Source organism: Agromyces salentinus (assembly GCF_009749395.1).
Lineage (GTDB): Bacteria > Actinomycetota > Actinomycetes > Actinomycetales > Microbacteriaceae > Agromyces > Agromyces salentinus.
Map to the genome: position 1 here is coordinate 389,967 of NZ_WBIR01000001.1, position 114,030 is coordinate 503,996.

Genomic DNA, 114,030 nt, shown 5'->3' on the forward strand with positions numbered 1-114,030 from the left:
GCCCCACACGCACTCGTTGCCGCCGCACCAGACCGCGACCGAAGCGTGGCTGGAGAGCCGGGCCACCGCCTGCTCGGCCTCGGTGCGGATGAGCTCCGCCATGCCGCCGGTCTCGTCGTAGCCGGCGCAGGCGAAGAGGAAGTCGTGCCAGACGAGGATGCCGCGCCGGTCGCAGCCGTCGAGGAACTCCTCGGTGGCGAAGTAGCCGCCGCCCCAGATGCGGAGGAGGTTCGCATTGCCGTCCACGGCCTGGTCGAGGCGCTGCGAGAGGCGATCGGCGGTGACCTCGGCGATGAAGGGGTCCTCGGGGATCCAGTTGTAGCCCCGGATGCGGATCCGGCGCCCGTTGACGACGATGGCCCACTGCTCGCCCGCGGCATCAGGGGTCGCGACCGTCTGCACGGAGCGCACGCCGATCGCGTGCTGCCGGCTGTCCAGCGGAGCGCCCTCGGCTCCGAGAAGCTCGACCGTCAGCTCGTAGAGGGGCTGGTCGCCGTAGCCGACCGGCCACCACAGCTGCGGATCCACGAGTTCGAGCGGGACCGTCGTGTCGGCGCCGCCGTCGGCGACCGCGCCATCGGCCCGCGCCACGAGCTCGCCGCTCGGGTCCCGGAGGGTGGCGACGATGCGTGCCCCGCCGGATGCCGCGGCCTCCGCGAGCTCCGCCCGGACGACGACGTCGACGCGCGCGGAGCGGTGGTCGTCGGCGAGCGCGACCAGCGGGCGCACGTGCTCGATGCGGCCCGTCCATGTCTCGATCGCGATGGGCTGCCAGATGCCCGCCGTGATGTAGTGCGGCCCCCAGTCCCAGCCGAAGTTGCAGGCGCTCTTGCGGATGTACGGGTAGGGCTCGTCGTAGGGCGTCGGGAGCGGCCCGAAGGTCCGCTCCCGCTCGGCGGCGGCCGCCCAGGCCGATTCGAAGACCACCTCGATCCGGTTCGTGCCCTCGACGAGGTGCCGCCGGACGTCCCAACGGTGGCGGATGTGCTGGTCGTCGGTGGTCGCGACGACCTCCCCGTTGAGCATCACGGTCGCCACGGTGTCCAGGCCGTCGGCCACGAGTTCGGTCACGCCGTCGGCGGGGCGCCACTCGAACGAGCGCGAGTAGCTCCACCGTGAGTGGCCGATCCACATCTGGTCCCGCTCGCGCAGGGCGACATCCGGATCCTCCAGCAGGCCCGCGCGGAGGAGGTCCGTGTGCACCTGGCCCGGCACGAGGGCCTCGACCGAGAGGCTGCGCAGCTCGTCGGGTGCTCCCTCCCCCGCGTCGATGAGGCGAAGGTGCCAGGCACCGCCGAGGTCCGTCCGGTCGAGGAGGACGGCGGGCGCGCTTGCGTGATCGAGAAGGGTCATGTGGTTGCTCCTGATGGCCCGGCCAGGGCGTTCGGCCGGCGGGACCTGCGTCGGTGCATGGCCCGTCGGCGGACTGGTGGGACGGCGTTGTACTCGGATCAGGATGCCGACACCGTTTCCCCGTGTCAAGGGCTTACATGATTAATTTATGAAATGGACGCCGGTGCACCGGTCGTCGATCGCTGCACGAGCGCGGCCCGATCGGCGCGCACCATCCCGGGCGTCGCACCCTCGATCGCGCGGACGATCGAGCGCGCCGCGAGCTCTCCGACGCCCTGGACGTCGTGGCTCATCGCGGACAGCGGCGGCATCGCCAACTGGCAGAGTGCCGAGTCGTCCCACGCGAGGAGCGAGAGCTCGGCCGGGACCGCGATGCCCCGCTCCTGGGCGGCCCTGAGCCCGCCGATCGCCATGAGGTCGTTGTCGAACACGATCGCGGTGGGCCTCGGTTCGCGCTCGACGAGGGACAGCACGGCCTCGAACCCCGATCGCTCCGAGTAGTCGCCCTCGACGCGCACGCGCTCGAGGCCCAGGTCGCCGGCGGTCGCGTCGAAGCTGGCGCTGCGGATCAGGGTGTGCGACATGGCGGACGGGCCCGAGACGTGCGCGAGGCGGGCATGGCCGAGGCCGGCGAGATGGCGCACGGCGTCGGCCATCGCGAGGTCGTCCTCGGTCCAGACGGTCTCGAGGCCGCCCCCGGAGACGGGGTCGCTGATCGCCACGGCCGGCAGGCCGAGCCTCCGGACGAGCGCGATGCGCGGGTCTCCGGGCGACAGGTCGGCCAGGAGGACCCCGGCCACGTGGCCGTCACTCGCCCACCGCTCGTAGCAGGCCATCTCCTCGTCGCGCGTCGGCAGGACGTGCAGGAGCACCGCCCGACCGAGCGGACGGAGCACCCGTTCGGCGCCGGCGACCAACTCGTGGAAGTACGGCTCGTCGCCGAGCACCTCGGACGGACGGGCCAGCACGAGGCCGATCGGACGGGGCTGAGCGACCCCTGCGTCGATGTCCATGACTCCCTCTCGGCTGCGGCGCGCGCCGTGCGCCGCGGATCCTCAACTAACCTACTTGCATCCACGCCGCCCCGTCCGGGGGCGGCCGAGCTCGAATCGAGAGTGCACCCATGGCGCGACGCGAGACCGCTGCCGGCCCGGGCAGCCGTGCGCTCGTCGTCGACCTGATCCGTTCATCGGGCCCCATCAGCAGGGTCGAGCTGACGGAGGCGACCGGGCTGACCCAGCCGTCGATCTCCAACATCGTGCGCCGCCTCATCGACGACGGCGTGGTCCGTGAGACGGGCGCCACGATCGCCACGGGCGGCAAGCCCCGCACGCTCCTGACCATCAACTCGCGCGCCGTCTTCGGCATCGGCATCCAGCTGGGCGTCGAGAACGCCGTCTGCATCGCGACCGACACGACCGGAGGCGTCTTCGGACGCCAGTTGCTCGACGGCGCCGGCTCCGGCGAACCGCAGCAGGTGATCGAGCGGCTCGCCCGCGACTACCGGGGATTCCTGGCCGGCCTCGGCATCGACGAGACCCGCGTCGCGGGGCTCTCGATCGTCACCCCGGGACCGATCGACCTGCAGCGGGGCCTCGTCATCGGCCCGCCCTCGATGCAGCGATGGGTCGACTTCCCCCTGCGGGACGCCCTCGCCGAGCTCGTCTCGGTGCCGGTCCTGGTCGACAACGACTCGGCGGCCTCGGCACTCGGCGAGTTCTGGAGCCGGCAGATCTCCCGCGACGCCACGTACGCCTGCATCTACATGGGCAGCGGCATCGGCGCCGGCATCGTCGCGGGCGGCGCGCTCTACCGCGGCGCCTCCTCGAACCCGGCCGAGCTCGGCCACATCTCGATCGACGCCGCGGGCATCGAGTGCTTCTGCGGCAACCGCGGATGCCTCGAGCGCTACGCCGCGCCGCCCGCGGTCGTCGCCGCCGCCCGAGCGCATGCCGCGCTGAGCAGGGAGCTGGGCCTCGACGCCGACACGGAACGGTCGTTCGACTCGATCGCCCGCGCCGCCGTGCAGGGACATCCTGCGGCGCTCGAACTGGTCGAGGCATCCGCGGGGCAGTTGGCGGTGGCCACGTTGAGCCTGGCCAACCTCTTCGACATCGATCGCATGACCCTCGCGGGATGGGGCTTCGCCATCGCCGGCTCGATCTACGCCCGCGCGATCCGGAACGCACTCGACCAGCGCGCGTTCGCACGCCGCGCGCACTCCGTGACCGTCGAGCTCTCGAGCAATCCCCGTGACACCGCCGCCGTCGGGGCGGCCGCCCTGATCCTGCAGAGCTCGCTCGCGCCCGGCCATGGCCCGAGCATGATCCGGTCGCACTGACGCGTGCTCGACCCGAGGTTCCGGCTCATGTATCTCATTTACATAAATTACTAATGTAAGTCTTGACATCCCCGTGAACGCCGTTCACTCTTGTCACTGCGGATCGATCGATCCCTTCTGCACCTGTCGACGAAGACATCGAGGAGACACCAGACCATGGCAACGAAGCATCTGCTGGCCACCGGCGCGCTGAGCGCCGTCGCGGCCCTTCTGCTGGCCGGCTGTTCAGCCGCCGGCGACGGCGGCGGCAGCGACGGCGAGATCGCGGGCGAGATCACCGTGCTGACCAACCGCACCGACCTCGTCGACACGCTCTTCGCCGAGTACGGCGCGACGTTCGAGGAGAAGTACCCCGGCACCACGGTCAAGTTCGAGGGCATCACGAACTACGACCAGGACGTCACGACCCGCCTCGCGGGCGGCTCCGCCGGCGACGTCCTCGCGCTGCCCAACGGCCTCACCGAGGGCCAGATCACCGAGTTCTTCGAGCCGCTCGGCTCGACCGAGGAGCTCGGCGAGAAGTACCGGTTCGCAAGCGAGTACTCCTACGACGGCGACACCTACGCGATCTCGGTCGGCGGCGTCGCCTCCGGCATGGTCGTGAACCAGCGGGTCTGGGCCGACGCCGGCATCACCGAGCCGCCGACCACGCCCGAGGACTTCCTCGCCGGTCTGAAGGCCATCAAGGCGAACAGCCCCGAGACCGTGCCGTACTACACGAACTACAAGGACGGCTGGCCCGTCACGTTCTTCGACAACGAGCGCGCGATCCTCGGCGACCCCGACATCCTCGAGGCCTGGCCCGAGGACCCGGCACTCTGGGAAGAGGGCAAGTACGCCTACATCGCCGACGGGCTCCTCTTCGACATCGTGCACGAGGGCCTCTCCGAGGAGGACCCGCTCACGACGAACTGGGAGCAGTCCAAGCCCGACCTCGCCGAGGGCAAGATCGCCTCGATGCTCCTCGGCTCCTGGGCCGTTCCCCAGATGAAGGCCGCTGCCGAGGAGATCGGCGCCGACCCCGCCGACATCGCGTTCTGGCCGTTCCCATACCAGACCGACGGCACGTTCCACTCGAAGATCGCCGGCGACCGCGCGAGCGCGATCGCCTCCAACTCCTCCAACAAGGCGACCGCGAAGGCGTGGCTCGACTGGTTCATCGAGGAGTCCGGCTTCGCCGAGAGCCAGGGCTCGATCCCCGTGCCCAAGGACAGCGCGCTCCCCAAGGAGATCGAGGACTTCGCCGCGACCGGCGTCGAACTGCTCGAGCTGAACGCCGCCGGCGAGAACGCCGGCAAGGAGGCCGAGATCTACAAGCTCGCCGAGATCGACGGCACCATCTACCGCCAGCAGCTCATCGACGTCGCCCGCGGAGCGGCCGACGGCGACTGGGAGTCGTTCACGGCAGACCTCAACGAGCGCTGGGGCACGGCGCAGGCCGACGTCATGGGCTGACCCGCCCTCGATCCCTCGCGTCTTCGCGACCCCTCGACCGGCCGGCCCCGTCACCATCCGGGCCGGCCGGTCCCCACCTTCCGCCAGCACCACTCGCTCCCTCCGCACGACGAGGTGCGACACCGAAACGGACCAGCGTGACCACGACGAAATCCAATCCGCTCGGAAGCGGCGCCCCCAGCGCCGCGTTCGCGCGACTTCGCGGCATCCGCGATCCCGACGCCCCCGACGGCGGCGGGCCACCGAGCCGGCGGCGCATGAAGCTCCGCAGCGTCAACCGACTCACGCCCTGGCTCTACTCCGCGGCGGCCCTCATCCTCCTGATCACCTTCACCTACATCCCGGTGGCGAACATGATCGGGTATAGCTTCACCGACTGGGACGGCCTCAGCCGCGAGCGCGACCTGGTGGGCCTCGACAACTACGTCAAGGTGTTCACCGATCCGCGGTACTGGCAGGTCTTCCTGGTCAGCATGTACTACTTCGTCGCCTCGTTCGCGCAGATCGCGATCGCGCTGTACTTCGCGACCGTGCTCTCCTTCAAGACGCGGTTCCGCAACTTCTTCAAGGGCGTGCTCTTCTTCCCGTACCTGCTGAACGGCGTCGCGGTCGGATTCGTCTTCCTGTACCTGTTCCAGCCGGGCGGCACGCTCGACCTGGTGCTCGGGTTCTTCGGCGTGCAGGACACGCCGCTCTGGCTGGGAGACCCGGACATCGCGAACTTCTCCCTCGCGAGCACCTCGGTCTGGCGGTTCACGGGCCTCACGTTCGTGCTCTTCCTCGGCGCCATCCAGTCGATCCCCGGCGAACTCTACGAGGCCGCCGAGATCGACGGCGCCAACCGCTGGCAGCAGTTCCGGTTCATCATCGCCCCCGGCATCAAGCGCATCATCAGCCTGTCCTTCATCCTCGCGATCTCCGGAAGCCTCTCCGTGTTCGAGATCCCGTTCGTGATGACGAACGGCGCGAACGGCACGTCGACCTTCGTGATCCAGACCGTGCAGACGGCCTTCTACTTCCAGCGCGTGGGACTCGCCTCGGCGATGGCCGTGGTGCTGCTCCTCATCGTGCTGGTCATCACCTGGATCCAGCGCCGAATGGTCCCAGACGAGGATGTGACGCTCTCATGAAACGCGCGCTCGCCAACACCGGCAAGTACACCTCGCTCATCGCCGCGACGCTCGTCGTCCTGGTCCCGCTGCTCGTCGTGCTGTTCGCGTCGTTCAAGACCCGCGGCGAGTACGGATCGAGCGGCCCGCTCGACCCGCCGTCCGACTGGTTCAACGTCGAGAACTTCATCGTCGCGTTCACGAGCGGGCGCATGGCGCTCGGGTTCTGGAACACGGGCCTGATCCTCGTCGTCTCGCTCATCGGCACGATCATCATCGGCACGATGACGGCGTACGCCCTCGACCGCTTCGACTTCCGCGGCAAGCGGCTGGTGTTCTTCCTGTTCCTCGCGGCGACCCTCGTGCCGGGCGTGACGACGCAGGTGGCGACGTTCCAGATCGTGAAGGGACTCGGCCTCGTCAACACCCCGTGGTCGGCGATCATCCTCTACATGGGGACCGACATCATCTCGATCTACATCTTCGTGCAGTTCATGCAGTCGATCCCGAAGTCCCTCGACGAGGCGGCGCTCGTCGACGGGGCGTCCCGGTTCCTGATCTATCGCAAGATCATCCTGCCGCTGCTCGCCCCGGCCATCGCGACCGTCGTCATCATCAAGGGCATCGGCATCTACAACGAGTTCTACATCCCATTCCTGTACATGCCGAGCCGCGACCTCGCGGTCATCTCGACGGCGCTGTTCAACTTCAAGGGACCCTACGGCGCGAACTGGGAGGTCATCGCGGCGGGCACCATGATCGTCATCATCCCGACCGTCATCGTGTTCCTCGCCCTCCAGCGCTGGATCTACAACGGCGTCACCGCCGGGGCCACCAAGTGAGCGCAGCGCCGGCACGCGGCATCCGGATGCTGCCTCCCGACGTCCTGCTCGGCACCGCGACCGCCGCGTACCAGGTCGAGGGGGCGGCGGCCGAGGACGGCCGCGGACCCTCGATCTGGGACACCTTCAGCCACGCGCCCGGACGCGTGCTGAACGGCGACACCGGCGATGTCGCGTGCGACCACTACCACCGGTGGGAGGCTGACCTCGACCTGATGGCCGAGCTGGGCGTCCAGGCGTACCGGTTCTCGATCTCCTGGTCGCGGGTGCTCCCGACCGGGCGCGGCGCGGTGAACCCGCGCGGGCTGGAGTTCTACGACCGGCTGGTCGACGGGCTCGTCGCGCGGGGCATCGCGCCCATCGCGACGCTCTACCACTGGGACCTGCCGCAGGCCCTCGAGGACGCGGGCGGCTGGACGAGCCGCGACACGGCGTACCGCTTCGCGGAGTTCGCCGGCGTCGCGGCCGGCGCGCTCGGCGACCGCGTGCACACCTGGCTCACGCTGAACGAGCCCTGGTGCGCCGCCTTCCTGGGCTATGCCGCCGACGTCCATGCGCCGGGTCGGGACGACCCGGCCGCGGGCCTCGCGGCGGCGCACCACATGAACCTCGGACACGGGCTCGCGGTCCCCGAGCTGCGCCGGCTCAGCACGGGGTCGCCCGATGTGTCGGCCACCCTCAACGTGCACCTCGTCAAGCCCGCTCCCGGCGCCTCGACCGAGGCCGTCGACCGCATCGACCGGGTCGGCAACCAGGTCTGGCTCGGTCCGATGCTGCGCGGCGCATACCCCGCCGAGCTCTTCGCGGACACCGCGGCGGTGACCGACTGGGCGTTCGTGCACGACGGCGACGAGCGCCAGGCGCGGCAGCCGCTCGACCTGCTCGGGCTCAACTACTACCTGCCGATGGTGGTGCGCATGCCCGGCGAGGGGCCGGCGGATTCGCCCGCCCACGGCATCGCGGGCAACCCGTGGCCGGGCAGCGGCCACGTCGAGTTCATCCAGCCCGACGGACCGACCACGGCGATGGGCTGGGCCATCGACCCCGACGGCCTCGAGGAGCTGCTCGTGAAGATGCACGCCGACACCGGCCTGCCCCTCATGATCACCGAGAACGGCGCCGCGTTCCGCGACGAGCTCGTCGACGGCCGCGTGGCCGACGGCGAGCGCATCGCGTTCCTCGAAGCCCATTTCGCGGCGGCGTCCCGCGCGATCGAGCGCGGCGTCGACCTGCGCGGCTACCTCGTCTGGTCGCTCCTCGACAACTTCGAGTGGGCGTTCGGCTACGACCGGCGGTTCGGCATCGTGCACGTCGACTACGAGACCCAGGTGCGCACGCCGAAGGACAGCGCGCGCTGGCTCGCCGGTCAGATCGCCGCCGGGCGGGAACAGCGCTCCGGCGCGGACCGCACGCCGTTCGTCGCGGGGTAACCCCGTGGCGCTCCTCCAGTGCTCCTTCCACTCCGAGGTGCTCGGCATGGCGACGAGGGCGACCGTCATCCTGCCGGACCCCGTCCGGCATCCGGCTCCCGTCCGGCAGCGTCACGGCGGCGGGACGCCGGTGCTGTACCTGCTGCACGGCATGGGCGACGACGATTCCGCGTGGACGCGTCGCACGTCGATCGAGCGCCACGTCGAGGCGTACGACCTCGCCGTCGTCATGCCGGGCGTCGATCGCAGCTACTACACCGACCAGGCCGTGGGGCACGACTACTGGACGTTCGTCAGCGAGGAGCTGCCCGCGCTCGTGACCGCCTGGTTCCGGGTGTCCGACGCCCCGTCGGACACGTTCGTGGCGGGGCTCTCGATGGGCGGCTACGGCGCCTTCAAGTGGGCCCTGCGGAGACCGGGCTCGATCGCGGCCGCCGCGAGCCTCTCGGGCGGCCTCGACGCCACCGCGAGGCACGCCTCACCGGAGTGGCGCGCGACCTTCGGTTCGCGGGAGCGTGCGCGCGAGCACGGCGACGACCTGCTCGCGCTCGCACGGTCGATGGCGGATGCCCCGAGCCCGCCGCTCCTCCAGTGGTGCGGCACGGAGGACCCGAACCTCGAGGAGAACCGGCGCTTCCGCGACGGGGCGCTCGCCGCCGGCCTGCCCCTCGAGTACGACGAGGGCCCCGGGGGCCACGAATGGTCCTGCTGGGACGCGCAGATCCGCCGGGTGCTCGACTGGCTGCCGCTGCGAACCCGACCCTGACCCCGTCGCCATCCGGTGACGGAGCGCTCGCGCACCCGCCCGAGCGGACGAAGAACGGAAGGAACAACGATGAAGTTGCGACACCGACCGATGACGATGGCGCTGCTCGGCACCCTCGTCCTGGCAGGCCTCGCGGCCGGAAGCCTCGTGCAGCCGCCTTCGGCGGAGGCCTTTCCGGCCAGCTCGAAGGCCGCCGTCCTGAACTACCTGAGATCGATCACGGGAACGAGCATCGTCTCCGGCCAGCACAACAAGGAGCCCGCGAGCGCGCCCGCGCAGTACACCCAGCAGGTCAAGGACATCACCGGGCAGTACCCGGGCCTCTGGGGCGGCGACATGATGTTCCGCTCCGATGACATCAACAATCGGCAGCGCGTGATCGACCAGGCCAAGACCGAGTGGGCGAACGGCTCGCTCGTGACCCTGACCTGGCATGCCTGCTCGCCCACCGTCGCGAGCACCTGCGAGTTCACCGGCGGCGTCAACACGAGCATCAGCGCCGCGCAGTTCTCCGACATCGTCACCGGCGGCACCGCGCTCAACACGACCTGGCGTCAGCGCATGGCCGCGGTCGTGCCCTACCTGCGGCAGCTGAAGGACGCCGGCATCCCGGTGCTCTGGCGGCCCTTCCACGAGATGAACGAGACCTGGAACTGGTGGGGCGGCCGATCGGGCGTCAACGGCGGGGCCAAGATCTACCAGCAGATGCGCGACTACTTCGACAGCCAGGGACTCGACAACCTGATCTGGGTCTGGAACGTGCAGGACAACCCCGCCGGCGGCTGGGCGAACTACTACCCCGGCAGTTCCTACGTCGACGTCGTCTCGCTCGACGCCTGGTACAAGAACCACCCGAGCGCCGCCGACTACCAGCAGATGCAGGCCATCGCCGGGAGCAAGCCCATCGCGATCGCCGAGATGGGCAAGGTCCCCGATGCCTCGCTGCTGACGAACCAGCCGCGGTGGAGCTACTTCATGGTGTGGTCGGAGCAGCTGCGTGCGAACAACTCGAACACCGAGATCCAGAACGCGTACTTCAACCCGCGCGTGCTGAACCAGGGCGAGGTGAACCTCGGCGGGGGGACCACGCCGCCGCCGGCTCGCACGGGCGCGATCGTCGGCCTGGCCGGCAAGTGCGTCGACGCCGCCGGCTCGGGAACCGCCAACGGCACGGCGGTGCAGCTGTACACGTGCGCGCCCGGGGTCGCCCAGACCTGGACGATCGGTGCCGACGGCACCATCCGCAACCCGAACTCGGGCCGGTGCCTGGACGTCGCGGGCCAGGGCACGACGAACGGCAGCGTGCTCCAACTCTGGGACTGCAATGGCAGCGGCGCCCAGTCGTGGACGTACGAGAGCGCGACCCAGCGGCTGCGGAACCCGCAGTCCGGCCGATGCCTCGACGTGACCGGGCAGAACTCGGCGGACGGCACGCGCCTGCAGATCTGGGACTGCACGACCTCGGCCAACCAGCGCTGGACGCTCCCCACCTGATCGATCGGCGGGGGCCGCGCCATGCGGTCCCCGCCACTCCCCCGGCGGAGCGGTCCCCTGCTCCTCCGCGGCATCCGAAAGGCGACGACACATGACGACGATCCGCGAGGGCCGTGCGCTCGACCCCACCCGGCTGCTGCGGAGCGGCCTGCGTCCGGTGCGCGGCCGGCTCGTGACCGCGATCGTCGCCTTCGTCGTGAAGGACAGCCCCCTGTGGATCCTGCCGATCGTCACGGCCTCGGTCATCGACACCCTCGTCGCCGGGCGCGGTGCGTCGGCGCTGCTCCTGCCGGCCGGGCTTGCCGCGGCGGCGATCCTCGCGAACGTCCTCGCGAACTCGGTGTACGTGCGCGCCTACTCGTTCGCGGTGCGCCAGTTCGGGGCTCGGCTGCGGGAGTCGCTCGCGGGCCGGCTGCAGCAACTGTCGATCGGGTACCACGCGCGATCGAGCGCCGCGGTGATGCAGACGAAGGTGGTCCGCGACGTCGAGAACGTCGAGCTGATGCTGCAGCAGTCGTTCGGTCCGGTGCTGAGCGCGATCACCATCCTCATCGGCGCCGGCGTCGCGACCGCCGTCCGGGTGCCGCAGTTCCTGCCGGTCTTCGCGCTCACCGTCCCACTTGCCGTCGGGCTCATCATCTGGCTCCGGCGCCGCACCGGACCCAGCAACGAGGCCTTCCGACGCAGCGTGGAGCAGATGTCCTCCCGGGTGAGCGAGATGTCCTCCCTCCTGGAGGTGACGAGGGCGCACGGCCTCGAGGAGGTGTCGGTCCGCCGCGTGGTCGACACCTCGAACGACGTGCAACGGGCCGGCATGTCGCTGGACCGCCTCAACGGTCGCTTCGGTGCCCTGTCATGGAGCAGCTACCAGCTCCTGACCCTCGGATGCCTCTTCGGGGCCGCCCTCGTCTCGATCTCGGGACTCGTGGCGATCAGCGTCGGCGACGTGGTGCTGCTGAGCTCCTACTTCTCGCTGCTGACGGGCTCGATCAGCTCGGCATTCCAGGTGGCGCCCATCGTCACCAAGGGCCTCGAGTCGCGGCGCTCGATCACCGACGTGCTGCTCGAGCCGGACGTCGAGCACAACGACGGCAAGCGGCAGGTCCTGACGGTGAACGGCACCATCGACTTCGTCGCGGTCGACTTCGACTACGGGTCGGGCCGCGTCATCGACGGCCTCTCGCTGTCGATCGCGGCCGGCGAGACGGTGGCGTTCGTCGGGCCCTCGGGGTCCGGGAAGTCGACGCTCGTGAACCTGGCGCTGGGCTTCCTCCGTCCGGTGCGCGGGCGCATCCTCCTCGACGGCGTCGACATCGACACGCTCGACATGCGCACGGCGCGGCGCTTCATGTCGGTCGTGCCGCAGGACTCCGTGCTGTTCCGCGGGACGATCCGGGAGAACGTCGCGTACGGCATGGACGACGTCTCCGACGCACGCCTCGCAGAGGCGCTGCGCGACGCCAACGCGACCTTCGTCTTCGACCTGCCAGACGGCTGGGAAACCTCGGTCGGCGACCGAGGCGCCCAGCTCTCGGGCGGCCAGCGCCAGCGGCTCGCGATCGCCAGGGCCCTCATCCGCGATCCCGAGATCCTGATCCTCGACGAGGCGACCGCCGCCCTCGACCCCGAGACGCAGGCCGACGTGCAGGACGCGATCGAGCGCCTGACCGCCGACCGCACCACGCTCGTCGTGGCGCACCGGCTGAGCACCATCCGCAGGGCCGACCGCATCGTCGTGCTCGACGCCGGTCGCATCGCCGAGTCGGGAACCCACGACGAACTCGCCGCGGCCGGCGGGATCTACGCGCGACTGCTCGCCCAGCAGTAGCGGCGCGCCCCGCGCAGGCGGCAGGCTCGCCGCAAGCCGCCACTGCGCCTACGTCGCCGCCGGGAACTCCACGCTCACCCGGAGGCCGCCGTCGGCACGCGGCGCGATGCTGAGCGTCCCGTCGTGGGCGGTCGTGATGCTCTTCACGATCGCGAGGCCGAGGCCGACGCCCGTGTCCTCGGCATGGATGCGCTCGGTGCCGCGCTGGAACGGCTCGGTGAGCGTCGCGACGAGTTGGGGGGCGAGCTGCCGTCCGGTGTTCTCCACCGTCAGCACCGCCATCCGGCCGCGCACGGCGGTGCTGATCCACACGGTGCCGCCCTCGGCCAGGTTGTGCACGATCGCGTTGTGCAGGAGGTTCGTCGTCAACTGCTGCAGGAGGGCCGGCGACCCCACGGTCGGGGCGAGCTCGCCCGAACCCCGGATCGCGACCCCGCGGTGCTCGGCGACGGCGAGCAGGATCTCGGCGGACTCCTCGGCCATGAGCGAGAGGTCGACCGGCTCACGGGCGAACGAGCGCTGGTCGGCACGGCTGAGCAGGAGGAGCGCCTCGGTGAGCTCGATCGCCCGCGCGTTGACCACGTGGAGGCGGTGGATGAGCTCGTCCGTCACGCTGCCGGGATCGCTGCGCGCGACCTCGAGCAGGGTCTGCGTGATGGCCAACGGCGTGCGCAGCTCATGCGACGCATTGGCGGCGAAGCGCTGCTGTTCGGCCACCTGCGCCTCGAGCTTCGCGAGCATCGCGTCGAAACTGTCGGCGAGCTCGCGGAACTCGTCGGTGCGACCGGGCATCTCGATGCGATGCGCCAGCGATCCGTTCGCGGCCCGGCGCGTGGCATCCGTGATCCTCGAGAGCGGTGCGAGCATGCGGCCCGCGAGGACCCAGCCGCCGAGCAGGCCGAAGGCGAGCAGGAAGAGCAGGGCCCAGCCCGCCGGCGGCACGAAGGCCCGCACGAGGTCGCCCCGGTTGGGGATCGCCGGGCCGGGTCCCGTGTAGGGGCCCGTGGGCACGTAGCGCAGGAGGAAGACCCACACGATCGCGAGCAGGAGGATGCCCGCGACCATGAGGAACCCCGCGTAGCTGAGGGTCAGCTTGAGCCGGACGCTGAGCCCCGGCCGACGCCTAGGCATGCCGGCCGCCCGGGTCGGCCCCGTCGTCGATGCGGTACCCGACGCCCGGCACCGTGGCGATCACCCACGGCTCGCCGAGGCGCTTGCGGAGGGCCGAGACCGTGATGCGCACCGCGTTCGTGAACGGGTCGGCGTTCTCGTCCCAGGCCCGCTCGAGGAGCTCCTCGGCGCTGACGACCCCGCCCTCGGCGGCGACGAGCACCTCGAGCACGGCGAACTGCTTACGGGTCAGGGCGACGTAGCGGCCCTCGCGGTACACCTCGCGGCGGAAGGGATCCAGTCGCAGCCCGGCCATCTCGCGCACCGGCGGCCGGCTGTGCGCGCGACGACGATCGAGCGCCCGGAGCCGCAGCACGAGTTCGCGCAGTTCGAACGGCTTCGTGAGGTAGTCGTCGGCCCCGAGTTCGAACCCCGATGCCTTGTCGTCGAGCCGATCGGCCGCGGTGAGCATCAGGATCGGCATGCCGCTGCCCGACGCGACGATGCTCGCGGCGACCTCGTCACCGGAGGGCCCCGGGATGTCGCGGTCGAGCACCGCGAGGTCGTAGGCGTTGACCGCCAGCAGCTCGAGCGCGCTGTCGCCGTCGCCCGCGATGTCGGCCGCGATCGCCTCCAGCCGGAGTCCGTCGCGAATGGCCTCGGCCAGGTACGGCTCGTCCTCCACGATCAGCACGCGCATGGTGCCCATGCTACGAACCCGGCCATATCGCCGGCGTATCGAAACTCGCATACGCCGTGGCAACACGCGGCCGCCTTGACTGGCGGCATGACTCGAACCCACCCACCGGCCCGGACGGCGCGTCGCCTGCGCCCGCTCCTGCTCCTCGGGCCGGTCGTCGCGATCGCGCTGCTCGCCGTCGCGATCTCCGCGCCGCGCTCCGACTCCTCGTCGGCCTCGCCGTCCGCCGCTGACGGCTCGTCCGTCGACCTCGCGCCGCCCGCTCAGCCGTCACGGGGCGATGGCGACGATGCGGACGACGGCGACGGGCGCCTCGCCGACGGCGTGACCGTCTTCGACGACGTGGCGGCACTCGCGAACCTCGACCCCGGGCTCCTCGCGGCGCTGCGCCTGGCGGCGACCGATGCCGGAGACGAGGGAATCGCGTTCATGCTGAACAGCGGCTGGCGCTCGCCGGAGTACCAGGACGAGCTGCTCCGCGAGGCCATCGCCGAGTACGGCTCGGCGGAGGAGGCCGCCCGATGGGTGGCGACCGCAGGGACCTCGCCGCACGTGTCGGGCGACGCCGTCGACCTGGGGCAGGTCGACGCGGTGGACTGGCTGTCGCAGCACGGGGCCGCGTACGGCCTCTGCCAGGTGTACGACAATGAGCCGTGGCACTGGGAGCTGCGCCCCGATGCCGTCACGAGCGGATGCCCCGCCACCTACGCCGACCCCACCGAGGACCCGAGGATGCGACGATGACCCGGATCCGATGGCTGATCGCCGGATTCGCGGTCTACCTCGCACTGCTCGCCTGGATCGTGCTCTGGAAGCTCGAGCCCCCGTACGTCGGCGAAGGCGGGCTGCGTCACGTCAAGCTCGTGCCGTTCGTCCGCACCGCCGAGGACGGCGCGAGCGCGCCGGCCGAGGTGCTCGCGAACCTCCTGCTCTTCGTGCCGTTCGGCCTCTACCTCGGCCTCCTCCGGCCGCTGGCGCCGTGGTGGCGGCTCGCCGGCGTGTTCGCCGCGTCGAGCCTCCTCCTCGAGGCAGCCCAGTACCTGCTCTCGATCGGGAGCACCGACCTCACCGACGTCATCGTCAACACCGCGGGCGGCCTCGCCGGACTCGGCCTGTCCGCCCTCGCGCGGCGCTCGTTCCGGGAACGCGCGGGCATCGTGATGGCGCGGGTGTGCGCGGTGGTCACCGTGTCACTGCTCGTGGCATCGGCGGCGTTCATCGCCTCGCCGATGCACTACGCGCCCCTCCGCGACGTCCGGGTACCGCTGGACTCGGCGCCCGACGGGCGGGGGCCCCACCACTAGTCTTGGTCGCATGTGCGCTCGCCCGGTGACCACGAACCCGATGAGCCGCGCGTGAGGGCGGCGTCCGGCGGTGCGGGGGCGGCTCGCCCGGCCCGTCTCGCCGGTGTCGCCGCGGCCGCCCTGCTGTGCGCGAGCCTCGGCGGCTGCGCGGTGAACGCCGGAAGCGCCGCGAGCGACCGCTTCGACGCGGCCATGGCCGGCGTCGAGGGCGTCGTGCTCGCCGATGCCCGGATCTCGAACGACCTCCCGTTCAGCGGGTCCGGTTCCCTGGTGCTCTGGCTGGATCCCGACGCCGAGCGCGACGACCTCGTCGCCGCAGTCGATCGCGCGCTGGCCTTCGATGCGGGCCCGGGCGTGAACGTCCGGAGCGTCATCGTCGGGTTCGGCGAAGGCGAGGTGTCGCCCCTCGACGGCGGGTTCGAGCAGGGCGTGTCGGTGGAGTTCCCGCGCGAGACCTCGGCCGACGAGGTCGTCGACCAGGTGATCGCCTTCGACGGCGACCCCGACCTCTCCTGGCTCGACGCGACCTTCCGGGAGATCGACCTCGCGGTGGCGGAGGGGGCGGATGCCTGTGCCGTGATCGCCCGCGTCCAGCAGGCGCTGGGCGTGGCCGATGTGGAGAAGATCGACGCGTGGAGCCCCGACGACGGCTCGATCGACCCGGCCACCTGCTCAGGGGGGCGTTGAGCCGTGGCATCCGTCATCGGGGCTCCCCATCGATCGAACAGCCTGCGCCGCCGGGCGGCCGGCGACGCCGCCGCCTACGCCTGGCGAAGGACGGGCGGCGAGTGGCCCTTCCTCGAGCGCGTCGGGCACACCGCCTGGGTGCCGCAGCTGCTGGTGAACCTGTTCGCACTCGTGGCGCTGGTCGGCGTCGCCGCGTCGTGGCTCGTACGCTCGATCAGCGCGGGCATCAGCCTCGGCTGGGACGCGCAGCTCGACGGCGGCCCGGTGAGGGCCATGAGTCTCTCGGGTCCGGCCTGGATGTACGGGCTGGTCGGCGTCGTCATCCTCGCGATCGCGGTGGGCGGGATTCCGTACGTCGTGAAGGAGACCCGCCGTCGCCGCCGTCCGTCCCCCATCCTGCGGCTCCGCCCCGAATCCCTGACCGTGCACACGACCCGTGCCGTCGCGCACGGAACCCGCCGCGCGAAGCCCCGGCTCCGCGAGGTCGAGACGACGTTCGACTGGCGCGACGTCGAGGCCGTCGAGGCGAGCACCGACCGCGGCGATGCACGACCGACGCTGGTCGTCCGCCGTGCCCCGGCATCCGACCTGGGCATTCCGGTGCCGCCCGCCGACGGAACGACGGGGTTCGCCCGCATCCGCATCCGCGGCGACGCCCGCGACGTGCCGGTGCTCGCCCACTACCTGGCGAAGGCCCGGCGGCGCCGTGAGCTCGGCACTCCCGAGTCCCTGCTCGTCGCCGAGCGCCTGTCGACCGCTCCGACCTCGGCCCGCTGAGGAGCACGACGAAGGGCGGATGCCACGCGGCATCCGCCCTCGCTCGTGCGCGGCGCGCTTCCGCTAGGTATGCCGCTTGGACGTCACCGCGCGCTGCAGGAGCACGAAGACGAGCAGGATGCCACCCGTGATGATGGTCGTCATCTCGGGCGGGATGCCGCCGTCGCGCGTGATGAGCACGTTCATCAGGCCGAGCACGAGCGCGCCCACGACCGATCCGAGCACGTAGCCGTACCCGCCGGTGAGCAACGTGCCGCCGATCACGGTCGCCGCGATCGCGTCGAGCTCCCACCCGATTCCGGTGATGTTCTGGGCGATGCCGAGGCGCGACGTGTAGACCACGGCGGCGATGCCGGACAGCGTTCCACTGATCACGTACACGAGCACCTTGGTCCGCGGGACCGCCAGCCCCATGAGCGCCGACGAGCTCTCGGAGCCGCCGATCGCGTACACCGTGCGGCCGGTGCGGGTGCGGTGCAGCACGAAGAACGCGATGAGCACGACGAGCAGCGCCACGATCACGCCGGGCGTGATGACGACGTCGTTGACCTTCTCGCCGTCGATCACCTTGAACTGCTCGCCGAGCCAGAGGATCGGCGATTCGTCGTCGAGCCGCTCCGGCCGGGTGCTCAGCAGCGCCGCGAGGCCGCGACCGAGGAACATCATGGCGAGCGTCGCGATGAACGGCTGCACGTTGAAGTACTGGATCAGGATGCCGCTGGCGAGGCCGATGACGGTGCCGATGAGCACCATCAGCACGATCACGACCCACGGGTTCCACCCGGCGTTCGCGAGCATCACGCCGGCGACGCTCGAGAGCGCGATGACCGAGCCGACCGAGAGGTCGATGCCGCCCGTCAGGATCACGAAGGTCATGCCCACGGCGAGGATGATCAGGTGCGCGTTGTTGATGAACAGGTTCGACAGCGTGTTGTACTGCACGATGCGGCCGTAGGCCACCTCGCCGTAGATCACCATGCCGACGAAGATGACGATGGCCGCCACGGTCGGCAGCACCGACGGGTTCGACGACACGACGCGCTTCACGCGGGCGATGAGCTTCGAGGATGCGGATGCCTCGACGGGGCCGTCGACGCGGGGGGTCTGCACGGTGGTCATGCCGTCACCTCCTGCTTCTGCTGGGTCGGCGGGACGGAGGTCGGTGCGGATGTGGGCCGTGGGGGCTTGCGCCGCTGGCTGAACCAGCTGCGCACCCGCTCGGACTGCAGCAGGCAGAGCACGACGATCACGATCGCCTTGAACGCCGGCGTCGCCGATGACGAGATGCCGAGGAACACGATGGTCTTGTCGAGCGTCGCGATGAGCAGGGCGCCGACCACGGCACCGCCGATGGAGAACTTGCCGCCGGCGAGCGAGGTGCCGCCGATGACGACCGCGAGGATCGCGTCGAGCTCCATCTGGTAGCCCGTGCGTGAGACGTCGACCGTCATCACGGTGCCGACCGACATGATGCCGGCGATGCCGGCGAGCACGGCGCTCAGGATGTACACGGTGAGCAGCAGGCCGCTGGGCTTGATGCCCGCCATGCGACTCGCCTTGGGGTTGATGCCGATCGCCTCGATCATGAGGCCGAGCGCGCTGCGGCGCACGACGAGACCGACGATGATCACGATCACGATCGCGAGGAGGAAGACCACGGGCAGGCCGACGACGAAGCCGTTCGCGATCCATCGGAACGGGTCGTTCGTGGCGGACGTGTTCTGCCCCTCGGTGATGACCTTCGCGATGCCGCGGCCCGCGAGCATCATGATGAGCGTGCTGATGAACGGTTGAAGGCCGATGTAGGCGACCAGCACGCCGTTGATCGCGCCGAGCACGGCGCTCACGAGGAGCGCGAGCCCGATGGCTCCGAGGGCGACGCCGAGCGAGCCCGACTGACCGGCATCCTTCATGAACACCATCGCGACGGCCCCGGACACCGCCATGACGGACCCGACCGACAGGTCGATGCCGCCGGTGGCGATCACGAGGGACATGCCGACGGCGATCATCAGGATCGGCGCGGAGGCCCTCAGGATGTCGACGACGTTGCCGACGAGGTTGCCGTTGACGGGGTTGACCGACAGCGCGAGGTAGTTCGGGTCCTTGAGGACGTTGAGGGCGAGGAGTGCGAAGATCGCGACCACGCCCCAGAAGTACGGCTTGCGGATGAGCTCGCGCAGCCAGTTCGTTCGAGCACCGGTGCTCATGATTCCTCCTCCGGCGCAGCGAACACGTGCGCGTTCGCGTGCGGGGCCTCGGTCGGGTTCGAACCCGCCTCGGCATCGATGATGCCACTCTCCGCCGCGGCCTCGACACCGTGCGCGGCGATGACGTCGACGACGTGCTGAGCGGTGATGGCGGGTCCGTTGACGATCTCGCCGATCTTCTGGTGATCCTTCAGGACGACGATGCGCTCGCTCAGGCGCACGACCTCCTCGAGTTCGGACGAGATGAAGACGACGGAGACGCCGCCTTCGGCGAGCTCGGCCACGGCCTCCTGGATCTCCGCCTTCGCCCCGACATCGATGCCGCGCGTCGGCTCGTCGAGGATCAGGAGCTCCGGGTTCGTCGCGAGCCAGCGGCCGAGCAGCACCTTCTGCTGGTTTCCGCCGGAGAGGTTCTTGATGAGGCGGTTCGGATCGGCGGGGCGCACGTTCAACGCGGTGATGTACTTCTCGACGAGCTCGTCCTGCTCCTTGCGCGGGATGGGACGGGCCCACCCGCGCTCGGCCTGCACGGCGAGGATCATGTTCTCGCGCACGGTGAGATCGGCGATGATGCCCTCGTCGCGGCGGTTCTCGGTCGAGAACGCGATGCGCCTGCCGAGCCCGTCGGCGGGGTTCCTGAGATCGACGCGCGTCCCGTTGAGGGTGACCTCGCCCTCGTCGGCACGATCGGCACCGTAGAGCAGCCGCGCGAGCTCGGTGCGACCGGATCCGAGGAGGCCGGCGAAGCCGACCACCTCGCCGCGGTGGACCTCGAGGTCGGTGGGCTCGATCGAGCCCTGCCGGCCGAGGCCCTTGGCGGCGAGCAGGGGCGCCTCGGCGGCGTAGTCGCGCTGCTCGACACGACGGTTGCCGCCGAGGGAGGAGAGCGTGCCGAGGTCCTTGCCGATCATCTTCGAGATCAGGGCGTGGCGGTCGAGCTCGCGGGTGAGGTACTCGCCCTCGTACTTGCCGTTGCGCAGGATCGTCAGGCGGTCGCTGATGGCGTACACCTGGTCGAGGAAGTGCGAGACGAAGAGGATGGCGACGCCCTGGTCGCGGAGCGTCCGCATGACGCGGAACAGGCCCTCGACCTCGGCCGCGTCGAGGCTCGAGGTCGGCTCGTCGAGGATCAGCACCTTCGCCTTGACCGCCATGGCCCGGCTGATCGCCACGAGCTGCTGCATCGCGATCGACAGCGTCGAGAGCGGCCGATGCGTGTCGAGGTGGTCGAGGCCGAGCCGGGCGAGCGCCTCCGTGGCGGCGGCGTGGGTCGCACGCCAGTTGACGCCGAACCCGCCGCGGATCTCGTGGCCGAGCATCACGTTCTCGCCGATCGTGAGGTTCGTGACCAGGTTCACCTCCTGGTACACGGTGGAGACGCCGGCGCTCTGCGCGTCGCGCGTGCCGTGGAACTGCCGCTCCTCGCCTCCGACGACGATCGAGCCGCCGTCGATCTTGTAGACGCCCGTCAGGGCCTTGATCAGCGTCGACTTCCCGGCGCCGTTCTCGCCCATCAGCGCGTGGACCTCGCCCTGGAAGAGGCGGAAGTCCACGCCGTCCAGCGCCTTGACGCCTGGGAACTCGATGGAGATGTCGCGCATCTCCACGATGGGCAGTGATTCACTCATGGCATTCGCATCCTGTGCTTCGGCCGCATGAGCGCGGCCGGCCTTTCAAAGGGAGCGGTGCGGGGTCGCTCGTAGCAGCAGACCCCGCACCGCGTGCGCTGCACGCCGCGCAGTGCGGCGTGGTCAGCCGATCAGTACTTGCGGTCGGCGAGCACGGCCTGAGCCGCCTCGGCCGAATCGAATGCCTCGCTCGGCACGATGATGTACGACTCCACCGTCTCGCCGTCGAGCGTCTTGTTCACGACGTCGAGCGCGGTCTCCCCGAAGAGCGGGTTGTACTCGTGCACGTAGCTGAGCTGGCCGTCGGCGAGCGCCTCCATGGCGGCCATCGTGCCGTCGATCGTCGCGATCTTGACGTCCACGCCGGGCTCGAGGCCGGCCTCTTCGACCGCCTGGGCCGCGCCGAGGCCCATCTCGTCGTTCTGCGCGAAGATGAGCTGGATGTCGTTGCCGTTCGCCTTGAGGAGCGTCTCGGTGACGCTCTTGCCCTCTTCGGCCGACCAGTTGGCGGTCTGCGCGGCGACCTGGACGAGGTCCGAGCCCTCGACGGATTCGTTCCAGCCCTCGTTGCGCTCGTTCACCACGCCGACGCCGGCGGGGCCCTCGAGCGTGATGTAGTTGCCGCCGTCCGGGAACTGCTCGACGGCCCAGGCGCCGACCTCCTTCGCGACCTCGACGTTGTCGGGAGCGATGCGGGTCACGTACAGGCTGGTGTCGTCGGGCTCGATGCCGCGGTCGAGGAGGATCACGGGGATCTCCGCCTCCTGCGCACGCTCGAGCGAGTCCTCCCAGCCGGATGCCTCGGTCGCCGACAACAGGATGACGTCGACGCCCTCGTCGACGAACGACGTGAACGCGTCGATCTGCGACTTCTGGTCGAGGTTGGTCGCGGGCGCGTACTTGAGGTCGAACCCGGCCTCCTTCGTGAAGGTGTCCTGAACGTTCGTCTCGTTCGCCTCGCGCCAGGCGCCTTCGGGCCCGACCGCCACGAAGCCGACCGTGGTGAGCTCGCCGGAATCGGCGTCCGAACCGGTGTCGCCGCCGCTCGAGCACGCGGCGAGGCCGATGCTGATCGCGCCGACGGCCGCCAGGCCGAGGAATTTCGCGAATCGCCGCTGAACTGACATGTGATCTCCTCCTTGAGACCCGGCACCCTGGGCACCGGTAGTTTCCGCTGAGCGGATTCCGGGTGATTGCGGAGACGCTTGGCGCGTCTCACATCGGTGATGTTACCGGGAACAAAGTCCGGCGCACAAGGAGAATGTTCCCGGCAACATAACATTCCGGAAACAGACCGGTGAGACCCCGATCGTGCAGGCGAACGCTACGCGTCGTCCTCGTCGTCGGCCGCGATCATCTCGATGATCGTGTCGACGTTGAGCCCAGGGCCGTTGCTCACCTCGCCGATCTTGCGGCGGTCCTTGAAGATCGCGATGCGGTCGCTCAGCCGCACGACCTCGTCGAGTTCGGAGGAGATGAACACGACCGCCATGCCGTCGCGGGCCATCTCCGCGACGCGCGCCTGGATCTCGACCTTGGAGGCGATGTCGATGCCGCGCGTGGGTTCGTCGAGCACGAGCACGTGGGGCCGCGTCGCGAGCCACCTCGCGAGCAGCACCTTCTGCTGGTTGCCGCCCGAGAGCTGGCGCGCCGGGGCGTCGAGCCCCGGGGCGACGATGCCGAACGACTCCACGAAGCGCTCGACGAGCGCATCGCGCTCGGCGTGGGAGACGGGCCTCGCCCAGCCGCGGATGGCCTGCAGCGCGAGGATGATGTTCTCCCGCACGCTGAGCTCCTCGATGATGCCGCCGTCACGGCGGTCCTCGCTCGCGAACGCGATACGGTGCCGCAGCGCCGTCGCCGGATTCGGCAGTCCGACCGATCGGCCATCGATCTGGAAGGAGCCCGAGTCGTTCCGCACGACACCGGTGAGCAGTTGCCCGAACTCGGTGCGCCCGGAGCCGCGCAGGCCCCCGAGGCCGACCACCTCGCCGCGGTGCAGCTCGAAGTCGGTCGCCTCGAACTCGCCCCGTCGACCGACGCCGACCGCACGGAAGACGGGCGTGCCCTTCGGATCCACGCGATGGGCGCGACGATCGGAGCCGATCCGCCGGAGCTCCACGAGGTCCTTGCCGATCATCTTGGAGATGAGCACCGCGCGATCGAGCTCGCGGGTCGCGTACTCGCCCTGGCCGTGACCGTCGCGCAGGACCGTGATGCGGTCGCTGATCGCGTACACCTGCTCGAGGAAATGCGAGACGAAGAGGATCGCGACGCCGTGCTCGCGGAGCCTGCGGAGTGCGCGGAACAGCGTGGCGACCTCGTCGACGTCGAGGCTCGAGGTCGGCTCGTCGAGTACGAGCACCTTGGGATGGGTCACCATGGCCCGCGCGATCGCGACGAGCTGCTGGATGGCCGGCGGCAGCGTCGCGACGGCCTGCCTCGGATCGAGGTCGCCGAGTCCGAGCTCGTCGAGCACGGACGCGGCCCTGCGCCGGGTCGCCGCCCAGGAGATGCCGTACCAGCGCCGCTCCTCGTGGCCGATCATCACGTTCTCGGCGATCGAGAGGTTGCCGCAGAGGTCGACGTCCTGGAAGGCCGCGGCGACCCCGGCGGCTTCCGCCTCGGCGGGGCCGGCGAGGACGACGGTCTCGCCGTCGATGCGAACCTCGCCGACGTCGATGCGGTAGGCCCCGCTCAGCGCCTTGACCAGGGACGACTTGCCCGCCCCGTTGCCACCCATGAGCGCGTGCACCTCGCCCGCGAACAGGCGGAGGTCGACCTCGTGCAGCACCGTCGTGCCGCCGATGTCGACGGTGATGCCCGTCATCTCGACGACGGGGCGCGTCGCGGCATCCATCGCGTTCACGACGCCCTCGGAGCGGCGGTCGACGAGCGCACGACGAGCTCGCTGGGGATCTTCGAACGCTGCGGGATCTCGCGGCCCTCGAGCGCCGCCCGCAGCACTTCCATCGCCTTCACGCCGAGGGCGTGGAAGTCCTGCGTGACCGTCGTGAGCGGCGGGATGAAGTGGCGCGAGAGCGGCAGGTCGTCGAACCCGATGATGCTGACGTCCTCCGGCACGCGGATGCCCCGATCGTGGAAGCCGTGCACGACGCCGAACGCCATCTCGTCGTTCGCGATGAACATCGCCGTGTACTCGGGCACTCCGTCGAGGCCGACGGCGTAGTCGTAGCCGAAGTCCGCCGTCCAGTCTCCGACGACGATCGGCCGTGCCCGGAGGCCCCACTGCTCGATGCGTGAATGGAACGCCCGTTCGCGGCCTCGGGCGTCGAGCCAGTCGAGCGGACCGGCCAGGTGCAGGATGTCGCGGTGCCCGAGCGCGACGAGGTGATCGACGGCGAGCGTGGTGCCGAGCTGCTGGTCGACGCTGACCGTCAGGAAGTTGGGGTCCTTCGCGGCCTTGACCACGAGCACCGGCACGTCGATCGAGATGCGGCGCAGGGCCGACACCGACGAGGAGCGCGGGGCGACGATGCAGAGCGCATCGACGCCCTCGGCGATGAGATGGCTGACCGCGCCCTCGGGCGTGAGGTTCGCGTCATCCTGCATGGCCACCGAGGCGACCGAGTACCCGCCCGACCGAGCCGCGAATTCGAGCCCGCGCAGCGTGCTGGTCGGCCCGAACTCGACGGAGCTGTCGACGATGACGCCGATGCGCTGCGTCTTCTGGGTGGCGAGCGCCCGCGCGGCGCTGTTCGGCTTGAAGTCGAGCTGCTGGATGACGTCGAGCACCCGCTGGCGCGTGGCCGGGCGGATGTTGGGATGCCCGTTGAGCACCCGCGACACGGTCATGTGGGAGACGCCCGCGAGCACGGCGACCTCGCGGATGCCGAGCTTCTCGGGGCGTTCCCCGCTCTCGACCTCACTCACCACCGGTCTCCTGTCTCGCAGAATCGTCGCCGCCAGGTGCCCCGATGCCGAATCGCCGATCTCGACCGCTCGACGACCGGCCGACGGGAACAGCCTATTCGTTCGCGGCCCGCGCACGAATGGCGTCCGGCGGGCTTCACGAGGTGGCGTGCGCCGACTCGGACTCGTCAGCCGTCCTGCGGGCTCACGGTCGCAGCATGACCTTGCCGACGCGGCCGGCGCCGAAGTTCGCACGGCTCGCCCGTGCGATCTCGTCGAACGCGTAGACGGCCTCGACGGGCAGGGTGATGACGCCCTCACGGAGACGCGTGAAGACCTCGCCCATGAGCCTGGCGCGGTCCTCGGCCGCCATGGTCGCGCTCACCCGGCTGCCCCAGAACCCCTTGACCGTCGCCTGCTTGAAGATCACGTCGCCCGAGGGGATCTCCATGACCGGCGACGCCATCGCACCGAACACCACGAGCGTGCCGTTCTCGGCGAGCACCGAGAGCACCTGGCCGCTCGCGGCGCCGCCGACCGAATCGACGCCCACGCGGATCGGGGCGCCGCCCGTCAGCTCGGCGACGCGTTCGCGCCAGCCCTCGTCATCGGTGGCGACGATGTTGCCGATGCCCTGAGCGGCGAGTTCGTCGACGCCGGCGCCACGACGCACGAGCCCGACCACGTTGATGCCGCGAGCCGGCCCCAGCTGGGCGAGCAGGCGCCCGACCGCGCCGTTCGCCGCGTTCTGCACGAGCCAGTCGCCGGGCTCGAGCGAGAGCGCGTCGAGCAGGCTGACCGCGCTGAACGGCATCGCCACGATCTGGGCGGCGACCTCGTCGGGCACCCCGTCCGGAATCGGGATGAGGCCGGCAGCGGAAGCGATGAAGTACTCCGACCAGACGCCGGGCGTGCCGCCGGTCACGACGCGCTGCCCGATCGAGAGCCCGTCGACACCCTCGCCCAGCGCATCGACGACGCCGAGCGCCTCGGTGCCGCCGACGGCCGGCAGCTCGGGCTTGTAGCCGTAGGTTCCGCGGACCGTCCAGAGGTCGTGGTTGTGGATCGGCGAGAGCAGCAGGCGCACCCGCACCTTCCCGGCAGCGGGCTCGGGGACCGCGACCTCCCGCACCGAGAGCACCTCGGCCGGGTCGCCGAACCGGTCGTGCACGAGTGCCCGCATCATCGACTGCTCCATCTTTGCGCTCCTCTGCTCACCTGGCGCCCGCCGAACCGGCGGACCTCGACCATCCAACGCCCGCGGTCTGGGCGTTCGCCGAGCAACCCGGTCACCCCCGCGGCGTCCAGCCCGGCGGCAGCGGCCCGTCGATCGCCGCGCGCTCCGCATCGGCCGCCGCGGACCACCCCTGCGCGGCATCCGTCGCATCGAAGCCGCCGCGCGCGACGCGGAACCCGACGTCCTCGTGGTGCATGCGCGGTGCTCCCCCGCGGCGCACCGAGGCCCGTACGCTCCACGCGTCGTCGGCGAAACCTCCGCCGCGGAACACGCGGTAGTCGTCGTACCGCGCCGGGTCGAGCAGGTCCCAGCACCACTCCCAGACGTTGCCGAGCGTGTCGAAGAGCCCGTTGAGGTTCGGATGCTTCCCGCCGACGTCCTGCGGCGCGGTCACGCCGTCGGCGCTCGTCCAGGCGACCTCGTCGAGCGGGCCGTAGTGGGGTCGGGTCGACCCGGCACGGCAGGCGAACTCCCACTCGGCCTCGGTCGGCAGGCGGAAGCCGTCGGCGTCGACGTGCCACGTGACCTCCTCGCCGTCGTACGTGTACGCCGGTTCCAGGCCCTCCCACTCGGATGCCGCGTTGCAGAACCTGATCGCCCGAAGCCAGCTCACCTCGGTCGCCGGCCGCCGCGGATGCGTCGCCGTCTCGCCGATCAGCTCGGCGAGCTGCCACTGGGTCACGGGGTAGACGCCGAGCTCGAACGGCTCGAGCTCGACGCTCCAGCGCAGCTTGCGGCGCGCGTCGTGCAGGGCGACGGTGCCGCCCGCGATGCTCGCCATCTCGATGTCCGCCACCGTGGCAGTCTCGCACGCCCTGCCGAGGATGACGCCGATGCGTCGGCCGCGCCTGCGTCGGCCGCGCCTGGTCGGCCGCGCCTCGCCGGCCGTCCCTGGTCGGCCCGCGCGCTCCGGATCAGTCGGATGCCGCGTGCAGGTCGGCGGCGGCCTCGCGCGCTTGCTCGGCCGCGCGCGCGGCGGCTTCCTGCTCGCGCTCGCGCTCGTCGGCCGCGTGTTCGGCCTCCGCGAGGTCGCGTTCGGCTCCGGCGAGGCGGTCTTGGAGCTCCTGCAGGGCGGCCTGCAGCTCGTCACGCGCCGAGGTCGCCGTCTCGACGGCCGTGCGCGCGTCGCCGAGCCGAGCGGATGCCTCGTCGGCGGCGCGCTCCGCGGCCTTCGCGTCCTCCTCGGCGCGGGCGACCTCGGCAGCGCGCTTCGCGGCCGCGGCCTCATCGGCCTTCCGCTGCTTCATCGCGCGTCGGTCGCCGACCTCGTCGCGCGGCGTCGGCGCGCTCGAGGGGGTCCGGCCGTCAGCGGACCAGGCGGCGACCGCATCCGACAGGTCGACCTCCGTGCCGATGGCCTCGAGGCTGCGGACGAGTCGCCCGGTCCGCACGGCATCGGCTGCTGCGGCATCCGTCATCGCGGCCTGGAGGGTGGCGGCGACGTCGTCGAGCACCGGCGCACGCACCGGATGACCGAGCTCTTCGGCGAGGGCCCCGGCGTCCTCGGCGAGCGCCCGCACGACCTTGCGGCGCTGCTTCGCGAGGCCGACCAGCGCGGAGGCATCGAGCTCCGCCTGCGCCTCGCGGAGCTGCTCGCCGAGGTCCAGCAGCTGGGCGAGCTGGTCCGCGCGGAGACGCGCGAGCCGGTTCACGAGCCAGGCCGCGGGCGAGGGCCGGCGGAGGTCGGCGACCGCATCGGCCAGGTCGCGGTCGCTGCTCCGCAGGTGCTTGACGCGGGCGTTCCTGGCCGCCGTGAACTCGTCGGGCGGCAGCTCGTACAGGGAGCTCGCGATGTCGGCGAACGCGTCGTCAGCCATGCCCCCATCCTCGCACCGGCGCCCCCGATCGAGCAGTGCGCTCCTGCATAGGATGACCGGATGGCCCTCTTCGACCACATCGGCATCACCGTCGATGACCTGCCCCGTGCCATCGCCCGATTCGACCCGGTCATGACCGCGCTCGGCTGCACGCGGCAGGACGCCGACAACGGCGTGTCCTGGTACCTCGGCGAGGAGGAGCTGCTCCTCCGCCCCGCGCGCGAGCCGGGCAGCGGCCCGCATCGCCACGGACGCGTCGGTTGGCAGCACCTCGCATTCCCCGTCGGATCACGCGAGCAGGTCGACCGCCTGCACGCGATCGCGACCGGCGCGGGCTGGACGTCGGTCAGCGGACCCAAGGTGTTCACGCGGTACAGCGATCGCTACTACGCCGCGTTCGTCGAGGAGGACAACGGCATCCGCATCGAGTTCATGTTCAATCCGCCGCGCGAGTCACCTGCGGGCTGAGCCGGCCCAACGATCGCGTCACTCGCGTGCCGGTCGGGCGAGCAGCCCTTCGCGGGCCCATCGGTCGACGATGCGTCGGGCGCGTTCCGCATCGGCACCGGCGAGCCGTTCGACCAGCGGCCGCACCACGTCGGCGACGAGCGGCTCGATGAGCGCCGCCGCCCCAGCCGAGCGCACGAACTGCTCGAGGCGCGTGAAGACGCTGGCGAGCAGCGTCGGGACCTGCCCCTGGAGGAGGACGATCGCCGCGAGCCGGCGCTCGTACACCGGCTCGGACCACAGTTCCGATGCGAGCGCGGTGACCTCGTCATGCGTCAGGTCCGGATGCCGCCGGCGGGCGTCTCGGACGGCGCCGCGGACCGCGCCCACCGAGGCGCCCGTGAACCGCAGCCCGCCGCCGATCCTGGCGGCATCCGCGCGTGCGCGCTCCTCGGACCCCTCGGCGAGGAGGGTGCGGTCGATGAACTCGGCGGCCGGCGTCGTCACCCCTCGATTCTCGCAACGTCGACGACCTCGTCGGCCGCGGGCGCCTGACACGGGAGGACGAAGCCGGTCTAGCGTTGCCCCATGCGTGCGCTCACGGTCTGCAACTTCGTCACGGTCGACGGTCGCTACGAGGACGACGACCACGACATCGCCTCGTTCTTCGAACACCAGCACCCCGACTACCTCGGCGCCGACAGCTTCGACTCCGTCACGACGAGCCTGCTCGCGGGCTCCGACACGCTGCTGCTGTCCGGGCGGCGCTCGTCACTCGGCAATCTCGGGTACTGGGCGGGCGTGCGTGAGGATCCCGGGGCGACGGCGATCCGTCGGCGATTCGCCGAGCTCTTCGACCGGGTCGAGAAGGTCATCGTGTCCGACACCATCACGCCGAAGGACCTGGAGCCCCATCCCCGCACGCGGATCGTCCGGGTCGCCGATGCCCGCAGCGAGGTCGCGGCGTTGAAGCAGGGGCAGGGCCGCGGCATCCTGATCCTCCTGGGGCGCGTGCTGTGGAACGACCTGATGCAGGCGGGGCTCGTCGATGAGCTGCACCTCGTCACGTTCCCGCTGATCGCGGGCGGCGGTGTCCCGTTGTTCGACTCGCGACCGCCGGTCGCGCTGAAGCTCCTCGAGACGCGCGCGTGGCCCGAATCCGGCAACGTCCTGATGCGATGGCGCGTCGATCCGGCCTAGGCGCGCCACCGAGTCCGAGCGCGGGGCGACCGCCTCGGATGTCGCGCCTCCGTCAGCGTCCGGCGGTGAACCGGCTCGCGCCGATGATCACGGCGAGCGCCGCGCCCACTGCGGAGACGAGCGGCACGGCCACGACGGCGAGGGCGACGGTGTTCGGGCGGAACCGCAGGCCATCGGGCCCGCCGATGTAGGCGCCGATCGGGACCGAGTAGCCGCCGCCGCCACCGCCACTGCCCTCCCCCCGGCCCGACGGGGTCTTGTCGGTCTCCGGCATGTCACCGGAGCCCTCGCCCCCGCCGAAGCCGAACGCCACGATCGCGACCGGCACGAGTTCATGCCCGTCGACGGTGGTCTTCTCGCCGTATGCCACCTTGGCGCCCCACGCAGGCACGGATTCGGCCAAGTTCTCGATGATCTTCCCCATGGCTCGACGCTACGCGCGTTGTCCGCGCGCGGCTAGCCCGATCATTGACGCGCACCCCCGCCGAGGACTACCGTCCCGACGCAGAGCCCGATCCCTGCGAGCGGAAGGCGTCCCATGCTGAGGCAGATCGCGCACGGCGTGCACGTGCACGAGAGCGAGTTCATCCAGAGCAACTCCGTCGTCGTGGAGGGCCGGGCGGGGGTGCTGCTCATCGATCCCGGCATCACGACCGAGGAACTGGCCGGCCTCGCAGCCGACCTCCACGAGCTCGGCCTGCCCGTCGTGGCCGGCTTCTCGACACATCCGGACTGGGATCACGTCCTCTGGCACGAGAGCTTCGGCGACGCGCCGCGCTACGGCACGGCGCGCACCGCGGCATACCTCGAGGAGCTGCTGTCGCAGGCGGACTGGAGGGACCAGGTCGCCGAGGGGCTCCCGCCTGAGCACGCCGACGAGATCCCGATGGAGCTGCTCGGGCTGGTCTCCGGCCTCCCCGCCGGGACCACGCACGTCCCGTGGGAGGGCCCGGCCGTGCGCATCATCGAGCACCGCGCGCATGCTCCCGGCCACGCGGCGCTGCTCGTCGAGGAGCGCGGGGTGCTCGTCGCCGGAGACATGCTCTCCGACATCCTGATGCCGTTCCTCGACCTCCAGGCTTCGGATCCCGTCGACGACTACCTCGCCGCCCTGGCGCTGTTCGAGGAGGTCGCCGACGAGGTCGAGGTCGTCGTGCCGGGTCACGGCGGCGTCGGCGATGCGCGGCAGCTCGGCGCGCGCATCGCGCTGGACCGCGCCTACGTGCAGGCGCTCCGCGACGGCGACGACCCCGACGATCCGCGCACCGGCCCCTCGGCGCCGTTGGACTGGCTGTCCGACGTGCACGAGTGGCAACGGGAGCAACTGGCCGGCCGGCGCGGGGGGCAGGCTCCTTCCGCGGGGTGACCTCATCCGCGGCCGGACCGGGCGGCCGCGGCATCCGCGTCATTGCACCTGGTCGGTCGGGCGCACGAGGATCTCGTTGACGGAGACGTGTTCGGGCTGGCTGAGCGCGTAGACGATCGCCTCGGCGATGTCCTCGGGGCGGAGCGTGCGCATCGATGCGGCGATGTCGGCCGCGGCGGCCTGCATGGTCGGATCGGTGATGTGGCTCGTGAGCTCGGTGTCGACGAAGCCGGGCTGGATGACGATCACGCGCACGCCTCGGCGGGTGACCTCCTGGCGCAGCGACTCCGAGAACGCGCTGATGCCGAACTTCGTGGCGGCGTAGACGCCGCTGCCGAGCGAGGCCGACCGGGCGGCGGTCGAGGAGACCTGCACGACCGCGCCCCTCGTCTCGAGGAGGTGCGGCAGTGCGGCGTGCACGGCGTACATGGATCCGAGCAGGTTGGTGTCGATCATGCGCTGCCATTCGCGCACGTCGGCGCCGAGGATCAGGCCGCTCTGCATCAGTCCGGCGTTGTTGACGAGCGCGTCGAGTCGGCCGAAGCGGCTGACGGTCTCGGCGACGGCCCGCTGCACGGACTCCGCGTCGGTGACGTCGAGCTGGAGGGGCAGGACCTCTCCGGGGGCGCTCTCGACGAGGGTGTCGAGCCGGTCGACTCGACGTGCGCCGATCGCGACGCGCGCCCCGGCGGCGGAGAGCGCCAGTGCGACCTCGCGGCCGATGCCCGAGGACGCCCCGGTCACGAGGATCGCCTTGCCCTCGAGTGCGCGGTGGGGCTCGGCGTGGTTCGTGGACTTCACGATGGTTCCTTCCAGCGGGCATGGGCCCGCGACGTCTACGGGGGTCGGCCTCGTGGCCGTGGTGGGGAGCTACGCGCGCCGTTCTTCGAGCTCGACGTTCGGCCTGCCGCCGGCCGCGAGCCAGTCCGCGTAGCGCGTCGGGGCGATCGTCGCGTCAGGCCCCGGGAGGAGTTCGTCCTCGTCGAGGTCGGTGCCGAAGTAGCGGGCCAGCGGGTCGACGCGCACGTCGCGCAGGTCGCTGCGCTCGCGCAGGTGACGGCGCACGAGCTCCTCGAGCCGGAACTGCTCGGGCCCGGCGAACTCGACCACCCGGTTCACGGGCACCCCGGTCGCGGTCGCCGCGACGGCTGCGGCCACGTCGTCGGCGGCCATGGGCTGGAACACCGCACGCGACAGGCGCACGACGTTCCGGTTCGTCCCGGCATCCGCGATGTTCGCGATGAACTCGAAGAACTGCGTCGCGTGCACGATCGAGTACGCCCGGCCCGATTGGCGGATGAGTCGCTCCTGCGCCGCCTTCGCGGCGAAGTAGCCGCCCTCAGTGCGGGCGAGGCGGTCGGTGCCGACGACCGAGAGGGCCACGTGGTGGCGCACGCCCGCCGCGGCACCGTAGGTGAGGAGGTTGAGCGTCGAGCCGTAGAAGAACTCGTTCGCGGCCGCCTCGTCGAGGTAGTCGGAATTGGAGACGTCGACGAGCGTCTCCGCGCCGGCGAGGGCCTCGTCGAGGCCCTCACCGGTGTAGGAGTTCACGCCCGTCGCGCGGGAGGCGACGACGACGTCGTGGCCCTCGGCCGCGAGCCGCGCGACGAGTCGCGTGCCGATGAGGCCGGTGCCGCCGATGACCGCGATGCGCATGGCGGGCTACTTCACCGGGGCGGCCGTCGCCGGCTGCTCGGCCAGCCAGTCGGCGAACGTCGTGGTCGAGAGCTGTGCGTCCTCGCTCGTCGGCACGAGCTCGGTACCGGTCAGCTTCGTGCCGAAGTACGGAGCCTCGGGGTCGCCGATCACGGTCCGCGAGTCGCCCTTGGCGGCCATCCCGCGGCGGACGAACTCATCCTGCGGGAAGCGCTCCGGGCCGCCGATCTCGAGCGTGCCATTGAGGGGGGTTCCGGCGGCGACACGGGCGACGGCGGCCGAGACATCCGCCGCGGCGATCGGCTGCATGAGCCCCGTGCTGAGGCGCGCGGTGCCGTCGACGGTGGCCTCCTCGGCGATGCGACCGACGAACTCGAAGAACTGGGTCGCGCGAACGATCGAGAACGGGAGCCCCGACTCCTCGATCAGCTTCTCCTGCGCGACCTTGGCCCGGAGGTAGCCGCTGCTCGGCAGCAGTTCGGCGCCGACGATCGACAGGGCCACGTGATGCGTCACGCCCGCGGCGCGTTCGCCCTCGAGCAGGTTGGTGGTCGACGTGGTGAAGAACGCGAGCACGTCGTCGTCGGCGAACGACGGCGAGTTCGAGACGTCGACGACCACGTTCGCGCCCTCGAGGACCTCGGCCAGGCCCTCGCCCGTGATGGTGTTCACGCCGGAGTTCGGCGACGCGGCGACGGCCTCGTGGCCGTGCTCGGCGAGGTGCTCGACGACCTTGGATCCGATGAGGCCGGTGCCTCCGATGACGACGATCTTCATGACTTCAGTGCCTTCCGTCAGGGCCGCGGCGATTCCGCTGCCGTCATGAAGCTCAGACCGGGCTCGCGGCCCATCTGTGACGGGAGCTCGCAGAATCGTCAGTCGGCCTCGGGGCGGTGGCGATTCCAGCCGGCGAGCTTCGGCGGTGCGGTGCAGAGCCAGAGCCGCACGATCGCGGTCCTCCCGTCGACGCCGAGCACGGCGACCACCTGGCCGGTGCGTCGCCGGAACGTGAGGCCCGGCTGCCCGTTGACGTGCGCGGTGCGGAACGAGGCATCCGGATGCCGCCGCTGGAGTTCGTGGAATGCGCGGATGACGCGGGCGCGACCGCGCAGCTCGCCGCCGGAGTCATCGCCGGAGTCGGCGACCAGGGACACGTCATGGTGCAGGACGCTCGCCAGGGCCAGCTCGTCGCCGTGGTGCAGTGCGGCGCGCAGGCGAGCGGGCAGGTCAGCCTGCGGCACGGAGGCCCACCGCGCCGAGCTTGTGGGGGTTCATCATCCACAGCACCTGCTCGATGCCGACGTCGCCGGCGACCACCGTCAGGACCGCGAACGTGGTGCCGTCCTTCGACAGCAGCACCGATGCCTGGCCGTTGGTGTCCGATTCGGTGACGTCGACACCCTCCCAGAAGTGCGACCGGAACGCACGGATGAACTTGGCGACCCGCTCGCGACCGAAGACCGGGAACTTCGAGGCCCGCACGACGCCACCGCCGTCGGAGTACGAGACGACATCCTCGGAGAGCAGGTGCTCCAGCTCGTCGAGGTCGCCGGTCTTGGCCGCGGCGAGGAACGCGGTGAGCAGGCGTCGCTGCTCCGCCAACGGCACCTCGCGCCGGCGCCCGTCCACGAGGTGCTTGCGCGCTCGAGAGACGAGTTGCCGAGCGGCGGCCTCGGAGACCTGCACGATCTCGCAGATCTGCTCGTAGGGGTAGGCGAAGGCCTCCCGCAGCACGTAGGCGGCCCGTTCGGTCGGCGTGAGGCGTTCGAGCATCACGAGAACGGCGAAGCCGAGGGCCTCCGCCCGCTCGGCGCCGAGCGTCGGGTCATCGCTCGTGTCCACCGGTTCGGGCAGCCACGGACCGATGTACGTCTCGCGCTTGGCGCGCGCCGACTGGAGCGCGTTGATCGCGAGCCTGGTCGTCGCCGTCGCGAGGAACGCGGGCGGGTCCTGCACCACCGTGCGATCGGTGCCCTGCCAGCGCACCCACGCGTCCTGGACGATGTCCTCGGCCTCGCTCGCGCTGCCCAGCATGCGATACGCGATGCCGAAGAGCCTCCCGCGCACGGCTTGGAAGGCGGCGAGGGCGTCGTCGAGGTTCGCGTCCATGTTCTGATCCTGCCCGTCGGTCGAGAAGCGCTGGCTGTCCTTGTCAACTCTGACCGGACCGGGCGCCGGGTTGTGACGACATCCGGACATTCCGTCGAGATTCCCGGGACGACCGGCCCGGCGCCGACGGGTGCGCGAGGCCCGGCCGTCGGTCCCGCGCACCCGGCCCCTGCCCGCGGCGGTCTAGGCGGCGGCTCGATCCTCGGTCACGCCGCGGATGGCGTCGAGGATGGTGGCGGCGACCGCTTCGGGCTGCGAGACGCTGATCGCGTGCGAGGCCCCGGCGATCTCGGTCGACCCGCGGGAGCCGGCGCGTTCGGCACCGGCACGGTGCACCGCAGCGGGGATGTTGCGGTCCTCGCTGCCGAATACGTGCCAGGACGGGCGGTCCTTCCACCCCGGCGTCGGCGCCTGCACGGCGTCCTTCAGGGCGGACTCGGTCACGGGGCGCTGGGTCGCGCCCATCAGGCCGGCGACCTGCACGGGCACGTCGGCCGCGAACTGGTCGCGGAACAGCGGGCGGCGGATGACGAGCTCCACGCCTCCGGTCGAGATGGGGTGCGCATCGAGCGCGTCGCCGAGCGTCGACCCCGGCTCGCTCGCGGAGAGGGAGAACGCGCTGTCGCCCGGCTCGGGCACGAAACCGGCCGCGTACACCAGGCCGACGACCTGGTCGTTGCCGGCGGATGCCTCGCTGATGACGAGGCCGCCGTACGAGTGGCCGACGAGCACGACGGGCCCGTCGACAGAGGCGATCACGTCGCGAACGCACGCGGAGTCTCCGGCGAGGCCGCGGAGCGGGTTCGCGACCGCCACGGAGGTGATGCCCTCGGCGTAGAGCGCCGCGATGACGCCGTTCCAGCTCGCGGACTCGGCGAATGCGCCGTGCACGAGCACGACGGTCGGCTTCTGATCTGACATGACTGTTCCCCTTCTCGAGATCACCCCCACCCGGTGCGGACGCGATACCAACTCAGACCGGGGAACGCTGCTCGCTGTGACGGGCGCGGCGGCGCGGCATCCGTCGGCCTCATCCCGTCACAAGTCCGGGGGCTGCCCGGTCAACGCTCACGACAGGCTCGGCCGAGTCGTGAGAGAAGAGCGGGAACACCGGGTTTCAGGCGGCCTCTTCGGAAGGTTGCGCCAAGCAGAGCACGGCTGGTCCCACCCGCCGCCGAGATCCTGTCGCAGCCCGCGATCGAACCGAGGAGGACCTGATGGATGAACGAGATGACATCGACCGGCCGTCGGCTGACGCCGAAGCCGAGATCGAGGTGCATCACCGTCCCGAGGATCACGTCTACGCCGCGGTCATCGCGGGCAGACAGGTCGCGAGCTTCCGCTACGACGTGGTCGGAGGCCGGATCGTCGTGCTCACCACGACCGTCGTCCCCGAGTTCCGCGGGCGGGGCATCGCCCCCGACCTCATCGCCGATGCGCTCGACGACCTCCGTGGGCTCGGCCTGCCGATCACGGTACGGTGCCCCGTCGTGGCGGCGTTCATGGCCCAGAACCCGCAGTACGCGGATCTGATGACCATCGAGGGGGAGATCGCCTAGGTGATCTCCCCCTCGATGGCGGCGGCTCAACGCCCTCACCGGCTCAGCGCCCGGGCCCCTGGGCGAGCTGGTGCGGAACCGCCCGGTCGGCGACGGCGGACCTCGAGCCGGGCTCGAACCCGGTGCGGCGCTTCGCGTCCCGGATGCCGACCGCGGAGACGACTCCGCCGATGATCATGGCCACGGCCGACGACGCGACGAGTCGGTGGAAGCTGTCGAGGTCGATCGTCGCGGATCCGCCGAGGGTCGCGGCGAGCGCGACGGCGATGAGGCCGGCGATTCGAGAGACGGCGTTGTTGGTCGCCGAGGCGATGCCCGAGTGCGTCGAGTCGACCGCACCGAGAATGGTCGCGGTCAGCGGCGCCACCGTGACGGCCATGCCGAGCCCGAAGACGAGCACGGCCGGAAGCACCTGCGTCAGGTAGGAGGCGTCGTCGGTGATGGCGAGCATCAGGGCGAACCCGCCGCCCGCGATGACCGGGCCCGCGCCCATGAGCAGGCGGGCCCCGACGCGCCCGCTCAGCCGCCCGACGTACGCGGACAGGCCGATCAGCACGAGGCTCGAGGGGATCATCGCGAGGCCGGCCATCGTCGCCGAGTAGCCGGCGCTCTGCTGGAGGAAGACCGCCAGCGCGAAGGTGCCCAGCGAGAGTCCCCCGTAGACGAAGAAGGTCGCGACGTTCCCGACGGTGAAGTTCCGGGCGCGGAAGATCCCCATCGGCAGCATCGGCTGCGCGGTCCGCAGCTCCCACAGGACGAACCCGACGAAGCTCGCGACCCCGACGAGGAGCGCGGCGATGATGATCGGCGAGTCCCATCCGAACCTCGCGTGCTCGATGAGCACGAAGACGGGGAGCCCGAGCCCGGCGACGCCGAGCAGGGCTCCGACGACGTCCACTCGGGCGCCGGGCGATCGCGGCGGATCCTCCGCGAGCCGATGCGCGAGTGCCACGGCGAGCGCGATCGGCAGCACGTTGACGCCGAAGACCCATCGCCAGGACAGCGAGTCGACGAGCACCCCGCCGAGCGCGGGTCCGGCGATGGTGGCGATGCTCGTGAACGCCGTCCAGTTTCCGATCGCGCGACCCTGCCGGTCCGCCGGGAAGGCATCGAGGATGAGGGCGAGCGAACTCGGCACCAGGAGGGCGCCGAAGACGCCCTTCAGGCCCCGCACGAGGATGAGCGTCTCGACGGTCGGAGCGATCGCGCAGGCCACGGAGGTGAGGCCGAAGCCGATGAGTCCGGTCATGAGCACGCGCTTGCGGCCGAACACGTCGGAGAGCGACCCGGCGAGCAGGATGAAGGCGCCGAGGCTCAGGAGGTACGCGTCCACGACCCACTGCTGGGACGAGAGCCCGCCACCGAGGTCGGCGCTGATCGCCGGCAATGCGACGTTCACCGCGCTCCCGTCCAGGAACGCGGCGAACGACGCGAGGATGGCAACCACCAGCACCGCGCGCTGCGGCGCGGTCGTCCATCTGGCCATCATCATCGCTCAGGCGCGGCCGAGGGCCTTGCGGAGCACGTGCACCGCCTGCTCGACCGCCGCGGTCACGGCTGCCGAGGGCCGCAGCGGGTTCAGCATCATGAAGTCGTGCAGGGTGTCGTTGTAGCGCACGCTCGTGGTGCGCACGCCCGCCTCGACGAGTCGCCTGGCGTAGGCCTCCCCCTCGTCGCGGAGCACGTCGTTCTCGTCGGTGATCAGGAACGCCTCGGGGAGCCCCGTGAGCTGCTCGGTCGTCGCCCGAAGCGGTGAGGCCGTGATGTCGCTCCGCTTCGCGACATCCGGCTGGTAGCAGTCCCAGAACCACGCCATGGCGGCCGCGGTCAGGTACGGGCCGTCGGCGAACTCCCGGTAGCTGGCGGTGTCCTGGGCGGCATCCGTCACCGGGTAGTACATCGACTGGTGCACGAACGAGACGTCGCCGCGCTGCTTGGCGAGGATCGCGACGGCCGCCGTCATGTTGCCGCCGACCGAGTCGCCGGCCACCGCGAGTCGTGCCGCGTCCAAGCCCTTCTCCACCCCGGCACGGGTGATCCACTGCGCGGTCGCGTAGGCCTGCTCGATGGCGACCGGATGCTGCGCCTCCGGCGAGCGGTCGTACTCGACGAACACCACCGCCGCATCGACGCCGACCGCGAGCTCGCGCACGAGCCGGTCGTGGGTCGCGGCATTGCCGATGACCCAGCCGCCGCCGTGGATGTAGAGGATCGTCGGCAGCAGCCCCGTCGAGCCGACCGGCTTCACGATGCGCACCTGCACGTCGCCGACCTCCGCGGCAACGGTGATCCACTCCTCATCGACGTCGGGCTTGTCGATCGGGGCGGCCTGCAGGTCGTCGAGGACCTTCCGGGCGCCGTCGGCGCCGAGCTGGTAGAGGAACGGGGGCGTGAAGGTGGCGTCGGCGATGGCCTGGGCCTCGGGGTCGAGCGTGTGCGCGTGCATGATCGTGCCTTTCGTGTCGGCGGTGAGGAGCGGGCATCCCGCGGATGCTCCGTGCCATCTACGACCGGGCCGCTCGCTCCGCTGTGACAGGCGCATTCGAGCGGATGCCGTGTCTTCGGCGCCGTCACACGGACACGCCCTGCCCGGTCGAAGCTCATGACCGGTCCATCCGGAACGGGCCTGACCGCCTCCCGTTGCACGAAGGAGCACACCATGAGCGCACTTTCTCAGCTGACGCCACTGCGACACGTCCGAACGGCACACCTCGACGTCGCGTACGTCGAGGCGGGCCCGGCGGACGGCTCGCCCGTGCTCCTGCTGCACGGGTTCCCGTACGACATCCACAGCTACGTCGACGTCGCGCCGATGCTGGCCGATGCGGGGTTCCGCGTCATCGTGCCCTACCTGCGTGGACACGGCGACACGCGATTCCTGGATGCTGCCGTCCCCCGCACCGGGCAGCAGGCCGCGCTCGGGCAGGACCTCATCGAGCTCATGGACGCCCTCCGTCTTCCGCGCGCCATCCTCGCGGGGTACGACTGGGGCGGGCGCGCCGCCTGCGTCGTCGCCGCGCTCCGGCCCGAACGTGTCAGCGCCCTGGTGTCCGTCAACGGCTACCTCATCCAGGACATCAGCACGTCGATGCAGCCGATCCGGCCGGAGCTCGAAGCCGGCTTCTGGTACTTCTTCTACTTCCTCACCGAGCGCGGCCGAGCGGGCCTCGCCGCCGACCGGCGGGGCATCGCCGAGGTGATCTGGCGCCGCAACTCACCCGACTGGCGATTCAACGACGCCGAACTCGACCGCGCCGCAGCCGCGTTCGAGAACCCCGACTACGTCGACGTCGTGATCCACTCGTACCGGCACCGGCTCTTCCACGTGCCAGGGGCGCCCGAGTACTCCCGTCTCGAGGCCCAGCTGGCGCAACTCCCCTCGATCAGCGTGCCGGCCGTCACGCTCGACGGACTCGCCGACGGCAACTTCCCGGCGCGCGACGCCGCGACCGCCGGGGTGCGCTTCACCGGCCCCTACGAGCACCGACAGGTACCGCACGCCGGCCATAACCTCCCGCAGGAGGCGCCGCTCGCCTTCGCCGACGCGATCCGCAGCGCGGCGGCACTCGCCGGCCTGCCTTCGCCCGCGGCGTCCCTGTTCTCCTCACAACCGTGAGCGCGACGGCGCCTACTCCTGAGGGGGCGCGCACTGTACTCCCGTCGACGGCACCTGTGAAGTCCCTCGGCCGCCCGGTCTCCGCGTGCCTATCGTGGGCGGCATTCGGAGCCGAGGGTGCCGCTCGGGAGCGCGGCCCGCTCATCCAGAGGAGGAGTCATGGGAGTGAAGACAGTGGTCGCCGTCGGCGCCGTCGGCGTGGCCGCGGGCCTGGTGGCGAGGACGCTGGTCCGGGAGAAGCGGGACACCGACGGTGACGGTCGGCATCCCGACGGCTGGAAGGCGGTCACGATCTTCGGCGATTCCGCGGCCTTCACCGAGAACGGTTATCCGGCGCCGTTGCAGCGGCTCGCGGAGATGCTGGAGATCCGTATCGACCGGGCACCCGGCGACAGGGGATTCGAGGTGCACGCCCGCCGACGTGACGGCGCCGACCTCTCGGCCGTGATCGGCGACGAGAATCCCCGTCAGGCGCTGCGGGTCGCGCTGCGCGACGCGAAGCAGGTGTTCGAGACCGGCGAGATCCTGCGTGCCACTCCGCGCCCGCACGGGAAGCGGCCGAGCACCCCCTTCGGGGCCGCCGTCGACATGGCAGAGGACGAGGCGAAAGGCGAGGGTGTGCTGTGAAGGCGCTGTGCTGGACCGGGGTCAACAAGCTCGCGGTCGAGAAGGTGGACGACCCGAAGATCCTCAACGCCCACGACATCATCGTGCGCGTGACGCTGACCACCTCGTGCGGGTCCGACCTGCACCTGCTCGGCGGCTACGTTCCGACGATGCGAGGCGGGGACGTGCTGGGTCACGAGTTCATGGGCGAGGTCGTCGAGACCGGCTCCGCCGTGACGAGGCATCGGGTCGGCGACCGCGTCGTGGTGTGCTCGTTCATCAGTTGCGGGAAGTGCTGGTACTGCCGGAACGAGCTGTACTCGCTCTGCGACAACGGCAACCCCAACGCCGGCATCCCGGAGATGCTGTGGGGGCAGGCGCCGGGCGGGTGCTACGGCTACTCCCACGCGCTGGGCGGGTGGGCCGGCAGCCATGCCGAGTACATCCGGGTCCCGTACGCCGACCAGGGCGCCTTCGCGATTCCTGACGGCGTGAGCGACGAGCGGGCGTTGTTCGCCTCCGATGCCGCTCCCACCGGCTGGATGGGTGCAGACCTGGGCGGGGTCAAGGCCGGCGACACCGTGGCGGTCTGGGGCGCGGGCGGCGTCGGGCAGATGGCGGCGCGAGCCTCGCTGCTCCTCGGCGCGGAACGCGTCATCGTGATCGACCGCTACCAGGAGCGCCTGGCCCAGGTCGAGCAGGTGATCGGCGCCGAGACGATGAACTACGAGACGAGCGAGGTCCTCGCCGAGCTCCGGGAGATCACCGGAGGGCGCGGGCCCGACGTGTGCATCGAAGCCGTGGGCATGGAGGCGCACAGCAATCGGCTCGATTTCGCCTACGACCAGATCAAGCAGCAATTGCGGCTCCAGACCGACCGCCCCACCGCCGTGCGGGAGGCGATCTTCGCCGCGCGCAAGGGCGGGAGCGTCTTCGTGCTCGGGGTCTTCGGCGGCTTCGTGGACAAGTTCCCGCTGGGGCCCATCATGAACAAGGGCCTCACCCTCCGGTCCGCGCAGCAGCACGGGCATCGCTACATCCCCATGCTGCTCGAGCGGATGTCCCGGGACGAACTCAGGACCGAGCACCTGGCGACCCACATCATGCCGCTCGAGGACGGGCCGGAGGGTTACGCGATGTTCAAGGACAAGACCGACGGGTGCGTCCGAGCCGTGTTCCAGCCGTAGGCACCGGGGTCACGAACGACGCCCTCGGTCAGCGGGGCTCGTCAGCGACGGCTCCCGTGCTATCGATCGAGTGGCGCGAGTACTGGCTCACCCAGAGGCCGGCGACGGGTTCGATATCAGCGTCGTGTGTGAATCCGAGAGCTTCATAGAGGGCGCGAGCGGGCGCATTCTCACGTCCGGTCGCCACGATGGTTCGCGGCTCGAGTGACATGACTTCGGTCACCAGGGAAGATCCGAGACCCCTTCGGTGATATCTCGGATCGATCATGAGACGGTCGATGTCAACCGCCCCTCCCTCTACCGAGTACCCCAGGGCGCCAGCGATCCGGTCGCCATCGAAGGTCACCACCCAGTGCAGCTTCGCGGATACGAGATCCTGCAGTGATTCATGCAATGGCGGGATTCGGTCGTCACCGATGAGCGCGGCCTCGACCCGGTACGCGTGTCGCTGAAGTTCCAGCAGATGCGGAGCCAAGCCGGCGACTTCGTCGGCCCGAAGCGTGCGTGTGATCATGACCTCCGATCTTGGCAGGCCGCTCGAACATGCCGCCGCAGACCTGCCTCTCGAGTACAACCTGCGGCTGTCCGCTTCGGTCAGGATGCAACCATCAAGCCGACGAAGTCTCCAATCAGTGGCACGAGCGCGGCAAGCAGACACAGATACGACAAGACGAGTCCCGCACTCGACGCCGCGCCGGGGCTAGAAGTCCCAGTCCTCGTCTTCGGTCGAGACGGCCTTGCCGATGACGTACGACGAGCCCGACCCCGAGAAGAAGTCGTGGTTCTCGTCGGCGTTCGGCGAGAGCGCCGAGAGGATGGCCGGGTTCACGTCGGTGACGGTCTTCGGGAACATCGCCTCGTAGCCGAGGTTCATGAGCGCCTTGTTGGCGTTGTAGTGCAGGAACTTCTTGACGTCTTCGGTGAGGCCGACGCCGTCGTAGAGGTCCTGCGTGTACTGCACCTCGTTGTCGTAGAGCTCGTACAGCAGCGAGAACGTGTAGTCCTTGATGTCGTCGCGCTCCTCCTGCGAGACCTTCTCGAGGCCCTTCTGGAACTTGTAGCCGATGTAGTACCCGTGCACGGCCTCGTCGCGGATGATGAGGCGGATGAGGTCGGCCGTGTTGGTGAGCTTCGCCCGCGACGACCAGTACATCGGCAGGTAGAACCCCGAGTAGAAGAGGAAGCTCTCGAGCAGCGTCGAGGCGACCTTGCGCTTCAGCGGCGAGTCGCCCTGGTAGTACTCCATGACGATCGAGGCCTTCTTCTGAAGGTTCTCGTTCTCGACCGACCAGCGGAACGCGTCGTCGATGTCCTTCGTCGAGCACAGCGTCGAGAAGATCGACGAGTAGCTCTTCGCGTGCACCGACTCCATGAACGCGATGTTCGTGTAGACGGCCTCTTCGTGCGGCGTGATCGCGTCGGGGATGAGCGAGACCGCGCCGACCGTGCCCTGGATGGTGTCGAGCAGGGTCAGGCCCGTGAACACCCGCTGGGTGAGGATCTGCTCATCACGCGTCAGCGTGTTCCACGACTGGATGTCGTTGGACAGCGGGATCTTCTCGGGCAGCCAGAAATTGTTGACCAGGCGGTTCCAGACCTCGAGGTCCTTGTCGTCCTGGATGCGGTTCCAGTTGATCGCCTGCACGTGGTCGACGAGCTTGAGCTTCTCGGGAGTCATCGCTTCATTCTCTCTAGAAATTTGATGCCTGATGAGGTGGCAATTACAACATGCAGGAGACGCACTCTTCGAGGTTCGTCCCCTCGAGGGCCATCTGACGCAGGCGGATGTAGTAGATCGTCTTGATCCCCTTCTTCCATGCGTAGATCTGGGCCTTGTTGATGTCGCGCGTCGTCGCCGTGTCCTTGAAGAACAGCGTGAGCGAGAGGCCCTGGTCGACGTGCTGCGTCGCCGCGGCGTACGTGTCGATGACCTTCTCGTAGCCGATCTCGTAGGCGTCCTGGTAGTACTCCAGGTTGTCGTTCGTCATGAACGCGGCCGGGTAGTAGACGCGACCGAGCTTGCCTTCCTTGCGGATCTCGATCTTCGACGCGATCGGGTGGATCGACGCCGTCGAGTTGTTGATGTACGAGATCGACCCGGTCGGCGGCACGGCCTGCAGGTTCTGGTTGTAGATGCCGAACTCCTGGACGGACGCCTTCAGCGCCCTCCAGTCCTCCTGCGTCGGGATGTGCACGTTCGAGTCGGCGAAGAGCTGCGTGACCCTGGCGGTCGAGGGCACCCACGCGGCATCCGTGTACTTGTCGAAGAACTCGCCCGAGGCGTACTTGGACTCGGCGAACCCGTCGAAGGTCTCGCCGCGCTCCTTCGCGATGTTGTTCGACGCACGCAGCGCGTGGAAGAGCACCGTGTAGAAGTAGATGTTCGTGAAGTCGATGCCCTCTTCGCTGCCGTAGAAGATGCGCTCGCGGGCGAGGTAGCCGTGCAGGTTCATCTGGCCGAGGCCGATGGCGTGCGACTTGTCGTTGCCGTCTTCGATCGAGCGCACCGAGGTGATGTGGCTCATGTTCGACACGGCGGTGAGGCCGCGGATGGCGGTGTCGACCGTCTTGCCGAAGTCAGGCGAGTCCATGGTGAGGGCGATGTTCAGCGAACCGAGGTTGCAGCTGATGTCCTTGCCGATCTCGTTGTACGAGAGGTCCTCGTTGTACGTGGTCGGCGTGTTCACCTGCAGGATCTCGCTGCAGAGGTTGGACATGTTGATGCGGCCCTTGATCGGGTTCGCCTTGTTCACCGTGTCCTCGAACACGATGTAGGGGTATCCGCTCTCGAACTGGATCTCGGCGAGGGTCTGGAAGAACTCGCGCGCGTTGATCTTCGTCTTCTTGATGCGCGGGTCGTCGACCATCTCGCGGTACTTCTCGGTGACCGAGATGTCGCCGAACGGCTTGCCGTAGACGCGCTCGACGTCGTACGGCGAGAAGAGGTACATGTCCTCGCCGTTCTTGGCGAGCTCGAACGTGATGTCGGGCACGACGACGCCCAGCGAGAGCGTCTTGATGCGGATCTTCTCGTCGGCGTTCTCGCGCTTGGTGTCGAGGAAGCGCATGATGTCGGGGTGGTGCGCGCTGAGGTACACCGCGCCGGCACCCTGGCGGGCACCCAGCTGGTTCGCGTAGCTGAAGGAGTCTTCGAGGAGCTTCATCACGGGGATGATGCCCGAGGACTGGTTCTCGATCTGCTTGATCGGGGCGCCGGCCTCGCGGATGTTGGAGAGCGAGAGCGCCACGCCGCCGCCGCGCTTGGAGAGCTGCAGGGCGGAGTTGATGCCGCGCGAGATCGACTCCATGTTGTCTTCGATGCGCAGCAGGAAGCAGGACACGAGCTCGCCGCGCTGCGCCTTGCCCGTGTTGAGGAACGTCGGGGTGGCCGGCTGGAAGCGGCCGCCGATGATCTCCTCGACCAGGTTGACGGCGAGCTGCTCGTCGCCCTGCGCGAGGCCGAGGGCGGTCATGACGACGCGGTCCTCGAAGCGCTCGAGGTAGCGCTTGCCGTCGAACGTTTTGAGCGTGTAGCTCGTGTAGTACTTGAACGCGCCGAGGAACGTCTCGAAGCGGAACTTCTTCGAGTACGCGAGGTCGTTGAGCTTCGTGATGAACTCGAACGAGTACTGGTCGAGCACGGCCTGCTCGTAGTACTCCTTCTCGACGAGGTAGTCGAGCCGTTCCTTCAGCGAGTGGAAGAAGACGGTGTTCTGGTTGACGTGCTGGAGGAAGTACTCGCGCGCCGCCTCTTTGTCCTTGTCGAACTGGATCTCGCCGTTCGGGCCGTAGAGGTTCAGCATCGCGTTGAGCGAGTGGTAGTCCATTCCCACGCGCGGTGCGTCGATCACGGCTACACCGCTGTCAGAAGCTGCTGCGTTGACCAAAATTCGTCCAATCCCTCGTTGACGGCGTTCACGTCGTCAGGTGTTCCGAATACTTCGAAGCGATACATGAGCGGCACATGGCATTTGGCCGCGATGATGTCGGCGGCCAGGCAGTAGCCCGTGCCGAAGTTGGTGTTGCCTGCGCCGATGACCCCGCGGATCAGCGACCGGTTGTGCGCGTCGTTGAGGAAGCGGATGACCTGCTTGGGCACGGCGCCGTTGCCGTCGCCCCCGCCATAGGTCGGGAGGACCAGCACATAGGGCTCGGATGCCACGAGCGGAGCGTCCTTCGCGTGGAGCGGGATGCGATCCGCCGGCCGTCCGAGCTTCTCGATGAAGCGCGCGGTGTTGCCCGACACGCTCGAGAAGTAGACCAGGTTCGTCATGCTTCGCGCGCTCCCTTCTCGTTCCGGTCTCGCTCTGCTGAGCTCACGGCGATCGAGGGGTGGCGGATCAGCCCAGGCGCGAGGCGAGCTCAGCGATCTTGTCGGGGCGGAAGCCCGACCAGTGGTCTTCGTCGGTGATCACGACGGGGGCCTGCAGGTAGCCCAGTTCCTTGACCTGCGCGAGCGCGGTCTCGTCAGTCGAGACGTCGAGCACCTCGTACTCGATGCCCTTGCTGTCGAGCGCCCGATACGTGGCGTTGCACTGGACGCAGGAAGGCTTGGTGTAGACCGTGACCGTCATGTTCTCCCCTGTTCTTCTCGGGCTCCGGAGGAGCCCACCCCCGTGGTTTTCTTACGCCTTCAATACTACATCTAGTGTCTGGCGAACTGAACCGCCACAACATGCTGTAGTTACATCACTGTAGTTTTCCACCGCTTCATCCACAGTCCATCCCCAATCGGATGCCCCGGTGACCCGCGGATTCCCGCGGCACCAGCCGAGGTTATCCACAGGCCGCCCCCGCGCCGATTTCCCGCTTGTGGATGGATCCCCGGGCGTGTCGCCCGAATTCGCACGGTGTGGACGACACGACACTTGGGGGGTCCGTGAGGTCGCGACCCCTACATATGGTGTTGTCCCTCCATGCTGCCACCACCCACCGACATCGCCGCGGGGGCTGGGCGCGTGTCGCCGGCACCGCCTACGCTGGAGCCGTTCGGACGGCTCGACCGGCCGCCCCGAGCGGATGGAGGCCATCGATGACCGAGTTCGTGACGAGTGCCGACGGCACGCGCATCGCCTTCGACCGCGTCGGCTCAGGCCCGCCGGTGATCCTGGTCGGCGGTGCGATGCAGTTCCGCGGCTTCGATCCGGCGACCGTCGCGCTCGCCGATGCACTCGCCGAGCACGGCTTCGACGTCGTGCACTACGACCGGCGCGGCCGCGGCGAGAGCCCCGCCCGCGAGCCGATCACGCTCGCCCAGACGCTCGACGACCTGCGCGCCCTCGCGGATCTGCTCACCGAGGGCGCCGACGACGCCGTCGCCCTCTTCGGCAACTCCTCCGGCGGGGCGATCGCCCTCGCTGCCGCGGCCGCCGGGCTTCCGGTCTCGGCGCTCGTGCTCTTCGAGGTGCCGCTCGACGAGGAGCGGGGCACCGGCGGCGGCGAGTTCCTGGCCGGCCTGCGCGAGCGCATCCGCGGCGGCGATGCCGATGCGACGGTCGAGTACTTCATGAAGGACATGCCCCCCGAGTGGCTCGCCGGCGCGCGGGCGAGCGGCGGATGGCCCGTCATGACCGCGATGGCCCCGAGCCTCGAGCCCGACGCCGAGGCCCTCGCCTGGACCCAGTCGGCCCCGCGCGCCGAGCTCTGCGCCGAGGTCCACGCTCGCACCCTCGTCCTCGTCGGCTCGGAGACGCAGCCCCTCATGGTCGCGGCCGCCGATTCACTCGTCGCGGGCCTCCCCCGCGCCGAGCGGCGCGAGCTCGCGGCATCCGACCACCGCTGGGATCCGAAGCAACTGGCCTTGGCCATCGCCGGGTTCCTGGTCGACTGAGCGCGCCCCGTCGGTCGCCGGGCGGCGCCCGTGACGCCGTGCTCTTCCGGGCGATCGCAGATGGCGCGGGATGTGCGATTCTGAGTGGACCGCGTCCTCGCCTGTCCGACGCGGAACGATCCCACACCTTCGCGGCCTCCACCGCCGTCGAACAGGAGCGCCTCCATGTCACAGCCCGCAACGCCCGCCGCCTGGTACCCCGACCCCGCGGGCAGCGGACAACTGCGCTACTGGGACGGCACCCAGTGGACGGAGCACCTCGCGCCGGTGCCGGGTACCGTGCCGACGGAGACCGTCACGCAGGCACCGGCATCGGACCCGGCGCAGGCGCTGGCGACGGGCGCGCAGCAGCCGGGCAGACGTCGTCGCGGTCTGCTCATCGGCGGCATCGCGACCGGCGCCGCGATCGCCCTCGTCGCCGGAACCCTCACGGTCGTCGCGGTGACGCAGGCGGGCGGTTCCCCCTCGAACGTGGCGGGCGTGGAGAATCTCGACGACCGCTACGAATGGACGCAGCCGATGCTCGGACTCGAACGCAATCACCACTTCGAGGTCCCCGCCGCGTACGACCTCGACGCCATCGCCCCCGACTACGTCGAACCCGACCCCGAGACGGGGTACTACGACCGCGCCTTCGCCGTCGCCGTCTACACCGACCCGGCCCTCACCCGGCGTGCGGAGGCGAGCGTCATCCAGTTCGATCCGGGCGAGCCCATCACCGTCTCGGCCCACGAAATGGAGACGACCGTCGAGGACATCCGCTTCAAATCCGCAGGCCTCGACGAGTGGGGGCTACACGACGAGTACTTCCTGGTGCAGCGGCTCGACGAAGACGGCACGCCGCTGCCCAAGCCGCGCGTGACCCCCTTCACCGTCGCGCATGAACTCGAGGCCCCGGTTGCGAGCTTCAGCACGGATGCCGCGACCGGCGACCTCCGTGTGAGGTGGAACGAGGTGGCCGACGCGACGGAGTATCTCGTCTACACCTCCTCCATGGACACCGAGAACGGATTCAGGGTGGAGAGGGTGCTGGCGACGACCGCCGAGACGGAGTGGACGAGTGCCGACCAGGCCGTCGAGAACGACGGCGCCCCATTCGTCCTGACGCAGAACGAGGACATGCGCCTGTTCGACGGGTCGAGCGCGGACAACATCCTCGCCGGATGGGGCGACGGGGGTCGCACCGAGTACTACGACTTCGGCGTCATCGCCACGGACGGCACGCAGTACTCGCCGTTCCGAGCGTACGACGCGCTCGAGGTCGCAGGCTCGCTGCCCTACGAGATCGCCTTCGACGCATCGAGGAACGCGAAGCAATGGGGGCCGAGCGGATACGTCGAGGGCATCGAGAACGTGCAGACCTCCGTGTACTTCACCTCCCTCGATGGGATGACCCGAGCCACGGTCGCGACGATCGACCCGGCCGGCGTGCTCGATCTCGGCGACCGGTGGGTCCTCCCCCTCATGGGGCGCGGCACCCGGGTCGGCGAGTGGGTGCCCGTGGCCAAGTCCTCCACACCCGATGTCGCGGCGGCCGTGGCCGCCTTCAACGAGCGGGCTCTCGCCGCGGCCCCGACGACCGGCGGCACGGCGTTCACCGCGGTCTCGGGCACCGTCGCCGAGGTGGGCGCCGGCTCCAAGACGGCGCCCGAGACCGACCTGCCGGTCTTCGGAAGCTCGCCGATGGTGACCTACCTGGCGAAGCACCTGATCGCACAGACGCCGGTCATCGACATCTCGGACTACGCCTCGCTCCCCGGCGCGCCGACCGTGAGCGACGCGCTCACCGAGGCCACCTACCAGAACCCCTACGTCCTCGGCGTGCGCGGATACGAGCTGTCGGAGGACGGCACCCGCATCGGTGTCCAGTACGAGGTGACGAAGGCCGAGGCCGAGCAGCTCCAGGCGGACATCGCAGCGAAGGTGGTCGAGGTCGTCGAGTCCGTCGTGACCGATGAGCAGGCCGAAGCTGAGAAGGTCGTCGCCCTGAACGACTGGCTGACCGCGAACGCCGAGTACGACCACCGCGCGCTCGAGGCGAAGGACGCGAACGGCGGCCAGGTCGTCTCGGGCGACGAGTATGCATGGCGTGCCGACGGCGTGCTGCTCCGGGGCTCGGGAGTCTGCGCGAGCTACGCCTCGGCGTTCCACGCCTTGGCCGCCGCCGCCGGTGTCTCCTCGGTCGTGGTCGCCGGCGACGTGCTCGCCGGGGGCCCGCATGCCTGGAACAAGGTGGAGGCCGACGGCGTCTGGCGTGCCGTCGACGTCACCTGGAACGACTCCCCCGACGCGAACCGCTACCTGATGATCGCCGACGCGGACTTCGTCGATCAGGCGGCGCGTGTCGAGGACGCGGACTGGATGGTCGACAGCTGGCTCGGGGACTACGCGACCCGGTGAGTCGATGCGACCCCGGGGTCGCCACCACTGCCGCGGACCTCGTGCCCGTGTCGCGGGCGCCGCGCGCTCACTCCCCGGCGGTCACGGCGGTCGCGGCGGTCACGGCGGCGATCGGCTCGAGCGCACGATCGAACCGGTCGCGGGCGACGATGATGTCCTCCTGGTGGCGCTCGGTCCAGACGACGAGCGCCTGCACCGTTGCATGCAGCGAGCGGCCCAGCGCGGTCAACTCGTAGTCGACCCGAGGCGGCACGACCGGATACACGGTTCGCCGCACCATGCCATCGCGCTCGAGCTGGCGCAGCGTCACGGTCAGCATGCGCTGGCTCACGCCGTCGATGAGGCGCCTGAGCTCCGTGAACCGGAGGGTGCGGTCGTCGAGCAGGGCGATCACGAGCAGCGACCACTTGTCGGCGATGCGATCGAGGATCTGCCGCACCTCGCAATCCTCGCGCGAGTCCCACTGGAACGCGTCGTTCCAGTCGGCGCCGTGATGGTCGGTTCCCTCAGGGGTACCGAGTGACTTCGAAGTGCCGTCTTCCGTCATGACCCCATGGTGACGCACGATGTGGTCAGGCACAAGAAGTAACCATCCTGCGCGTCAGGACGAGAGACGAGGACACCATGACGACCGACACGGCCGCGACAGCCGCCCCGACGCCGCCGCAGCGCGATGCCCGCCTCCGCGGCCGAGCCCTGGGCCTGCTCATCGTGCTCTGCGGGGCCGCCTTCCTCGAGGGCGTCGACGTCGGCATGTTCGGCGTGGCACTGCCCGCGATCCGCGCCGACCTGGGACTCGCCGTCGGCGAGCTGCAGTGGGTGGTGAGCGCGTACATCCTCGGCTACGGCGGGTTCATGCTGCTCGGCGGCCGCACGGCCGACCTCCTCGGCCGGCGCAGGGTGTTCCTCGTGTCGCTCGGCGTCTTCATCGTCTTCTCCGGCCTCGGCGGCCTCGCGACCGAGCCGTGGATGCTCCTCACCGCCCGGGCGGCGACCGGCATCGCCGCGGCGTTCATGATGCCCGCCGGCCTCTCGATCATCACGACGAGCTTCGAGGAGGGGCCGCTGCGCACCCGCGCGCTCCTCATCTACGCCGGCATCGGCGCCGCCGGGTTCTCGCTCGGTCTCGTGACCGGCGGCCTGCTCACGATGCTCGGCTGGCGCTGGGTGTTCTTCGCGCCGGTCCTCGTCTCGGTCGTGCTGCTCGTACTCGCGATCCCACTCGTCCCGCGGCCTGCGGAAGGGAGCACGGGAACCCTGCGGGGCCGAGCGGATGTCGCGGGCGCGGTCACCGTGACGGCGGCGTTCCTCGCGCTCATCCTGGCCGTCGAGCAGTCCTCGCACGCCGACCCGCCCGTGACGATCGCCCTCTTCACGGGCAGCGTCGCGCTCTTCGGGGCCTTCGTCGCGATCGAGCGTCGGGCGAGGCATCCGCTCGTCCCGCTCTCCTTCCTCCGCCGGATGCCGCTGCTCCGCGCCTACGCGGGCGCCGCCATGCTCGCCGCGGGGTTCCTGGGCTTCCAGTTCCTCGTGGTGCTGGTCTTGCAGGAGCAGCTCGGATGGACGAGCCTGCAGACTTCGCTCGCGATGCTGGTGCTCGGCATCGACGCGATCCTCGCGCCCACGCTGACCCCGCGCCTCGTGGCGCGCTTCGGGCTGTGGCCGGTGATCCTCGGCGGTCTCGCGTTCGCGACGGCGTCCTTCCTGCTGCTCCTGCCCGTGGCACCCGACTGGACGTACGCGGCGATGTTCCCGAGCTTCCTCGCACTGGGACTCGCATTCACCTTCGCGTACGGGCCGCTGACGGTCGCGGCCACCGACGGGGTGTCCGACGACGACCAGGGTCTGAGCGGCGGACTGCTCTACACGGCGTTCCAGTTCGGCGCGGCGATCGGCCTCGCCGCGACGAGCGCCGCACTCACGCTCGCGAGCGAGGCGGCAGCCGACCCCATCGAGGCGACGCGCATGGCCCTCACGGTGCCGATCGGGATGTCAGTCATCGGCGTCGTCATCGCGATCGCGGGGGTGCTGACGAGTCGGCGGAGGCGGGCCGGCTGACGGCCCGCCTCCGGCCGACCCCGGTGGCACGCGAGCCGCGCGAGCCGGCCAGCGCGACGCCCAGCAGGCCCAGCGCCACGAGCGACGTGACGGGGCCGAAGCCCAGTACGAGCACGAGGGCGACGCCCGCCGCCCCGGCGATGACCGCGACGGCCACCGGAACGGATCGGCGCGAGGTCGGTGCGAATGCGCCTGCGGTCGGCGTCGCTGTCGGCGTCGCCGTCGGCGTCGCCGCTGCTCGCCGGCTCCCGCGCTCCCACCGGGCGAAGACCCGGACGAGTGCGGTCGTGCCGAGCGCGGCGACGACGAGCCACAGCGGCCGGCTCGCCCACCACTCCTCGGTGAGCGGCACGGGCAGCGAGAGCCCGACGACGTCGTGCAGCACGAGGAGGAGGCCGGCGATCGTCACGAACGCGGGCATGTGCCACAGGTAGAGCGTCATGCCCCACTCGCCGAAGCTCGCGACGGCGCGGGCCGGGCGCGGGCGCTCGGCCCAGCGCCGCAGCGCCGGTCGCACGAGCGAGAACAGGGCGAGCTGCGCGACGCCGAGCACGACGAGGCACACGGTCGGCGGGTTGAGGTTCATGAGCAGGTCGGGCGAGTACGCGCCGCCGATGGTGAGCGCGAGGAGGACCCCGAACGCACCGGCGGCCGCGGCCAGGCGCGCGGCGCGCGGCATCCGCTCGATGGTGCCGTCGGCCAGGAAGAAGCCGCCCTGCTGCACCAGCAGCCAGACCGCGAGCAGGTTCGCGAAGCCGATGCCGTCGATCCCGGTCGCCGCGCGGGCCACGTCGACGGCGACGACGACGGCGAGCAGCGCCGCGGCGGTGACGAGCGGATGCCACGCGTGCAGCCACGCCATCACCGGGACGAGCGAGGAGCAGCCGATGTACACCGCGAGGAACCACAGCGGCTGTCCGATGCGGTAGCCCGCCGTCGCGACGGTCTCCGCCGGCATGCCCGCGACGGAGAGCGCCGCGAGCACCGCGCCCACGACCGCCACGAGCGCGATGGCCGGGCGGATCAGCCGGGCGAGGCGCCCACGGACGAAGTCCGCGGCGCCCTGTCCGCGCTGCTGCATACGGCGCCAGTTGCTCCAGCCCGCGAAGCCGCCGATCACGAAGAACAGCGGCATGATCTGCACGACCCAGGTGGCGGGCGCGAAGCCCGCCCAGTGCTCGAGCGCGTTCTCGAGCACCGGGCCGTCGGCGCCCACGCTGACGCCGACCATCATGGCGTGCAGGGCGAACACCACGACGAGGCAGGCCGCACGAGCGGCATCGATCGACGCGTCGCGGTGCGGAGCGTGCGGAGCGTGCGGAGCCGGATGCCGGAGCGCGAGCCCGGGCGAGGCGGACGATCCGTGACCGGCCGGACCCGAGGTCGACCGCCGGATCACGGCGGGGGGTTCTGCGTTCAGCGTCACGGTGACGCTCCTCCCTCGGCGGCATCTCCGCCCGTGCGGGCAGGTTAGGAACGCGGTACCGGCGGCAGCATCACCCGCCGGAGCGGTTCCGACCCCCTACCGAGGTACTGCTGACCGGCTCAGCCGGTTGCAGCGGGCGGATGCCGCCGCGGCGGGTGATGCTGCCGCCGGGAGCGGAGCGGTTGCCGCGTCTCACCGGAACGGATGCCGCGCGACGGTCACCGACCCACCGCGGCTCGCCCGGCCCTGTCGCAGAAGCCCCACCAACCGCCGCCCATGCGGTGCTCGCGATTCGCTGCCGGGAGGAGTTGCCGGCGGGCAGTTGCCGGCGGGAGTTGCCGGCGGGAGTTGCCGGCGGGAGTTGCCGGCGGGCATATGCCAGTTCCCCCTCAATCGATGAGGGGGAACTGGCATTGCGAATACAGGACGTCGAAGTCTCGCGCCCCGACCGTGCCAGAAAGGCAGGGAGGCGACGAGAACAGGAGGGCAATCGAGAACCGGAGGCAGTCGAGAACCGGACGGCCGTGGAGAACCGGACAGGCGTCGAGAACCGGAGAGCGAATCGGCGGGTCGCCAGGGCCGGGCCGGCCACCAGGACGGGCCGGCCGCCAGGACGGGCCGGCCGCCAGGACGGGCGGGTCGCCAGTCCTGCGGCGCGGTCGGCGCAGAGGAGCGCCCGACGCTGGACGATGGAGTGCTCCCGGGGGGAGAGAGGGAGTCCGCTCAGCGACCGGGCTGCACCAGCCCGGCGTCGTAGGCCAGCACCACCGCGTGCACGCGATCGCGCAGCGCGAGCTTGGAGAGGATCTTGCCGACGTGCGTCTTCACGGTCTGCTCGGCGATGAAGAGATCAGCGGCGATCTCCTGGTTCGAGCGACCCCGGGCGATGAGCACGAGCACCTCGCGTTCGCGCGCGGTGAGGCCCGAGAGCAGGTGCTCGTCGACGCGCGGGGCGGGCGTCTGGCCGGCGACCTGCTCGATGAGGCGGCGGGTCACGCTCGGCGCGAGGAGCGCGTCGCCGGCCGCGATGACGCGCACGGCGTTCACGACCTCGTCGGGGAGCGCGTCCTTCAGGAGGAACCCGCTCGCGCCCGCGCGGAGCGCCGCGTAGACGTAGTCGTCGATGTCGAACGTGGTGAGCATGAGCACGCGCGGCACGTAGTCGCTCGAGCGCGGCGGCGTCTGCAGCGCACGCGTCGCTTCGATGCCGTTCATGACCGGCATGCGCACGTCCATCACGACGACGTCGGGACGCAGCACGTGCGCGAGCCGCACGGCCTCGGCGCCGTCGGCCGCCTGGCCGACGACGCTGATGCCGTCCTGCGCGTCGAGCACGGCCGCGAAGCCGGCTCGCACCATCGCCTGGTCATCGGCGATGAGCACCGTGATCGTCACCTGGCCGCCTCTCGGTCGTCGGCGAGCGGCAGCACGGCGTGCACCTCGAAACCGCCGTCGGGGGTTTCGCCGCTCTCGATGCTGCCGCCGAGGAGTCGAGCCCGCTCGCGGATCCCGATCAGTCCGTGCCCCGCCTGACCCGGTCGTCCGGCGTCGGCCCCTGCACCGGCCGTCGCCCCGGAGGCCGTCGCCCCGGATGCCGCGACCGAACCGGATGCGCCCGCGCGAACCTGCTCGGCCGGAGTTCCTGCCGAGGCATCCGGCGCCGCCTCGTTGCGCACGGTCACGTCGAGTCCCGCGCCGGGGCCCGGTGCGCGGCGCACGATCACGACGGTCGTCGCGCCGGGCGCGTGCCGGAGCACGTTGCTCAGCGATTCCTACACGATGCGATAGGCCGCGCGCGCGGCGGCACCGCCGTCTTGGAGACCGGTCGCGAGCTCGAGCGTCACGGGGAGGCCGGCCCGCTCGATGCCGGCGACGAGCTCCGGCAGTTGGGCGAGCCCGGGCTGCGGCGCGGTCTCGGCCTCCCCCGCCGGGTCGCGCAGGACGGTCAGCAGCTCGCGCATCTCGGCCATCGCCGAGCGAGCGGATGCCGCGATCTCGCCGAACTCGGCCGTCGTCGCCTCGTCGAGCCCGGCCAGCCGGTACGGCGCACTCGCGGCCTGCACCTGGATGATCGACATGCTGTGCGCCACCACGTCGTGCATCTCACGGGCGATGCGCGTGCGCTCCTCGGCCACGAGCCGGCGCTCGTGCTCGGCGGCGGTCGTGGCACGCTGCTCGTCGAGCTGGACCGACCAGCGGGTGCGCCCCGCCATCACGGCGAGCGCGACGCCGAACACGAGGGCGCTGACGGCGGCACTCGTCACGAGGTTCGCGACGACGCCGTCGGGCGTCGCGCCGTGGCCCGGGACGAACGAGACCGCGAGCGGCACGATGATCGCCCCGACCCACAGCACCCCGGCCCACCTGGCGTGACCGCGCATCGTGAGCAGGACCAGGAGCGCGCAGAGCAGGATCAGCTGCGGCACCGTCACGGGCCACGGAAGCCCCGGATCCGCCGAGCCGAACAGCCCGAAGAGGAACTGTCCCACGAGGAAGGCGATGACCGCGGCCCAGCCGCGCCACATGGCGAGCAGCAGGCTGCCGGCCTGGAGCAGCACGAGCCCGAAGGCGATCGCGACGTGCACGTGGTACACCGCGGCGTCGATCGGCACCGCCACCGAGTACATGACGACGGCGACGAACGCCGTGATGGTCCAGACGACCATCTCCGGCGCCGAGGCGAGCATGGCGGTCGCGGCCGTCCGGCGTGCGCCGACGACGGGCGCCGCCGAGGGCGCCATCGTGGGCGGCGGCGGCGGAGGCGGAACGGGCGGACCCGGACGTGCGGTGGTGACCATGTCGCTCACTCTGGCACGCGGCATCCGAGGACACATCCCTCCGCGGTGGGGTTCGCGCATCCCGCCGGGGTATGGTGCCGCGCGCCCGGATCAGCCCTTCGCAGCCTTCGCGGCGGCCTTGGCCGCCTGCTTCGTGGCCCGCACCTTCGCGAGGGATTCGGGGTCGACGATGTCGGCGACCGAACGGTACGAGTCCTCCTCGCCGTAGGCGCCGGCGGCCTCGCGCCAACCGGGCGCCTCGAGCCCGCACTGCTTGCCGAGCAGGGCGAGGAAGATGCGCGCCTTCTGGTCGCCGAACCCGGGCAGCGCCTTCAGCCGCTTCAGGACCTCGGCGCCCGTCGGCTCGCCGCGGGTCCAGATCGCCGTCGCGTCGCCGCCCCACTCGTCGCGCACGGCGGCCGCGAGCGTCTGCACGCGTTCGGCCATCGAGCCGGGGAAGCGGTGCACGGCCGGCGTCTGCTTGAACGCCTCGACGAACGCGTCGGGCGCGACGTCCGCGATGACGGCCGGGTCGATCGAGCCGACGCGGTCGCGGATCTTGACGGGTCCGGCGAAGGCCGACTCCATCGTGACCTGCTGGTCGAGCAGCATGCCCGTCAGCAGAGCGAAGGCGTCGTCGCTCAGCAGTTCGTCGGCGGCCGGATCTCCGGTGATGTGCAGTGCCATTCCCCCATCCTCCCATCGCGCGCGCGGAACGGCATCGGCCGGAACGGCATCGGCCGGATGCGGCATCCGGACGGGAACCGACCGCACCCGTTGCGAAACTGGCGGCGGCGCGATTCCATGGAACGGATCGTGTCGAAGAGGACATCTGAGGAGCGAACCCATGGACTGGAAGATCGAACTCATCTTCGTGCCCGTCACGGACGTCGACCGCGCGAAGGCGTTCTACGTCGAGAAACTCGGCTTCAACGCCGACCACGACCGCACGGTGACCGAGGGACTGCGCTTCGTGCAGCTGACGCCCCCGGGCTCGGCCTGCTCGATCGCGATCGGCGTGGGCCTCGGCAGCGGGGTCCAGCCCGGAACGCTCGACGTGATCCAGGTCGTCATCCCCGATGCGGATGCCGCTCTGGCCGAGCTCCGCGCCAAGGGGGTCGAGGCCGAGGGCGTCGACGAGCAGGAGTGGGGCCGGTTCGTCTCCCTGAAGGACCCCGACGGCAACCGCTGGACCCTGCAGGAGCTGCCCGACTACTCGGCGGGCTGAGCCGCCCGAGCCGCAGGGGCGCGTGAAGCGGATGCCGCCGCGCGGACGCGCGCGTAGGCTGCTGGGCATGTCCGACCTGTCGCGCCACCTCCCGCTGTCCAATCGGCCGCGCCACGACGAGTCCGACGTGTCCTCCTCGTGGAACGCCGAGCTCGCCGACGTGCTCGGGAGCCTCGCGACCGCGCTCGCCCCGCTGCCCGATGCGGCCTGGGCCACCACCTCGCGGCGCCCCGACTGGAGCGTCCACGACGTGATCGCGCACCTCGTGTGGCGCCTGTCCACCCCGCGCGGCGAGCGGTGGCGCGCGAGCGCCCGATCGCTCGCCGAGCAGGGGTTCAGCGCGGCCGCCGCCGAGCTGGTCATCGCGCGTCGCGTCGCGGGCTCCCCCGACGCGACCCCGCCCGCGCTCGTGCAGCGCCTCGTCGCGATGCGCGACGTCGCGGCCGCCCGCGCCGCAGGGGCGGCCCCCGGCCTCGCCCTCGACGGCACGCGCGGCGACACCTTCCAGAACGGCATCGGCGCGCTCGCCGAGGCCGTGATCGGCGCGACCGACGTCGCGGCCTCGCTCGGCCTGCCACTCACCGTGCCGGAGCGCGCCTCCGGCGCCGTGGCCCTGCGGCGAGCGCTCGAGGCGCCCACCGAGATCAAGGCCGTGATCCGCGGCCACTCGCTCGCCGCGACCGACGCCGACTGGAGCTTCGGCAACGGCCCCGTACTCGAGGCCACCGCGGCCGAGCTCCTGCTCTTCCTCTACGGCCGGAGCGACACGGCTCCGCACCCCCGGCCGACCACGCGCTGACGCCGCACGGCGCACGCGGCGCCCGAGCGCGGCATCCTTCGTCCGCCCGCCAGAGACGACGAAGGGGCGGATGCCGCAGCATCCGCCCCTTTGCTCAGTTCACGCCGTACGGCTCAACGACCGCCGCTGCGACGCCGGTTGTAGACGTCGAAGGCCACGGCGAGGAGCAGCACGAGGCCCTTGACGACCTGCTGCCACTCGATGCCGATGCCCATGATCGACATGCCGTTGTTCAGCACGCCGATGATCAGGCCACCGATGATCGCGCCGCCGATCGTTCCGACGCCGCCCTGGACCGCCGCGCCGCCGATGAAGGCCGCGGAGATCGCCTCGAGCTCGAAGCCGTCACCCGCCTTCGGGCCGGCGAGGTTCAGGCGGGCCGTGAAGATGAGGCCCGCGAGCGCCGCGAGGGTGCCCATGTTGACGAAGAGCCAGAAGTCGACGCGACGCGTCTTGATGCCCGAGAGCTCCGCGGCGTGGCGGTTGCCGCCGATCGCGTAGATGTGCCGGCCGAAGACCGTGCGGTTCATCACGATGCCGTAGACGAGGATCAGGACCGCGAGGATGATCAGCGTGATCGGGATGCCCTTGTACGAGGCCAGCGAGTACGCGAAGAAGCCGATCGCCGCCGAGATGAGCACGAGCTTGATGACGAACCAGACCATGGGCTCGACGTCCTGGCCGTACTTCTGACGTCCGCGACGCGTGCGGACCTGCTGCACGACGAGGGCGATGATCGCGATCGCACCGACGCCGAGCGTCAATGGATCGATCTCGAACTCGCCGAACAGGTCCGTCAGGAAGCCGTTGCCGAGGGCACGGTACTCGGCCGGGAACGAGCCGATGTTCGCGTTGCCCAGCACCACGAGCGCGAGCCCGCGGAAGATGAGCATGCCGGCCAGCGTCACGATGAAGGCTGGAATGCCGACATAGGCGATCCAGAAGCCCTGCCAGACGCCGACCAGGGCGCCGATGCCGAGCGAGAGGATCACGGACAGCCACCACGGCAGGCCCCACTGGACGGCGAACACGCCGGAGCACGCACCCACGAACGCAGCCACCGAGCCCACGGAGAGGTCGATGTGGCCGGCGATGATGACCATCACCATGCCGATGGCGAGCACGAGGATGTACCCGTTCTGCACCACCAGGTTGGAGATGTTCTGCGGGCGCAGGAGGATGCCGTCCGTGAGGATCGAGAACAGCACGACCACCGCGATGAGGGCGATGAAGATGCCGTTCTTGCCGAGGTCGGCGAGCACGTGGCTCAGCCGATCGGTGAACTTGTTCTGGACCGGGTTGATCGTGGCGCCGACCGCCTGCGAGTCGCCGGTCGGCGGGGTCTGGGTTGGTGTGTTGGACATGGGGTCTCCTGTGATCTGCGCGCGCCCGGGCGTCAGCGCGGCTTTTCCATGGTCATGAGCTTGAGCATCGACTCGGGCGTGGCCTCGGCGATGGGGAGTTCGCCGGTGATGCGGCCCTCGGAGATGGCGTACACGCGGTCGCAGATGCCGAGCAGCTCGGGCAGTTCGGACGAGATGACGATGACGCCCTTGCCCTGCGCGGCGAGCTTGTTGATGATCGTGTAGATCTCGTACTTGGCACCGACGTCGATGCCTCGCGTCGGCTCATCGAGGATGAGCACGTCGGGGTCGGAGTAGATCCACTTCGACAGCACGACCTTCTGCTGGTTGCCGCCCGAGAGCTTCCCGGTCTTCACGAGCACGTTCGGGGCCTTGATGTTCATCGAGTTCTTGAACTCGGTGGCGATCTTGTACTCCTCGTTGTCGTGCACGAGGCCGAACCTCTCGAGCTTCTTCAGCGAGGCCATCGAGATGTTGCGCTTGATGTCCTCGATGAGGTTGAGGCCGTAGGTCTTGCGGTCCTCGGTGGCGTACGCGATGCCGTGCTCGATGGCCTCGGACACGGTGCGGGTCTTGATCTCCTTGCCGCGGAGGAAGACCTTGCCCGAGATGCGGGATCCGTAGCTCTGTCCGAAGAGGCTCATCGCGAACTCGGTGCGACCGGCGCCCATGAGGCCCGCGATGCCGACGATCTCGCCCGCGCGCACGTGGAGGTTCACGTTGTCCACGACGACGCGGGAGGTGTCCTGCGGATGGTGGGCGGTCCAGTCCTCGACCCGGAGCAGCTCGTCCCCGAGGTTCGGCGTGTGGTCGGGGTAGCGGTGCTCGAGGTCCCGGCCCACCATGTCCTTGATGATGCGGTCCTCGGTCACCTCCTGCTTCGCGATCGTCTCGATCGTCTTGCCGTCGCGGATGACCGTGACGGAGTCGGCGACCTTCTTGATCTCGTTCAGCTTGTGGCTGATGATGATCGACGTGATGCCCTGGCCCTTGAGGTGCAGGATCAGGTCGAGCAGGTGATCGGAGTCCTCGTCGTTCAACGCGGCGGTCGGCTCGTCGAGGATGAGCAGCTTCACTTCCTTCGAGAGCGCCTTCGCGATCTCGACGAGCTGCTGCTTGCCGACGCCGATGTCCATGATCTTCGTCGTCGGGTTCTCACGGAGGCCGACGCGCGCGAGGAGCTTGGAGGCCTCGAAGTTCGTCTTGTTCCAGTCGATGAGGCCGCCACGGCCCTTCAACTCGTTGTTGAGGAAGATGTTCTCGGCGATCGACAGGTACGGGCTGAGCGCGAGTTCCTGGTGGATGATGACGATGCCCTTGGCCTCGCTGTCCGTCAGGTCCTTGAACTCGACCGTCTCGTTCTCGAAGACGATGTCGCCGTCGTACGTTCCGTGCGGGTAGACGCCCGACAGGACCTTCATCAGCGTGGACTTGCCCGCGCCGTTCTCACCGCAGATCGCGTGGACTTCGCCGCGCTCGACCTCGATGGTCACGTTCGAGAGGGCCTTCACGCCGGGGAAGGTCTTCGTGATGCCGCGCATCTCGAGAATGTTGTTGGTCATGTTTGCTCCTGCTTCGTCGCCGGTGCCCTGTCGGACGCGGATGCCGCGGCCGGACCTGAGGCGAGACTACTCTCGCCGCAGGCTCCGGCCGCGTCATCCCATCAGCGGGTCAACCCGGGTGGGGGTCGATCAGCCGTTGATTTCCTCTTCGGTCCAGTAGCCGCTGTCGACCAGGACGTCGGTGATGTTGTCCTTGACGACGATCTGCGACTCGAGGAGGTACGACGGCACGACCTTGACGCCGTTGTCGTAGTCCTCGGTGTTGTTGACCTCGACCTCTTCATCGTTCAGGATCGCGGAGGCCATGTTCACGGCGACCTCGGCGAGCTGGCGGGTGTCCTTGAAGATGGTCGAGAACTGCTCGCCCGAGTTGATGGCCTTGACCGAGTCGATCTCAGCGTCCTGGCCCGAGATGATCGGCCAGCCTTCGCCGACCGTGTAGCCGGCGTCGGTGAGGGCCGAGATGATGCCTCGCGAGAGCCCGTCGTACGGCGAGAGGATCGCGTTGACCTGCGAGCCGTCGGAGTACGTGGAGGTCAGGATGTTCTCCATGCGCTCCTGAGCGACCTCGCCGTCCCAGCGGAGCGTGGCGGCCTGCTCGAAGTCCGTCTGGCCCGACTTGACGACCAGCGTGCCGTCGTCGATCAGCGGCTGGAGCGTGTCGATCGCGCCGTTCCAGAAGAACGTGGCGTTGTTGTCGTCGGGCGAACCGGCGAACAGCTCGATGTTGAACGGACCCTTGGGTGCGTCGGCGGCCGGCTCACCCTCGAGGTCGGTCAGGCCGAGGCCGTTCAGCAGCGAGGTGGCCTGCTGCACGCCGACGACGTAGTTGTCGAAGGACGCGTAGTAGTCGACGTTCTCGGAGTCGCGGATGAGGCGGTCGTAGGCGATGACCGGGATGTCGGCGTCGGCCGCGTCCTGGAGCACCTGCGAGAGCGTCGTGCCGTCGATCGAGGCGATGATCAGGGCCTCTGCGCCCTTGGTGATCATGTTCTCGATCTGCGAGACCTGCGTGGGGATGTCGTCCTCTGCGTACTGCAGGTCGACGGTGAAGCCCTGCTCCTCGAGCTGCGCCTTGACAGCGTCGCCGTCCTGGATCCAACGCTCCGAGCTCTTCGTCGGCATCGCGACGCCGACCAGGCCGCCGTCGCCGCCACCCTCGCCGCCGTCGCCGGAGCCGCCCGAGCACGCCGCGAGTGCGAGCATGGAAGCGGCCGCCATCGTAGCGAGAAGCACCTTCTTCGTGTTCTTCACGGTGTTTCCTTTCACTGTGTCATTCGTGGACGTCATCGTCTTGGTGACAGTCGGAGCGACGGTGTCCATGAACGTCGCTCCCCCGCGGCATCCGATGAGCGGATGTCGCAAGCCTTTGTTGTTGAGTTATCCGCCGGCGGAGTGCGTGGCGACCCGTCGTGGGTCGGTGCTCTGTCCGTAGACGTTCTGGTACCGGTCGTACAACCGGTCGATCGCGTCCTGCGGGATCGGGACCAACGGGCCCGCCTCACGAGCCAGATGCACCGCCCGGGCGACATCCTCGACCATCACCGCAGCCTTGACCGCATCCTTGGCCGACGCGCCGATCGTGAACGGCCCATGATTGGCCATCAACACCGCACGGCTGCGGTGCCCGCTCAAGGTCTCCACGATGCCCCGACCGATCGAGTCATCCCCGATGATCGCGAACGGACCCACCGGGATCGGACCGCCGAACTCATCGGCCATCGCCGTGATCACGCACGGGATCTCCTCGTTGCGTGCCGCCCACGCCACCGCATACGTCGAATGCGTGTGCACCACACCACCGACCTCGGGCATGTTCCGGTACACGTACGCATGCGCCGCGGTATCCGAGGACGGCGCCCGGTCAGCACCAGGCGTGCCCGGGATCACGTTGCCATCCAGATCGCACAGGATCATGTTCTCCGGCGCGAGATCGTCATACGACACCCCCGACGGCTTGATCACGAACAACTCAGCACCCGGCACCCGACCAGACACGTTCCCGCCGGTCCAGACCACCAGGCCATACCGCGTCAACTCGCCATGCAACTTCGCAACCTCGGTCCGCACACGCGCGATCGCGACCTCGGCCTGGGGCCCGTAGGAACTCATGCGGACACCGCCTCGACGACATCGGCTCCACGGTCGGTACGGACTCCGTCGACCGGACCAGCCTCGTGCGCACCGGCGCCGGGCATGCCGGTGACGGCCCCGGTGACGTGCTGCTCGGCTCGGCTCACGGTACTGACTCCCTCGTCGATGGTGGTGGCGCGGATGTGCTGGTCTTCGATCATGCGGTGCGATGTGACGATCGATGTGACCGTTCACATGGCGACACTCATGTTAGCCCCACGGCGGACGAGATTGTCAACTCGGGGCGATCACGGATCGATAACGCCGCGACCGGTGCCCATTCACCGACCCGGCCCCGCACGCCTTTGACGCCGAGGCGGTCCGCCGCCTGCCCGTCCACCCTCCCGACGGAGGACTGTGTCCGTGGCGCCCCCGGAGTTCCGGGGAAGGCCGGCGTCACCGCCCGCAGCGATGCCGGATACCGCGCGCTCCGTCGCACACAACCACGGCGGCGCGGGCAGACGATCGGGCCCGCGACGGGCCCGTGCCTCGATGTGACCGTCACATGTGTGACGGTCACATTTCTCCGATCGCGTGCATAATGAGGGGCAGTGAGGCGTGTGACCGTGCACATGCCCGAGTTCGCGACCAAGGATGTGACCGTGACCGAGCAGACCCCGAAGGGCCGTGCCCCCAGCATCCGCGACGTCGCTCGACTGGCCGGCGTCTCGCACCAGACGGTCTCCCGCGTGCTCAACCACCACCCGAGCATCCGGCCCGAGACGAAGCAGCGCGTCCTCGACGTGATGACCGAGGTGCAGTACCAGCCGAACCGCGCCGCTCGCGCACTCGTCACCAGCCGGTCGCGCACCATCGGCATCCTCTCGGCGTCGAGCACGCAGTACGGTCCCGCGTCGAGCATCGCGGCCATCGAGGCCGCGGCGCGCGAGGCCGGTTACTGGGTCAGCACGGCCAACATCGACGCGACCGACGACCGGTCGATCGCAGACGGACTCGCCCACCTGATCGCGCAGGGCATCGAGGGCCTCGTCGTCATCGCACCGCAGGTGCGCGTGTTCGACACCCTCGCCGAGCGCTCGATCGACGTGCCGTACGTGAGCCTGCAGTCCACGGGGCGCGATCCCGAGCATGCCCTCTCCGTCGACCAGATCGCCGGAGCGAGGCTCGCGACCCGCCACCTCATCGAGCTCGGGCACCGCGACATCTACCATCTCGCCGGCCCCCAGGACTGGATCGAGGCGGAGGCCCGCATGCGCGGTTTCCTCGACGAGATGAGCGCGAGCGACGTGCCGACGACCGCGCCGATCCTCGGCGACTGGACGGCGGACTTCGGCTACTACGCGGGCCGGGAGCTGCTCACGATCCGCGACTTCACCGCGATCTTCTCCTCGAATGACCAGATGGCGCTCGGACTCATGCACGCCGTGCGCGACGCGGGGCTCGAGATCCCGCGGGACGTGTCGATCATCGGGTTCGACGACATTCCCGAGGCCGCGCACTTCTGGCCGCCGCTCACGACCGTCCGCCAGGACTTCGCCGAGCTCGGCCGCCGGTGCGTCGCACTCCTGGTGGGCACGATCGACTCCTCGACCCTCGAGCATCGCGGCTCGATCGTGCCCGAGCTCATCGTCCGCGGCTCGACGGGCGCACCGGCGTTCTGACGTTGGAAGCCCGACGGCCGCCGGCCCGCATCAGCCGGCGGCGACCGCCGGCGGACGTACCCGGCTCGCGATGACGAGCGCCACGACGGAGATGCCGAGCGTGACCGCGAAATCGGCGGAGAACGCGCCGGCGCCGATGGACGCCGAGACCAGCGCCGTGACCGCCAGCGCGATGGACGCGCCGAGCGACTCGGAGATGGTGAGGGCCGCGCTGTTGAAGCCCTGCTCGTCGCGGCGCGACTGGGCCAGCACCGAGACCGAGAAGCGCGGGTACATGAACCCCATCGACGCGCCGGCGAGCGCCCAGGCCACGAAGGCGATCGCGGGGGTCAGCGTGAACCAGGCGACGGCGAGCACGACCGCGAGGGCGACGACGAGCGTGAGCGTGCCGATCTGGACCGCACGCGTATCGCTCACCTGCTCGGTGAGGCGCCCCTGCAGCCAGGATGCCGCGGCCCACGTGACGCCGGCGCCCGTGAGCACGACCCCGGCGAGGCTCGGCGACATCTCGTAGTTCTCGATGAAGAGGTACGGCAGGTAGACCTCGCTGCCGAAGAACGCACCGGCCACCACGAACTTCACCGCCACGGTCGCGGGCATGCCGCGAGCGGCATGCAGGGTTCCGGGCGGCAGGAGCGGGCGGGCCGCGAGGGCGGCGACGACGATACCGGCGCCGGCGGCGAGCCACCGCCACGGGTCGTCGAGCTCCTTCGAGAGCGACACCGCGAGGGCGGCCGCTGCCGTGAGCACGGCCCAGCCGACCCGGCCGAGGCTCCACGGCACCGAGGCATCGCCCTGGACGAGGTCGCGCACGCGGAGGATCGGCGGCACCATCATGGCCGCGGCGGGGACCACGATCACGATGACGCCGAGGAACACCCAGTGCCAGCTGAACGTCTCGGCCACGACGCCCGCGAGCGCCGGTCCGATGATCGAGGGGATGACCCAGGCGGCCGCGAACCCGGCGAACACCCGCGCGCGAAGGGCCTCGGGGTACGCCCGGGCGACGATCACGTAGAGCGGCACGATGACCGCGGCACCGCTCAGCCCGTGCACGAACCGCCCGAGGATGAACACCGTCATGTCGGTCGCGGTGCCCGCGATGACGAGCCCGATCACGAACAGGACCGCCGCGGTGATGAGCGACGGCAGCGGCCCCGAGCGATCGGTCCAGTTGCCGGCGAGCACCATGCCGATGATGCCCGCGGCGAGCGGCACGGCGAAGGACAGCGCGAAGAGCGACTCGCCGTCGAGGTCGCGGACCACGAGGGGCATGATCGTCGTAACCGCCATGGCCTCGAACGCGGCGAGGAAGATCGTCGCGAACATGCCGATCGACAGCCACGTGTAGGGCTTCGAGAGCGGACCCTTCGCCGCGGGGAGCCGGCCATCGCCCGACGCGCGGGGCGCGGATGCCTCGCGCGCGGGCTTCTCCTGGGCGTATGCCTCTTGAGCGGATGCCCCGTGCCCCGACGCCTCCGCCGAGGTGTACGCCTCGGCGGCGGGAGCCACGGAATGGTCGCCGGTCTCGATCTCGTCGTTCATCGCCCGTCGCCTCGCATCACTCGATCGAGCCTACGTGCTGCCGCCGACACGGCGACGCCAGAGGCCCCGGGTACCCGGGACGCAGGATGGAATCAGCGACGCGCCGGCATCGTCCGGCGTGCCCACCGCCCGAGGGCGGCGCCACGACGAACGGCCGTCAGAGCTCTTCGTGCGTGTCGGGGTCGGCGCCCCAGATGCGTCCGCGTTCGAGGCCCGAGATGGCGGCCATCTCGTCATCGCCCAGCTCGAACGAGAACACGTCGAGGTTCGCGCGCCGGCGCGCGGCATCCGATGACTTGGGGATGGGAACGGACCCGAGCTGCACGTGCCAGCGCAGCACGACCTGGGGCACCGTGAGGCCGCGGGCACCGGCGATGTCGGCGAGCACGGGCTCGCCCAGCAGGTCGCTCTTGCGCCCGAGCGGACTCCAGCTCTCGGTGCGGATGCCGTGTTCGGCGTGGTAGCCGCGCAGGTCGCCCTGCGGGAAGTACGGGTGCAGTTCGACCTGGTTGACGACCGGCACGACGCCCGTCTCGCGCTCGAGCCGCTCAAGCATGGCCTGGGTGAAGTTCGAGACGCCGATGGAGCGCACGAGCCCCTTCTCGCGCAGGCGGATCATCGCCTTCCAGCTCTCGACGTACTTGTCGATGCGCGGGTTCGGCCAGTGGATGAGGTACAGATCGACCCAATCGAGGTCGAGCTTGGCGCGCGACTCCTCGAAGCTCGCGAGCGTCTCCTCGAAGCCGTGGTGCCGGCCGGGCAGCTTGGTCGCGATGACGAGATCGCTCCGATCGACGCCCGATCGTCGGATCGCCTCGCCCACGACGTCTTCATTGCCGTAGTTGTAGGCCGTGTCGATCAGGCGGTAGCCGTCGCCGATCGCCGTCGAGATCGCCTCGATGCCGCTCTGCTCGTTGAGCCCGTACGTGCCCAACCCGATCGCCGGGAGGGTGTTTCCATCGTGCAGGGCGTATTGCGGGATCATGCCTCCATCCTCACGCACGGCGGCGGCTGAATCCACACGCACGCGCCGATCGGCCGTCCTTCGGCGAGCGGATGTCGCGGCGCGGGCCCCGATGGAGGGCTGCGGATGCCCCGTGGCCGGGCGCGGGGCATCCGCCGCTCAGGTCGCGGGCAGCTCCGCGAACGCCCGCACCGGGAACGTGCCGAACCCCTCGACGCGGGGCGGCACGGCGGTGAACGTCGCACCGCGAACGGGCACGCGCTCGAGCGCCGTGAGGTGCTCGACGACGTGGATGCCGGCCTCGAGCAGCAGCGAGTGCGCGGGACGCTCGCCGCCCGACTCGGTGTCGTCGATGTTGAGCGAGTCGATGCCGACGAGCGCCACGCCGGCCCCCACGAGGTGCCTGGCGCCCGCCTCCGTCAGGTACGGCGAGCCCTGCCCGTACTCGGGAGTGCTGAAGTGGCGGTCCCAACCCGTGTAGAGCAGCACGGCGCTGCCGGCGAGTTCACGGTCGAGGAACACCTCGGCTGGGATGCCCCGCTCCGCGGCATCCGTCAGGCGGAAGACCTCGGCGGGCAGCCCGACGAGGGTCTCCAGGCCGAGGCTCGCGAGGTCGCCACCCTCGGCGTAGCGATGGAACGGGCTGTCGAGGTAGGTGCCGGTGTTGCCCGCCATGTGGATGACGTCGATCCCGAACTCGGTGCCGGGCGCGTAGACGCCGCGCGAGGCCTCGCGGGTCAGGTGCGGCGTGATCTCGGGCGCGGGGATGCCCGGGTAGGTGACGAGCCCCGCCCGGATCGGGTGGCTGAGGTCGACGAGGCGCCCCTGCGGATGCCACCCGTTTCGGAGATCCTCGCGACGCGCCGCGGCCGCATTCGCCGTCGGCGGCGTGTCGTCGCGGATCTCCGAATCCGGGAGACGGCCGGCGACATCCGGCAGCACGTTGCGCGAGCCACGATGGGCCTCCTCGACGACCTCGAGGTTCGCCAGGCGCACGCTGCCGACGAGCGTGAGCCCGAGGTGACGCACGAGCAGCGCGCCGATCTCGGCCTCGGTGAGGTCCGCCGACGGCAGGTCGAGGCGGAACGCGTCGGCGTGCAGCCCTCCCCCGTTCACGAACGAGATGTCGGCGTCGAAGTGGGCGCGGTACTCGGTCACTCGGTGTCCTTCTGGTCGGCGGTGATGGCGGTGGCGGAGACGACGGATGCCGCGGCCGGCGCGGCCGGCACGAGCACGGGCGCCTCCGGAGTCCGGGTGCCGACCGCGGCATTCGGATGCTCGACCGAGGCCGTGACGGCTGGGTCGCGTCGACCGTGCCGTCGTGCGCGAACGCGACGCACGACCGTGACGAGGACGGCGGCGACCGCGAGCACGAGCGGAACGAGCAGGTTCTGCCAGGCCAGGAGGAGCAGGCCCGCGGTGAGCACGGTCGCGACGACGGCGAGCCACCAGCCGAACGAGAACCGGCGCAAGAGGAGCGTCGCCGCGAGCATGCCGGCCGCGTAGATCGCGACCATGTTGCTCGTGTGGATGAGGATGAACGCGGTGAGGTCGAGGTTGTTCGCGACCATGAGGGCGAAGTAGACGAGCATGAGCGCGCCGGTGACGGCGAGCGCGCGCCGCGGGACCTCGCCGTCGGCGGCGCCCTTCGCGAGGAAGCACGGCAGGTCGCCGTCGCGGCCGAGCGCCGCGCCGAGCTTGCCGAAGGCGGGCAGGTAGGCGTTCAGCACGCCGACCGTGACGACGGCGGCGATGATCGCCACGAGCACGGGGCCGACGCCGGGGGCGGCGACCTCCACGAGCGCGAGCAGCGGCACCGCGGTGTCACCGGCGGCCTCGCCGAGCACCCCGACCGTGGCGACCTGCAGCAGCAGGTACGAGACGCCGACGAGCACGATGGCGATGCCGGTCGCGAGCGGGATGTCGCGGCGCGGGTTCCGGAACTCGCCGGCGATGTGCGTGCCGACCTCCCATCCGGCGAACGCCCAGACGAACAGGCTGATCGCGAGGCCCACGCCCGCCCAGCCGTTCGGGAGGAACGGCGTGAAGTTGCCGGACTCAACGACCGGGAAGGTCACGGCGACGACGCCGATGACGACGGCCAGCAGCAGGCCGGTCAGCACGAACTGCATCCACCCGGCGACCCGCACGCCGAACCAGTTGGCGACGAACGGCGGCAGGTAGATCGCGAGGGTGACGATGGGCACGGCCGCCCGGTCGACGCCCAGCACCGCCACGGCGTACTCGCCACCGAGCACGGCGACGACCGGGGCGCCCACGCAGACGCCGATGTAGAACCAGTACCCCGTCATACGCGCGGCGGTATCGCCGAGCGCGCGGCGCACGTAGCTCGCGACGCCGCCCGCGTCGGGATACCGCGCGGCGAGCGCGGCGAAGGTGCCCGCGAGCGGGATCGAGAGCAGGAGCACGGCGGCGACGGCGACGATCGAGGCCGGGCCCGCCGCCTCGACCGCGAGGCCGGGCAGCACGAGGATGCCGGTGCCGAGCACGCTCGCGACGTAGAGGGCGGTGCCCTGGGCGAGGCCGATGCCGCCTCGGCGGGCGGGTGCGGGTTCGGGGGCCGGATTCGTGCTCACGGGCCCAGTCTGGAGCATCCGCGCGGCACGGTGCGATGGCAGGGCTGACGGTGTGCGTCGATTTCCTGCCAATGCGCGGATGCCGCCGCCTGCGGCGCCGGCGCCGCCGGCCACGCCGGCCCGGGGCTGGGACGCCGGGCCCGAGCCCGGGCCCGATGCGAGCCGCCCAACAGCGGCCCGGGGCGACTCAGAGCCGCGCGAGCGCCCCGTCGATGTCGGCGAGCAGGTCGGCCACGTCCTCGATGCCGACGGACAGGCGCACGACCGACTCGGGCACCTCGGCCTCGGTGCCGCGCACCGACGCATGCGTCATCTCGGACGGGTAGTTCACGAGCGACTCGACGCCGCCGAGCGACTCGGCCAGCTGGAACACCGAGGTGGACTCGGCGAACCGGCGCGCCGCCTCGGCTCCCCCGGAGAGCGAGATCGAGATCATGCCACCGAAGCCCGACATCTGCCGCGCCGCGAGCTCGTGCCCGGGGTGCGACTCGAGCCCGGGGTAGAAGACCTGCTCGATGCCCGCGTGACCCTCGAGCCGCAGGGCGATCGCGAGGGCGTTCTCGCTGTGCCGCTGCATGCGGATGCCGAGCGTCTTGATGCCGCGCGTCGTCAGGAACGCGTCGAACGGGGCCGAGATCGCGCCCGCCGCGAACTGGGTGAACGTGACCTGCTCGGCCAGTTCGTCCTGGCCGGGGGCGAACACGAGCGCCCCGCCGACCACGTCGGAGTGCCCGCCCAGGTACTTCGTCGTGGAGTGCACGACCACGTCGGCGCCGAGCGCGATCGGCTGCTGCAGCGCCGGCGAGGCGAAGGTGTTGTCGACCACCACGAGGGCGCCGGCCTCGCGTCCGAGGGCGGCGAGCGCCGCGACATCCGAGATCTTCATGAGGGGGTTGGAGGGCGTCTCGACCCACAGCACCTTCGTGACCCCCGGCTCGATGGCCGCCCGCACGGCGTCGAGGTCGCTCATGTCGACGGTCGAATGCCGCACGCCCCAGGCGCCGTGCACCCGGCGGATGAGCCGGTGCGTGCCGCCGTAGACGTCGTTGCCGACGACCACGTGGCCGCCGGGTGCGAGCGCGGTTCGCAGCAGCGCGTCCTCGGCCGCGAGGCCCGAGGCGAACGAGAGGGCCCGGATGCCGCCCTCGAGCGCGGCGAGCTGGGTCTCCAGTCCGGTGCGCGTCGGGTTGCCGCCCCGCGAGTACTCGTATCCCTCGCGGAGACCGCCGATGCCGTCCTGCACATAGGTCGAGGTCAGGTAGACGGGCGGGATCACCGCGCCCGTGGTCGGGTCGAACGCCTGCCCGGCGTGGATGGCGCGGGTGTCGAAGCCGGCGCGGTCGGAGATGTTCATCGTGACATCCGTTTCTGGTCTGGGTGCGTCTGGAGGACTTTGGCGCGAATCACGGGGCCGCGGTTCGCGGGGGTCGAGCGCGCGACATCCGCTCGCTCGGGAGGGCGGATGCCGGCCGCTACGCGGAGAGGTAGGTCAGCAGGTCGGTGCGGGTGATGACGCCCAGCGCCTTGCCGCCGTCGGTCACGAGCATCGCGGATGCCTCGGCGAACGCCGAGCGCGCCGTCGCGACCGGCTCGTTGACGCCGATGAGCGGCAGCCCCTCGTCGACCACGCCGCCGACCTCGTCGGTGAGCTTGACCCGGCCGGTGAAGACCTGGTCGAGCAGCGACTCCTCGTGCAGGGCGCCGACCACCTCGCCGAGCACGACGGGCGGCTCGGCCGAGAGCACCAGGAGCTGCGAGACGCCGGTCGTGGCCATGACGTCGATGGCCTCGCGCACGCTCTGGCTGCGGTGCACGTAGACGAGCGGGGCGGTGCGATCGGCCTTCGAGGCCAGAAGTTGGGCGATCGTGTGACCTTCCGGCGCGTTCGAGAAGCCGTACGCGCGCAGCCACTTGTCGTTGAAGATCTTGCCGAGGTACCCGCGCCCGCTGTCGGGCAGCAGCACCACGAAGACGTCGTCCGCGGTGACTCCTGGTGCGGATGCCGCCTTCAGCGCCGCGACCACGGCCATGCCGCTCGATCCGCCGACGAGGATGCCCTCCTCGCGCGCGAGGCGCCGGGTCATCGCGAACGACTCGGCGTCGCTGACCTCGATGACCTCGTGCGGGACGGCGGGGTCGTACGCCGTCGGCCAGAAGTCCTCGCCCACGCCCTCGACGAAGTACGGTCGGCCGGTACCACCGGAGTAGACCGAGCCCTCTGGGTCGGCGCCGATGATGCGCACCCGGCCGTCGGATGCCTCGCGGAGGTACCGACCGGTGCCCGTGATCGTCCCGCCCGTGCCGATGCCGGCGACGAAGTGGGTGATGCGCCCCTCGGTGTCGCTCCAGATCTCGGGGCCGGTGGTCTCGTAGTGCGAGCGCGGACCGTTCGGGTTGGAGTACTGGTCGGGCTTGAAGGCGCCCGGCGTCTCGCGGACGATGCGGTCGGAGACCGAGTAGTACGACTCGGGGCTGTCGGGGGCCACCGCCGTCGGCGTCACGACGACCTCGGCGCCGTACGCCTTCAGCACGTTGCGCTTGTCCTCACTGACCTTGTCGGGGCAGACGAAGATGCACGAGTACCCCTTCTGCTGGGCGAAGAGCGCGAGGCCGACGCCGGTGTTGCCGCTCGTGGGCTCGACGATCGTGCCGCCGGGCTTCAGCTTGCCCTCGCGCTCGGCCGCCTCGATGATGCGCTCGGCGATGCGGTCCTTCGCGGAGCCACCCGGGTTCAGGTACTCGAGCTTCACGAGCACCGTGGCGTTCGTGACGCCCTCGACGACGCGATTGAGCTTGACGAGCGGCGTGCCGCCGACGAGGTCGACGATGGATTCTGCGTACTTCATGCGAGGGTTCTCCCCAGGTTGTCAGCGTGTGGCGCCCGGACCCGCTTCGACGGGGGCAGGGCGCGAGTGGTCATGGTCGCGAGAGGCGACGACAACAACGACACGTGAGCAGCACGGGACCACCCTACCCCGTGGCGGCCCGGCTCGCGCGACGGCGTTGGTCGCGGGCCGTGCCGGCGGCGAACACCGCTTCGGAGTCCTCGAGCGCCATGCCCTTCGTCTCGGGAACCTTCCAGAGCACGAAGATGAACGAGAGGACGGCGAACGCCGCGTACATCGCGTAGGTCCAGAACAGGGAGAACTCCGACATCGGCGGGAAGGACACGGTGATGAGGAAGTTCGCGATCCACTGCGCCGCCGCCGCGAGGCCGAGTGCGCGGCCGCGGATGCTGTTCGGGAAGATCTCGCCGAGCAGCACCCAGACGAGCGGACCCCACGAGAAGCCGAAGGCCACGACGAAGAGGTTGGCCGCGACGAGCGCGACCGGGCCCCAGGCGCCCGGCAGGCTCACCTCGCCGTCGATCGTGACGGAGTTCGCGAACGCGAGTGCCATCGTCGCGAGGGTCACGGCCATGCCCGTCGAGCCGATGAGCAGCAGTGGGCGTCGGCCGACCTTGTCGACCAGGGCGATCGCGATGAAGGTCACCACGATGTTCGTGACCGACGTGAGCACGCTGATGGTGAAGGAGTCGGACTCGTCGAAGCCGACGGCCTTCCAGAGGGTCGTCGAGTAGTAGAAGATCACGTTGATGCCGACGAACTGCTGGAACACCGAGAGCAGGATGCCGATCCACACGATGCCCTTGAGGCCGAGCACCGGCCCGCGCAGCGTGCCCTGCGCCTCGGCGACCTGATCGCGGTGCAGGGACCCGGTGATGTCGGCGACGGCCTTCGCCGGGTCGGGAGTGCCGATGCGCTCGAGCACCTCTTCGGCCTGCTTGTCGCGACCCGCCTTGACCAGGTAGCGCGGCGACTCGGGAAGGAGCAGGGCGATCACGCCGTAGGCGATCGAGGGCACCGCGCACGCGAGGAACATCCACCGCCACGCCTCGAGCCCGAACCAGAACGGTTGGTCGGCGCCGCCCGCGGCCGCCGCGAACAACGCATCGGAGAGCAGGGCGGCGAAGATGCCGAAGACGATCGCGAGCTGCTGCAGCGACGCGAGCCGGCCGCGGATCGCGCTCGGCGAGATCTCGGCGATGTACGCCGGGGCCACGACCGAGGCGATGCCGATGCCCACGCCGCCGAGCACGCGCCAGAAGATCAGGTCGATCACGCCGAAGGCGAAGCCCGCGCCGAGCGAGGAGACGAGGAAGAGCACCGCGCCGATGATCATCACCGGGATGCGGCCGTAGCGATCGGCCAGCCGCCCGGCGAGCTCGGCACCGAGCGCGCAGCCGAGGAGGGCGCTCGCGACCGCGAAGCCCGTCACCGCCGCGGAGAGGGCGAACTCGTCCTGGATCGCGTCGACCGCGCCGTTGACCACGGAGGAGTCGAAGCCGAAGAGGAAACCGCCGACCGCGCCCGCCGCAGCGAGCCCGATGACCTTGCGGTTGACGCCCTTCGGCAGCTTCTGCCCAGCCGTCGACCCGTCGCTCATGGAGTCCCCCTTCGCCACCTTCGGCGCATCCCCTGGCCGTGCTGACGAGCCTAGCGGGAACCCCGGATGCGGCGCAGGGCGACGCCCCCCGCACCGGACCGTGGTACCTTACGCCCTCACGCCTCGACGGCGGGCACGGCCAGGGCCGGGCCCCGCTCCTGCTGGTGGTAGAGCGACGCGTACACGCCGCCCGCGCCGATCAGCTCGGCGTGCGTGCCCTGTTCGACGATGCGTCCCGCGACGACGACGAAGATCACGTCGGCCGCGACCACGGTCGACAGGCGGTGCGCGATCGCGATGGTCGTGCGCCCTCGGGCGGCGTCGTCGAGCGCCTCCTGCACGACGCGCTCGGAGATCGTGTCCAGCGCACTCGTCGCCTCGTCCAGCACGAGCACCGGCGGGTCCTTGAGCAGCACCCGCGCGATCGCGATGCGCTGCTTCTCGCCGCCCGAGAGCCGGTACCCGCGTTCGCCGACGGTCGTCGCGTACCCGTCGGGGAAGGACATGATCGTCTCGTGGATGTTGGCCGAGCGCGCGGCGGCCTCGAGCTCGGCATCCGTGGCATCCGGCTTCGCGTACCTGAGGTTCTCGGCGATCGTCGCGTGGAACAGGTAGGTCTCCTGGCTCACGATCCCGATGCTGCCCACGAGCGATTCCTGCCGGAGCTCGCGCACGTCATCGCCCGCGAACCTCACGGCGCCGCCCGTCGCCTCGTACAGGCGCGGCACGAGGTAGGACACCGTCGTCTTGCCCGCGCCCGACGGGCCCACGAAGGCCGCGTACTGCCCCGGCTCGATCGTGAAGCTGACGCCGTCGAGCGTCGGCGCCGTGTCATCCGTCGCGTCGGGGTACCGGAAGGTCACGTCGTCGAACTCGACCCGCCCGAGCTCGGGACCGGATGCCACGTCGCGGGCGTTCGGGGCATCGGTGATGGTGGGCTTCAGGTCGAGGTACTCGAAGATGCGGGCGAAGAGGGCGCTCGAGGTCTGCAGGTCGAGCGACACGCGCATGAGCGCCATCAGCGGGAAGAGCAGCCTCGCCTGCACGGTCGTGAACGCGACGATGGTGCCGGCCGTGACATCCGCCGCGCCGTTGCCGATGAGCACGCCCGCGACCAGGTACACGATCGCCGGGATCGACGACATGAAGATGTTGACCATCGCGAAGAACCACTGGCCCGTCATCTGCTGGCGCACCTGCAGGCGGATCTGGTTGTCGTTCTCGTCGGCGTAGCGGTCGATCTCGTTCTGCTGGCGCGTGAAGCTCTTCGAGAGCAGGATGCCCGACACGCTCAGGGTCTCCTGCGTGATGGCGGTCATCTCGGACAGCGACTCCTGCGTCTCGCCGGCGATGCGGGCGCGGACCTTGCCGACACGACGCTGCGCGATGACCATGAACGGCATCAGCACGATCGCCACGAGCGTCAGCTGCCAGTTGAGGATCCACATCGCGATGAATGCCGAGATGACGGTGACGGTGTTGCCGAGCACGCTCGAGACCGTATTCGTGAGCACGCTCGCGACGCCGCCGACGTCGTTCTGCAGGCGCGACTGGATGACGCCGGTCTTCGTGCGCGTGAAGAAGCTGAGCTCCATCGACTGCAGGAGCGTGAACATGCGCACCCGCAGGGCGCCCATGACCTTGTTGCCGATGGTGGAGGTGAGCCACGTCTGCCAGACCGCGAGGAGCGCCGACACCAGGTAGACCGCGATCATCGCGCCGACCACCCAGGCCAGCAGCGGCAGGTTCGGGCCGGTGATGAGGTCGGGGTTCGACGGATCGGTCGGGAACAGGCCGTCGTCGAAGGCGCGCTGCGTGAGCAGCGGCGGGATCACGCTGAGCCCCGCGGCGACGAGCACGAGCACGACGGTCAGCGTCAGGGCCGCCCGGTGCGGGGCGAAGAGCTGGGCGATGCGGCCGAGGAGGTTCGGGATCACCGGCGCCTCGGCGTTCTCGGCGCGCTGCGCCGACTCGTCGGCGGCCGAGATGCGTGTGCGCGGCTTGCCGAACTTGCCCGTCTGGCCGCCGGGCGGGCCGCCTCCCGCTCCATGCATGCTCATGGGCCAACCCTACGTCGGCTCAACGTCGCCTCGGCCCGCTTGACATCCCAACACGGGCGAAGCGGATGCCGCGGACCCCCCAGCCCGCGGCATCCGCCGTTCGCTCGCGCTGTGGCCTACCCCTTCGTCGACCCGGCGAGCAACCCGCGCACGAAGTAGCGCTGGAGGCTGAAGAAGACGATGAGCGGGATGACGATCGAGATGAACGCGGCCGCCGTGAGCAACTGCCAGTCCTGCCCCCTCGTCCCGGTCAACTCCGCCAATCGTTGGGTGAGTGGCGCAACGTCCTGGGTGCCGCCCGAGAAGATGAGGGCGACGAGCAGGTCGTTCCACACCCAGATGAACTGGAAGATCGCGAACGAGGCGATGGCCGGAACGGAGAGCGGGAGCACGATGCGGAAGAAGATCTGGCTGTGCGTCGCGCCGTCGACCCTCGCCGCCTCGATGACGTCAGCCGGGATCTCGGAGATGAAGTTGTGCAGCAGGAAGATCGCGAGCGGGAGGCCGAAGATCGTGTGCGCGACCCAGAGCGGCAGGTAGTTCTGCTCGGGGATGATCGGGATCACGTCGTGGAGCCAGGCCTGCATCGGGCGGAGCACGGTCGAGAAGATCTGCAGGAGCGGCACGAGCGCCATCTGCAGCGGGATGATCTGCAGCGCGAAGATGATGACGAAGAGCACCCCGACCCCGCGGAACCGCATCCACGCGAAGGCGTAGGCCGCCATCGACGCGAAGACGAGCGGGATGATCGTGGCGAGCAGCGCGATCGCGATCGAGTTGACGATGTACGAGCCCAGCTGCGGCGAGGAGGACGAGGTCGACAGCAGCACGTCCTGGTAGTTCTCGAGCGTGAACCCGGGGTTGCTGAAGATCGTCCACCAGCCGGTGGTGCGGATGAGCTCGGCCGGGCGGAACGACGAGATGAAGAGTCCGAAGGTCGGGATCGTCCAGAGCAGGGCGATGACGAGCGAGGCGATCGTGGCCGTGCGCGAGGTGAGCCGCTTCTTGACCCGCATGGTCTTGGGCTCGGTGTAGCCGGATGCCTCGGCGTCGGTCGTGGCGTCGATCGCGCCGCGGTTCTTGCCGACGGGAAGGTCGGGCGGGGCGATGCTCATCGGATCTCCCTCTGCTTGCGGAGCACGTTCACGTTGTAGATCACGATCGGCAGCACCATCACGAAGAGGATCAGCGCGAGCGCCGAGCCGCGCCCGATCTCGCTCGCGCGGAACGCCTGCGTGTACATCTCGTTGGCGACGATGCTGGTGTTGAAGTTTCCGGCGGTCATCGTGCGGACGATGTCGAAGACCTTGAGGGTCGCGATCGAGATCGTCGTGAGCACGACGACGAGCGAGCCGCGGATGCCGGGGACGATCACGTTCGTGAAGCGCTGCCAGCCGTTGGTGCCGTCGAGCTGCGCCGCCTCGAGCTGCTCGGTCGCGATGCCCTTGATCGCGGCGCTCAGCACGACCATGGCGAAGCCGGTCTGCACCCAGATCATCACGACGATGAGCAGGATCGTGTTGATCGGGTCGGTCTGCAGCCACTGCACCGGCTCGCCGCCGAAGGCGACGACGATCGCGTTCAGCAGGCCGATCTGCTCGCGGTCGCCCGAGCGGTACTCGTACACGAACTTCCAGATGACGCTGGCGCCCACGAACGAGATGGCGATCGGCATGAACAGGACGGCCTTGTAGAAGCGCTCTCCGCGTGAGCGGTCGATGAACACCGCGTAGGCCAGGCCGACCGCGGTCGCGAACGTCGGCACGAGCAGCACCCAGATGACGGTGTTGATGAGCGTGCGGATGGCGGCGGGTTGCGTGAAGGCCCAGATGAAGTTGTCGAAGGTCCAGGCGCCCGACGAGGTCTGGAAGGCCAGGATGCTCGTCCGGATGGCCGGGTAGATGAGTCCGACCGTCACGAGGATCAGCGCCGGCGCCAGGAACCCGACCAGTTGCCAGTAGTCGCGCCCCTTCTTGGGCGCCTTGTCGATGAAGAAGATGAGGAGGCCGACGATGGCGGCGAAGACCGCAAGCCCCATCACCACCTGCAGGATCTTGCCGAGCAGATCGGCCGTGGTCATCGTGCCCTCACATTCTCCGTTGAATCGAGCTTCGGTGAAGCCGGGTCGCCGAGGGGTGGGGCTCGAAGAACCCCACCCCTCGACTATGCCGCATGCCCTCGGTGCTCGGGCGGCGACACGAGGATGATCAGCTGGAAGGCCAGCTCGCCTCGATGGTGTCGAGCACCTGCGCGGTGTCCTCACCGCCGACCCAGGCCACGATGCCCTTCCAGAAGGAGTCGGTGCCGACGGCGCCGGGCATCAGGTCCGATCCGTCGAACCGGAACGTGGTCTCGGGATCCTGGAGGATCTCGATGGACTGCGTGAGCAGCTCGCTGGAGGCGTTCTGCGGGTCGACGCCCTTGTTGGCGCTGATGACGCCGCCGAGGCTGACGCGGTTGTTGGCCCACGTGTCGCTGGAGAGGTAGGCGCGGAACGCCTCGACCTCTTCGGCGTCGCGGAACGCGACCGGGAACTCGCCGCCACCGGTGACCGACAGCGGGTCGTCGGCGCTGGCCGGCGGGAGCAGGAAGCCGAACACGTCGCCATCGGATGCGACCGTCACCTCATCGCCACCGTCGGGGTTCCAGAACGTCTCGTAGAACGAGGCCTGGTGGTGCAGCGAGCACTCGCCGTCGACGATCGGCAGGCCGGCGGTCTGGAAGGCCTCGGTGACCTGCGTGGACACGTCGCCGATGCCGCCGTTGACCATGTCCTCGTTCTTGAGGTAGCCCCCGACCGCGTCGAACGCGGCTGCGACCTGCGGGTCGTTGAACGGGATCTCGTGCGTGACCCACTGGTCGTACGCGTCGGGGCCGTTCAGGCGCAGCATGTAGTCCTCGACCCAGTCGGTGCCCGGCCAGCCGGTCGCCTCGCCGGATTCGAGGCCGACGCACCAGGGCTTGTGGTCGCCCTCGGCCGCGATGGTCTCGGAGAGCTCGGTCAGCTCGTCGAGCGTCTTCGGGATCTCGTAGCCCTTCTCCTCGAACTCGGCCGGCGAGTACCAGACGTAGCCCTTGATGCTGGCCATGAGCGGGGCGGCGTAGAACGTGTCCTCGTAGGTGCCGTACTGCTTCCAGTCCTCGGACCAGAACTCGTCGACGTTCGCCTCGACGGGCTCGGAGGCCGGGATCAGCCAGCCGCCGGCGGCGAGGCGCCCGAGCAGGCCGGGCTGCGGAACGATGCCGACGTCGGGAGCGTTGCCGCCCTCGGCGAGGACGGCGATCTGCGCCTCGAACTCGCTCGAGCCCTGGTACTCGACCGAGATGCCGGTGCACGACTCGAAGTCGGCCCACGACTTGTTCAGGTTGTCGGCCTCGAGGTCGAGGATGGTGCCCGCGACGGTGACCTCGGCCCCGTCGAACGTGCCGTAGGTCTCGTAGTCGGAGCAGTCGACGTCGCCGGCGTCCTCTTCCGCGATGTCACCGGTGCAAGCCGTGAGCGTGAGGCCGAGCGCGGCGGCCGCCACGATCGACGCCGTCCACCGACGATGCCGTGTGTTTCTCATGTCATCTCCTCATCGAGTAACGAATGTGACGCAGCCGGAACCCGGAACCGGTTCCACTGCTCCACGGTAGGGGAGGCCGACTGACCGCACAACCCGTGGGCGGTCACGATCCGGCCACGCGGGCACGGATGCAGCCCGGCGCGGTGAGAACGCTCTCCCGCTTCGACACCCCGGCGCGCCCCGAGTTCCGGAACCGGTTCCACCCAAGCGGGCCGAGCACTACCATCAGGAGCGGATGCTGCCCGACGGAGGGAGGCGCGATGCCCGCCATCAGCGATGTCGCTCGACTCGCGGGCGTCTCCAAGGCGACCGCCTCACGCGCGCTCTCGGGCCGCGGGCACGTGGCCGAGCAGACCCGGCTGCGGGTCGTGCAGGCGGCATCCGAGATCGGGTACATCGCCTCGCCGGATGCCGCGAGCCTCGTGACGGGCCGAACGAAGAACGTCGGCGTCGTGATCCCGTTCGTGAACAGCTGGTTCTTCGGCGAGATGCTCGAGGGCATCGAGCGCGCCCTGCTCGGCGCCGGCTACGACCTCACGCTCTACAACCTGCCGGAGGGCGGGCCCGCGCGGGCCCGGGTGTTCGACTTCTTCCTCGCCCGCAAGCGGGTGGACGCGGTGATCGTGATCGCCGTCGACCTCACGGAGGGCGAGGTGCGCGGGCTCGAACGACGCGAGAAGCCGATCGTCTGCGTGGGTGGCAGCGGCGACGCCACCGCCCGGCTCTCGATCGACGACCGGGCCGTCGGCCTGCTCGCGACCGAGCACCTGCTGCACCTGGGCCACACGCGCATCGCACACCTCGCGGGAGCCGGCGCCGGGCTGCAGCCCAACAGCATGGCGGGACTGCGGGCGGCCGGGTTCCGCGACGCCGTCGCAGCCGCGGATGCCGACCGGATGGACCCGGCCGCCCGCGTGGCGGGCGGCGCCCCTCGCGGTTCCGCGACCGAGCTCGGGCCCATCGACGCGATCGTCATCGAGACCGAGATGGGCATGCCGGGCGGCTTCGAGGCCGGCCTGCAGCTGCTCGGCCACCCGGCGCATCGGCCGACGGCGGTGTTCGCGGCGACCGACGAGACGGCGTTCGGCGTGATCCGCGCGGCTGAGCGGCTCGGTCTCTCCGTCCCCCGGGACCTCTCGGTGATCGGGGTCGACGACCACGAGCATGCGGCGCTCTTCGATCTCACGACGATCGCGCAGGCACCGGCCGAGCAGGGCCGGCTCGCCGTCGAGGTGGCGCTGCGGATGCTGGGCGACGACGCCCGGGCGGATCCCCTTCCCGACTCCGGGGCGCCCCTGGCGACCCGCCTCGTGGTCCGCGGCAGCACCGCACGCGCGACCGCCTGAGGGCTCATAAAGCGCTTTCTCGCTTTCATCACATTTCGGCAACTGAAATCGGGAAAGCGCTTGCGAAGCCGCGCAATCGTCGTGTAGAAACGTCACGAAGCACTGAGATAGCGCTTTCTGACAGAGTGATCGACGTTGATGACTGGAGACACCGTGGTTTCCCCCACCCGAGCCGATGCCCGCCATGCGGGGTACGGCGCACCAGAGGCTGCTCGATGAGCGCGCTCGGCGAACTCCGCCGTGTGAAGGGCCAGCCGGTATCGCGGCAGCGCAAGCAGAACAAGGCGGCGTTCCTGTTCCTCCTGCCGTGGTTCATCGGGCTCGCGCTCATCACCATCGGCCCGATGGTCGCGTCGTTCGCACTCTCGTTCACGCGGTACAACCTGCTGAGCCCCCCGCGGTTCATCGGTTTCGAGAACTACGTGCGGATGTTCGAGGACGAGCGGCTGCACAAGGCCCTCGCCGTCACCTTCCAGTACGTGTTCATCTCGGTGCCGCTGCAGCTCGGCCTGGCACTGCTGCTCGCCATCGTGCTCGACCGCGGCCTCCGCGGCCTCTCGCTGTACCGATCGGCGTTCTACCTCCCGTCACTGCTCGGCGGCAGCGTCGCGATCGCCATCCTGTGGCGCCAGCTCTTCGGCGTCGACGGCCTCGTGAACGTGGTGCTCGGCTGGGTCGGCATCGAGGGGCAGGGTTGGATCTCCAACCCCGAGACCGCGCTGGGCACCCTGATGGTCCTCAACGTCTGGACCTTCGGCGCGCCGATGGTGATCTTCCTCGCCGGCCTCCGGCAGATCCCCGTCATGTACTACGAGGCGGCCTCCGTCGACGGCGCCAACCGCCGGCAGCAGTTCCGGCACATCACACTGCCGATGCTCACCCCGATCATCTTCTTCAACCTGATCCTGCAGCTCATCGGGGCGTTCCAGTCGTTCACCCAGGCGTTCGTCGTCTCGGGCGGAACGGGCGGCCCGGTGGACTCGACGCTGTTCTACACGCTGTACCTCTACCAGCAGGGCTTCACGAGCCTGAACATGGGGTACGCCTCCGCCATGGCCTGGCTGCTCCTGGTGATCATCGCCGCGCTCACCGCCATCAACTTCTGGGCCTCGAAGTATTGGGTGTTCTACGATGACCAAGACTGACCCCTCGACCGACCGCGCCCCGATGACGGAATCGGTCGTCACCGGCCTCCCGCCCGAACGCATCCGCGAACAGCGCCGTCGCCGCAACGCCTTCCGCAAGCCGGTCACGAGCGTCCTGCGCCACGTGTTCCTCATCACGGCGGCCGTGCTGATGCTCTACCCCGTGATCTGGATGGTCGTCAGCTCCTTCCGGCCGACCGAGCTGATCTTCCGCGACGCGGGCCTGGTGTTCGACAGCTTCGAGATCTCGAACTACGTCGAGGGCTGGGAGGCGCTGACCTACCCGTTCAACGTCTACCTGGTGAACTCCGGACTCGTGGTGATCGGCTCGATCATCGGCAACCTGGTCTCCTGCTCGCTGGCGGCCTACGCCTTCGCACGGCTCGAGTTCACGGGCAAGCGGTTCTGGTTCGCGATCATGCTGCTGAGCATCATGCTGCCGATCCACGTGATCATCGTCCCGCAGTACGTGCTGTTCTCCCAGCTCGGCTGGGTGAACACCTTCCTGCCGCTCATCGTGCCCAAGCTGCTCGCGACCGACGCGTTCTTCATCTTCCTGATGGTGCAGTTCATCCGCGGCATCCCGCGCGAACTCGACGAGGCCGCGCGCATCGACGGGGCGGGACATCCGCGCATCTTCCTGCAGATCATCCTGCCGCTCATGGTGCCCGCCCTCGCGACGACGACGATCTTCACCTTCATCTGGACGTGGAACGACTTCTTCAGCCAGCTCATCTTCCTGACCAAGCCCGGCCTCTACACCGTGCCGCTCGCCCTCAACGCGTTCCAGGACGCGCAGAGCTCGACCGACTTCGGCGAACTGTTCGCGATGAGCGTGGTCTCGCTCATCCCGATCTTCCTGATCTTCCTCTTCGGCCAGCGATTCCTCATCAAGGGCATCGCCACGACGGGGATCAAGTGACCGGCCCCACCGGTCGCACCACCATCACCACCAGCACCACGCTCATCCCCGAGCACACCCATGACAGCACCAGGAAGGATCCGACCATGCGAGGCATCACACGACGCCGTGCCGGGTTCGTCGCAGCCATCGGCGCCGCGACGCTTCTCCTCACGGCGTGCGCCGGCAACGACGCCGGCGGCGGCGAGGCCGCAGCCCCCGAACTCGAGCTCAGCGACGAGCCCGTGACCCTCTCGTTCACGTGGTGGGGCAACGACACCCGCCACGCGATCACCGAGGAGCTCATCGCGGCATTCGAGGCCGAGTACCCGAACATCACCATCGAGCCCCAGTACACCGACTGGGCCGGATACTGGGACAAGCTCTCGACCTCGGTCGCAGCAGGCGACATCCCCGACATCATCCAGATGGACGAGAAGCAGCTCTCGACGTACGCGTCCAACGGCGTGCTCGCCGACGTCGGGACCTACGCATCGATCCTCTCGACCGAGGACTTCCCCGAGGCGGTCCTGGACACCGGTGCGCTGGACGGCACGCAGTACGGCGTCCCGGTCGGCATCAACTCGTACACGATCATCGCGAACCAGGACCTGCTCGACCAGTACGGCATCGAGGTGCCCGACGACGAGAGCTGGACGTGGGATGAGTTCATCGCCACGGCCGAGGAGGTCTCGGCGGCGTCCGGCGGCGCGACCGTCGGCACGCAGTCGTGGGGCTTCGAGGACGGCGGCCTGAACAACTGGCTGCGCCAGCAGGGCGGCTCGCTCTTCTCGACCGACGGCAAGGTCGCCGCGACCGAGGAGGAGCTCTCGAGCTGGTGGCAGCTGCTGCTCGACGCGACGGCAGCGGGCGCGACGCCCGAGCCCGCCGCGACCATCGAGCGCGAAGCCGGCGGCCTGGCCGAATCGTTCACCGCGACCAACGCCTCGGCCTTCGGCCCGTGGTGGTCCAACCAGGTGCAGGCACTCCGCGAGGCCAGTGGTCAGGACCTCGTCGCCCTGCGCGTGCCCTCGGTCGAGGGCGCACCCGACGGCTGGGCCTACTACAAGCCGTCGATGTTCTGGTCGGGCTCGGCCAAGACGGAGCACCCGGCCGAGGTCGCCACGTTCCTCGACTTCCTCGCCAACAGCGAGGAGGCGGCCGACCTGCTGCTCGCCGAGCGCGGCGTGCCGGCGAACGAGGCGATCCGCGAGTACATCACGCCGAAGCTCGACGAGGTCAACCAGACCGTCGTGGGCTTCCTCGACGACCTCGCACCCGAGATCGGCGAGGCACCCGCTCCGACGCCCCCGGGCGGCGGCGCCATCGAGACGATCATCGACCAGCACACCCAGCAGGTGCTGTTCGGCGAGATGACGCCGGAGGAGGCGGCTGCCTCCTTCATCGAGGAGCTCCAGCGAGCCCTCGACGACGCGGCGATCTGATCCACCGGGCATCGCGCCCGATTCCCAGATGTGGGCGGGTCACGGGATGGAACTCCTCGTGACCCGCCCCACCCCAAGACGGCCCTCCCGGACCGTCAGTCCCTGAAAGGGGGCGGAGCCGCGACCTGCCTGCCGCGACATCCGCTCCACCCGGAGGGGCGATGGCCCTCAGTCCATCGCCCCTCCTCCCCTCCCGCCCGAGACTCGCTCGGTCCGGAGTCTTCGCACCCGCCGAGGCGGGTGCAGTATCGAACCCAACGCATCCGACGGAGGTCCCCGTGCCGAACCCGCCCCACCGGCAGGTCACCATCGCCCAGGTGGCCGAGTACGCGGGCGTCTCGCAGGCCTCGGTGTCGCGAGTGCTGAACCGCAACCAGACGGTCGACCCCTCGATCGCCGCCAAGGTGCTCGACGCGGTCGACAAGCTCAACTACTCCCCCAGCCAGATGGCGCGCAACCTCGTGAGGGGTCGCAGCAACACCGTCGCACTCGTGGTGCCCGACCTCGAGAACCCGATGTTCCAGGGCGTGCTGAAGGGCCTCAGCCGCGAGGCCGAGCGCGACGGATACCGCGTGCTCGTCGCCGACACCGCGGAACGCGTCGCCGACGAGGAGGAGATCGCCGCAGAGGCGCGCTCCCGGTGCGATGCGCTCGTGCTCGTCTCCCCGCGGATGCCCGCCGAGCGCCTCGAGACGCTCCTGGCGCGGTCCGGGCCGATCGTGGTCGTCAACCGACCCGTCGCCAGCAACCCCGCCGCCGAGCTCTCCATCGACTACGCGCACGCCGCGGCCTCGCTCGCCGAGCACCTCTTCTCGCTCGGGCACACCCGGCTCGCCTACGTCGCCGGCCCGCCCCAGTCGTACGCCGACGGCCTGCGCCGACGCGGGCTCGCGGAGTTCGTCGCGCATCACGCCGAGGTGCACGTCGAGGACATCCCCGGCGGATCCCAGATCGAGGACGGCTACCGCGCCACGGAGCCCGTGCTCTCCTCCGGCGCCACCGCCGTGGTCGCGTTCAACGACCTCATCGCGCTCGGCCTGCTCGCGCGGCTGCGCGAACTCGGCGTCGACGTGCCGGGAGAGCTCTCGGTCGCAGGCATCGACGACGTGCCCCTCGCCCGGTTCGCCGCTCCCCCACTGACGACGATGTCGGTTCCGCGCGTCGAACTCGGCGCCCAGGCGTGGCGGCGACTGCGCGACGCGATGAGCGGGACGCCCGCGACGCATCCGCTCTCCTACCGCGCGATCCTGCAGGCCAGGGGCAGCACCGGCCCGGCACCCGAGTCGACCGGATGGCTCTCGCCCGGGCGCCCCATCCTCCGCATCGGCGACCGGGTCGTCGCACGCTACGAGGAGGGACGCACGATCGACTCGGTGCTCTCGCCACGACCGTACCTCCACCCCGTGGAGTCGCTCGGCGGCGTCCGCGTCACCGACGTGCATCCGACCGACCACCTGCACCACTTCGGCATCGGCGTCGCACTGCCCGACGTGAACGGCACCTCGTACTGGGGCGGCCGCACCTACGTGCAGGGCGTCGGTTCGGTCATGCTCGAGAACCAGGGCATGCAGCGCCGGGACGACCTCGAACTCGTCGACGACGCCTTCGTCGAGCGCCTCACGTGGATCGACGAGCGCGAGGTCGCACAGCTGAGCGAGGTGCGGCGCATCACGGGCCGCCAGACACGGGTCGGCGAGCGCGACGCGTGGATGCTCGGCTGGCGTTCGAGCCTCGCCGCGAACTTCGGGGCGCTCCGCCTCGGGTCGCCCGCCACGAACGGCCGCGACGGCGCAGGGTACGGCGGCCTGTTCTGGCGCTTCCCGAAGTGGGAGGCCACCGTCGTCACCCGCGACGGCGTCGGCGAGGCCGCCGCGCACGGATCGCATTCGCCCTGGCTCGCCGTCGTGGACTCCCAGCGCCGCATCACCGTGCTGCTCGCGCAGCCGGCCGACCGCGAACCGCTCGCCTGGTTCGCGCGGGTCGCCGAGTACCTGGGCATCGGCCCCGCGATCGCGTGGGACGACGAGGTGCACCTCCCCGAGGGCGGTCGCCTGGAGCTCGGCCTCGACGCCCTGATCGTCGACCGCATCATCACCGACCCCGCCGAACTCGAACGACTGGCCGAGCGACTGGCGGACGAGGCGAACGCCGACCTGCCCGGCCTCGACCTCCGTCCCGCCCTCGCGAACCCCGGGGGCATCGGCGGGGCGGGCACGAGCGGCGCCGCGGGCTCACCGGCGCCCCGGCCGGTCCAGCGATGACCCAGCCGCTCAGCGTCGGCATCGCCGGGATCCACGGCCACGGGGCCGGACACGTCGTCACGGCACGAGAGCTCGAGCGGGCCGGGCGGATCCGGCTGGTCGCGGTGGCCGATCCGCGGGCACCCGGGCCCGACCTCGACGGAGTCCGCGCCTACCCCGACGCCGAGAGGATGATCGACGCCGAGGACCTCGACATCGTCGTCCTCTCGACCCCGATGCACACGCACCTGCCGCTCGCCCACGCCGCCCTGCGCGCCGGTGCCCACGTGCTCCTGGAGAAGCCGCCGACGCCGACTCTCGCCGACTTCGAGCGCCTGGTCGCGGCATCCGCCGACACCGGGAGGGCCGTGCAGATCGGCTTCCAGAGCCTCGGCTCATCGGCCATCGACGCCGTCCGCGACCTCGTCGCGTCGGGGGCGATCGGCGAACCGCTCGGGTACGGCGCCCTCGGCACGTGGCCGCGCACCGAGCAGTACTGGCGGCGCGCGGCGTGGGCCGGCCGACGCACCCTCGACGGGGTCCCCGTCGTCGACGGGGCCGTCACGAACCCGCTCGCCCACGCGGTCGCGACCTCGCTCGCCGTCGCCGGTGCGAGAGCCGTGACGGATGTCGCGGGCGTGCGCCTCGACCTCTACCGCGCGAACGACATCGAGGCCGACGACACCTCGTCGCTGGTCGTCGACCTCGCCGACGGCGCCCGGGTGGCGGGGGCACTGAGCCTCACGGCCGCGACGCGCGCCGAACCCTGCGTCGTCGTTCGCGGCGCTGAGGCCCGACTCGTCCTCTGGTACACGCTCGACCTCGTGCAGGTGTTCCGGCGCGGCGCCGAGCTCCCCGCGACGACCGCGCACGAGCGCACCGGCCTCCTCGCGAACCTCGTGGACCACGTGCAGCACGGCACTCCGTTGCTGGTTCCGGCCACCTCGACCGGGGCGTTCATGCGCGTCCTCGAGGCGGTGCGCACCGGAGCGGCGCCGACGCCGATCGAGCCGAGCTTCATCGAGCGCGTGACCGACGCCGATGGCGACCGCCGCGTCGTCAGGGACCTCGAGGCCTGGTCGGAGCGGGTCGTGCTCGAGGGCCGGACGTTCAACGAGCTGGGAGCACCCTGGGCCATCGCTCCGCCGGCCTGACGCTCGCGGCGCCTACGCCGCGTCGCCCACCGAGATCGCCTCGGCCTCCACGAGCACCGGTTCGGCCTCGCCGTCGACGCGCTTCAGGGCGCGGTGGCCCAGCACGATGATGAGCGTCGCCACGAGCACCGATCCGGCGGCGGCGTAGTACGGCGCACCCGGCGAGATGAGGCGCGCGAGCTCGGCCGCGGCCGGCGGCGCCATGGCACCGCCGAGGAATCGGACCGCCGAGTAGGCGCTGGACGCCACCGAGCGCTGCAGGTCGGTCGCCTCCATGACGCATTCGGTGAGCACGGTGTTCAGCACGCCGAGCACGAGGCCGCCGACGATGATCCAGACCACGAGCCATGACGGCGAGTCGATCGAGAGTCCGGCCGCGACGAGCACGACGGCCAGGAGCGGCAGCGCGATGCGGAGCACGAGGGTGCGCGGCATCCGCGCGGTGAGGAGGGGGGCGACGAACACCGAGGTGATCGCCAGCGCGACGCCCCACCCGAAGAACGTGAAGCCGAGGCCGAGCGCGTCGAACCCGAGCGGGAACGGCGAGTAGGCCAGCAGCACGAAGAAGCCGATGTTGTAGAAGAGGGCCGCAGCGGCGAGCACCGCGAGCGCGGGCTGGCGGAGCGCCTTGATCGGCGCCGACAGGCGGGTCGGTTCGGGTCGCGGATCATCCGGCGCCCCCTTCAGCAGCACCACGATGGCGATGAACCCGATGGCCATGAGCACGGCGGTGCCGAAGAACGGCCCGCGCCAGCTGAGGTGGCCCAGCAGGCCGCCGAGCAGGGGGCCGATGGCGATGCCCAGCCCCAGCGCGGCCTCGTAGAGGATGATCGCAGCGCTCGACCCGCCCGACGCGGCCCCGACGATGGTCGCGAGCGCGGTCGAGATGAAGAGGGCGTTGCCGAGCCCCCAGCCGGCACGGAAGCCGATGATGGTCTCGACGTTCTGGGAGAGGCCGGCGGCAGCGGCGAACAGGACGATGATGCCGAGCCCGATGAGCAGCGTCTTCTTCGCGCCGATGCGGCTCGAGACCCAGCTGGTGCCGAGCATCGCGAGGCCGGTCACGAGCAGGTAGCTCGTGAACAGCATCTCGGTCTCGGTCGGCGTGGCCTCGAGGCTGTCGGCGATGGCCGGGAGGATCGGGTCGACCAGGCCGATGCCCATGAACGCGATGACACTCGCGAAGGCGACGGCCCAGACGGCCTTCGGCTGCTTGAGGATCGACCCGGATGCCGCGTGCCCGGCGCTCACGCGACGTCACCCGTCTGCATGGCGGTACGGGCTCGTTCGAGGCGGGTGCGCACGATCTCGACGGATGCCGCGAGCGTCGCGATCTCGTCGTCGGTGAGGTCGGCGAAGGTCGGCTCGAGTGCGGCGGTGATCTCGTCGCGCCACGCGAGGAGCGCGGCGCCCCCGCTCGGGTCGGCGGAGATCAGCCAGGCGCGGGCGTCGCCGGCGTCGGCGATGCGCCGGATCCATCCGCGCTCGTCGAGGGTGTGCACGAGCTTGGTCATCGTCGGCTGGCTGACCCGGCTGACGCGGGCCAGCTCGCCGAGCCGCATGGGGCCGAGGTCGCGGAGCACGGCGATGGTGCGCCAGATCGCCGGTGATTCGGCGTTGCCGCTGACGGATGCCGCGAGCCGCGTGAGTCGGTTGTTCACCGACACGAGGTCGCCGAGGACGGTGCGGAGTTCTGTGGTCACGTCGGTAATTATACATAGCTTGGCTATGCAAATTCCGAGTGCCTTTCGATCGGGAAGACGCGAACCCCGGAGACGACGGATGCCCCGTGGCTCATGACGAGCCACGGGGCATCCGTTTTCGTTCAGGTGACGCAGGTCACCTCAAGCTGCGACCCTCTCGCGAGGGCGCCGACTACTTGAGGGTGACGGTGGCGCCAGCAGCCTCGAGGGCCTCCTTGGCCTTCTCGGCGGCTTCCTTGTTCGCGCCCTCGAGCACGGCCTTGGGAGCGCCGTCGACGACGGCCTTGGCCTCGCCGAGGCCCAGCGAGGTGAGCTCGCGGACGGTCTTGATGACCTGGATCTTCTTGTCGCCGGCAGCCTCGAGGATGACGTCGAAGGAGTCCTTCTCCTCGACCTCTTCGGCACCTGCACCGGCACCAGCGGCGCCTGCGACGGCGACGGGAGCGGCCGCGGTGACCTCGAACTTCTCCTCGAACGCCTTCACGAACTCGCTGAGCTCGACAAGCGTCAGACCGGCAAACTGCTCGAGCAGCTCTTCAGTGGTGAGCTTCGCCATGATGTATCTCCTAGATATTTGGGGTTGTTGAACGAGATCGTCGGGCGCTTACGCGGCCTCGGCGGTCTCCAGCTTTTCGCGAAGCGCGTCGATGGTGGCGGCAGCCTTGCCCATCGTCGCCTTCATCATTCCCGCTGCCTTCGCCAGCAGAACCTCGCGGCTCTCGAGCGAGGCGTACTTGTTGACCTCATCGGCGTCGAGGGACTTGCCCTCGAAGACGCCGCCCTTGATCACAAGATTCGGGTTTGCCTTGGCGAAGTCACGAACGGCCTTGGCGGTGGCGACGAAGTCGCCGTGCACGAAGGCGACGGCGGACGGACCGGTGAGGCCCTCGTCCAGCGTCGAGATACCCGCGTTGTTCGCGGCGATCTTGGTCAGCGTGTTCTTCACCACGGCGTAGCTCGCGTCCTGACGGATGGTGTTGCGCAGCTGCTTGAGCTGGGCAACCGTCAGGCCGCGGTATTCGGTCAGCAGAACGGCGGTCGAGCTCTCGAACAGGTTCGTGAGTTCGGCAACCGAGGCTTCCTTGTTCGCCATGGCCACTCCTTGTGTACTCAACGTGCATCACGGTGGTGATGCACGGCGTCGGATCGCGGCGGGCGGTCGTGGACAGCAAAAAGGCTCCGGCGCAGTTGCGCGGAGCCTGGCCGATCTCGATCGGAAGTCTTCGTCACACCTGCGCGGGCCCCTGCTTTCGCAAGACTTCAATCGGCTCGTCTCCTGCGGAGCAGGTGATGGGCACGACAACCAGCGGTCTTCGGCTTCGGGACACATTACCGGATGCCGCGGCTCCCGCCAAATCGTCACCCGGCGGTCTACTCGGGGAGCGGCGGGGGCGGCGCCTCCAGGCACATCGCACGATCGATGTCGCGGTCGCCCCATGGCGCCGCGACCAGTTCCGTGGCCTCCTGACCGACGACGTCGTACACGTACGGCTGGCCGCTCACCGGCGTCGCCGCCGCCTGAGAAGTGGTCACCTCGGTGCCGGCGAGCTCGGCCTCGGTGAAGGAGTCGAGCATGTCGACCTGCGTGCTCCAGCGGATCGCCCATGGGAAGGTCGTCTCGACGTGGATCTCCAGGCACGACTCGAACTCGAGATCCATCTTCGAGACCTCGACCTCGTAGAGAGACGGATCGTCGGGTACCTGCGGTCCGCTGCCGGTCGTGCAGTAGCCCATGCCGCCCGATTTCGTCTCACCGGGCGCCAGCACGGCCGTGTCGTTCGCGGCTCCGCCGATGCGCCAGACACCGGTCGCCGCGTCGAACGCGGTCGTGACGATGCGGGACAGGCCGAACGCGCCTGGAATCGTCGGGTCGTATCCCCACAGCGGCGGGAGGTCGACGTCGAACTCGACCCACCACTCGAGCGGCTCGGCAGTGGTGTTGGTCACGGACATCGTCAGCACGCAGAGGTCAGCGTCGTTCGGAGGCTGCGTGGGCTGCTCCAGGACCGCGAACTCGAGGCCGGGCGACATCGCGATCGCGTCGTGCGAGGTCTCGGCCAGGGGCGGGAACGTCTCGAGCGCGCTCACCTCGGCGTGGAACGCCGTCTGGTCCACCCACGCCGCGGTCGTCGTTGAGATCGACGCCGCTCCGCCGACCATCGCCGCCGCGGCCGCGAATGCGGCGAGCGCCCGCCACCGACGCACTCGGGCGCTCATGCGCCGCCCCCGCTCGCCGATGACACGCGATCGACGAATGCCGCAACATCCGTCGGTGACCCGGCGCCGGCATCCGCATCGGCCTCGTCGCCGTTCTCGGATCGCCCCGGCGGCAGCATCGCGAGACCCACGAGGGCGGCGAGGGCGATCAGCAACGGGATCGCCACGGGCGGGCGACTGATCGTCTCGACGACGAATCCGCCGCCCGGGACGACGAACAGTGGCGCGGGCACGCCCTCACCCGCCGGGACCGCGTAGGCCTCGGCATCCGACGCATCGTTCGCGTCGCCCTTCATCGTGACCGTGAACCCGCTCGCGGCGGGCTCGATCGCGACCACCCGGTGCGTCACGAGCTTCCGCGTCTGCGTGCTGGTCAGGGTGATCACGTCGCCCGGCGTCACCGCCTCGATCGCTCGGGGCACCCCCACGATGAGGTCGCCCGTGCGGATTCCGGGCTGCATCGAGCCCGAGACGACGATGAGCGGATGCAGGAGGCCGAGCGCGCTCGCACCCCACATCAGCCCCGACAGCACGCCGAGCCCTGCGAGCAACCAGAGCATGGTGCTGCCGATCCCCCGCAGCACCGTCATGACGTCCGCTCCGGCGCACGTCCGCGAGCACGGGTGGCCGCGATGCCGGCCAACAGCACGCCGGCGGCGAGCAGCGCAGAGCCCCAGGCGAGCGCGGCCAGCGATGCACCGGTCGCGGAGAGCCCGTCGTCGTCGGCGACGAACGTGAGGCGACCGAGCGCCGTGCCATCGTCTTCGGGCGAAACGTCCGCGTCGGCGACGACCGTCACCGAAACGTCGAGCTCGCCGGCCGACATGGGCGTCTCGACGAACCCGGCGAGCCCGGTGCACACGTCGTCGCGGCAGACCGTGACGTCGAGCGAGCCGCCGGCGAGCAGGCCCGTACGCTCCACCCACGCGACGGACGTGAGCGTCGCATCGCGCTCGAGGGTCGCGACGGCGGACTCGATGCGGGTCTCGCCGGGCGAGAGATCGTCGAACACCACGGTGAACTCCACCGGCTCGGCGGCGCGCGAGGCGCTGGCGGCGCCGAGGGCGAGCACGAGGGCCCCCGCGAGCACGGCGAGCATCGCAGCGGCCCAGGCGAGGGCGCCGCGACGCACCCGTGTGCTCGTGCTCGTGCTCGTGCTCGACATGCGACTCGTTTCAGCCAGACGCGGCATCCGTCACCGGGTGCGCGGGATGGGGCCTTCCGGCTACGGCGTGGGGACCGTGGAACCGATGAACTGCAGGGGCACGACCGGCGAGTCCACATCCTGCATCGCGTCGTCATCGGGCGAGACCCAATCGGGCGTCTGCACCACGACCCACAGGCCGAGCGTCGTACCGGCCGGGATGACGGTCGTCGTGTACTCGGTCGTACCGGTCTCGTCCGTGAACACTCCGATCGCCGCGGGAGACGACGGGGCGGTCGCCGACGGGTCGAAGAGCGGATTGCCGGTGAGCGTGAGGGTGGCGAGCTCAACGCTCAGGTCGACGGTCGAGTCGTTCCAGAGCCAGATCTGCACCGCACGGGTCTCCTCGGGCACGAGGTCGGCGAACGACGCGGCGGGGATCACGATGGCCGTGCCCTCGTCGTCGGCCTCCTCCCAGTTCGCCGGATCGAGTGCGGGCGCGGTATCGCCCAGCGCGCCGTAGAGCTCGATCGACGACGTGTTCGCGGTGGCGCTGAACCAGACGTCGTCGGTCCAGGCCGCGGTGGTGATCGCGGCACCGACGCCGAGCACGGCGACCGAGGCCAAGGCGATTCCGGTGATGAGTCGACGCTTGCGCGCCTGTTCGGGAGTACGCGTGGACATGTCTTTTCCCTTCGTTTCCGACCGCCTGGCCGGGTCGGCGGCGGCCGCCCGTCCGAGTGGCCACCCGTGAGTGTTCAGTTGTGCGAGTTCGAGGCCGTGATCCGGATGCCGCGGCATCCGGATCACGCCGGTCAGTCGGTCGTCACCCCATCGGTGGTTGCCTGGAAGATCAGCTCGAGCGAGCCGGCGCGGCCCTCGTTCTCCTGCGCCCAGTCCGAAGGCGTGCTGACGGTGACGGTGACGGTGAGCCAGTCGCCGCCTCGGAGGACCCAGCCCTCGATCGGCAGCACCGGCGTGTTGTTGCGATCGACCGCGGTGACGACGACGTCGGGCGGATCGGGGAACAGGTTCGCCCCTGACCAGGAGAGTGAGGCCGGATCAGCCGGGTCGAACACCATTCCCACGGGAAGCGAGCCCGCGTTCCGGAGCCAGACCGTGGCGCTTCGCGTCTGGCCGGGCCCGAAGTTCTGGAAATCGATCGCGGGAGGCACGAATCGGGCGATCAGACCGCTGTCCGCAGGGGCGCCCGGGAACTCCTGCCAGTCGAGGCCGTCGGGGACGGTGCCAGGGTTCGTCGGGTCGAGATAGTCGACGGCGCCTTGGAGTTCGATCGTGCCCGACGAGACCGTGGTGTCGAAATGGACGCTGTCCGTCCAGGCCGCGACGGTGATCGCGGAACCGATTCCGACGACGACGAGGGCGGCGAGGGCGAGCCGCACGACATGCAGGCGTCTGGCGCGGACCGAGGAAAGGATGCGTGTCGGCTCGCGTCGTGCCATGTTCCCCCCCAGGTGCGGCTTCCCGAAGTGTACTGCGCAGTGAGCGGGGAATAGTTGACCGACGTCCAAGGTTGACATGATGCAACCAATTTTATATAGTTGCTAAATATCAACTTGTAGCAGACGCAACTCGTAAGGAATCACCGTGACTTCAGTGGCAGACAAGCCCACGACCGGGTCCATCCCGGCCGCGCCGGCGCAACGCACCCCGCGCGAGGTGATCATCGCCATCTCCGGCCTCGTCGTGGCGATGTTCGTCGCCGTCATCTCCGGCACGGTCGTCTCGACCTCGATGCCGCTCATCATCGCGGACCTCGGCGGCGACCAGACGGCCTACACCTGGGTCATCACCGCGAGCCTGCTCGCCATGGCCGTCTCCACCCCGATCTGGGGCAAGCTCGCCGACCTGGTGAACCGCAAGGCGCTGCTCATGGCGGCGATCGGCCTGTTCGTCGTCGGTACGGCGATCGCGGGCTTCGCCCAGGACACCACGACCCTCATCGCCGTGCGCGTGGTCCAGGGCCTCGGTGCCGGCGGCCTCATGTCGCTCGTCATGATCCTCATCGCCGTCATCATCTCGCCGCGCGAGCGCGGCAAGTACATGGGCTTCGTCGGCGGCATCATGGCCGTCGCGACCATCGGCGGCCCGCTGCTCGGCGGCGTCATCACCGATGCCTGGGGCTGGCGCGCCAACTTCTTCCTGCCGGTCCCGCTCGCGGTCATCGCGCTCATCGTGATCTCGCGCACCCTGCACCTGCCGCCCATGCCGAAGCGCCCCGTGAAGATCGACTACCTCGGCATCGTGCTGCTCGCGGTCGGCGTCTCGCTGCTGCTCATCTGGGTGTCGCTCGGCGGCAGCGAGTTCGAGTGGGACTCGATGACCAGCTACGTCATGATCGGCGTCTCGGCGCTCGCGATCATCGGGTTCATCGTGACGGAGTTCTTCGTCGCGGAGCCCATCGTGCCGATGACGCTCTTCAAGAACCGCACGTTCACGCTCTCCGTGATCGCCTCGGTCGCGATCGGCGTCTCGATGTTCGCCACCAGCGTCTTCCTCGCCCAGTACTTCCAGCTGGCGCGTGGCGCGACCCCCACCGAGTCGGGCCTCATGACGATCCCGATGATCGTCGGCCAGATGGGAGCCTCGATCGTCATCGGCGCGCTCATCAGCAAGTTCGGCAAGTGGAAGCCCTTCATGCTCCTCGGTTCCGTGCTGGTCGTCGCCGGCGCCTACCTCATGACCACGCTCAGCTACGACACCGACTACCTCTGGGTCAGCGTCTACATGGTCGTGCTCGGCGCGGGCCTCGGCATGGTCATGCAGAACCTCACGCTCGTCGTGCAGAACGACACGCCCGCCTCGCAGCTGGGTGCCGCGAGCTCGAACGTGAACTTCTTCCGCACGATCGCCGGCACCATCGGCGTCACCGTCATGGGCTCGCTGCTCGCGACGCAGGTCGGCACGCACATCACGTCGGGCCTGAAGAACTACACGCCCACCTCGCCCGAGGACGTCGACGCGCTGAAGGGCCTCGCCGGCGGCGGCATCCCCCACGTCTCCGAACTGCCCGACGGCATCCGCGTCATCATCGAGAACGCGTACGGCAACGGCATCGCCGACGTCTTCTGGGTCGCCGTGCCGCTCGCAGTGCTGAGCGTGATCGCGATCGCGTTCCTCCCGAACAAGGCGCTCTCGACCAAGACCTCGGCCGAGCAGCTGAAGGAGGAGTTCGAGCAGGTCGCGATCGACCTCGCCGAGGCCGAGATCGGCTCGCCCGTCTCGTCCTCGATCCAGGCGGTCGAGGCGGATGCCGCGGCCGAGCGCTCGACGAAGACGGCGACGCGTCGGCGCGGCGGCGGGGCACATGCTGCCGACACCGCCTCCACCGAGGACGGCGACCGCTAGCATGACCAGCGTGACCGAGGCATCCGCACCCATCGACGAGGCCATCGCCGACGTCGAGGTGCAGATGAGCGTGCTCTTCAGCAAGGCCCGCCTCGTCTGGAAGGAGGCGGCGCAGCAGGTCCACCCCGACCTGCAGCCCGCCGGCTACAAGCTCCTCTCGGCGATCGTGCGCCTCGGCACCACGAACGCGCACGTGCTGGCCGACATGTTCGAGATGGACAAGTCGGTCGTCAGCCGGCAGGTCAGGGTGCTCGAGGAGTTCGGGCTCGTGGAGACGCGGCCCGACGAGCGCGACGGTCGGGTGCGGGTGCTCGTGGCGACCGACGCCGCCATGGACCGCGTGCGCGAGGTGCGCGACCGCAACCAGCGGCGGCTCCGCGATGTCCTGCTCGATCACCCCGAAGACGAGCTGCGGAGCTTCGCCCGCCTGCTGCGTCGCATCGCCGAGGCCTGAGTCCCGCTTCCTCGCCGAGTTCCGCGCGAAGGCCCGCACCCCGAGGGGTGCGGGCCTTCGTGGTGCAGGCGGGTCTCGCAGCCGCCTGGCGAGCGGTGCTATCCGATCGCGCGGAGCGACGACTGGAGCGCACCCATGCCGCCGACGAGCGGCAGGTGCACGGTCGATGCGGACTGCTGGAGCGTGAGCTCGGTGCCGGGCGCCGGGCGCACGGTGTACTCGAAGTCGGAGGACATGACCACGACGCCGATGCGGGAGCCGGCCGAGAACACATAGTCCTTCGGCTCGAGGTCCACGTCGAACGTGTACGACGTCCCGGGCGTGATCGGGTCGGTGACCGCGGCCGAGTTCCGGTTCTCGACGTCGGCCCATCCTCGCGTGATGATCTTCGGCGCGCCGGTCGCCGGGTACTCCACGAGCAGTGCCGTGAGGTTGGCCTTCGAGCGGTCCACCGCGAGCTTCAGCGACACCGACGGCGTGCCCGAGAGGCGCAGCGGCTCGCCGAGCACGTCGGTGCGGTAGGCGAGCCGGTTCGGAGAGGTCTCGGCCGCGGCGAGGGCGCTCGCGCGGATGCTCGCATCGTCGACCAGGTTCTCCGCGGCCCGCGAGCCGCTGCGCGAGACGGTGAGACCGCCGACGCCGTCAGCCGCTTCGGCCGCGCTGAACTTCAGCTTGACCTGCTCCATGGCGGGGTCGGGCCACTCGGGGTACTCGGTGAGCGTGCGGTCCTCGCGGACCACGTACGCCTTCGGCAGCTGCTCGACGCCGTTCTGCACGTCGTACAGGTAGCGCGTGAACCAGCGGTTCAGGAGCGTGTCGTTCGGGTTTCCGCCGTGACCGCCCTGGTGGAGGTAGATCTGGTGGGGCACGCCGTTCGCCTTCAGCGCCTCGTACAGGTCGGAGGCGTTCTTCGTCATCACGTTCCAGTCGTTCAGTCCGTGCGCGACGAGCGTGGCGGCCGAGATCTGCTCGGCCTTGGCCAGGTAGTCGCGCTCGTCCCAGTACGGGCTCGAGTCGCCGCTCGCCCGGTCCTGGTTCGCCCGGAGCTCGTCGATGACCGGCTGGCAGATCTCCTGGTCGAATCGCGTGTACACGTAGTCGGCCAGGACGTCGAGGTCCTCGCCCTGGTAGCCGCCGGGCGCGCGCACGGCGCCGTTCGCGCGGTAGTAGTTGTACCAGCTCGAGATCGCCGAGACCGGCACGATCGCCTCGAGGCCCTCGACGCCCGTGCTCGCCACGCCGATCGGCAGCGTGCCGTTGTACGAGGTGCCGATCATGCCGACGCGGCCCGTGGTCCAGTCGGCGGTCACCTCGGTCGAGCGATCGACGCTCGTGTAGGCCGTGGCACGGCCGTTCAGCCAGTCGACCACGGCCTTGCCGGCGAGCGTCTCGTTCGGTCCGCCGGAGGTGGGGCAGCCCTCGGACCATCCGCTGCCGAGTCCCTCGGCATGCACGACGGCGTACCCGCGCGGGACCCACGTGTTCTCGAGGGAGCCGGAGATGCGCGGACTCGTGCGATTGGTCGGCACGTACGCCGGCCAGGCCTCCTTCTCCGTCGGCGGAGCACCGATCTCGTGATCGACGCCCCAGTTGGTGACCGAGGTGCCGCCTGCGTAGTAGGGGCTCATCTCCATGAGCACCGGGACCTTCAGCCCGTCGGCCGTCTGGGGCACGCGGGTCACGTCGATGTGCACGAGGTCGAGTTCTCCGTCCCGGTCGGAGTCGACCTCGCTCTCGACCCACGCCTCCTCGTTGATCCACTCGGCCGCGGCCTTCGTGAAGACCGCCTGGGAGAGACCGTCCTGGAACGTGGGCTCGATCTCGGGCGAGGCCGCGTAGGCCGGACTCGCCGCGACCGCGAGGCCGCCGGCCAGGACCGTGGTCAATGCCACGGCGGCGGCACGACTGCGTCGTCGCCGATCTGCGTGCAGGGCCGCTGGTGTCATGCTGAGCTCCTTCGATCGTGATCGGGTCCCGTCGGCTCGCCGCCGCGGTGCGGAAGGAGCGAGCACCCGTGGCTCACAGGCTAGGCACAGCCGGAGCACGGGTCACGCGTCAGATGTCGCGGCGGGATGCCGGCCCGGTCGACAGATGTCGAGGTCGACGACGATCGGTCAGTGACCCTCGGCGTCCTCGCCCTGCGTCGACTCACCCGCGCGGAGCAGGATCGACATGTGCACGCCGAGGCGGTCGAGGCCGTCGTCGAGGTCGATGCCCAGGATGCGCTGGGCACGGTTCAGTCGGTTGTAGAGCGACGTGCGGTGGACCCCGAGCCGGGTCGCCGCCCGCTGCACGTGCCCGGCCTCCATGAGGTACGCCTCGAGCGATCGCACGAGGACCTCGCCGTCGCGTTCGGCGGTCAGCCGCTCGAGACCCGGGTGGAAGTCGGCGGAGCCGAGCCCTGCGGCAGCCGCCGAATCCAGGCCGCGGTACACCCCGAGGCGGTCCCAGTGCAGCACGGGCTCCGTCAGGCGGAAGGAGGCGGCGATGCCGAGGGCGCGGCGTGCCTGCCGGTAGCTCTCGCGCGCGGCGACGACGGATGCCTCACCGCCGACCGCGACCCTCCAGACGCCGGAGACCCCACCGTCGGCCGAGTCGGCGACCACGCGCGCGACGCGATCGGTGTCGGCGAAGCGCCCGGTCGAGGACGGGACCACGACCGCCGCGTGGTCGCGCCTGGCCAGCGCCAGCACCCCTCGGCCGCCGAGGGCGCGACGCGCCCGGCGTGCCACCCGCTCGAACTCCTCGTCGGCCGCGCCGCCGCGGGCCGTCGGGATTCCGGTCGTCAGCACGTAGACGCGGAGCAGACCGCTCTCGAACCGCCCTGACTCGACGAGCTCGTCGACGGCACGGCGCCGCACGTCGGCTCGGCCGAGCACGAGCTCGCGCGCCAACTCCCCCTCGCGTGCCGATTCGCCCTCCTGCGACATCCGGATCCTTGCCCACTCCTCGGCCACGAGCTCCGCCGATGCGGCGGCACGTTCGAGGTCGAGCGGCGCCGGGAGGTCCCCCGGCTCGATGAACCAGAGGTGGCCGAACACGACGCCCGCCCGACCGATGGGCACGCAGACTCGTGGCAGCATGCCGAGGTCGGGATTGCCGGGCACCCGCACCGCCGAGGTCGCGGCGTAGACGCCGAGCCGGCTGAGCCAGGCGTGGATGGCCGGATCGGCGCGATGCTCGAGGATCGAGCGACGACGCACGTCGTCGACCTCGTCTGGGTGCGGGCTGTACGCGACCACCGAGCGCCGGAGGTCCTCGATCAGGGCCGGACGCCCGAGCTCGGCGGCGATGCGGATGATCGTCTGCTGCAGGCTCATGGGCGTCTCGGGTCAGGGCTCGTACGGGTGGGGTCGCTCCAGCCTAGGACGACGTCGCCGGCGTGGGCGCCGCAGGGAGGCGAACGGTGAACACCGTCGAGCCGGGCTCGCTCCGGACCGAGACCTCGCCGTCGTGGGCCTCGACGACCGCGCGCACGATCGCGAGGCCGAGCCCCGTGCTCCCGGCACGGCGCGACCTGGACGAATCGCCGCGGGCGAACCGCTCGAACAGCGAGCCGGCGAGCTCGGGCGGGATCCCCGGCCCGTCGTCGCCGACGCGCAGTACGACCTCGTCGCCCTCGCGATCGAGCGATGCGACCACGTGCGTGCCGTCGGGCGTGTGCACGCGGGCGTTCGCGAGGAGGTTCGTGACCACCTGGCGCAGGCGCGGCTCGTCGCCGACGACGACGGTCGGGGCATCCGTCGCCCGCACCTCCCAGTCGTGGCCGGGGCCGGCGGCCTGCGCGTCGCCGACGGCCTCGCCGAGCATGCGTTCGAGGTCGACCGGCAGCGCCGCCAGCTCGCGGCCCTCGTCGAGCCGGGCCAGCAGCAGGAGGTCCTCGACGAGTTCGGTCATGCGCACCGACTCGGACTCGATGCGCGAGATCGCGTGCGTGACGTCGGGCGGCAGGTCGCCGCCGTGCATGCGGGTGAGCTCGGCGTACCCGCGGATCGATGCGAGCGGAGTTCGCAGCTCGTGGCTCGCGTCGGCCACGAAGCGGCGCACCTTGCGTTCGCTCTGCTCGCGCGCCGTCAGGGCGGATGCCACGTGCCCGAGCATGCGGTTGAACGCGGTGCCGAGCCGGCCGACCTCGGTGCGCTGGTCGTCGACGGGAACGCGTTCGCCGAGCGCGACGTCGCCCCGCTCGAGCGGCAGCTCGGACACCCGCTGCGCGGTCTCCGTGACGCTCGCCAGCGGGCGGAGCGCCCGCCGCACCACGACCGACCCGACGATGAGGGCGAGGATGAGCCCGAGCGCGGCCACGATCGTGATCGTGAGGGCGAGCTGGGTCGTCGCGGTCGTGACCTCGGCCATCGGCAGCGCGAGCACGACCTTGAGGCCGTCCCACTCGGGGAGCTCGACCGCCTGGGCGCGGTACTCGCCCAGCCGCTCGACCGAGATGGTGTGGCCGGCGCCGTCGGCGGGGACGTCGGCGAGCGAGGCCGCGATGTCGGCCGGGAGCGTGAGCACGCGACCCCGGTCGGCGATGTAGCCGGCGTTCGCCGCGCCGTCGGCCTCCACGAGGGCCGCGAGCGTTCCGGCTTGCTGCCCGGGCACGTTCAGCAGGACGCCGGGTCCCTCGGCCTGCTCGCCCGGGAACACGGGGCCCGCCGCACTGATGTCGGTTCGCGAGATCGCCTCGTCGAGGTCGCCGTCGAGGCGTTCCATCGAGGCGCTGTGGAAGACGGCCACCGTCACGAGGCCCACCGTCGCGCTGACGGCGACGAGAAGGCCGGCGACGATGACGAGCAGGCGGCGCCGGAGGGTCCACGGCCGCCCACGACGACGGTCGGCCACCTCGGCGGGCTCCGCCTCGACGACGGGGCCCGACCCGGTGTGCACGGCATCGGCCCGGGCTGCGGCCGCGTGACCCGGGTCGCCCGGCTTCGTCATCCGGCGGCCTTGATCATGTAGCCGGCGCCGCGAACGGTGTGGATCATCGGCTCACGGCCGGCATCGATCTTCTTGCGGAGGTACGAGATGTAGAGCTCGACGACCGACTCCTTGCCGCCGAAGTCGTACGACCAGACCCGATCGAGGATCTGCGCCTTGCTCAGCACTCGTCTGGGGTTGCGCATGAGGAAGCGCAGGAGCTCGAACTCGGTCGCGGTCAGCTCGATGGGCGTGCCCGCGCGCTCGACCTCGTAGGAGTCCTCGTCGAGCGTGAGGTCGCCGACGGTGAGCACCGGGTCCTTCGCAGTGGCGAGGGTGATCGAGGAGCGGCGGATGAGTCCGCGCAGCCGCGCGACGACCTCCTCCAGGCTGAACGGCTTGGTGACGTAGTCGTCGCCGCCGGCGGTGAGCCCCGCGATGCGATCGTCGAGCGAGTCCTTCGCGGTGAGGAAGAGCACGGGCGTCTCGGTGCCGTCGGCGCGCACGCGCTGGAGCACCTCGAGGCCGTCGATGTCGGGCAGCATGATGTCGAGCACGATCGCGTCGGGCCGGAACTCGCGCGCAGCCTTGACGGCGCTGACCCCGTCGGCCGCGGTGCGCACGTCCCACCCCTCGTAGCGGAGGGCCATCTTCAGCAGGTCGGTGAGCGAGGGCTCGTCGTCCACGACGAGCACGCGCACCATCGAGCCGTCGCCCTTGGAGACCTGCGGGGAACGGTGCGGTGCGGTGGCGCTCATACCTCCAGTATGCGCACGCGACTATGCGTTTCCTATGAACTCCTCGAGCGGATGCCGGATGCCGCGTGCCGGATGCCGGTGCGGAATGCAGGATGCCGGCCGTGCCGCCACGGCCGACTGTACGCGCTTGCTTCCGGACGCGGGCACGCGACTTCTTTCCCCCGGTTGTGCCCGGAAACACGCGTGATTTCCCGCCTGACTGACGTTACATATCGATGATTCATCATCTTTTGCTTGACCGAGAACCAAAAGTCCTCATAGATTCGGTCTCGACTTCGTGCGCCGGGGATTTCGGGGAGCGCCGGGTCGGCATTCGAAACCAATGGAGGTCTCATGCTCGGCAGTCTTCACAACGGGGTGGCGCGATTGCTCGCCGTCGTTGTCACGTTTCTCCTCACGGCCGGCGTCGTCGTCGGCGTGGCATCGCCAGCACAGGCGCACGACGGCGGCCACGTGCTCATCTTCACCAAGACCACACAGTTCCGGCACACCGACGCCATCGACAAGGGCACGCCGCTGATCACCGCGGCCCTCGAGGCCGAGGACATGGTCGTGGTGCACACCGAGGACTCGACGATCTTCAACGACGCCGACCTCGCGGAGTTCGACGCGATCATCATGTTCCAGGCGTCGGGCGACCCGTGGAACGCCGACCAGAAGGCAGCCCTCGAGCGCTATCAGCGCGCCGGAGGCGGCATCGTCGCGATCCACAATGCGACCGACATGCGGGGCAACTACCCCTGGTGGGACACCCTCGTGGGTTCGCTGATGCCGGGCCACGCGGCCACCGGCACGGACCCCGGGCAGAAGGGCACGGTCCGCATCGAGGACCACACGCACCCCTCCACCGAGCACTTCGAGGACACCCGCTGGGAACGCTCCGACGAGTGGTACAACTTCTCGAACAACGTGCGCGGCACCGCCCACGTGCTCGCGTCGATGGACGAGACGACCTACGACGCCGGCGGCAACGCCATGGGCTACGACCACCCGATCTCCTGGTGCAAGCCGTACGACGGCGGACGCGCCTGGGCCACCGCGATGGGCCACTTCGGATCCCACTTTCAGGAGCCGAAGTTCATGGCGCACATCGTCGGCGGCGTCAAGTACGCCGCCGGCCTCGAGGATGGCGACTGCGGCGGCACCGTCTGGGAGAACTTCGAGAAGGTCGCCCTGGACCAGAACACCTCCGCCCCGTTCGCCATGGACATCGCCGATGACGGCCGCGTGTTCTACACCGAGCTCGTGCGCGGCCAGGTCCGCGTCTGGGATCCGGCCACCGACAGCGTCACCACGGCACTCGAGCTCGACGTCTACTCCGGCGGCGAGGACGGCCTGCTCGGCATCGCCCTCGACCCCGCCTTCACCGAGAACGGCCACGTCTACCTCTACCGCTCGCCCGACGCCGCGGACAACGCGAACCCGTCGAGCTTCTTCAGCCGCGTCTCCCGCTTCACCATGGAGAACGGCAGCATCGACCCGGCATCCGAGGAACTCATCATCGAGGTCCCCGCGCGCCGGCTTCCGGACGAGCCGGGCCACACCGGCGGCGGCCTCGACTTCGACGCCGACGGCAACCTGTACCTCGGCGTCGGCGACGACGTGAACCCGCACTCGGAGCCCTCGGGCGGCTACGCCCCGCTCTCGACCCGGCCCGGCACGTTCCACGACGCGAGGGAGACCTCCGCGAACACGAACGACCTGCGAGGCAAGCTGCTCCGCATCACGCCGAACGCCGACGGACCCGGCTACACAATCCCCGAGGGGAACCTGTTCCCCGAGGCGGACGACGCCGGCGACAAGACCCTGCCCGAGATCTACGCGATGGGCTTCCGCAACCCGTTCCGCTTCTCGGTGGACCAGGCGACCGGCAACATCAGCCTCGCCGACTACTCCCCCGACAACGGCAACGACGCACCCACCACGCGCGGCCCCGCCGGCATCGCCGAGTGGAACTACATCACGTCGCCCGGCAACTACGGCTGGCCGCTCTGCATGGGGAACAACGAGCCGTTCCGCGACGTCGACTACACGGCGAACCCGGTCGCGGTCGGCGACTTCTTCGACTGCGCGAACCCGGTCAACGACTCGCCTCGCAACACCGGCCTCACCGAGCTGCCCGCGGCCCGTGCTGCGGACATGTGGTACGGCTACAAGCGCTCGTCGGTGCCCTCGATGATCCCCCAGGGCGGCGGCCTCGCCCCCATGGGCGGACCCGTCTACGACTTCGACCCCGCGCTCGAGTCCGACACGAAGTTCCCGGCCTCGTACGACGGCAAGCCCTTCTTCTACGAGTGGGCGCGCAACAAGATGTACTCGATCCAGCTGAAGGATCCGGCCGCGGGCTCCGGAACGCAGGTCGAGAAGGTCACGCCGTTCCTGCCGCAGGAGCAGTTCCTCGCCCCCATCGACTCGAAGTTCGGGCCTGACGGCTCGCTCTACGTGCTCGACTGGGGCGGCGGCTTCGGGCGTGACAACCCCAACTCGGGGCTGCACCGCATCGACTACATCTCGGGCTCGCGCTCGCCCATGGCGAAGATCTCCGTCGACCAGGACTCCGGCCCGGCGCCGCTCACCGTCGCGTTCGACGGCGCCGCCTCGACGGACCCCGAGAACGCCGCGCTGAGCTTCGCGTGGGACTTCGACGGCGACGGCACGGTCGATGCGACCACGCCGCAGGCGACGCACGCCTACGAGACGGAGGGCGTGTTCGACGCCCGACTGACCGTGACCGACCCCGACGGCAAGAAGGGCACGACGACGGTTCCGATCACCGTCGGCAACACGCGCCCCGACGTGGAGTTCACACTGCCCCCGAACGGTTCGTTCTTCGACTTCGGCGACGACCTGTCGTGGAACGTCGAGGTCACCGATCCCGAGGACGGCACGGTCTCGGGCGACGACGTCATCATCCAGCCGGCGCTGGGGCATGACGACCACGCCCACCCGACGACGCCGCTGAGCGGCTTCACCGGCACCACCGAGACGAGCCTCGGCGGACACGCACCCGACGAGGACATCTTCTTCGCCCTCGACGCGCGCTACACCGACGACGGCGGCGCGGGCGGCGAGAACCCGCTGACGGGCTCCCAGACGACCCTCGTCTTCCCGAAGGTGAAGCAGGCCGAGTTCTTCGATTCCGCTTCGGAGGGCATGACCACGGCACCCAGCCGTGATGTCGAAGGGGTCGACAGCGACCGGGTCATCGTCGGCGGCGACGGTGCGTGGGCGCACTTCGAGCCGGTGAACTTCCACCGCATCGATGCACTCGCGCTGCGCGTCTCGGCACTGGTCGAGGGCGGCTCGATCGAGCTCCGCCAGGGCGGCGTCGACGGCGAGCTGCTCGCCACGGCGGAGGTGCCGGCAACCGGCTCCACCCGCTTCACGGACGTGACGGTCGACACGAGCGCGTTCACGCGGGACACCATGGACCTGTACGTCGTCTTCCGGGGTGCCGAGATCAAGCTCAACTTCCTCGAGGCGATCGGCCAGGGCGCCTCGCCCACCGCGGCCCCGCAGGTCGCGATCACCTCGCCCGAGGCCGGCGTCGAGCTCGAGCCCGGGGCGGATGTCACGGTGGAGGCCACCGCGACCGATTCGGGCGACGGCGTCGAGCAGGTCGAGTTCCTCGTCGACGGCGAGTCGATCGGGACCGACGAGACGTCACCGTACGCGGCGACCTGGACCGCACCCGAGGAGGGGCTCTACGAGCTCACCGCGGTGGCCACCAACGCGGCGGGCAAGTCGAAGACGTCGCGCATCGTCGTCGCGCAGGTCGGCGAGCTCTTCGGCGACCTCGTGCCGTTCACGAACGCCGACGGCACCTTCGAGCGCATCGGCGACGGTCGGTTCCGCATCTCCGGCGCCGGCGACGACGCCTGGCAGGGCACCGACGAGTACTCGACGCTCTACGCACCCGCCGGCGGGGACGATGCCTGGGAGGCGGTCGTCAAGGTCGACGCCCAGCAGAACACCAACGGCGCGGCCAAGGCCGGACTCATCGTGCGCAACGACCTGACGCAGCCGGGCACCTCGCCGGGCTACGCGATGGTCGGCGTCCGCCCGAGCGGCGGCATCGAGTTCCTCGCGGACCCAGACGGCAACGGGCAGCTGAACACCTCGGTGCAGGGCGGCACGACGAGCTACCCGACCTGGGTGAAGCTGAAGCGCGCGGGGGCGGACTACACCGCGTACTTCTCGAAGAACGGCACCACCTGGACCCAGGTGGGCGGCACCGTCAACCTGGCCGGGGCGGCCGCCGTCCAGGACGTGGGCATGTTCATGGTGTCCCACGCCACCGGCGCGGGCACGGTCGACTTCGCGGACTTCGCGATCGACACCGATCCGCAGGTTCCCGAGCCCGTGAAGCCGCTCGAACCCCTCGTCTGCGCGGCCGCGCCGCTCTCCGACGAGTTCGACGGTCCGGCGCTGGCACCCACGTGGGGCCTGCGCACCGCGGACGGCGCGACGATCACGCAGTCCGGCGGCACGCTGAAGCTGCCGGTCGCCCCCGGTGACATCAACGAGGCCTCCCCGGGTCCGGTGAGCTTCGCGAGCAAGCCGCTGCCCACCGGCGCGTGGGAGGCGACGACGAAGATCACGCTGGCGCACACCTCGCACTGGCAGTGGGCCGGACTCGTCGTGCACCAGAGCGACAACGAGTACAACAAGCTCGGCTTCGTGCGCAACCAGAGCGGCGGCCGCTTCGTGGAGTTCCAGAGCGAGACCGGAGGCGCGCGCACCACGCCCGCTGCGCCGGCCCTGCCCGCGGACTTCCCGACGACCATCCATCTGAAGCTGACGAGCAACGGCACCGTCCTGACGGGCGCGTACTCGACCAATGGGGAGGCCTGGACCGCGCTCAACGGCCAGCTCCAGCTGAAGTCGAACGCGCGCATCGGCCTCATGGCGGCCGGCGACCTGGGCACCACCCCGGTCACCGCGCAGGCCGACTGGTTCCGGTTCAGCCCGGAGCCCGCGGCCGGCGCCCCGATCTCGGCGAACGACGGGTTCGACGGCACGGCCCTCGACGGCTGCCGCTGGGGCCAGAGCGTGCGGTACGACTCGAACCACGCGAAGGTCGCCGACGGGCACCTCAAGATCACGACCCAGCCGGGCGACATCAACGGGACCAACCCGCTGTCGCCCAGCAACTTCATCCTCACGAAGGCACCGGAGGGCGATTGGGTCGCGACCACGAAGTTCAAGGCCCCGCTGAAGCACCGCTACCAGCTGGCCGGACTGATGATGTGGGCTGACGACGACAACTACGTCAAGGCCGACGTCGTCGCCTACAACGCCCCCGGAAGCGCGCTCGACCTGCGGGCCGAGCTCGCCGGGGAGAAGGGCGCAGCCGGGATCGGCAACCGCAACCTGAACATCGCCGACAGCACCGAGAGCGGGTACTGGTACATCCGGGTCACGAAGACCGGGAACCTGTACACGGCCGAGGTCAGCGACGGCGGCGTGAACTGGACGCCGATCGGCGACACCGGCATCACGTTCGACCAGCCCCTCCGCGGACTCGGCCTGATGGCCATCGGTCCGCAGCAGGAGGAGCCCGTGGTCGTCGAGTTCGACTCCTTCGAGCTCGTCGCCGATCAGGAGGACACGACCGCTCCGGTGACCACGCTCGCCTGGACGCCGGCGGAGGCCGACGGAGAGGACGGCTGGTACCGGACGGCGCCGAGCTTCGCACTCGAGGCCTCGGATGCCGACGGCTCGGGCGTTGACTCGACCGAGTACGCGATCGACGGCGGCGAGTGGACGGCGTACGACGCACCGGTCGGGCTCACCGGCGAGGGCGAGGTCGTCGTGACCTTCCGCTCGACGGATGCCGCGGGCAACGTCGAGGCCACCGGGTCCGCCACGGTGCGGGTGGACACGGTCGCACCCGCGACCTCGGCGGGCGTCGAGGACGTCGACGGCGGCGTGCAGGTGACCCTCTCGGCCGCGGACGCCACCTCCGGGGTCGCGACGACGGAGGTCCGGGTCGACGGCGGGGAGTGGACGGCCTACGCCGAGCCGCTCGCGTTCACCGACTCGGCGGCGCACTCGATCGCCTACCGATCGACGGATGCCGCCGGCAACGTCGAGGCCGAGCAGGTGGTCGAGATCGAGCCCGCCCAGCTGGACCTGACGGTCGTGGTCACGAGCCGGTGCATCGCCGGCAAGGCGCAGCTGTCGGTCAAGGCGACGAACGGCGAGGACGTGCCGCTGTCGGTGGCCATCGCGTCGGCGTACGGCGAGAAGTCGTTCGCCACGGTCGCACCGGGCAAGAACGCGTTCCACACGTTCTCGACCCGTCTCGGCCAGATGCCGGCCGGTGACGTGAAGGTCACGGCCACCGCCGGTTCCACCACGACGGAGCGCACGATCGCGTACGAGGCACTCGCCTGCGGCTGATCCACGCAACCGGGGCGGCCGTCCATCGGCCGGCCGCCCCGGGGCATCCGCACCCCTTCCAGGCACACCACCCGAGAAACAGAGGATCCAATGACGAAATCCACCCTCCGACTCGCCGCCATCACGGCCGCGACCGGCGCGCTGCTGCTGGCCGGCAACGTCGGCATCGCGGTCGCCGAGGAGCAGCACGGCGGCGGCGAGGTCGACGTGAACGTCGCCATCACCGAGATCACCGAGCCGGGCGTGCTCGCCATGAGCATCGCCGGCACCGAGGTCAGCCTCACCGAGAACGGCTCCGAGGAGCTCGTGCGCCAGTTCACCGGCACGCTGCCCACGGTCACGATCACCGACACCCGCACGGCCGAGGAGATCCCCGAGGGGGCCGCCTGGTACGTGCTGGGCACCGCCACGGCCTTCGCCGGGGACGCCGGCCAGGAGCCGATCGGGGCCGGCCACCTCGGCTGGGCACCCGCGCTCGTCGACGGCGGCGACTCCGGGCTGGTCGCCGCGGGCGACGCGGTCGAGACGGTGCTCGACGACGACGCCGCGCCCGACAACGTCGGCCTGGTCGACCAGGAACTGTTCGCGAGCGCCTACGACTCGGGCGAGATCGCTCCCGAGGGTTCGTGGACCGCGAACGCGGACCTCTTCCTGCGCACCCCCGCCACCGTCGACGCGGGCCAGTACACGGGAACCATCACGCTCTCACTGTTCGAGTAGTCGCAACCGCCGAGCGGATGCCGCGGGCGCCTTGTGCGTCCGCGGCATCCGCTTCGTTGTCGGTGCGCTCGTCGGCGCCCATGGCCGATGCCGGGTCTCGGCACCGCCGTCATCCGATGCGGTAGAACCGCCAGAACGGGTTCTCGATGCCGAGCACGTCCACCCGCTCGAATCCGGCCTCGAGCGCCCAGCGGCGAAGGGTGGGCGCGCGCAGCACGGTGCCGTTCGCGATGCCGTGCGACTCCGCCGTGGTGGCCGGGAGGCAGTGCAGCACGCTCATCGCGTAGAGCATGCGCTCGACCGGGTCGGCGTTCGGCCCGAACTCGTCGGCGACCCGCTCGTCCGCCACGAGCAGCGCTCCCCCATCGGCGAGCGCCTCGCGGAACGCCCCCAGCGCCCGCGCGGGCATGCCCATGTCGTGCAGCGCCTCGAAGACCGTGACGAGGTCGAACCCCGCGGCCGCGTCGATCGCAGCCGCGGCCGCTCGCACGGCATCGGCATCGGCGGCGTCGCCGACGAGGAACGCGACGCGGTCGGCGACGCCGGCGGCAGCGGCGTGTTCGCGCGCCTCCGTGATCGAGGCCACGTCGAGATCGAGGCCCACCACGCGCGCCTTCGGGAACGCGGTCGCGAGCGCGATCGTCGACCAGCCGGTGCCGCAGCCGACGTCGAATACGGTGCCGCCGTGTTCGAGCACGGCGGCGCGGTCGGGCAGCGCATGGACCCAGTCCCGCATGGCGTTGTGGAACCCCGGCCGGTTGAGGGCGTTGAGTCCATGGCGGAGCTCTGACCCGTATGCCTCGAAGGCGACGCCCCGACCGTACGGGAAGTCGGCGACCACCGCCGGGAACGCCAGCGCCACGCCGGCGAGCACGCCCGCAGCGGGAGCGACGTGGCCGGGGTGCAACTCCTCGATCAGGCCCGGTACGTGGTGGGACGGAAGCGAGAACGACCGTGCGTCGGCTCCCGACTCGGCGCCGATGTCGGCGTCGGTCTCGGCGTCGAGGAGACCGGCCGCGGCCTGCTGCTCCAGCCACTCCCGTGCGTACCGCGGGGCGATGCCGGTGGCGACGGCGAGCTCCATGGGATTCAGCGCGCCGCGTTCGTGGAGTGCCCGGTAGAGGCCGAACCTGCGACCGAGCTCGATGGTGAACAGGGTCGTGGCCGAACCGAGCATGCCGATGAGCTGCTCGGCGAACTCGCCGACGCGGACGGCCTCCGGATGGACGACGGCAGCGTCGCCCTCCACGACGGCGAACGACATGCGCTCGGGATCGGTGGCGAAGGCCTGCAGGCCGTCGTTGATTTCGGTGTCTACGACGGCGGACGACATCGTCGAGTCGGATGAGGGGCTGGTCAGGGTTTCGGACATCTCGTCTTTCCTTGCTGGTTCCGTGCTGCGCGATTGTGCGGCACTGCATGCAAGTGAACGCCGAAGCACCGGCGGCCGAATCGCCGGTTCCGGCCAATCTCACATGGCCGGAATGGGCCAGCGCCCGGGCGGGTGGACACGCCTGAGGTCGGACACCCGACGGCGCCTCGAGCCTCAGATGACCTCGTTGCGCAGCGCCCACGCTGCTGCGGCGGTGCGCGAGGGAACGTCGAGCTTCAGCCGGATGTTGGCGATATGGCGGTGCACCGTGTGCGTGGACAGCATGAGCCTCGCCGCGATCTCACCGTCGGTGCGTCCCATGGCCACCAGCCGGAGCACCTCTCGCTCGCGATCGGTCAGACGCGCGGAAGGCGAGCCGGAACGGGCTCCGGTAGCGCCACCCGCGTCACCGCGTGCTCCACCGCGCGCCGGCTCGGGCTCGACCGGGGCGCCGAGGAATGACAGCGTCGCGCGCACCACGGCGTCGGCGTCGCCGCGCCACGGGAAGTGGTCGTCGCCCTGGAGTTCGACGAAGCGGGAGCCGCGGATGCGGCGGGCGAGGTCTTTGCCGAGGGCGTACGGGATGGCACGGTCGCTGCGACGGTGCAGGACGAGGGTGGGCGCGAGCACGTCGCCGAGGTGCCCCGTCGCGTCGAAGTCGTAGACCGCCCGCAGGGACGCGAGCGCGACCTCCCTCGAGGCCGAGCGCCGCTGGAACTCGACGAACTCCGCCCGCTCCTCGGCCGTCGCGTCGGGCAGGAAGAGATCGGCGAGCACCCGTGAGCCGAGGCCCCAGTGCTGGTCGATGACCCCGAGCATGGCCTCCCGGGCGGCCGGAGGTGCGAGGTCCGCACCGCGGGCGTACGCGCCGTAGAGGACGAGCGCGTCGACCCGATCGGGATGCCTCGCGGCGAAGAGCGAGGCGACGCCCGCGCCCGAGGATGCCCCGAAGAGCGCCACCCGTCCCGGCGCGGCCTCGTCGATGAGCGCCTCGAGGATCTCGAACTCCTCCTCGAGGGAGCGTGCGGGCAGCCCGCCCCGGTCGGATACCCCGGTGCCGGGCCGGTCGTACCGGATGACGGTGCGATGCCGCGCAAGTGCCGACGTGAACCGGCGGAAACCGGCGTTGCGCCAGTCGAGCTCGAGGTGGCTCGACCACCACCCGCCGATGACGAGCGGGGGGCCATCGCCGACGGCCGCCCACGCGATGGAGGCGCCGGCATGGTCGGCGTAGCGGACGACCTGATCCTCGGGATCCACGGCCCGAGTCTAGGGCGGCACCCCTCCGTCCGTGCGGGCGGGCCGTGGCGATGCATCCGCCCGCCGTGTCCGTCCGGCGTATCCAGGCGTGGCGCAGGGGTGTCGTACAGGGTCGCGACATACCGTCGAGGGGATGCCGAACCCCACGCACACCCGAGCCTTCCGCCGCCGCCGAGCCCTGGTGCTCGTCGCGGTCGCGACCGCCCTGTCCCTGCTCTGCGGATTCGTCGCCATCGGCTGGGCGTCCTCGGTCCCGTCGTCCCAGGGCTCGACTGGCCGCGGCGAGGACACCACGACGGTCGAGGCCGGCACCGCGGACGCCGCCGAGGACACCGGCGCCCAGCTCGACTGGGCCTCGCTGAACCCCGCCGTGACCGCGCAGATGACCTACGTGCAGGAGCACTGGGACAGCACCGAGAGCGAGGAGTACGGCTTCATCGAGGAGAACGACTGCATGGCGTTCACGAGCCAGTCCCTGCTCGCCCGCGGCTGGATCGAGGACGACGAGTGGTGGTACGCCGTGGGCGACGGCTACACGAGCGCGCCGGCGTGGCGCAGTTCCACCGCCTTCATGGAGTACCTCGAGGAGCACCCGGAGAAGGCGACGCCGCTCACCGACGCCCAGCGCGACCAGGTGAAGGTCGGCGACGTCGTGCAGTTCGACTGGGACCTCTCCGGCGACCGGGACCACACGGGCATCGTGACGGCGATCGTCGTGGGCGATGACGGCGCGATCGACATCGAGTACGCGGGCCACACGGACCCCACGTGGGACCGCTCGGTCGACTGGTCGATCACCGAGCAGCATCCGGGCGCCTCGGCGACCTACTGGAGCATCGCCGACTGAGCCGGCCCGCCTGACCCGTCAGCGGATGGCGGCGAGCTCGCGCTCGAGGGCGTTCGCGTAGGCGCCGACGATCGGCGTGCTGCGCGCGCCGAGCCAGATCGCGATCTCGGTGCCGCCCTCGGGGCGCATCCACTCGTCGAGCCAGGCGTCCACCGCGGTCACGAGCGCCTCGCCGCGGGGCACCACGGTGCCGGAGCGGTGCTCGCGGAACACCCAGTGCACGGCGATGCCCGCCGGCGCCTCGATCGGCGCGATCTGCATGGCGTTGACCGCCTCGATCAGCACGATGCCGGTCGCGTTCGGGGCGCAGTCGGCGAGCCGCGACCGGATCGACGCCACGTCGCCGGTGTCGCCCGCGAAGAGCATGGTCGGGCCCGGCGTGCGCGGTCGCATGCGGCTCACCATCGGGGCACCCCCGCCGTACGGACGGAATCGGCCGAGATGAGGGTGAGGGAAGGCATGCGCACGGGTTCATCTTAGGTAAGGCTTACCTCCTCGGCAAGGCCGACCGGGCAAGGTCACAGGTTCCGGATGCCGCGATCCGGACGGACG

General features: G+C 70.2%; 102 protein-coding genes (1 of these 102 cut by a window edge). 36 read left to right on the plus strand and 66 right to left on the minus strand.

The window, feature by feature from the left end; translation table 11 throughout:
• Window positions 1-1,353, minus strand: the 5' portion of a protein-coding gene (locus tag GQQ95_RS01880) for a glycoside hydrolase family 2 protein (RefSeq protein WP_157425923.1). 1,239 nt of this gene lie to the left of the window's left edge; the window shows 1,353 of its 2,592 coding nt (coding positions 1-1,353); it begins with the start codon at window positions 1,351-1,353; its stop codon lies beyond the left edge, outside the window.
• A gap of 146 nt (window positions 1,354-1,499) precedes the next feature.
• Window positions 1,500-2,366 carry a LacI family DNA-binding transcriptional regulator gene (locus GQQ95_RS01885; protein ID WP_157425924.1) on the minus strand — a complete coding sequence of 289 codons (867 nt, stop codon included), beginning with the start codon at window positions 2,364-2,366 and terminating at the stop codon, window positions 1,500-1,502.
• Between the two features lie 110 nt (window positions 2,367-2,476).
• On the opposite strand from GQQ95_RS01885, the gene GQQ95_RS01890 reads away from it, so the two are divergent.
• The 8 genes from GQQ95_RS01890 (at window position 2,477) to GQQ95_RS01925 (ending at window position 12,618) form a co-directional block, all read left to right on the plus strand.
• The gene (locus GQQ95_RS01890; RefSeq protein ID WP_157425925.1) at window positions 2,477-3,694 is read left to right on the plus strand and encodes an ROK family transcriptional regulator; all 1,218 of its coding nucleotides are present in this window, start codon (window positions 2,477-2,479) and stop codon (window positions 3,692-3,694) included.
• A gap of 156 nt (window positions 3,695-3,850) precedes the next feature.
• Window positions 3,851-5,149: an ABC transporter substrate-binding protein gene (locus tag GQQ95_RS01895; protein ID WP_157425926.1), complete on the plus strand. Its 1,299-nt coding sequence runs from the start codon at window positions 3,851-3,853 to the stop codon at window positions 5,147-5,149.
• A 257-nt stretch (window positions 5,150-5,406) separates the two neighbouring features.
• On the plus strand, window positions 5,407-6,279 hold the full coding sequence (locus GQQ95_RS01900; RefSeq protein ID WP_157426135.1) for a carbohydrate ABC transporter permease: 873 nt from the start codon (window positions 5,407-5,409) through the stop codon (window positions 6,277-6,279).
• Window positions 6,276-7,100, plus strand: coding sequence for a carbohydrate ABC transporter permease (locus tag GQQ95_RS01905; protein WP_157425927.1), 825 nt, complete (start codon window positions 6,276-6,278; stop codon window positions 7,098-7,100). The genes GQQ95_RS01900 and GQQ95_RS01905 overlap by 4 nt, the downstream gene beginning before the upstream one ends.
• 26 nt (window positions 7,101-7,126) lie before the next feature.
• Entirely contained in the window at window positions 7,127-8,530 is a 1,404-nt protein-coding gene (locus tag GQQ95_RS01910; RefSeq protein ID WP_157426136.1) for a GH1 family beta-glucosidase, read from the plus strand.
• A gap of 4 nt (window positions 8,531-8,534) precedes the next feature.
• Entirely contained in the window at window positions 8,535-9,296 is a 762-nt protein-coding gene (locus tag GQQ95_RS01915; RefSeq protein WP_157425928.1) for an alpha/beta hydrolase, read from the plus strand.
• Window positions 9,297-9,365: 69 nt separating this feature from the next.
• Window positions 9,366-10,790: a glycosyl hydrolase gene (locus GQQ95_RS01920; protein ID WP_157425929.1), complete on the plus strand. Its 1,425-nt coding sequence runs from the start codon at window positions 9,366-9,368 to the stop codon at window positions 10,788-10,790.
• A 91-nt stretch (window positions 10,791-10,881) separates the two neighbouring features.
• Entirely contained in the window at window positions 10,882-12,618 is a 1,737-nt protein-coding gene (locus tag GQQ95_RS01925; RefSeq protein ID WP_157425930.1) for an ABC transporter ATP-binding protein, read from the plus strand.
• 48 nt (window positions 12,619-12,666) lie between these two features.
• Here the strand turns inward: GQQ95_RS01925 and GQQ95_RS01930 are convergent, their stop codons facing one another.
• Both GQQ95_RS01930 and vanR-Sc read right to left on the minus strand, forming a co-directional pair.
• Entirely contained in the window at window positions 12,667-13,749 is a 1,083-nt protein-coding gene (locus GQQ95_RS01930) for a sensor histidine kinase (protein WP_157425931.1), read from the minus strand.
• Complete coding sequence (vanR-Sc, locus tag GQQ95_RS01935) at window positions 13,742-14,428, minus strand: VanSc-type vancomycin resistance response regulator transcription factor VanR (RefSeq protein ID WP_157425932.1); 687 nt, start codon at window positions 14,426-14,428, stop codon at window positions 13,742-13,744. Before vanR-Sc ends, GQQ95_RS01930 begins: the two co-directional genes overlap by 8 nt.
• 87 nt (window positions 14,429-14,515) lie before the next feature.
• On the opposite strand from vanR-Sc, the gene GQQ95_RS01940 reads away from it, so the two are divergent.
• Genes GQQ95_RS01940 through GQQ95_RS01955 form a run of 4 tightly spaced genes read left to right on the plus strand, consistent with a single transcriptional unit; the run spans window position 14,516 to window position 17,196 of the window.
• The gene (locus tag GQQ95_RS01940; RefSeq protein WP_157425933.1) at window positions 14,516-15,172 is read left to right on the plus strand and encodes a D-alanyl-D-alanine carboxypeptidase family protein; all 657 of its coding nucleotides are present in this window, start codon (window positions 14,516-14,518) and stop codon (window positions 15,170-15,172) included.
• Window positions 15,169-15,732: a VanZ family protein gene (locus GQQ95_RS01945; protein ID WP_157425934.1), complete on the plus strand. Its 564-nt coding sequence runs from the start codon at window positions 15,169-15,171 to the stop codon at window positions 15,730-15,732. Before GQQ95_RS01940 ends, GQQ95_RS01945 begins: the two co-directional genes overlap by 4 nt.
• Window positions 15,733-15,783: 51 nt before the next feature.
• Window positions 15,784-16,419, plus strand: coding sequence for a hypothetical protein (locus tag GQQ95_RS01950; protein ID WP_157425935.1), 636 nt, complete (start codon window positions 15,784-15,786; stop codon window positions 16,417-16,419).
• Window positions 16,420-16,422: 3 nt separating this feature from the next.
• Window positions 16,423-17,196 carry a hypothetical protein gene (locus tag GQQ95_RS01955; protein WP_157425936.1) on the plus strand — a complete coding sequence of 258 codons (774 nt, stop codon included), beginning with the start codon at window positions 16,423-16,425 and terminating at the stop codon, window positions 17,194-17,196.
• Window positions 17,197-17,259: 63 nt separating this feature from the next.
• Here GQQ95_RS01955 and GQQ95_RS01960 read toward each other — a convergent pair whose 3' ends face one another.
• From GQQ95_RS01960 to GQQ95_RS02000, 9 genes are all read right to left on the minus strand, one after another.
• Window positions 17,260-18,315 (minus strand): ABC transporter permease, encoded by a 1,056-nt coding sequence (locus GQQ95_RS01960; protein WP_157425937.1) that lies wholly within the window; start codon window positions 18,313-18,315, stop codon window positions 17,260-17,262.
• Window positions 18,312-19,406, minus strand: a complete 1,095-nt coding sequence (locus GQQ95_RS01965; protein ID WP_157425938.1) for an ABC transporter permease — start codon at window positions 19,404-19,406, stop codon at window positions 18,312-18,314. Before GQQ95_RS01965 ends, GQQ95_RS01960 begins: the two co-directional genes overlap by 4 nt.
• Window positions 19,403-21,034: a sugar ABC transporter ATP-binding protein gene (locus tag GQQ95_RS01970; RefSeq protein WP_157425939.1), complete on the minus strand. Its 1,632-nt coding sequence runs from the start codon at window positions 21,032-21,034 to the stop codon at window positions 19,403-19,405. Before GQQ95_RS01970 ends, GQQ95_RS01965 begins: the two co-directional genes overlap by 4 nt.
• 131 nt (window positions 21,035-21,165) lie before the next feature.
• Complete coding sequence (locus GQQ95_RS01975) at window positions 21,166-22,161, minus strand: ABC transporter substrate-binding protein (RefSeq protein WP_157425940.1); 996 nt, start codon at window positions 22,159-22,161, stop codon at window positions 21,166-21,168.
• Window positions 22,162-22,358: 197 nt separating this feature from the next.
• Window positions 22,359-23,894: a sugar ABC transporter ATP-binding protein gene (locus GQQ95_RS01980; protein WP_157426137.1), complete on the minus strand. Its 1,536-nt coding sequence runs from the start codon at window positions 23,892-23,894 to the stop codon at window positions 22,359-22,361.
• Between the two features lie 5 nt (window positions 23,895-23,899).
• Window positions 23,900-24,928: a LacI family DNA-binding transcriptional regulator gene (locus tag GQQ95_RS01985; protein ID WP_246205137.1), complete on the minus strand. Its 1,029-nt coding sequence runs from the start codon at window positions 24,926-24,928 to the stop codon at window positions 23,900-23,902.
• 184 nt (window positions 24,929-25,112) lie between these two features.
• Window positions 25,113-26,090: a zinc-binding dehydrogenase gene (locus GQQ95_RS01990; RefSeq protein ID WP_157426139.1), complete on the minus strand. Its 978-nt coding sequence runs from the start codon at window positions 26,088-26,090 to the stop codon at window positions 25,113-25,115.
• Window positions 26,091-26,196: 106 nt separating this feature from the next.
• Window positions 26,197-26,940: a formylglycine-generating enzyme family protein gene (locus tag GQQ95_RS01995; protein ID WP_212275218.1), complete on the minus strand. Its 744-nt coding sequence runs from the start codon at window positions 26,938-26,940 to the stop codon at window positions 26,197-26,199.
• Between the two features lie 118 nt (window positions 26,941-27,058).
• Complete coding sequence (locus tag GQQ95_RS02000) at window positions 27,059-27,961, minus strand: hypothetical protein (RefSeq protein WP_157425941.1); 903 nt, start codon at window positions 27,959-27,961, stop codon at window positions 27,059-27,061.
• Between the two features lie 60 nt (window positions 27,962-28,021).
• Between GQQ95_RS02000 and GQQ95_RS02005 the strand changes: the two genes are divergently transcribed.
• Window positions 28,022-28,429 carry a VOC family protein gene (locus GQQ95_RS02005; protein ID WP_157425942.1) on the plus strand — a complete coding sequence of 136 codons (408 nt, stop codon included), beginning with the start codon at window positions 28,022-28,024 and terminating at the stop codon, window positions 28,427-28,429.
• Window positions 28,430-28,447: 18 nt separating this feature from the next.
• On the opposite strand, the gene GQQ95_RS02010 is transcribed toward GQQ95_RS02005, so the two are convergent.
• Window positions 28,448-28,915: a DNA alkylation repair protein gene (locus GQQ95_RS02010; RefSeq protein ID WP_157425943.1), complete on the minus strand. Its 468-nt coding sequence runs from the start codon at window positions 28,913-28,915 to the stop codon at window positions 28,448-28,450.
• A gap of 81 nt (window positions 28,916-28,996) precedes the next feature.
• Here GQQ95_RS02010 and GQQ95_RS02015 point away from each other — a divergent pair, with 81 nt between their 5' ends.
• Entirely contained in the window at window positions 28,997-29,608 is a 612-nt protein-coding gene (locus GQQ95_RS02015; RefSeq protein WP_157425944.1) for a dihydrofolate reductase family protein, read from the plus strand.
• 52 nt (window positions 29,609-29,660) lie between these two features.
• Here GQQ95_RS02015 and GQQ95_RS02020 read toward each other — a convergent pair whose 3' ends face one another.
• A complete protein-coding gene (locus GQQ95_RS02020; RefSeq protein ID WP_157425945.1) occupies window positions 29,661-30,032 on the minus strand; it encodes a hypothetical protein in 372 nt (123 codons plus the stop codon).
• A gap of 114 nt (window positions 30,033-30,146) precedes the next feature.
• Between GQQ95_RS02020 and GQQ95_RS02025 the strand changes: the two genes are divergently transcribed.
• Window positions 30,147-30,974 (plus strand): MBL fold metallo-hydrolase, encoded by an 828-nt coding sequence (locus tag GQQ95_RS02025; protein ID WP_157425946.1) that lies wholly within the window; start codon window positions 30,147-30,149, stop codon window positions 30,972-30,974.
• Window positions 30,975-31,013: 39 nt separating this feature from the next.
• Here the strand turns inward: GQQ95_RS02025 and GQQ95_RS02030 are convergent, their stop codons facing one another.
• The 6 genes from GQQ95_RS02030 to GQQ95_RS02055 all read right to left on the minus strand — a co-directional run bounded on the left by GQQ95_RS02030 (window position 31,014) and on the right by GQQ95_RS02055 (window position 35,660).
• Complete coding sequence (locus GQQ95_RS02030; protein ID WP_157425947.1) at window positions 31,014-31,775, minus strand: SDR family oxidoreductase; 762 nt, start codon at window positions 31,773-31,775, stop codon at window positions 31,014-31,016.
• Window positions 31,776-31,844: 69 nt separating this feature from the next.
• Window positions 31,845-32,630, minus strand: coding sequence for an SDR family oxidoreductase (locus GQQ95_RS02035; RefSeq protein WP_157425948.1), 786 nt, complete (start codon window positions 32,628-32,630; stop codon window positions 31,845-31,847).
• Window positions 32,631-32,636: 6 nt separating this feature from the next.
• On the minus strand, window positions 32,637-33,407 hold the full coding sequence (locus GQQ95_RS02040) for an SDR family oxidoreductase (protein WP_157425949.1): 771 nt from the start codon (window positions 33,405-33,407) through the stop codon (window positions 32,637-32,639).
• A gap of 98 nt (window positions 33,408-33,505) precedes the next feature.
• The gene (locus GQQ95_RS02045; RefSeq protein WP_157425950.1) at window positions 33,506-33,871 is read right to left on the minus strand and encodes a sigma-70 family RNA polymerase sigma factor family protein; all 366 of its coding nucleotides are present in this window, start codon (window positions 33,869-33,871) and stop codon (window positions 33,506-33,508) included.
• Window positions 33,858-34,739 carry an RNA polymerase sigma-70 factor gene (locus tag GQQ95_RS02050; RefSeq protein WP_157425951.1) on the minus strand — a complete coding sequence of 294 codons (882 nt, stop codon included), beginning with the start codon at window positions 34,737-34,739 and terminating at the stop codon, window positions 33,858-33,860. The genes GQQ95_RS02045 and GQQ95_RS02050 overlap by 14 nt, the downstream gene beginning before the upstream one ends.
• 183 nt (window positions 34,740-34,922) lie before the next feature.
• Window positions 34,923-35,660 (minus strand): alpha/beta fold hydrolase, encoded by a 738-nt coding sequence (locus tag GQQ95_RS02055; RefSeq protein WP_157425952.1) that lies wholly within the window; start codon window positions 35,658-35,660, stop codon window positions 34,923-34,925.
• A gap of 296 nt (window positions 35,661-35,956) precedes the next feature.
• On the opposite strand from GQQ95_RS02055, the gene GQQ95_RS02060 reads away from it, so the two are divergent.
• Complete coding sequence (locus tag GQQ95_RS02060; RefSeq protein WP_157425953.1) at window positions 35,957-36,298, plus strand: GNAT family N-acetyltransferase; 342 nt, start codon at window positions 35,957-35,959, stop codon at window positions 36,296-36,298.
• Between the two features lie 43 nt (window positions 36,299-36,341).
• On the opposite strand, the gene GQQ95_RS02065 is transcribed toward GQQ95_RS02060, so the two are convergent.
• The gene (locus GQQ95_RS02065) at window positions 36,342-37,790 is read right to left on the minus strand and encodes a DHA2 family efflux MFS transporter permease subunit (RefSeq protein ID WP_157425954.1); all 1,449 of its coding nucleotides are present in this window, start codon (window positions 37,788-37,790) and stop codon (window positions 36,342-36,344) included.
• A gap of 3 nt (window positions 37,791-37,793) precedes the next feature.
• Window positions 37,794-38,744 (minus strand): alpha/beta hydrolase, encoded by a 951-nt coding sequence (locus GQQ95_RS02070; protein ID WP_157425955.1) that lies wholly within the window; start codon window positions 38,742-38,744, stop codon window positions 37,794-37,796.
• Window positions 38,745-38,957: 213 nt separating this feature from the next.
• On the opposite strand from GQQ95_RS02070, the gene GQQ95_RS02075 reads away from it, so the two are divergent.
• The 3 genes from GQQ95_RS02075 (at window position 38,958) to GQQ95_RS02085 (ending at window position 41,707) form a co-directional block, all read left to right on the plus strand.
• Window positions 38,958-39,914 carry an alpha/beta fold hydrolase gene (locus tag GQQ95_RS02075; RefSeq protein ID WP_212275220.1) on the plus strand — a complete coding sequence of 319 codons (957 nt, stop codon included), beginning with the start codon at window positions 38,958-38,960 and terminating at the stop codon, window positions 39,912-39,914.
• 174 nt (window positions 39,915-40,088) lie between these two features.
• The gene (locus GQQ95_RS02080; RefSeq protein WP_157425957.1) at window positions 40,089-40,541 is read left to right on the plus strand and encodes a hypothetical protein; all 453 of its coding nucleotides are present in this window, start codon (window positions 40,089-40,091) and stop codon (window positions 40,539-40,541) included.
• Window positions 40,538-41,707, plus strand: coding sequence for a zinc-dependent alcohol dehydrogenase (locus tag GQQ95_RS02085; protein ID WP_157425958.1), 1,170 nt, complete (start codon window positions 40,538-40,540; stop codon window positions 41,705-41,707). The genes GQQ95_RS02080 and GQQ95_RS02085 overlap by 4 nt, the downstream gene beginning before the upstream one ends.
• A gap of 28 nt (window positions 41,708-41,735) precedes the next feature.
• Here the strand turns inward: GQQ95_RS02085 and GQQ95_RS02090 are convergent, their stop codons facing one another.
• From GQQ95_RS02090 to nrdH, 5 genes are all read right to left on the minus strand, one after another.
• Complete coding sequence (locus GQQ95_RS02090; protein ID WP_157425959.1) at window positions 41,736-42,221, minus strand: GNAT family N-acetyltransferase; 486 nt, start codon at window positions 42,219-42,221, stop codon at window positions 41,736-41,738.
• 186 nt (window positions 42,222-42,407) lie between these two features.
• Window positions 42,408-43,385, minus strand: coding sequence for a class 1b ribonucleoside-diphosphate reductase subunit beta (gene nrdF / locus GQQ95_RS02095; protein WP_157425960.1), 978 nt, complete (start codon window positions 43,383-43,385; stop codon window positions 42,408-42,410).
• 43 nt (window positions 43,386-43,428) lie between these two features.
• A complete protein-coding gene (gene nrdE / locus GQQ95_RS02100; protein ID WP_157426141.1) occupies window positions 43,429-45,534 on the minus strand; it encodes a class 1b ribonucleoside-diphosphate reductase subunit alpha in 2,106 nt (701 codons plus the stop codon).
• Window positions 45,535-45,560: 26 nt separating this feature from the next.
• Window positions 45,561-45,980: a class Ib ribonucleoside-diphosphate reductase assembly flavoprotein NrdI gene (nrdI, locus tag GQQ95_RS02105; RefSeq protein WP_157425961.1), complete on the minus strand. Its 420-nt coding sequence runs from the start codon at window positions 45,978-45,980 to the stop codon at window positions 45,561-45,563.
• Between the two features lie 67 nt (window positions 45,981-46,047).
• Window positions 46,048-46,281 carry a glutaredoxin-like protein NrdH gene (nrdH, locus tag GQQ95_RS02110; RefSeq protein ID WP_157425962.1) on the minus strand — a complete coding sequence of 78 codons (234 nt, stop codon included), beginning with the start codon at window positions 46,279-46,281 and terminating at the stop codon, window positions 46,048-46,050.
• A gap of 458 nt (window positions 46,282-46,739) precedes the next feature.
• Between nrdH and GQQ95_RS02115 the strand changes: the two genes are divergently transcribed.
• Both GQQ95_RS02115 and GQQ95_RS02120 read left to right on the plus strand, forming a co-directional pair.
• A complete protein-coding gene (locus GQQ95_RS02115; RefSeq protein WP_170296928.1) occupies window positions 46,740-47,537 on the plus strand; it encodes an alpha/beta fold hydrolase in 798 nt (265 codons plus the stop codon).
• 165 nt (window positions 47,538-47,702) lie between these two features.
• Window positions 47,703-49,937 carry a DUF2510 domain-containing protein gene (locus GQQ95_RS02120; RefSeq protein WP_157425964.1) on the plus strand — a complete coding sequence of 745 codons (2,235 nt, stop codon included), beginning with the start codon at window positions 47,703-47,705 and terminating at the stop codon, window positions 49,935-49,937.
• A 67-nt stretch (window positions 49,938-50,004) separates the two neighbouring features.
• Here GQQ95_RS02120 and GQQ95_RS02125 read toward each other — a convergent pair whose 3' ends face one another.
• A complete protein-coding gene (locus tag GQQ95_RS02125) occupies window positions 50,005-50,484 on the minus strand; it encodes a winged helix-turn-helix transcriptional regulator (protein WP_157425965.1) in 480 nt (159 codons plus the stop codon).
• A 77-nt stretch (window positions 50,485-50,561) separates the two neighbouring features.
• Between GQQ95_RS02125 and GQQ95_RS02130 the strand changes: the two genes are divergently transcribed.
• Window positions 50,562-51,995, plus strand: a complete 1,434-nt coding sequence (locus tag GQQ95_RS02130; RefSeq protein WP_157425966.1) for an MFS transporter — start codon at window positions 50,562-50,564, stop codon at window positions 51,993-51,995.
• Here GQQ95_RS02130 and GQQ95_RS02135 read toward each other — a convergent pair.
• The 5 genes from GQQ95_RS02135 to GQQ95_RS02155 form a co-directional block, all read right to left on the minus strand.
• Complete coding sequence (locus GQQ95_RS02135; protein ID WP_246205138.1) at window positions 51,946-53,421, minus strand: acyltransferase family protein; 1,476 nt, start codon at window positions 53,419-53,421, stop codon at window positions 51,946-51,948. The genes GQQ95_RS02130 and GQQ95_RS02135 overlap by 50 nt on opposite strands.
• 723 nt (window positions 53,422-54,144) lie before the next feature.
• Entirely contained in the window at window positions 54,145-54,816 is a 672-nt protein-coding gene (locus tag GQQ95_RS02140) for a response regulator (protein WP_157425967.1), read from the minus strand.
• Window positions 54,813-55,187, minus strand: a complete 375-nt coding sequence (locus tag GQQ95_RS02145; protein WP_343032756.1) for an ATP-binding protein — start codon at window positions 55,185-55,187, stop codon at window positions 54,813-54,815. The genes GQQ95_RS02140 and GQQ95_RS02145 overlap by 4 nt, the downstream gene beginning before the upstream one ends.
• 6 nt (window positions 55,188-55,193) lie before the next feature.
• The gene (locus tag GQQ95_RS02150) at window positions 55,194-56,219 is read right to left on the minus strand and encodes a sensor histidine kinase (protein ID WP_170296929.1); all 1,026 of its coding nucleotides are present in this window, start codon (window positions 56,217-56,219) and stop codon (window positions 55,194-55,196) included.
• Between the two features lie 90 nt (window positions 56,220-56,309).
• Entirely contained in the window at window positions 56,310-56,885 is a 576-nt protein-coding gene (locus GQQ95_RS02155) for an HhH-GPD-type base excision DNA repair protein (protein WP_157425970.1), read from the minus strand.
• 160 nt (window positions 56,886-57,045) lie between these two features.
• Here GQQ95_RS02155 and GQQ95_RS02160 point away from each other — a divergent pair, with 160 nt between their 5' ends.
• Both GQQ95_RS02160 and GQQ95_RS02165 read left to right on the plus strand, forming a co-directional pair.
• Window positions 57,046-57,426, plus strand: a complete 381-nt coding sequence (locus GQQ95_RS02160; protein WP_157425971.1) for a VOC family protein — start codon at window positions 57,046-57,048, stop codon at window positions 57,424-57,426.
• A gap of 67 nt (window positions 57,427-57,493) precedes the next feature.
• On the plus strand, window positions 57,494-58,225 hold the full coding sequence (locus GQQ95_RS02165) for a maleylpyruvate isomerase family mycothiol-dependent enzyme (protein WP_170296930.1): 732 nt from the start codon (window positions 57,494-57,496) through the stop codon (window positions 58,223-58,225).
• Between the two features lie 113 nt (window positions 58,226-58,338).
• Here GQQ95_RS02165 and mmsB read toward each other — a convergent pair whose 3' ends face one another.
• The 5 genes from mmsB to GQQ95_RS02190 all read right to left on the minus strand — a co-directional run bounded on the left by mmsB (window position 58,339) and on the right by GQQ95_RS02190 (window position 63,445).
• Window positions 58,339-59,589, minus strand: coding sequence for a multiple monosaccharide ABC transporter permease (gene mmsB, locus GQQ95_RS02170; RefSeq protein ID WP_157425973.1), 1,251 nt, complete (start codon window positions 59,587-59,589; stop codon window positions 58,339-58,341).
• A 32-nt stretch (window positions 59,590-59,621) separates the two neighbouring features.
• Complete coding sequence (mmsA, locus tag GQQ95_RS02175) at window positions 59,622-61,151, minus strand: multiple monosaccharide ABC transporter ATP-binding protein (protein ID WP_157425974.1); 1,530 nt, start codon at window positions 61,149-61,151, stop codon at window positions 59,622-59,624.
• 129 nt (window positions 61,152-61,280) lie between these two features.
• On the minus strand, window positions 61,281-62,372 hold the full coding sequence (gene chvE / locus GQQ95_RS02180; RefSeq protein WP_157426143.1) for a multiple monosaccharide ABC transporter substrate-binding protein: 1,092 nt from the start codon (window positions 62,370-62,372) through the stop codon (window positions 61,281-61,283).
• Window positions 62,373-62,531: 159 nt separating this feature from the next.
• Entirely contained in the window at window positions 62,532-63,263 is a 732-nt protein-coding gene (locus tag GQQ95_RS02185) for an L-ribulose-5-phosphate 4-epimerase (RefSeq protein ID WP_157425975.1), read from the minus strand.
• A complete protein-coding gene (locus tag GQQ95_RS02190) occupies window positions 63,260-63,445 on the minus strand; it encodes a hypothetical protein (protein ID WP_157425976.1) in 186 nt (61 codons plus the stop codon). The genes GQQ95_RS02185 and GQQ95_RS02190 overlap by 4 nt, the downstream gene beginning before the upstream one ends.
• Window positions 63,446-63,856: 411 nt before the next feature.
• On the opposite strand from GQQ95_RS02190, the gene GQQ95_RS02195 reads away from it, so the two are divergent.
• The gene (locus GQQ95_RS02195; RefSeq protein WP_157426144.1) at window positions 63,857-64,906 is read left to right on the plus strand and encodes a LacI family DNA-binding transcriptional regulator; all 1,050 of its coding nucleotides are present in this window, start codon (window positions 63,857-63,859) and stop codon (window positions 64,904-64,906) included.
• Between the two features lie 30 nt (window positions 64,907-64,936).
• Here the strand turns inward: GQQ95_RS02195 and GQQ95_RS02200 are convergent, their stop codons facing one another.
• The 11 genes from GQQ95_RS02200 to GQQ95_RS02250 form a co-directional block, all read right to left on the minus strand.
• Window positions 64,937-66,451, minus strand: coding sequence for an MFS transporter (locus GQQ95_RS02200; RefSeq protein WP_157425977.1), 1,515 nt, complete (start codon window positions 66,449-66,451; stop codon window positions 64,937-64,939).
• 157 nt (window positions 66,452-66,608) lie between these two features.
• Window positions 66,609-67,436, minus strand: coding sequence for an aldo/keto reductase (locus tag GQQ95_RS02205; RefSeq protein ID WP_157425978.1), 828 nt, complete (start codon window positions 67,434-67,436; stop codon window positions 66,609-66,611).
• A gap of 138 nt (window positions 67,437-67,574) precedes the next feature.
• Complete coding sequence (locus GQQ95_RS02210; RefSeq protein WP_157425979.1) at window positions 67,575-68,573, minus strand: cyclase family protein; 999 nt, start codon at window positions 68,571-68,573, stop codon at window positions 67,575-67,577.
• Window positions 68,570-70,012 (minus strand): APC family permease, encoded by a 1,443-nt coding sequence (locus tag GQQ95_RS02215; RefSeq protein WP_246205139.1) that lies wholly within the window; start codon window positions 70,010-70,012, stop codon window positions 68,570-68,572. The genes GQQ95_RS02210 and GQQ95_RS02215 overlap by 4 nt, the downstream gene beginning before the upstream one ends.
• Before the next feature lie 187 nt (window positions 70,013-70,199).
• On the minus strand, window positions 70,200-71,366 hold the full coding sequence (locus GQQ95_RS02220) for a cystathionine gamma-synthase (RefSeq protein ID WP_157425981.1): 1,167 nt from the start codon (window positions 71,364-71,366) through the stop codon (window positions 70,200-70,202).
• Between the two features lie 118 nt (window positions 71,367-71,484).
• Complete coding sequence (locus GQQ95_RS02225) at window positions 71,485-72,858, minus strand: cystathionine beta-synthase (RefSeq protein WP_157425982.1); 1,374 nt, start codon at window positions 72,856-72,858, stop codon at window positions 71,485-71,487.
• Between the two features lie 124 nt (window positions 72,859-72,982).
• A complete protein-coding gene (locus GQQ95_RS02230) occupies window positions 72,983-74,458 on the minus strand; it encodes a sugar porter family MFS transporter (RefSeq protein ID WP_157425983.1) in 1,476 nt (491 codons plus the stop codon).
• A gap of 116 nt (window positions 74,459-74,574) precedes the next feature.
• Window positions 74,575-76,512, minus strand: coding sequence for an ABC transporter ATP-binding protein (locus tag GQQ95_RS02235; protein WP_157426145.1), 1,938 nt, complete (start codon window positions 76,510-76,512; stop codon window positions 74,575-74,577).
• Window positions 76,513-76,634: 122 nt separating this feature from the next.
• Window positions 76,635-77,633: a carbohydrate ABC transporter permease gene (locus GQQ95_RS02240; protein WP_157425984.1), complete on the minus strand. Its 999-nt coding sequence runs from the start codon at window positions 77,631-77,633 to the stop codon at window positions 76,635-76,637.
• Window positions 77,630-78,598, minus strand: a complete 969-nt coding sequence (locus GQQ95_RS02245; RefSeq protein WP_157425985.1) for a carbohydrate ABC transporter permease — start codon at window positions 78,596-78,598, stop codon at window positions 77,630-77,632. Before GQQ95_RS02245 ends, GQQ95_RS02240 begins: the two co-directional genes overlap by 4 nt.
• Before the next feature lie 127 nt (window positions 78,599-78,725).
• Window positions 78,726-80,084 carry an ABC transporter substrate-binding protein gene (locus GQQ95_RS02250; RefSeq protein WP_157425986.1) on the minus strand — a complete coding sequence of 453 codons (1,359 nt, stop codon included), beginning with the start codon at window positions 80,082-80,084 and terminating at the stop codon, window positions 78,726-78,728.
• Window positions 80,085-80,344: 260 nt separating this feature from the next.
• On the opposite strand from GQQ95_RS02250, the gene GQQ95_RS02255 reads away from it, so the two are divergent.
• From GQQ95_RS02255 to GQQ95_RS02280, 6 genes are all read left to right on the plus strand, one after another.
• Window positions 80,345-81,430: a LacI family DNA-binding transcriptional regulator gene (locus GQQ95_RS02255; protein ID WP_170296931.1), complete on the plus strand. Its 1,086-nt coding sequence runs from the start codon at window positions 80,345-80,347 to the stop codon at window positions 81,428-81,430.
• 215 nt (window positions 81,431-81,645) lie between these two features.
• The gene (locus GQQ95_RS02260) at window positions 81,646-82,575 is read left to right on the plus strand and encodes a carbohydrate ABC transporter permease (protein WP_157425988.1); all 930 of its coding nucleotides are present in this window, start codon (window positions 81,646-81,648) and stop codon (window positions 82,573-82,575) included.
• A complete protein-coding gene (locus tag GQQ95_RS02265) occupies window positions 82,562-83,497 on the plus strand; it encodes a carbohydrate ABC transporter permease (protein WP_157425989.1) in 936 nt (311 codons plus the stop codon). Before GQQ95_RS02260 ends, GQQ95_RS02265 begins: the two co-directional genes overlap by 14 nt.
• Before the next feature lie 86 nt (window positions 83,498-83,583).
• Window positions 83,584-84,921 carry an ABC transporter substrate-binding protein gene (locus GQQ95_RS02270; RefSeq protein WP_157425990.1) on the plus strand — a complete coding sequence of 446 codons (1,338 nt, stop codon included), beginning with the start codon at window positions 83,584-83,586 and terminating at the stop codon, window positions 84,919-84,921.
• 278 nt (window positions 84,922-85,199) lie between these two features.
• Window positions 85,200-87,182 (plus strand): DUF6807 family protein, encoded by a 1,983-nt coding sequence (locus GQQ95_RS02275; RefSeq protein WP_246205140.1) that lies wholly within the window; start codon window positions 85,200-85,202, stop codon window positions 87,180-87,182.
• Complete coding sequence (locus GQQ95_RS02280; protein ID WP_157425992.1) at window positions 87,179-88,315, plus strand: Gfo/Idh/MocA family protein; 1,137 nt, start codon at window positions 87,179-87,181, stop codon at window positions 88,313-88,315. The genes GQQ95_RS02275 and GQQ95_RS02280 overlap by 4 nt, the downstream gene beginning before the upstream one ends.
• Window positions 88,316-88,327: 12 nt before the next feature.
• Here the strand turns inward: GQQ95_RS02280 and GQQ95_RS02285 are convergent, their stop codons facing one another.
• The 9 genes from GQQ95_RS02285 to GQQ95_RS02325 form a co-directional block, all read right to left on the minus strand.
• A complete protein-coding gene (locus tag GQQ95_RS02285; protein WP_157425993.1) occupies window positions 88,328-89,566 on the minus strand; it encodes an MFS transporter in 1,239 nt (412 codons plus the stop codon).
• Window positions 89,563-90,018 carry a MarR family winged helix-turn-helix transcriptional regulator gene (locus GQQ95_RS02290; RefSeq protein WP_246205141.1) on the minus strand — a complete coding sequence of 152 codons (456 nt, stop codon included), beginning with the start codon at window positions 90,016-90,018 and terminating at the stop codon, window positions 89,563-89,565. Before GQQ95_RS02290 ends, GQQ95_RS02285 begins: the two co-directional genes overlap by 4 nt.
• 172 nt (window positions 90,019-90,190) lie before the next feature.
• The gene (rplL, locus tag GQQ95_RS02295; RefSeq protein WP_157425994.1) at window positions 90,191-90,574 is read right to left on the minus strand and encodes a 50S ribosomal protein L7/L12; all 384 of its coding nucleotides are present in this window, start codon (window positions 90,572-90,574) and stop codon (window positions 90,191-90,193) included.
• Window positions 90,575-90,622: 48 nt separating this feature from the next.
• Complete coding sequence (gene rplJ / locus GQQ95_RS02300) at window positions 90,623-91,111, minus strand: 50S ribosomal protein L10 (protein WP_157425995.1); 489 nt, start codon at window positions 91,109-91,111, stop codon at window positions 90,623-90,625.
• A gap of 278 nt (window positions 91,112-91,389) precedes the next feature.
• Complete coding sequence (locus GQQ95_RS02305; RefSeq protein WP_157425996.1) at window positions 91,390-92,235, minus strand: hypothetical protein; 846 nt, start codon at window positions 92,233-92,235, stop codon at window positions 91,390-91,392.
• Entirely contained in the window at window positions 92,232-92,825 is a 594-nt protein-coding gene (locus tag GQQ95_RS02310) for a signal peptidase I (RefSeq protein ID WP_157425997.1), read from the minus strand. The genes GQQ95_RS02305 and GQQ95_RS02310 overlap by 4 nt, the downstream gene beginning before the upstream one ends.
• Window positions 92,822-93,400, minus strand: a complete 579-nt coding sequence (locus GQQ95_RS02315) for a hypothetical protein (RefSeq protein WP_157425998.1) — start codon at window positions 93,398-93,400, stop codon at window positions 92,822-92,824. The genes GQQ95_RS02310 and GQQ95_RS02315 overlap by 4 nt, the downstream gene beginning before the upstream one ends.
• A 60-nt stretch (window positions 93,401-93,460) precedes the next feature.
• The gene (locus tag GQQ95_RS02320; protein WP_157425999.1) at window positions 93,461-94,063 is read right to left on the minus strand and encodes a hypothetical protein; all 603 of its coding nucleotides are present in this window, start codon (window positions 94,061-94,063) and stop codon (window positions 93,461-93,463) included.
• A gap of 131 nt (window positions 94,064-94,194) precedes the next feature.
• Entirely contained in the window at window positions 94,195-94,842 is a 648-nt protein-coding gene (locus GQQ95_RS02325; RefSeq protein ID WP_170296932.1) for a SipW-dependent-type signal peptide-containing protein, read from the minus strand.
• 250 nt (window positions 94,843-95,092) lie between these two features.
• Between GQQ95_RS02325 and GQQ95_RS02330 the strand changes: the two genes are divergently transcribed.
• Together GQQ95_RS02330 and GQQ95_RS02335 are read left to right on the plus strand one after the other, a co-directional pair.
• Window positions 95,093-96,748 carry an MDR family MFS transporter gene (locus tag GQQ95_RS02330; protein ID WP_157426147.1) on the plus strand — a complete coding sequence of 552 codons (1,656 nt, stop codon included), beginning with the start codon at window positions 95,093-95,095 and terminating at the stop codon, window positions 96,746-96,748.
• A gap of 10 nt (window positions 96,749-96,758) precedes the next feature.
• Window positions 96,759-97,202, plus strand: a complete 444-nt coding sequence (locus GQQ95_RS02335; RefSeq protein ID WP_246205143.1) for a MarR family winged helix-turn-helix transcriptional regulator — start codon at window positions 96,759-96,761, stop codon at window positions 97,200-97,202.
• Window positions 97,203-97,300: 98 nt separating this feature from the next.
• Here the strand turns inward: GQQ95_RS02335 and GQQ95_RS02340 are convergent, their stop codons facing one another.
• The 4 genes from GQQ95_RS02340 to GQQ95_RS02355 form a co-directional block, all read right to left on the minus strand.
• The gene (locus GQQ95_RS02340; RefSeq protein ID WP_157426002.1) at window positions 97,301-99,148 is read right to left on the minus strand and encodes a Xaa-Pro dipeptidyl-peptidase; all 1,848 of its coding nucleotides are present in this window, start codon (window positions 99,146-99,148) and stop codon (window positions 97,301-97,303) included.
• A gap of 168 nt (window positions 99,149-99,316) precedes the next feature.
• Window positions 99,317-100,522: a PucR family transcriptional regulator gene (locus GQQ95_RS02345; protein WP_157426003.1), complete on the minus strand. Its 1,206-nt coding sequence runs from the start codon at window positions 100,520-100,522 to the stop codon at window positions 99,317-99,319.
• 43 nt (window positions 100,523-100,565) lie between these two features.
• Entirely contained in the window at window positions 100,566-102,137 is a 1,572-nt protein-coding gene (locus GQQ95_RS02350; protein WP_157426004.1) for a sensor histidine kinase, read from the minus strand.
• Window positions 102,134-102,874, minus strand: a complete 741-nt coding sequence (locus tag GQQ95_RS02355) for a response regulator transcription factor (RefSeq protein WP_157426005.1) — start codon at window positions 102,872-102,874, stop codon at window positions 102,134-102,136. Before GQQ95_RS02355 ends, GQQ95_RS02350 begins: the two co-directional genes overlap by 4 nt.
• A 333-nt stretch (window positions 102,875-103,207) precedes the next feature.
• Here GQQ95_RS02355 and GQQ95_RS02360 point away from each other — a divergent pair, with 333 nt between their 5' ends.
• Both GQQ95_RS02360 and GQQ95_RS02365 read left to right on the plus strand, forming a co-directional pair.
• A complete protein-coding gene (locus GQQ95_RS02360; RefSeq protein WP_157426006.1) occupies window positions 103,208-109,279 on the plus strand; it encodes a ThuA domain-containing protein in 6,072 nt (2,023 codons plus the stop codon).
• A gap of 90 nt (window positions 109,280-109,369) precedes the next feature.
• Window positions 109,370-109,999, plus strand: a complete 630-nt coding sequence (locus GQQ95_RS02365; protein ID WP_157426007.1) for a hypothetical protein — start codon at window positions 109,370-109,372, stop codon at window positions 109,997-109,999.
• A 109-nt stretch (window positions 110,000-110,108) separates the two neighbouring features.
• On the opposite strand, the gene GQQ95_RS02370 is transcribed toward GQQ95_RS02365, so the two are convergent.
• Both GQQ95_RS02370 and GQQ95_RS02375 read right to left on the minus strand, forming a co-directional pair.
• The gene (locus GQQ95_RS02370) at window positions 110,109-111,371 is read right to left on the minus strand and encodes a class I SAM-dependent methyltransferase (RefSeq protein ID WP_157426008.1); all 1,263 of its coding nucleotides are present in this window, start codon (window positions 111,369-111,371) and stop codon (window positions 110,109-110,111) included.
• Window positions 111,372-111,545: 174 nt separating this feature from the next.
• The gene (locus GQQ95_RS02375; RefSeq protein WP_157426009.1) at window positions 111,546-112,631 is read right to left on the minus strand and encodes an alpha/beta fold hydrolase; all 1,086 of its coding nucleotides are present in this window, start codon (window positions 112,629-112,631) and stop codon (window positions 111,546-111,548) included.
• Window positions 112,632-112,764: 133 nt separating this feature from the next.
• Between GQQ95_RS02375 and GQQ95_RS02380 the strand changes: the two genes are divergently transcribed.
• Complete coding sequence (locus GQQ95_RS02380) at window positions 112,765-113,478, plus strand: amidase domain-containing protein (RefSeq protein WP_157426010.1); 714 nt, start codon at window positions 112,765-112,767, stop codon at window positions 113,476-113,478.
• 18 nt (window positions 113,479-113,496) lie between these two features.
• On the opposite strand, the gene GQQ95_RS02385 is transcribed toward GQQ95_RS02380, so the two are convergent.
• On the minus strand, window positions 113,497-113,871 hold the full coding sequence (locus GQQ95_RS02385) for an SIP domain-containing protein (protein WP_170296933.1): 375 nt from the start codon (window positions 113,869-113,871) through the stop codon (window positions 113,497-113,499).
• Between the last annotated feature and the right edge of the window lie 159 nt (window positions 113,872-114,030).

What these genes read in the sequence shown, in the direction of transcription:
- GQQ95_RS01885 (WP_157425924.1), bottom strand. Translation starts at nt 2,366, where the DNA reads ATGGACATCGACGCAGGGGTCGCTCAGCCCCGTCCGATCGGCCTCGTG.
- GQQ95_RS01890 (WP_157425925.1), top strand. Translation starts at nt 2,477, where the DNA reads ATGGCGCGACGCGAGACCGCTGCCGGCCCGGGCAGCCGTGCGCTCGTC.
- GQQ95_RS01895 (WP_157425926.1), top strand. Translation starts at nt 3,851, where the DNA reads ATGGCAACGAAGCATCTGCTGGCCACCGGCGCGCTGAGCGCCGTCGCG.
- GQQ95_RS01900 (WP_157426135.1), top strand. Translation starts at nt 5,407, where the DNA reads ATGAAGCTCCGCAGCGTCAACCGACTCACGCCCTGGCTCTACTCCGCG.
- GQQ95_RS01905 (WP_157425927.1), top strand. Translation starts at nt 6,276, where the DNA reads ATGAAACGCGCGCTCGCCAACACCGGCAAGTACACCTCGCTCATCGCC.
- GQQ95_RS01910 (WP_157426136.1), top strand. Translation starts at nt 7,127, where the DNA reads ATGCTGCCTCCCGACGTCCTGCTCGGCACCGCGACCGCCGCGTACCAG.
- GQQ95_RS01920 (WP_157425929.1), top strand. Translation starts at nt 9,366, where the DNA reads ATGAAGTTGCGACACCGACCGATGACGATGGCGCTGCTCGGCACCCTC.
- GQQ95_RS01925 (WP_157425930.1), top strand. Translation starts at nt 10,882, where the DNA reads ATGACGACGATCCGCGAGGGCCGTGCGCTCGACCCCACCCGGCTGCTG.
- GQQ95_RS01930 (WP_157425931.1), bottom strand. Translation starts at nt 13,749, where the DNA reads ATGCCTAGGCGTCGGCCGGGGCTCAGCGTCCGGCTCAAGCTGACCCTC.
- vanR-Sc (WP_157425932.1), bottom strand. Translation starts at nt 14,428, where the DNA reads ATGCGCGTGCTGATCGTGGAGGACGAGCCGTACCTGGCCGAGGCCATT.
- GQQ95_RS01940 (WP_157425933.1), top strand. Translation starts at nt 14,516, where the DNA reads ATGACTCGAACCCACCCACCGGCCCGGACGGCGCGTCGCCTGCGCCCG.
- GQQ95_RS01945 (WP_157425934.1), top strand. Translation starts at nt 15,169, where the DNA reads ATGACCCGGATCCGATGGCTGATCGCCGGATTCGCGGTCTACCTCGCA.
- GQQ95_RS01960 (WP_157425937.1), bottom strand. Translation starts at nt 18,315, where the DNA reads ATGACCACCGTGCAGACCCCCCGCGTCGACGGCCCCGTCGAGGCATCC.
- GQQ95_RS01965 (WP_157425938.1), bottom strand. Translation starts at nt 19,406, where the DNA reads ATGAGCACCGGTGCTCGAACGAACTGGCTGCGCGAGCTCATCCGCAAG.
- GQQ95_RS01970 (WP_157425939.1), bottom strand. Translation starts at nt 21,034, where the DNA reads ATGAGTGAATCACTGCCCATCGTGGAGATGCGCGACATCTCCATCGAG.
- GQQ95_RS01975 (WP_157425940.1), bottom strand. Translation starts at nt 22,161, where the DNA reads ATGTCAGTTCAGCGGCGATTCGCGAAATTCCTCGGCCTGGCGGCCGTC.
- GQQ95_RS01980 (WP_157426137.1), bottom strand. Translation starts at nt 23,894, where the DNA reads ATGGATGCCGCGACGCGCCCCGTCGTCGAGATGACGGGCATCACCGTC.
- GQQ95_RS01990 (WP_157426139.1), bottom strand. Translation starts at nt 26,090, where the DNA reads ATGCGGGCACTCGTGCACGACCGGTTCGGCGACCCGGCCGAGGTGCTC.
- GQQ95_RS02000 (WP_157425941.1), bottom strand. Translation starts at nt 27,961, where the DNA reads ATGGCTGACGACGCGTTCGCCGACATCGCGAGCTCCCTGTACGAGCTG.
- GQQ95_RS02005 (WP_157425942.1), top strand. Translation starts at nt 28,022, where the DNA reads ATGGCCCTCTTCGACCACATCGGCATCACCGTCGATGACCTGCCCCGT.
- GQQ95_RS02015 (WP_157425944.1), top strand. Translation starts at nt 28,997, where the DNA reads ATGCGTGCGCTCACGGTCTGCAACTTCGTCACGGTCGACGGTCGCTAC.
- GQQ95_RS02020 (WP_157425945.1), bottom strand. Translation starts at nt 30,032, where the DNA reads ATGGGGAAGATCATCGAGAACTTGGCCGAATCCGTGCCTGCGTGGGGC.
- GQQ95_RS02025 (WP_157425946.1), top strand. Translation starts at nt 30,147, where the DNA reads ATGCTGAGGCAGATCGCGCACGGCGTGCACGTGCACGAGAGCGAGTTC.
- GQQ95_RS02035 (WP_157425948.1), bottom strand. Translation starts at nt 32,630, where the DNA reads ATGCGCATCGCGGTCATCGGCGGCACCGGCCTCATCGGCACGCGACTC.
- GQQ95_RS02040 (WP_157425949.1), bottom strand. Translation starts at nt 33,407, where the DNA reads ATGAAGATCGTCGTCATCGGAGGCACCGGCCTCATCGGATCCAAGGTC.
- GQQ95_RS02050 (WP_157425951.1), bottom strand. Translation starts at nt 34,739, where the DNA reads ATGGACGCGAACCTCGACGACGCCCTCGCCGCCTTCCAAGCCGTGCGC.
- GQQ95_RS02055 (WP_157425952.1), bottom strand. Translation starts at nt 35,660, where the DNA reads ATGTCAGATCAGAAGCCGACCGTCGTGCTCGTGCACGGCGCATTCGCC.
- GQQ95_RS02060 (WP_157425953.1), top strand. Translation starts at nt 35,957, where the DNA reads ATGGATGAACGAGATGACATCGACCGGCCGTCGGCTGACGCCGAAGCC.
- GQQ95_RS02065 (WP_157425954.1), bottom strand. Translation starts at nt 37,790, where the DNA reads ATGATGATGGCCAGATGGACGACCGCGCCGCAGCGCGCGGTGCTGGTG.
- GQQ95_RS02070 (WP_157425955.1), bottom strand. Translation starts at nt 38,744, where the DNA reads ATGCACGCGCACACGCTCGACCCCGAGGCCCAGGCCATCGCCGACGCC.
- GQQ95_RS02075 (WP_212275220.1), top strand. Translation starts at nt 38,958, where the DNA reads ATGAGCGCACTTTCTCAGCTGACGCCACTGCGACACGTCCGAACGGCA.
- GQQ95_RS02090 (WP_157425959.1), bottom strand. Translation starts at nt 42,221, where the DNA reads ATGATCACACGCACGCTTCGGGCCGACGAAGTCGCCGGCTTGGCTCCG.
- nrdF (WP_157425960.1), bottom strand. Translation starts at nt 43,385, where the DNA reads ATGACTCCCGAGAAGCTCAAGCTCGTCGACCACGTGCAGGCGATCAAC.
- nrdE (WP_157426141.1), bottom strand. Translation starts at nt 45,534, where the DNA reads ATGGACTACCACTCGCTCAACGCGATGCTGAACCTCTACGGCCCGAAC.
- nrdI (WP_157425961.1), bottom strand. Translation starts at nt 45,980, where the DNA reads ATGACGAACCTGGTCTACTTCTCGAGCGTGTCGGGCAACACCGCGCGC.
- nrdH (WP_157425962.1), bottom strand. Translation starts at nt 46,281, where the DNA reads ATGACGGTCACGGTCTACACCAAGCCTTCCTGCGTCCAGTGCAACGCC.
- GQQ95_RS02115 (WP_170296928.1), top strand. Translation starts at nt 46,740, where the DNA reads ATGACCGAGTTCGTGACGAGTGCCGACGGCACGCGCATCGCCTTCGAC.
- GQQ95_RS02120 (WP_157425964.1), top strand. Translation starts at nt 47,703, where the DNA reads ATGTCACAGCCCGCAACGCCCGCCGCCTGGTACCCCGACCCCGCGGGC.
- GQQ95_RS02125 (WP_157425965.1), bottom strand. Translation starts at nt 50,484, where the DNA reads ATGACGGAAGACGGCACTTCGAAGTCACTCGGTACCCCTGAGGGAACC.
- GQQ95_RS02130 (WP_157425966.1), top strand. Translation starts at nt 50,562, where the DNA reads ATGACGACCGACACGGCCGCGACAGCCGCCCCGACGCCGCCGCAGCGC.
- GQQ95_RS02150 (WP_170296929.1), bottom strand. Translation starts at nt 56,219, where the DNA reads ATGGTCACCACCGCACGTCCGGGTCCGCCCGTTCCGCCTCCGCCGCCG.
- GQQ95_RS02155 (WP_157425970.1), bottom strand. Translation starts at nt 56,885, where the DNA reads ATGGCACTGCACATCACCGGAGATCCGGCCGCCGACGAACTGCTGAGC.
- GQQ95_RS02160 (WP_157425971.1), top strand. Translation starts at nt 57,046, where the DNA reads ATGGACTGGAAGATCGAACTCATCTTCGTGCCCGTCACGGACGTCGAC.
- GQQ95_RS02165 (WP_170296930.1), top strand. Translation starts at nt 57,494, where the DNA reads ATGTCCGACCTGTCGCGCCACCTCCCGCTGTCCAATCGGCCGCGCCAC.
- mmsB (WP_157425973.1), bottom strand. Translation starts at nt 59,589, where the DNA reads ATGTCCAACACACCAACCCAGACCCCGCCGACCGGCGACTCGCAGGCG.
- mmsA (WP_157425974.1), bottom strand. Translation starts at nt 61,151, where the DNA reads ATGACCAACAACATTCTCGAGATGCGCGGCATCACGAAGACCTTCCCC.
- chvE (WP_157426143.1), bottom strand. Translation starts at nt 62,372, where the DNA reads ATGGCGGCCGCTTCCATGCTCGCACTCGCGGCGTGCTCGGGCGGCTCC.
- GQQ95_RS02185 (WP_157425975.1), bottom strand. Translation starts at nt 63,263, where the DNA reads ATGAGTTCCTACGGGCCCCAGGCCGAGGTCGCGATCGCGCGTGTGCGG.
- GQQ95_RS02190 (WP_157425976.1), bottom strand. Translation starts at nt 63,445, where the DNA reads ATGATCGAAGACCAGCACATCCGCGCCACCACCATCGACGAGGGAGTC.
- GQQ95_RS02195 (WP_157426144.1), top strand. Translation starts at nt 63,857, where the DNA reads ATGCCCGAGTTCGCGACCAAGGATGTGACCGTGACCGAGCAGACCCCG.
- GQQ95_RS02200 (WP_157425977.1), bottom strand. Translation starts at nt 66,451, where the DNA reads ATGAACGACGAGATCGAGACCGGCGACCATTCCGTGGCTCCCGCCGCC.
- GQQ95_RS02205 (WP_157425978.1), bottom strand. Translation starts at nt 67,436, where the DNA reads ATGATCCCGCAATACGCCCTGCACGATGGAAACACCCTCCCGGCGATC.
- GQQ95_RS02220 (WP_157425981.1), bottom strand. Translation starts at nt 71,366, where the DNA reads ATGAACATCTCCGACCGCGCCGGCTTCGACACCCGCGCCATCCACGCC.
- GQQ95_RS02225 (WP_157425982.1), bottom strand. Translation starts at nt 72,858, where the DNA reads ATGAAGTACGCAGAATCCATCGTCGACCTCGTCGGCGGCACGCCGCTC.
- GQQ95_RS02230 (WP_157425983.1), bottom strand. Translation starts at nt 74,458, where the DNA reads ATGAGCGACGGGTCGACGGCTGGGCAGAAGCTGCCGAAGGGCGTCAAC.
- GQQ95_RS02235 (WP_157426145.1), bottom strand. Translation starts at nt 76,512, where the DNA reads ATGCATGGAGCGGGAGGCGGCCCGCCCGGCGGCCAGACGGGCAAGTTC.
- GQQ95_RS02240 (WP_157425984.1), bottom strand. Translation starts at nt 77,633, where the DNA reads ATGAGCATCGCCCCGCCCGACCTTCCCGTCGGCAAGAACCGCGGCGCG.
- GQQ95_RS02245 (WP_157425985.1), bottom strand. Translation starts at nt 78,598, where the DNA reads ATGACCACGGCCGATCTGCTCGGCAAGATCCTGCAGGTGGTGATGGGG.
- GQQ95_RS02250 (WP_157425986.1), bottom strand. Translation starts at nt 80,084, where the DNA reads ATGAGAAACACACGGCATCGTCGGTGGACGGCGTCGATCGTGGCGGCC.
- GQQ95_RS02255 (WP_170296931.1), top strand. Translation starts at nt 80,345, where the DNA reads ATGCCCGCCATCAGCGATGTCGCTCGACTCGCGGGCGTCTCCAAGGCG.
- GQQ95_RS02260 (WP_157425988.1), top strand. Translation starts at nt 81,646, where the DNA reads ATGAGCGCGCTCGGCGAACTCCGCCGTGTGAAGGGCCAGCCGGTATCG.
- GQQ95_RS02265 (WP_157425989.1), top strand. Translation starts at nt 82,562, where the DNA reads ATGACCAAGACTGACCCCTCGACCGACCGCGCCCCGATGACGGAATCG.
- GQQ95_RS02270 (WP_157425990.1), top strand. Translation starts at nt 83,584, where the DNA reads ATGCGAGGCATCACACGACGCCGTGCCGGGTTCGTCGCAGCCATCGGC.
- GQQ95_RS02280 (WP_157425992.1), top strand. Translation starts at nt 87,179, where the DNA reads ATGACCCAGCCGCTCAGCGTCGGCATCGCCGGGATCCACGGCCACGGG.
- rplL (WP_157425994.1), bottom strand. Translation starts at nt 90,574, where the DNA reads ATGGCGAAGCTCACCACTGAAGAGCTGCTCGAGCAGTTTGCCGGTCTG.
- rplJ (WP_157425995.1), bottom strand. Translation starts at nt 91,111, where the DNA reads ATGGCGAACAAGGAAGCCTCGGTTGCCGAACTCACGAACCTGTTCGAG.
- GQQ95_RS02305 (WP_157425996.1), bottom strand. Translation starts at nt 92,235, where the DNA reads ATGAGCGCCCGAGTGCGTCGGTGGCGGGCGCTCGCCGCATTCGCGGCC.
- GQQ95_RS02310 (WP_157425997.1), bottom strand. Translation starts at nt 92,825, where the DNA reads ATGACGGTGCTGCGGGGGATCGGCAGCACCATGCTCTGGTTGCTCGCA.
- GQQ95_RS02315 (WP_157425998.1), bottom strand. Translation starts at nt 93,400, where the DNA reads ATGTCGAGCACGAGCACGAGCACGAGCACACGGGTGCGTCGCGGCGCC.
- GQQ95_RS02320 (WP_157425999.1), bottom strand. Translation starts at nt 94,063, where the DNA reads ATGTCCACGCGTACTCCCGAACAGGCGCGCAAGCGTCGACTCATCACC.
- GQQ95_RS02325 (WP_170296932.1), bottom strand. Translation starts at nt 94,842, where the DNA reads ATGGCACGACGCGAGCCGACACGCATCCTTTCCTCGGTCCGCGCCAGA.
- GQQ95_RS02330 (WP_157426147.1), top strand. Translation starts at nt 95,093, where the DNA reads ATGTTCGTCGCCGTCATCTCCGGCACGGTCGTCTCGACCTCGATGCCG.
- GQQ95_RS02340 (WP_157426002.1), bottom strand. Translation starts at nt 99,148, where the DNA reads ATGACACCAGCGGCCCTGCACGCAGATCGGCGACGACGCAGTCGTGCC.
- GQQ95_RS02345 (WP_157426003.1), bottom strand. Translation starts at nt 100,522, where the DNA reads ATGAGCCTGCAGCAGACGATCATCCGCATCGCCGCCGAGCTCGGGCGT.
- GQQ95_RS02350 (WP_157426004.1), bottom strand. Translation starts at nt 102,137, where the DNA reads ATGACGAAGCCGGGCGACCCGGGTCACGCGGCCGCAGCCCGGGCCGAT.
- GQQ95_RS02355 (WP_157426005.1), bottom strand. Translation starts at nt 102,874, where the DNA reads ATGAGCGCCACCGCACCGCACCGTTCCCCGCAGGTCTCCAAGGGCGAC.
- GQQ95_RS02360 (WP_157426006.1), top strand. Translation starts at nt 103,208, where the DNA reads ATGCTCGGCAGTCTTCACAACGGGGTGGCGCGATTGCTCGCCGTCGTT.
- GQQ95_RS02365 (WP_157426007.1), top strand. Translation starts at nt 109,370, where the DNA reads ATGACGAAATCCACCCTCCGACTCGCCGCCATCACGGCCGCGACCGGC.
- GQQ95_RS02370 (WP_157426008.1), bottom strand. Translation starts at nt 111,371, where the DNA reads ATGTCCGAAACCCTGACCAGCCCCTCATCCGACTCGACGATGTCGTCC.
- GQQ95_RS02380 (WP_157426010.1), top strand. Translation starts at nt 112,765, where the DNA reads ATGCCGAACCCCACGCACACCCGAGCCTTCCGCCGCCGCCGAGCCCTG.
- GQQ95_RS02385 (WP_170296933.1), bottom strand. Translation starts at nt 113,871, where the DNA reads ATGCGACCGCGCACGCCGGGCCCGACCATGCTCTTCGCGGGCGACACC.